Annotated in this window: 107 protein-coding genes, 8 tRNA genes and 2 pseudogenes (2 of these 117 only partly in view); 58 read left to right on the top strand and 59 right to left on the bottom strand. The window is 57.8% G+C overall.

What is annotated here, in order from left to right; translation table 11 throughout:
• From C8K58_RS25275 to C8K58_RS25255, 5 genes are all read left to right on the top strand, one after another.
• Positions 1 to 632, top strand: the 3' portion of a protein-coding gene (locus C8K58_RS25275) for a TIGR03759 family integrating conjugative element protein (RefSeq protein ID WP_108574548.1). 88 nt of this gene lie to the left of the window's left edge; only the last 632 of its 720 coding nucleotides appear in the window; its start codon lies beyond the left edge, outside the window; its stop codon occupies positions 630 to 632.
• Positions 614 to 1,162: a hypothetical protein gene (locus C8K58_RS25270; RefSeq protein WP_054092812.1), complete on the top strand. Its 549-nt coding sequence runs from the start codon at positions 614 to 616 to the stop codon at positions 1,160 to 1,162. Before C8K58_RS25275 ends, C8K58_RS25270 begins: the two co-directional genes overlap by 19 nt.
• Positions 1,159 to 1,674 (top strand): integrating conjugative element protein, encoded by a 516-nt coding sequence (locus C8K58_RS25265; RefSeq protein WP_054092813.1) that lies wholly within the window; start codon positions 1,159 to 1,161, stop codon positions 1,672 to 1,674. Before C8K58_RS25270 ends, C8K58_RS25265 begins: the two co-directional genes overlap by 4 nt.
• Before the next feature lie 8 nt (positions 1,675 to 1,682).
• Positions 1,683 to 3,788 (top strand): type IV conjugative transfer system coupling protein TraD, encoded by a 2,106-nt coding sequence (gene traD, locus C8K58_RS25260; RefSeq protein ID WP_054092814.1) that lies wholly within the window; start codon positions 1,683 to 1,685, stop codon positions 3,786 to 3,788.
• Between the two features lie 88 nt (positions 3,789 to 3,876).
• Complete coding sequence (locus C8K58_RS25255; protein ID WP_108574547.1) at positions 3,877 to 4,608, top strand: TIGR03747 family integrating conjugative element membrane protein; 732 nt, start codon at positions 3,877 to 3,879, stop codon at positions 4,606 to 4,608.
• A gap of 202 nt (positions 4,609 to 4,810) precedes the next feature.
• On the opposite strand, the gene C8K58_RS25250 is transcribed toward C8K58_RS25255, so the two are convergent.
• The 5 genes from C8K58_RS25250 to ugpB form a co-directional block, all read right to left on the bottom strand.
• On the bottom strand, positions 4,811 to 5,317 hold the full coding sequence (locus C8K58_RS25250) for an NUDIX domain-containing protein (protein ID WP_108574546.1): 507 nt from the start codon (positions 5,315 to 5,317) through the stop codon (positions 4,811 to 4,813).
• Positions 5,318 to 6,093: 776 nt separating this feature from the next.
• Complete coding sequence (locus C8K58_RS25245; RefSeq protein WP_108574545.1) at positions 6,094 to 7,197, bottom strand: sn-glycerol-3-phosphate import ATP-binding protein UgpC; 1,104 nt, start codon at positions 7,195 to 7,197, stop codon at positions 6,094 to 6,096.
• A gap of 2 nt (positions 7,198 to 7,199) precedes the next feature.
• On the bottom strand, positions 7,200 to 8,045 hold the full coding sequence (gene ugpE, locus C8K58_RS25240; protein ID WP_108574544.1) for a sn-glycerol-3-phosphate ABC transporter permease UgpE: 846 nt from the start codon (positions 8,043 to 8,045) through the stop codon (positions 7,200 to 7,202).
• Complete coding sequence (gene ugpA, locus C8K58_RS25235; protein ID WP_108574543.1) at positions 8,042 to 8,929, bottom strand: sn-glycerol-3-phosphate ABC transporter permease UgpA; 888 nt, start codon at positions 8,927 to 8,929, stop codon at positions 8,042 to 8,044. Before ugpA ends, ugpE begins: the two co-directional genes overlap by 4 nt.
• A 51-nt stretch (positions 8,930 to 8,980) precedes the next feature.
• A complete protein-coding gene (gene ugpB, locus C8K58_RS25230) occupies positions 8,981 to 10,297 on the bottom strand; it encodes a sn-glycerol-3-phosphate ABC transporter substrate-binding protein UgpB (protein WP_108574554.1) in 1,317 nt (438 codons plus the stop codon).
• Positions 10,298 to 10,721: 424 nt separating this feature from the next.
• Here ugpB and C8K58_RS25225 point away from each other — a divergent pair, with 424 nt between their 5' ends.
• From C8K58_RS25225 to C8K58_RS25160, 14 genes are all read left to right on the top strand, one after another.
• A complete protein-coding gene (locus C8K58_RS25225) occupies positions 10,722 to 11,492 on the top strand; it encodes a DeoR/GlpR family DNA-binding transcription regulator (protein ID WP_108574542.1) in 771 nt (256 codons plus the stop codon).
• 136 nt (positions 11,493 to 11,628) lie between these two features.
• Entirely contained in the window at positions 11,629 to 12,435 is an 807-nt protein-coding gene (locus tag C8K58_RS25220; protein ID WP_108574541.1) for a glycerophosphodiester phosphodiesterase family protein, read from the top strand.
• Positions 12,425 to 13,264: an inositol monophosphatase family protein gene (locus C8K58_RS25215; RefSeq protein WP_218279011.1), complete on the top strand. Its 840-nt coding sequence runs from the start codon at positions 12,425 to 12,427 to the stop codon at positions 13,262 to 13,264. Before C8K58_RS25220 ends, C8K58_RS25215 begins: the two co-directional genes overlap by 11 nt.
• Positions 13,257 to 14,297, top strand: a complete 1,041-nt coding sequence (locus C8K58_RS25210; protein WP_108574540.1) for an aldose 1-epimerase family protein — start codon at positions 13,257 to 13,259, stop codon at positions 14,295 to 14,297. Before C8K58_RS25215 ends, C8K58_RS25210 begins: the two co-directional genes overlap by 8 nt.
• A 278-nt stretch (positions 14,298 to 14,575) precedes the next feature.
• Complete coding sequence (locus C8K58_RS25205) at positions 14,576 to 15,820, top strand: OprD family outer membrane porin (protein WP_108574539.1); 1,245 nt, start codon at positions 14,576 to 14,578, stop codon at positions 15,818 to 15,820.
• A gap of 361 nt (positions 15,821 to 16,181) precedes the next feature.
• Positions 16,182 to 16,517, top strand: a complete 336-nt coding sequence (locus C8K58_RS25200; protein WP_054092826.1) for an RAQPRD family integrative conjugative element protein — start codon at positions 16,182 to 16,184, stop codon at positions 16,515 to 16,517.
• A complete protein-coding gene (locus tag C8K58_RS25195; RefSeq protein WP_054092827.1) occupies positions 16,514 to 16,753 on the top strand; it encodes a TIGR03758 family integrating conjugative element protein in 240 nt (79 codons plus the stop codon). The genes C8K58_RS25200 and C8K58_RS25195 overlap by 4 nt, the downstream gene beginning before the upstream one ends.
• Positions 16,754 to 16,770: 17 nt before the next feature.
• On the top strand, positions 16,771 to 17,142 hold the full coding sequence (locus C8K58_RS25190; RefSeq protein ID WP_054092828.1) for a TIGR03745 family integrating conjugative element membrane protein: 372 nt from the start codon (positions 16,771 to 16,773) through the stop codon (positions 17,140 to 17,142).
• 7 nt (positions 17,143 to 17,149) lie between these two features.
• Entirely contained in the window at positions 17,150 to 17,563 is a 414-nt protein-coding gene (locus C8K58_RS25185; RefSeq protein WP_054092829.1) for a TIGR03750 family conjugal transfer protein, read from the top strand.
• Entirely contained in the window at positions 17,560 to 18,201 is a 642-nt protein-coding gene (locus C8K58_RS25180) for a PFL_4703 family integrating conjugative element protein (RefSeq protein ID WP_054092830.1), read from the top strand. The genes C8K58_RS25185 and C8K58_RS25180 overlap by 4 nt, the downstream gene beginning before the upstream one ends.
• Positions 18,198 to 19,013 (top strand): TIGR03749 family integrating conjugative element protein, encoded by an 816-nt coding sequence (locus C8K58_RS25175; RefSeq protein ID WP_054092831.1) that lies wholly within the window; start codon positions 18,198 to 18,200, stop codon positions 19,011 to 19,013. Before C8K58_RS25180 ends, C8K58_RS25175 begins: the two co-directional genes overlap by 4 nt.
• Entirely contained in the window at positions 19,003 to 20,520 is a 1,518-nt protein-coding gene (locus C8K58_RS25170) for a TIGR03752 family integrating conjugative element protein (RefSeq protein WP_108574538.1), read from the top strand. Before C8K58_RS25175 ends, C8K58_RS25170 begins: the two co-directional genes overlap by 11 nt.
• On the top strand, positions 20,483 to 20,899 hold the full coding sequence (locus C8K58_RS25165; protein WP_054092833.1) for a TIGR03751 family conjugal transfer lipoprotein: 417 nt from the start codon (positions 20,483 to 20,485) through the stop codon (positions 20,897 to 20,899). The genes C8K58_RS25170 and C8K58_RS25165 overlap by 38 nt, the downstream gene beginning before the upstream one ends.
• Positions 20,899 to 23,652, top strand: coding sequence for a conjugative transfer ATPase (locus C8K58_RS25160; RefSeq protein ID WP_108574537.1), 2,754 nt, complete (start codon positions 20,899 to 20,901; stop codon positions 23,650 to 23,652). Before C8K58_RS25165 ends, C8K58_RS25160 begins: the two co-directional genes overlap by 1 nt.
• Before the next feature lie 199 nt (positions 23,653 to 23,851).
• Here the strand turns inward: C8K58_RS25160 and C8K58_RS25155 are convergent, their stop codons facing one another.
• Together C8K58_RS25155 and C8K58_RS25150 are read right to left on the bottom strand one after the other, a co-directional pair.
• Complete coding sequence (locus tag C8K58_RS25155; RefSeq protein WP_108574536.1) at positions 23,852 to 25,135, bottom strand: hypothetical protein; 1,284 nt, start codon at positions 25,133 to 25,135, stop codon at positions 23,852 to 23,854.
• A 249-nt stretch (positions 25,136 to 25,384) separates the two neighbouring features.
• Positions 25,385 to 25,657, bottom strand: coding sequence for a LasR-specific antiactivator QslA (locus tag C8K58_RS25150; RefSeq protein WP_080377261.1), 273 nt, complete (start codon positions 25,655 to 25,657; stop codon positions 25,385 to 25,387).
• Between the two features lie 169 nt (positions 25,658 to 25,826).
• Here C8K58_RS25150 and C8K58_RS25145 point away from each other — a divergent pair, with 169 nt between their 5' ends.
• From C8K58_RS25145 to C8K58_RS25125, 5 genes are all read left to right on the top strand, one after another.
• Positions 25,827 to 26,081 carry a helix-turn-helix domain-containing protein gene (locus C8K58_RS25145; RefSeq protein ID WP_108574535.1) on the top strand — a complete coding sequence of 85 codons (255 nt, stop codon included), beginning with the start codon at positions 25,827 to 25,829 and terminating at the stop codon, positions 26,079 to 26,081.
• 105 nt (positions 26,082 to 26,186) lie between these two features.
• The gene (locus tag C8K58_RS25140) at positions 26,187 to 27,143 is read left to right on the top strand and encodes a TIGR03756 family integrating conjugative element protein (RefSeq protein ID WP_108574534.1); all 957 of its coding nucleotides are present in this window, start codon (positions 26,187 to 26,189) and stop codon (positions 27,141 to 27,143) included.
• Positions 27,140 to 28,522 (top strand): integrating conjugative element protein, encoded by a 1,383-nt coding sequence (locus tag C8K58_RS25135; RefSeq protein WP_108574533.1) that lies wholly within the window; start codon positions 27,140 to 27,142, stop codon positions 28,520 to 28,522. The genes C8K58_RS25140 and C8K58_RS25135 overlap by 4 nt, the downstream gene beginning before the upstream one ends.
• 3 nt (positions 28,523 to 28,525) lie before the next feature.
• Complete coding sequence (locus C8K58_RS25130; RefSeq protein ID WP_108574532.1) at positions 28,526 to 28,834, top strand: hypothetical protein; 309 nt, start codon at positions 28,526 to 28,528, stop codon at positions 28,832 to 28,834.
• A gap of 10 nt (positions 28,835 to 28,844) precedes the next feature.
• Entirely contained in the window at positions 28,845 to 30,389 is a 1,545-nt protein-coding gene (locus tag C8K58_RS25125; RefSeq protein WP_108574531.1) for a conjugal transfer protein TraG N-terminal domain-containing protein, read from the top strand.
• A 9-nt stretch (positions 30,390 to 30,398) separates the two neighbouring features.
• Here C8K58_RS25125 and C8K58_RS25120 read toward each other — a convergent pair whose 3' ends face one another.
• The 3 genes from C8K58_RS25120 to C8K58_RS25110 form a co-directional block, all read right to left on the bottom strand.
• The gene (locus C8K58_RS25120; RefSeq protein WP_054092841.1) at positions 30,399 to 30,782 is read right to left on the bottom strand and encodes a DUF3742 family protein; all 384 of its coding nucleotides are present in this window, start codon (positions 30,780 to 30,782) and stop codon (positions 30,399 to 30,401) included.
• 175 nt (positions 30,783 to 30,957) lie between these two features.
• Complete coding sequence (locus tag C8K58_RS25115) at positions 30,958 to 31,551, bottom strand: hypothetical protein (protein ID WP_054092842.1); 594 nt, start codon at positions 31,549 to 31,551, stop codon at positions 30,958 to 30,960.
• Positions 31,551 to 32,282, bottom strand: coding sequence for a hypothetical protein (locus tag C8K58_RS25110; protein WP_054092843.1), 732 nt, complete (start codon positions 32,280 to 32,282; stop codon positions 31,551 to 31,553). Before C8K58_RS25110 ends, C8K58_RS25115 begins: the two co-directional genes overlap by 1 nt.
• 440 nt (positions 32,283 to 32,722) lie before the next feature.
• Between C8K58_RS25110 and C8K58_RS25105 the strand changes: the two genes are divergently transcribed.
• Both C8K58_RS25105 and C8K58_RS25100 read left to right on the top strand, forming a co-directional pair.
• Positions 32,723 to 33,052, top strand: a complete 330-nt coding sequence (locus C8K58_RS25105; protein WP_054092844.1) for a hypothetical protein — start codon at positions 32,723 to 32,725, stop codon at positions 33,050 to 33,052.
• A gap of 132 nt (positions 33,053 to 33,184) precedes the next feature.
• Positions 33,185 to 34,144: an ArdC family protein gene (locus C8K58_RS25100; protein WP_108574530.1), complete on the top strand. Its 960-nt coding sequence runs from the start codon at positions 33,185 to 33,187 to the stop codon at positions 34,142 to 34,144.
• 131 nt (positions 34,145 to 34,275) lie between these two features.
• On the opposite strand, the gene C8K58_RS25095 is transcribed toward C8K58_RS25100, so the two are convergent.
• Positions 34,276 to 34,473, bottom strand: a complete 198-nt coding sequence (locus tag C8K58_RS25095) for a hypothetical protein (RefSeq protein ID WP_046035945.1) — start codon at positions 34,471 to 34,473, stop codon at positions 34,276 to 34,278.
• A 221-nt stretch (positions 34,474 to 34,694) separates the two neighbouring features.
• Between C8K58_RS25095 and mobH the strand changes: the two genes are divergently transcribed.
• On the top strand, positions 34,695 to 36,422 hold the full coding sequence (gene mobH / locus C8K58_RS25090) for a MobH family relaxase (RefSeq protein ID WP_108574529.1): 1,728 nt from the start codon (positions 34,695 to 34,697) through the stop codon (positions 36,420 to 36,422).
• A gap of 25 nt (positions 36,423 to 36,447) precedes the next feature.
• Here the strand turns inward: mobH and C8K58_RS25085 are convergent, their stop codons facing one another.
• From C8K58_RS25085 to C8K58_RS25065, 5 genes are read right to left on the bottom strand one after another with little or no spacing between them, the layout of a single operon-like run.
• Entirely contained in the window at positions 36,448 to 38,205 is a 1,758-nt protein-coding gene (locus C8K58_RS25085) for a DNA adenine methylase (protein WP_178087840.1), read from the bottom strand.
• Positions 38,198 to 38,968 carry a bifunctional 2-polyprenyl-6-hydroxyphenol methylase/3-demethylubiquinol 3-O-methyltransferase UbiG gene (locus tag C8K58_RS25080; RefSeq protein ID WP_108574528.1) on the bottom strand — a complete coding sequence of 257 codons (771 nt, stop codon included), beginning with the start codon at positions 38,966 to 38,968 and terminating at the stop codon, positions 38,198 to 38,200. Before C8K58_RS25080 ends, C8K58_RS25085 begins: the two co-directional genes overlap by 8 nt.
• Positions 38,968 to 41,508, bottom strand: coding sequence for a diguanylate cyclase (locus C8K58_RS25075; protein WP_108574527.1), 2,541 nt, complete (start codon positions 41,506 to 41,508; stop codon positions 38,968 to 38,970). Before C8K58_RS25075 ends, C8K58_RS25080 begins: the two co-directional genes overlap by 1 nt.
• Positions 41,505 to 42,452, bottom strand: a complete 948-nt coding sequence (locus C8K58_RS25070) for an HAD-IIB family hydrolase (protein WP_108574526.1) — start codon at positions 42,450 to 42,452, stop codon at positions 41,505 to 41,507. The genes C8K58_RS25075 and C8K58_RS25070 overlap by 4 nt, the downstream gene beginning before the upstream one ends.
• Positions 42,430 to 43,434, bottom strand: coding sequence for a DNA adenine methylase (locus C8K58_RS25065; RefSeq protein ID WP_108574525.1), 1,005 nt, complete (start codon positions 43,432 to 43,434; stop codon positions 42,430 to 42,432). Before C8K58_RS25065 ends, C8K58_RS25070 begins: the two co-directional genes overlap by 23 nt.
• A gap of 230 nt (positions 43,435 to 43,664) precedes the next feature.
• Here C8K58_RS25065 and C8K58_RS25060 point away from each other — a divergent pair, with 230 nt between their 5' ends.
• Both C8K58_RS25060 and C8K58_RS25055 read left to right on the top strand, forming a co-directional pair.
• Positions 43,665 to 44,147, top strand: a complete 483-nt coding sequence (locus C8K58_RS25060; protein WP_108574524.1) for a hypothetical protein — start codon at positions 43,665 to 43,667, stop codon at positions 44,145 to 44,147.
• Positions 44,148 to 45,005: 858 nt separating this feature from the next.
• Positions 45,006 to 45,159, top strand: a pseudogene (locus tag C8K58_RS25055) (site-specific integrase); the annotation flags it as partial.
• A gap of 52 nt (positions 45,160 to 45,211) precedes the next feature.
• Here the strand turns inward: C8K58_RS25055 and C8K58_RS25050 are convergent.
• Positions 45,212 to 46,435, bottom strand: a complete 1,224-nt coding sequence (locus C8K58_RS25050) for a LysR family transcriptional regulator (RefSeq protein ID WP_108574523.1) — start codon at positions 46,433 to 46,435, stop codon at positions 45,212 to 45,214.
• A 155-nt stretch (positions 46,436 to 46,590) separates the two neighbouring features.
• Between C8K58_RS25050 and galB the strand changes: the two genes are divergently transcribed.
• The 8 genes from galB (at position 46,591) to C8K58_RS25010 (ending at position 54,632) form a co-directional block, all read left to right on the top strand.
• Positions 46,591 to 47,325: a 4-oxalmesaconate hydratase gene (galB, locus tag C8K58_RS25045; protein ID WP_108574522.1), complete on the top strand. Its 735-nt coding sequence runs from the start codon at positions 46,591 to 46,593 to the stop codon at positions 47,323 to 47,325.
• Positions 47,322 to 48,038 carry a 4-carboxy-4-hydroxy-2-oxoadipate aldolase/oxaloacetate decarboxylase gene (locus tag C8K58_RS25040; protein ID WP_108574521.1) on the top strand — a complete coding sequence of 239 codons (717 nt, stop codon included), beginning with the start codon at positions 47,322 to 47,324 and terminating at the stop codon, positions 48,036 to 48,038. Before galB ends, C8K58_RS25040 begins: the two co-directional genes overlap by 4 nt.
• A gap of 5 nt (positions 48,039 to 48,043) precedes the next feature.
• Complete coding sequence (locus tag C8K58_RS25035; RefSeq protein ID WP_108574520.1) at positions 48,044 to 49,132, top strand: 4-oxalomesaconate tautomerase; 1,089 nt, start codon at positions 48,044 to 48,046, stop codon at positions 49,130 to 49,132.
• Positions 49,132 to 50,055: an NAD(P)-dependent oxidoreductase gene (locus C8K58_RS25030; protein WP_178087839.1), complete on the top strand. Its 924-nt coding sequence runs from the start codon at positions 49,132 to 49,134 to the stop codon at positions 50,053 to 50,055. The genes C8K58_RS25035 and C8K58_RS25030 overlap by 1 nt, the downstream gene beginning before the upstream one ends.
• Positions 50,056 to 50,082: 27 nt before the next feature.
• A complete protein-coding gene (locus C8K58_RS25025) occupies positions 50,083 to 50,967 on the top strand; it encodes a LysR family transcriptional regulator (protein WP_108574519.1) in 885 nt (294 codons plus the stop codon).
• A 113-nt stretch (positions 50,968 to 51,080) separates the two neighbouring features.
• A complete protein-coding gene (locus tag C8K58_RS25020; RefSeq protein WP_108574518.1) occupies positions 51,081 to 51,944 on the top strand; it encodes an amidohydrolase in 864 nt (287 codons plus the stop codon).
• Positions 51,945 to 51,997: 53 nt separating this feature from the next.
• Positions 51,998 to 53,311, top strand: coding sequence for a dicarboxylate/amino acid:cation symporter (locus tag C8K58_RS25015; RefSeq protein WP_024658406.1), 1,314 nt, complete (start codon positions 51,998 to 52,000; stop codon positions 53,309 to 53,311).
• A 91-nt stretch (positions 53,312 to 53,402) separates the two neighbouring features.
• Positions 53,403 to 54,632: an OprD family porin gene (locus tag C8K58_RS25010; protein ID WP_108574517.1), complete on the top strand. Its 1,230-nt coding sequence runs from the start codon at positions 53,403 to 53,405 to the stop codon at positions 54,630 to 54,632.
• A gap of 342 nt (positions 54,633 to 54,974) precedes the next feature.
• Here C8K58_RS25010 and C8K58_RS25005 read toward each other — a convergent pair whose 3' ends face one another.
• From C8K58_RS25005 to C8K58_RS24985, 5 genes are all read right to left on the bottom strand, one after another.
• A complete protein-coding gene (locus C8K58_RS25005; protein ID WP_108574516.1) occupies positions 54,975 to 56,288 on the bottom strand; it encodes an integrase arm-type DNA-binding domain-containing protein in 1,314 nt (437 codons plus the stop codon).
• A 233-nt stretch (positions 56,289 to 56,521) separates the two neighbouring features.
• Positions 56,522 to 56,598, bottom strand: a tRNA-Asp gene (locus tag C8K58_RS25000).
• Between the two features lie 19 nt (positions 56,599 to 56,617).
• Positions 56,618 to 56,693 (bottom strand) — tRNA-Val (locus C8K58_RS24995).
• 176 nt (positions 56,694 to 56,869) lie between these two features.
• Positions 56,870 to 56,946, bottom strand: a tRNA-Asp gene (locus C8K58_RS24990).
• Between the two features lie 19 nt (positions 56,947 to 56,965).
• Positions 56,966 to 57,041 (bottom strand) — tRNA-Val (locus C8K58_RS24985).
• 159 nt (positions 57,042 to 57,200) lie between these two features.
• Here C8K58_RS24985 and rdgC point away from each other — a divergent pair.
• The 3 genes from rdgC (at position 57,201) to sugE (ending at position 59,601) form a co-directional block, all read left to right on the top strand.
• Positions 57,201 to 58,121, top strand: coding sequence for a recombination-associated protein RdgC (gene rdgC, locus C8K58_RS24980; protein ID WP_108574515.1), 921 nt, complete (start codon positions 57,201 to 57,203; stop codon positions 58,119 to 58,121).
• 92 nt (positions 58,122 to 58,213) lie between these two features.
• Positions 58,214 to 59,179, top strand: coding sequence for a bile acid:sodium symporter family protein (locus C8K58_RS24975; RefSeq protein ID WP_027607104.1), 966 nt, complete (start codon positions 58,214 to 58,216; stop codon positions 59,177 to 59,179).
• 107 nt (positions 59,180 to 59,286) lie between these two features.
• Entirely contained in the window at positions 59,287 to 59,601 is a 315-nt protein-coding gene (gene sugE / locus C8K58_RS24970) for a quaternary ammonium compound efflux SMR transporter SugE (protein ID WP_027607103.1), read from the top strand.
• A 56-nt stretch (positions 59,602 to 59,657) separates the two neighbouring features.
• On the opposite strand, the gene C8K58_RS24965 is transcribed toward sugE, so the two are convergent.
• The 3 genes from C8K58_RS24965 to C8K58_RS24955 all read right to left on the bottom strand — a co-directional run bounded on the left by C8K58_RS24965 (position 59,658) and on the right by C8K58_RS24955 (position 64,026).
• Positions 59,658 to 61,532, bottom strand: a complete 1,875-nt coding sequence (locus C8K58_RS24965; protein WP_098480067.1) for an MFS transporter — start codon at positions 61,530 to 61,532, stop codon at positions 59,658 to 59,660.
• A gap of 57 nt (positions 61,533 to 61,589) precedes the next feature.
• On the bottom strand, positions 61,590 to 62,738 hold the full coding sequence (locus C8K58_RS24960) for a TDT family transporter (RefSeq protein ID WP_108574514.1): 1,149 nt from the start codon (positions 62,736 to 62,738) through the stop codon (positions 61,590 to 61,592).
• 88 nt (positions 62,739 to 62,826) lie between these two features.
• On the bottom strand, positions 62,827 to 64,026 hold the full coding sequence (locus tag C8K58_RS24955) for an MFS transporter (protein WP_108574513.1): 1,200 nt from the start codon (positions 64,024 to 64,026) through the stop codon (positions 62,827 to 62,829).
• Positions 64,027 to 64,117: 91 nt separating this feature from the next.
• Between C8K58_RS24955 and C8K58_RS24950 the strand changes: the two genes are divergently transcribed.
• A complete protein-coding gene (locus C8K58_RS24950) occupies positions 64,118 to 64,657 on the top strand; it encodes a TetR/AcrR family transcriptional regulator (RefSeq protein WP_108574512.1) in 540 nt (179 codons plus the stop codon).
• A gap of 66 nt (positions 64,658 to 64,723) precedes the next feature.
• Here C8K58_RS24950 and C8K58_RS24945 read toward each other — a convergent pair whose 3' ends face one another.
• The 4 genes from C8K58_RS24945 to C8K58_RS24930 form a co-directional block, all read right to left on the bottom strand.
• Positions 64,724 to 65,503: an ABC transporter permease gene (locus C8K58_RS24945; RefSeq protein WP_012723134.1), complete on the bottom strand. Its 780-nt coding sequence runs from the start codon at positions 65,501 to 65,503 to the stop codon at positions 64,724 to 64,726.
• The gene (locus C8K58_RS24940; RefSeq protein ID WP_027607098.1) at positions 65,500 to 66,432 is read right to left on the bottom strand and encodes an ABC transporter ATP-binding protein; all 933 of its coding nucleotides are present in this window, start codon (positions 66,430 to 66,432) and stop codon (positions 65,500 to 65,502) included. The genes C8K58_RS24945 and C8K58_RS24940 overlap by 4 nt, the downstream gene beginning before the upstream one ends.
• A 134-nt stretch (positions 66,433 to 66,566) precedes the next feature.
• The gene (locus C8K58_RS24935; RefSeq protein WP_027607097.1) at positions 66,567 to 67,184 is read right to left on the bottom strand and encodes a glutathione S-transferase family protein; all 618 of its coding nucleotides are present in this window, start codon (positions 67,182 to 67,184) and stop codon (positions 66,567 to 66,569) included.
• Positions 67,185 to 67,240: 56 nt separating this feature from the next.
• Positions 67,241 to 67,900, bottom strand: a complete 660-nt coding sequence (locus C8K58_RS24930) for a transglutaminase family protein (RefSeq protein ID WP_027607096.1) — start codon at positions 67,898 to 67,900, stop codon at positions 67,241 to 67,243.
• Positions 67,901 to 68,091: 191 nt separating this feature from the next.
• Between C8K58_RS24930 and C8K58_RS24925 the strand changes: the two genes are divergently transcribed.
• Positions 68,092 to 70,539 (top strand): acyl-CoA dehydrogenase, encoded by a 2,448-nt coding sequence (locus C8K58_RS24925; protein ID WP_108574511.1) that lies wholly within the window; start codon positions 68,092 to 68,094, stop codon positions 70,537 to 70,539.
• Positions 70,540 to 70,614: 75 nt separating this feature from the next.
• Positions 70,615 to 71,022, top strand: a complete 408-nt coding sequence (locus C8K58_RS24920; RefSeq protein WP_010567536.1) for a PA2817 family protein — start codon at positions 70,615 to 70,617, stop codon at positions 71,020 to 71,022.
• A gap of 67 nt (positions 71,023 to 71,089) precedes the next feature.
• Here C8K58_RS24920 and C8K58_RS24915 read toward each other — a convergent pair whose 3' ends face one another.
• Positions 71,090 to 72,022 carry a LysR family transcriptional regulator gene (locus C8K58_RS24915; RefSeq protein ID WP_092358551.1) on the bottom strand — a complete coding sequence of 311 codons (933 nt, stop codon included), beginning with the start codon at positions 72,020 to 72,022 and terminating at the stop codon, positions 71,090 to 71,092.
• Positions 72,023 to 72,111: 89 nt separating this feature from the next.
• Between C8K58_RS24915 and C8K58_RS24910 the strand changes: the two genes are divergently transcribed.
• Positions 72,112 to 72,738 (top strand): hypothetical protein, encoded by a 627-nt coding sequence (locus tag C8K58_RS24910; RefSeq protein WP_098480063.1) that lies wholly within the window; start codon positions 72,112 to 72,114, stop codon positions 72,736 to 72,738.
• Between the two features lie 147 nt (positions 72,739 to 72,885).
• On the top strand, positions 72,886 to 74,625 hold the full coding sequence (locus tag C8K58_RS24905) for a dipeptidase (RefSeq protein ID WP_108574550.1): 1,740 nt from the start codon (positions 72,886 to 72,888) through the stop codon (positions 74,623 to 74,625).
• 64 nt (positions 74,626 to 74,689) lie between these two features.
• On the opposite strand, the gene C8K58_RS24900 is transcribed toward C8K58_RS24905, so the two are convergent.
• The 5 genes from C8K58_RS24900 to C8K58_RS24880 form a co-directional block, all read right to left on the bottom strand.
• Positions 74,690 to 75,427, bottom strand: coding sequence for a hypothetical protein (locus tag C8K58_RS24900; RefSeq protein ID WP_027607091.1), 738 nt, complete (start codon positions 75,425 to 75,427; stop codon positions 74,690 to 74,692).
• A 144-nt stretch (positions 75,428 to 75,571) separates the two neighbouring features.
• Positions 75,572 to 75,647: transfer RNA gene (locus tag C8K58_RS24895), tRNA-Gly, on the bottom strand.
• 3 nt (positions 75,648 to 75,650) lie between these two features.
• Positions 75,651 to 75,726: transfer RNA gene (locus C8K58_RS24890), tRNA-Glu, on the bottom strand.
• A 105-nt stretch (positions 75,727 to 75,831) separates the two neighbouring features.
• Positions 75,832 to 75,907 (bottom strand) — tRNA-Gly (locus C8K58_RS24885).
• A 3-nt stretch (positions 75,908 to 75,910) separates the two neighbouring features.
• Positions 75,911 to 75,986 (bottom strand) — tRNA-Glu (locus tag C8K58_RS24880).
• Positions 75,987 to 76,345: 359 nt separating this feature from the next.
• On the opposite strand from C8K58_RS24880, the gene C8K58_RS24875 reads away from it, so the two are divergent.
• The gene (locus C8K58_RS24875; RefSeq protein ID WP_027607090.1) at positions 76,346 to 77,116 is read left to right on the top strand and encodes a hypothetical protein; all 771 of its coding nucleotides are present in this window, start codon (positions 76,346 to 76,348) and stop codon (positions 77,114 to 77,116) included.
• Between the two features lie 126 nt (positions 77,117 to 77,242).
• Complete coding sequence (locus C8K58_RS24870; RefSeq protein WP_027607089.1) at positions 77,243 to 78,055, top strand: alpha/beta fold hydrolase; 813 nt, start codon at positions 77,243 to 77,245, stop codon at positions 78,053 to 78,055.
• A gap of 34 nt (positions 78,056 to 78,089) precedes the next feature.
• On the opposite strand, the gene C8K58_RS33165 is transcribed toward C8K58_RS24870, so the two are convergent.
• The 4 genes and pseudogenes from C8K58_RS33165 to C8K58_RS24855 form a co-directional block, all read right to left on the bottom strand.
• Positions 78,090 to 78,794 carry a methyl-accepting chemotaxis protein gene (locus tag C8K58_RS33165; RefSeq protein ID WP_371263386.1) on the bottom strand — a complete coding sequence of 235 codons (705 nt, stop codon included), beginning with the start codon at positions 78,792 to 78,794 and terminating at the stop codon, positions 78,090 to 78,092.
• 201 nt (positions 78,795 to 78,995) lie between these two features.
• Positions 78,996 to 79,148 (bottom strand): annotated as a pseudogene (locus C8K58_RS33160) (HAMP domain-containing protein); the annotation flags it as partial.
• A 1,024-nt stretch (positions 79,149 to 80,172) separates the two neighbouring features.
• Positions 80,173 to 81,585, bottom strand: coding sequence for a PLP-dependent aminotransferase family protein (locus tag C8K58_RS24860; protein ID WP_027607087.1), 1,413 nt, complete (start codon positions 81,583 to 81,585; stop codon positions 80,173 to 80,175).
• Positions 81,586 to 81,787: 202 nt separating this feature from the next.
• Positions 81,788 to 82,549, bottom strand: a complete 762-nt coding sequence (locus C8K58_RS24855; protein ID WP_027607086.1) for an SDR family oxidoreductase — start codon at positions 82,547 to 82,549, stop codon at positions 81,788 to 81,790.
• 228 nt (positions 82,550 to 82,777) lie between these two features.
• Here C8K58_RS24855 and C8K58_RS24850 point away from each other — a divergent pair, with 228 nt between their 5' ends.
• Positions 82,778 to 83,785, top strand: coding sequence for an NADP-dependent oxidoreductase (locus C8K58_RS24850; protein ID WP_027607085.1), 1,008 nt, complete (start codon positions 82,778 to 82,780; stop codon positions 83,783 to 83,785).
• Between the two features lie 49 nt (positions 83,786 to 83,834).
• On the opposite strand, the gene pyrF is transcribed toward C8K58_RS24850, so the two are convergent.
• Entirely contained in the window at positions 83,835 to 84,533 is a 699-nt protein-coding gene (gene pyrF / locus C8K58_RS24845) for an orotidine-5'-phosphate decarboxylase (RefSeq protein ID WP_027607084.1), read from the bottom strand.
• Between the two features lie 259 nt (positions 84,534 to 84,792).
• Between pyrF and C8K58_RS24840 the strand changes: the two genes are divergently transcribed.
• Together C8K58_RS24840 and C8K58_RS24835 are read left to right on the top strand one after the other, a co-directional pair.
• Positions 84,793 to 85,557, top strand: a complete 765-nt coding sequence (locus C8K58_RS24840; RefSeq protein ID WP_027607083.1) for a response regulator — start codon at positions 84,793 to 84,795, stop codon at positions 85,555 to 85,557.
• Positions 85,557 to 86,594: a HAMP domain-containing sensor histidine kinase gene (locus C8K58_RS24835; protein ID WP_027607082.1), complete on the top strand. Its 1,038-nt coding sequence runs from the start codon at positions 85,557 to 85,559 to the stop codon at positions 86,592 to 86,594. Before C8K58_RS24840 ends, C8K58_RS24835 begins: the two co-directional genes overlap by 1 nt.
• Here the strand turns inward: C8K58_RS24835 and C8K58_RS24830 are convergent.
• The 8 genes from C8K58_RS24830 to C8K58_RS24795 form a co-directional block, all read right to left on the bottom strand.
• Positions 86,591 to 87,652, bottom strand: a complete 1,062-nt coding sequence (locus C8K58_RS24830) for an AI-2E family transporter (protein ID WP_027607081.1) — start codon at positions 87,650 to 87,652, stop codon at positions 86,591 to 86,593. The two genes, C8K58_RS24835 and C8K58_RS24830, sit on opposite strands and share 4 nt — an antisense overlap.
• Before the next feature lie 71 nt (positions 87,653 to 87,723).
• The gene (locus tag C8K58_RS24825) at positions 87,724 to 88,542 is read right to left on the bottom strand and encodes a DUF4892 domain-containing protein (RefSeq protein ID WP_027607080.1); all 819 of its coding nucleotides are present in this window, start codon (positions 88,540 to 88,542) and stop codon (positions 87,724 to 87,726) included.
• A gap of 102 nt (positions 88,543 to 88,644) precedes the next feature.
• Positions 88,645 to 89,499 carry an alpha/beta hydrolase gene (locus C8K58_RS24820; RefSeq protein WP_027607079.1) on the bottom strand — a complete coding sequence of 285 codons (855 nt, stop codon included), beginning with the start codon at positions 89,497 to 89,499 and terminating at the stop codon, positions 88,645 to 88,647.
• Positions 89,496 to 90,299, bottom strand: a complete 804-nt coding sequence (locus C8K58_RS24815; protein ID WP_027607078.1) for an alpha/beta fold hydrolase — start codon at positions 90,297 to 90,299, stop codon at positions 89,496 to 89,498. The genes C8K58_RS24820 and C8K58_RS24815 overlap by 4 nt, the downstream gene beginning before the upstream one ends.
• A 97-nt stretch (positions 90,300 to 90,396) precedes the next feature.
• The gene (locus C8K58_RS24810) at positions 90,397 to 90,840 is read right to left on the bottom strand and encodes a hotdog fold thioesterase (protein WP_027607077.1); all 444 of its coding nucleotides are present in this window, start codon (positions 90,838 to 90,840) and stop codon (positions 90,397 to 90,399) included.
• 118 nt (positions 90,841 to 90,958) lie between these two features.
• The gene (gene sixA / locus C8K58_RS24805) at positions 90,959 to 91,408 is read right to left on the bottom strand and encodes a phosphohistidine phosphatase SixA (protein ID WP_108574510.1); all 450 of its coding nucleotides are present in this window, start codon (positions 91,406 to 91,408) and stop codon (positions 90,959 to 90,961) included.
• Positions 91,405 to 91,752: a DUF4389 domain-containing protein gene (locus tag C8K58_RS24800; protein WP_027607075.1), complete on the bottom strand. Its 348-nt coding sequence runs from the start codon at positions 91,750 to 91,752 to the stop codon at positions 91,405 to 91,407. The genes sixA and C8K58_RS24800 overlap by 4 nt, the downstream gene beginning before the upstream one ends.
• Positions 91,753 to 91,762: 10 nt before the next feature.
• Entirely contained in the window at positions 91,763 to 92,788 is a 1,026-nt protein-coding gene (locus C8K58_RS24795; protein ID WP_027607074.1) for an NAD(P)H-dependent glycerol-3-phosphate dehydrogenase, read from the bottom strand.
• A gap of 195 nt (positions 92,789 to 92,983) precedes the next feature.
• Here C8K58_RS24795 and C8K58_RS24790 point away from each other — a divergent pair, with 195 nt between their 5' ends.
• The 5 genes from C8K58_RS24790 (at position 92,984) to fabB (ending at position 99,930) form a co-directional block, all read left to right on the top strand.
• Positions 92,984 to 95,104 carry a TonB-dependent receptor domain-containing protein gene (locus C8K58_RS24790; RefSeq protein WP_319805411.1) on the top strand — a complete coding sequence of 707 codons (2,121 nt, stop codon included), beginning with the start codon at positions 92,984 to 92,986 and terminating at the stop codon, positions 95,102 to 95,104.
• Between the two features lies 1 nt (position 95,105).
• Positions 95,106 to 96,035 carry an ABC transporter substrate-binding protein gene (locus tag C8K58_RS24785; RefSeq protein ID WP_027607072.1) on the top strand — a complete coding sequence of 310 codons (930 nt, stop codon included), beginning with the start codon at positions 95,106 to 95,108 and terminating at the stop codon, positions 96,033 to 96,035.
• On the top strand, positions 96,032 to 97,933 hold the full coding sequence (locus C8K58_RS24780) for an ATP-binding protein (protein WP_108574509.1): 1,902 nt from the start codon (positions 96,032 to 96,034) through the stop codon (positions 97,931 to 97,933). The genes C8K58_RS24785 and C8K58_RS24780 overlap by 4 nt, the downstream gene beginning before the upstream one ends.
• A gap of 249 nt (positions 97,934 to 98,182) precedes the next feature.
• Positions 98,183 to 98,698: a 3-hydroxyacyl-[acyl-carrier-protein] dehydratase FabA gene (fabA, locus tag C8K58_RS24775; RefSeq protein ID WP_003210552.1), complete on the top strand. Its 516-nt coding sequence runs from the start codon at positions 98,183 to 98,185 to the stop codon at positions 98,696 to 98,698.
• Between the two features lie 11 nt (positions 98,699 to 98,709).
• Positions 98,710 to 99,930: a beta-ketoacyl-ACP synthase I gene (fabB, locus tag C8K58_RS24770; RefSeq protein ID WP_027607070.1), complete on the top strand. Its 1,221-nt coding sequence runs from the start codon at positions 98,710 to 98,712 to the stop codon at positions 99,928 to 99,930.
• A gap of 106 nt (positions 99,931 to 100,036) precedes the next feature.
• On the opposite strand, the gene C8K58_RS24765 is transcribed toward fabB, so the two are convergent.
• Entirely contained in the window at positions 100,037 to 101,059 is a 1,023-nt protein-coding gene (locus C8K58_RS24765; protein ID WP_027607069.1) for an amidohydrolase family protein, read from the bottom strand.
• A gap of 140 nt (positions 101,060 to 101,199) precedes the next feature.
• On the opposite strand from C8K58_RS24765, the gene C8K58_RS24760 reads away from it, so the two are divergent.
• Positions 101,200 to 101,616, top strand: a complete 417-nt coding sequence (locus tag C8K58_RS24760; protein ID WP_027607068.1) for an OsmC family protein — start codon at positions 101,200 to 101,202, stop codon at positions 101,614 to 101,616.
• Positions 101,617 to 101,680: 64 nt separating this feature from the next.
• Positions 101,681 to 102,547, top strand: a complete 867-nt coding sequence (locus C8K58_RS24755; RefSeq protein WP_027607067.1) for a pirin family protein — start codon at positions 101,681 to 101,683, stop codon at positions 102,545 to 102,547.
• A gap of 46 nt (positions 102,548 to 102,593) precedes the next feature.
• Here C8K58_RS24755 and C8K58_RS24750 read toward each other — a convergent pair whose 3' ends face one another.
• From C8K58_RS24750 to C8K58_RS24735, 4 genes are all read right to left on the bottom strand, one after another.
• On the bottom strand, positions 102,594 to 103,322 hold the full coding sequence (locus C8K58_RS24750; protein WP_027607066.1) for a dienelactone hydrolase family protein: 729 nt from the start codon (positions 103,320 to 103,322) through the stop codon (positions 102,594 to 102,596).
• Between the two features lie 66 nt (positions 103,323 to 103,388).
• Entirely contained in the window at positions 103,389 to 105,293 is a 1,905-nt protein-coding gene (gene htpG / locus C8K58_RS24745) for a molecular chaperone HtpG (protein ID WP_027607065.1), read from the bottom strand.
• A gap of 89 nt (positions 105,294 to 105,382) precedes the next feature.
• Entirely contained in the window at positions 105,383 to 105,835 is a 453-nt protein-coding gene (locus C8K58_RS24740) for a PaaI family thioesterase (RefSeq protein WP_027607064.1), read from the bottom strand.
• The gene (locus C8K58_RS24735; protein ID WP_027607063.1) at positions 105,832 to 106,308 is read right to left on the bottom strand and encodes a PaaI family thioesterase; all 477 of its coding nucleotides are present in this window, start codon (positions 106,306 to 106,308) and stop codon (positions 105,832 to 105,834) included. Before C8K58_RS24735 ends, C8K58_RS24740 begins: the two co-directional genes overlap by 4 nt.
• A gap of 158 nt (positions 106,309 to 106,466) precedes the next feature.
• Between C8K58_RS24735 and C8K58_RS24730 the strand changes: the two genes are divergently transcribed.
• Entirely contained in the window at positions 106,467 to 106,718 is a 252-nt protein-coding gene (locus C8K58_RS24730; RefSeq protein ID WP_010211724.1) for a hypothetical protein, read from the top strand.
• A gap of 94 nt (positions 106,719 to 106,812) precedes the next feature.
• On the opposite strand, the gene C8K58_RS24725 is transcribed toward C8K58_RS24730, so the two are convergent.
• The 6 genes from C8K58_RS24725 to odhB all read right to left on the bottom strand — a co-directional run.
• On the bottom strand, positions 106,813 to 107,550 hold the full coding sequence (locus C8K58_RS24725) for a DUF599 domain-containing protein (protein WP_027607062.1): 738 nt from the start codon (positions 107,548 to 107,550) through the stop codon (positions 106,813 to 106,815).
• Positions 107,551 to 107,693: 143 nt separating this feature from the next.
• Positions 107,694 to 109,007 (bottom strand): branched-chain amino acid transport system II carrier protein, encoded by a 1,314-nt coding sequence (gene brnQ, locus C8K58_RS24720; RefSeq protein WP_027607061.1) that lies wholly within the window; start codon positions 109,005 to 109,007, stop codon positions 107,694 to 107,696.
• A gap of 416 nt (positions 109,008 to 109,423) precedes the next feature.
• Positions 109,424 to 110,305 (bottom strand): succinate--CoA ligase subunit alpha, encoded by an 882-nt coding sequence (gene sucD, locus C8K58_RS24715; RefSeq protein ID WP_003172813.1) that lies wholly within the window; start codon positions 110,303 to 110,305, stop codon positions 109,424 to 109,426.
• The gene (sucC, locus tag C8K58_RS24710; protein ID WP_003233235.1) at positions 110,305 to 111,471 is read right to left on the bottom strand and encodes an ADP-forming succinate--CoA ligase subunit beta; all 1,167 of its coding nucleotides are present in this window, start codon (positions 111,469 to 111,471) and stop codon (positions 110,305 to 110,307) included. Before sucC ends, sucD begins: the two co-directional genes overlap by 1 nt.
• 204 nt (positions 111,472 to 111,675) lie before the next feature.
• Positions 111,676 to 113,112 carry a dihydrolipoyl dehydrogenase gene (gene lpdA / locus C8K58_RS24705; protein ID WP_027607060.1) on the bottom strand — a complete coding sequence of 479 codons (1,437 nt, stop codon included), beginning with the start codon at positions 113,110 to 113,112 and terminating at the stop codon, positions 111,676 to 111,678.
• Positions 113,113 to 113,213: 101 nt separating this feature from the next.
• A protein-coding gene (gene odhB / locus C8K58_RS24700; protein WP_027607059.1) for a 2-oxoglutarate dehydrogenase complex dihydrolipoyllysine-residue succinyltransferase crosses the window boundary here: on the bottom strand, positions 113,214 to 113,774 show its 3' portion. Its footprint extends 663 nt past the window's final position; only the last 561 of its 1,224 coding nucleotides appear in the window; the start codon falls outside the window, past its right edge; it ends in the stop codon at positions 113,214 to 113,216.

Here is a 113,774-nt window from a genome sequence, read left to right as displayed (position 1 = left end):
CACGGAACCAGGACAAGCAGGTCGCGCCCTTGGGGCGCTCTGACTCTGAACAGGCGGCGAGCTGGGGCCTGACCGAGCAGGAGTGGACGCGCTTCGAACAGATCCAAACCGGCCCGCGCGGTTTCTGGAGCCCGAACCTCGATCCGTTGACCGCACTCGGGGTCGAGGCCCAGACCGACCAAGAGCGCCAGCGCTATGCCGAATTGCAGGTTTCGTTGGAAGCCAAACGCGCCGAGCGTGAATTGGCCTACCAAAACGCTTACACCGCGGCCTGGACCAAGCTGTTTCCCGGGCTGCTGCCGATCCAGGGCATGGCATCTTCGTCCCCTACCAGCTCATCGGTCGCCCCGCGCCCAGCACTGTTTGTGGAGGACCACTGCCCTGCATGCACCGCTGAAGCACAACGTTTGCAAAACAGTGACACGACGTTCGATATCTACCTGGTGGGCAGCCAAGGCGAGGATGAACGCGTCCGTCGCTGGGCTCGGCAAGCGGACATCGATCCGGCCAAGGTTCAACGCCGGCAGATCACCCTAAACCATGACCGTGGTCGCTGGTTCAGCCTGGGGGCCTTGGGGCCATTGCCCGCCACTTACCAACAGGTGAATGGACAATGGGAACGCCTCGACTGAGTGGTATTGCGCTCCTGCTGACGATGCTCGCCGTCCAGGCTGACGAACTGCCGCCTCCTGCCTACCAACTGGCGGCGCATGACGCCGACATCCCTTCTACGGTGCTGTTCGCGATTGCCCTGCAGGAGAGTGGACTCCGCGTTCGTGGTCGGCTGCTGCCCTGGCCTTGGACACTGAACATCGCCGGAACACCCTACCGCTTCGCCACTCGCCGGGCCGCCTGTTACGCCTTACTTCAGGCACTCGCCCGACATGACGCCAAGCGGGTCGATGCCGGACTCGGACAAACCAACCTGGGTTACCACGGGCAACGTTTTTCCAGCCCCTGCGAAGCCCTTGATCCCTACCGAAATCTCGCCGTGACCGCCGTGCTGTTGCAGGAGCATCACGCCGCTACCGGTGATTGGGTGTCAGCTGCCGGCCGCTATCACCGCCCGGCAGGAGGAACGCCGGCCGCGCGTTACCGCGCCGGCTTTTCCCGACAACTCGAACGACTGCAGGTTTCCTTCAAACAGGGCACACCACCATGAAGCGAATATCCCTTATCTGCTATTTCATCCTGCTCTTGGCTCCTTTCGCCCAGCCGGAACTGACCGTAGCCGGGGATCAGCCTAGCGACTTCACCCGACCCCATTTTCAGGTCGCCAGGCCGCCAATAAACAACAAGACCCAGCCTGATCGGGCCATGCATGCGGACCTGTCCACGTTTGCCGATGAAGCCTGGATACTACCCGTCCGCAGCTCTCACTTGAGCCCCGGCCAAATCACGTCTCGCGCCCTGAACATGCCGGGCTTACGGCCATTTTTCCTGGTCGGTGAGGATCCCCAGTCACTGGCTTGGTTGCGTCAACGCGCGACTGAACTGCAGGAAATGGGCGCGGCCGGTCTAGCGGTTGAAGTAACCGATACCGAAGCTTTGGCCCGAATTCGAGCAGCCGCTCCGGACATCACCATCCTGCCGGTCAACGGCAACGACATCGCCACCCGCCTGCAGATTGAGCACTACCCCGTCTTGATCACCGCCACCTCATTGGAACAGTGAGTCAGGTCATGGCCGAGCATGCGATGGAGTCCAAGCTCCGGCCAGCGGTGGAGCTGTACACGGTAGCGATCTGCATCGCCGCCGCGGTGTTGTGCGTGTACTCGCCCTGGGCTGTGGCCCTCTCACCCGAGATCGGGCTGGCTGCGGCGCTGGCCTATACCCTGTTCGGCCTTATCCGCCTGCGACAAGCCTGGGAGGTGCTGCGCTATCGGCGCAATATCCGCCGGCTGCCCCGCTACGAACTGACCAGTCGGCAGATTCCGGTCAGCCGTAAGCGTTTGTTTATGGGGCGCGGCTTTCGCTGGACCCGCCTGCACACCCAGCGCTTGGTCGAGGCCCAGGATCCGGCGGTCGCCCACTATGTCGACCAACCGACCAGCTACCGCCTGGCCCGTGGACTCGAACAGCGCCTGGAGCATGCACCGTTTCCGCTCTCGACATTGGCCCGTGTCACCGCCTGGGACAGTGCCTTCAATCCGTTGCGCCCTTTGCCCCCAGTCGGTGGCTCGCCGCTGTTGCATGGGGTCGAGCCCAATGAAACGGAAGTCAGTCTGCCGCTGGGCGAACGGGTCGGACACACCCTGGTGCTCGGCACTACCCGTGTCGGCAAGACGCGACTCGCCGAGGTGTATATCACCCAGGACATACACCGTGTCGAACACGAGGTAGTGATTGTCTTCGATCCGAAGGGCGATGCCGACCTGCTCAAGCGCATGTACGTCGAAGCCAAACGCGCCGGTCGGGAGAAGCAGTTTTATGTCTTCCATCTGGGCTGGCCGGAAATTTCAGCCCGCTACAACGCCGTGGGACGTTTCGGTCGCATCTCGGAAGTGGCGTCACGCATCGCCGGGCAACTCAGCGGTGAAGGCAACTCGGCGGCCTTCCGTGAGTTCGCCTGGCGCTTCGTCAACATCATCGCCCGCGCTCTGATCGAGTTGGGCCGGCGTCCGGACTACCTGCAGATCCAGAGACATGTGGTCAATATCGATGCGCTGTTCATCGAATACGCCCAGCAGTTTTTCGCCAAGACCGACCCGAAGGCCTGGGAAGTGATTGTCCAACTTGAAGGCAAGCTCAACGAGAAAAACATTCCCCGGCATATGGTGGGACGCGAAAAGCGGGTGGTGGCCATCGAGCAGTACCTGGCGGCCAAACGGGTATTTGATCCGGTAATGGACGGACTGCGTTCGGCAGTGCGCTACGACCGTACTTACTTCGACAAGATCGTTGCCTCGCTACTGCCGCTGCTGGAGAAACTCACCACCGGCAAGACCGCCCAGTTACTGGCCCCCAACTACACCGATTTAGATGACCCTCGGCCAATTTTCGACTGGATGCAGATCATCCGAAAACGCGGCATCGTCTACGTCGGTCTGGATGCGCTGACCGACGCCGAGGTGGCCGCCGCTGTGGGCAACTCCATGTTCGCCGACTTGGTCTCGGTCGCGGGCCACATCTACAAACATGGCATTGACCATGGCCTGCCCCAATCGGGTAACAACAGTGACAAGTTGCCGATCAACCTCCACGCCGATGAGTTCAACGAGTTGATGGGTGATGAGTTCATTCCGCTGATCAACAAGGGTGGCGGCGCTGGTATCCAGGTAACCGCCTACACCCAGACCCTCAGCGATATCGAAGCACGTATAGGCAACCGCGCCAAGGCCGGTCAGGTGATCGGCAATTTCAACACCCTGCAAATGCTGCGGGTGCGCGAAACTGCCACCGCAGAGCTGCTTACTCAACAGTTGCCCAAGGTCAACGTACTGACCAAGACCCTGGTGTCGGGTGCCACCGACACCTCCGATCCTGAGGCCAACACGGACTTCACCTCATCCTCACAGGACCGTGTCAGCAGCACCAGTGTGCCGCTGATCGAGCCGGCTCATATCGTCAGTTTGCCCAAGGGACAAATGTTCTCCTTCCAGGCCGGTGGCCAGCTGTGGAAAGTCCGCATGCCGTTGCCAAAACCCTCCAACGACGACGCCATGCCCAAAGACCTGCAGGAACTCACTCAACGGATGCGGGCGTCTTACAACGAGCAGGCGGGACAATGGTGGAGCGCAAGCGGTGGTGGTCCAACCACAAGCTTCGATCTGGATCAGGTGGGGTAGCCCGGCCGCCACAGGTTTCGATTCAGCAAACACGTATTCGGCAGGCGCCGTCGCGGCATCAACTTAACGGTGTGCAATGGAGTAAACGATGGCGACTTCCGTCCAGAACGCGCCGCCACAACCGATCCAGCGCCCGGGATTAATCGTCTCGGCGATTGGCTTGGTTTTACGCATCATCGGTTTGCTGGTCGCCTCGTTGCTGTTTTCGATCCTGATCGAGTTCGCTGGCCTGCTGCTGTTCTGGGGTGATCAGGGTTGGCGGCACAGCCAAGCTATGTTGACGAACGAACTGGGCTGGCTGAGTGAGCACTTCAAATCTTCACTCATCATCCAACAACCTGGACAAACGATTGGCCAGTGGTTGGAGCTCCTCAATCAGTGGTTGTTGGTCAAGACAGGCTTCGCGGATTTTGCCCAGCAGGCGCGGGCTTCGAGCCAAGGCAACGGCTTTTGGGGCTGGACCAATCAGCTCTACGTACGCATTGAAGATTTCGTGCTGTCGGCGGTGTATGTCACTTTCACCTTCGTGGTGCGCCTGACCATTCTAGTCCTGGCGACACCCTTGTTTCTGCTGGCCGCACTAACCGGTTTTGTCGATGGTTTGATGCGCCGCGACCTGCGCAAGTTTGGCGCCGGGCGAGAAAGCAGCTTTGTCTATCACCGCGCCAAGCGAGCAGTTTTATCCCTGTTGATCGTGCCCTGGATCATTTACCTGTCCCTGCCCTTTTCGCTCAATCCTATGGCCGTATTTCTGCCTTGTTCCGTGATGCTTGGGGTGACCATGGCAATCACGGCGGCGACGTTCAAAAAATATATCTAGATGCAACACAAGTGCTAATTTCTTTATTTTATTCGACAGATGACATGCGGGCTTGGCGGCCGCAATCCTCTCGAAAAGCCCCTTGAAGTGATGCCCAGGCAACGATCTTTACAGGCAAGTAATCTTGCGTCTCCCCAATATGTCTTCTGCAGTAGGCAGACGCGCTACCACTTCAGCGGCAGTAGTACACTTCCACGGTATATCACCATGTCATCGCTATTTCCCGAAACCAACTTACAAGGCCACACATGCTGTCCGTGCTTACCGGGTCTACGGTATAGGCGGCCGAGCCGACTACAACCGAGTAACCTTTTCGCCCATTCCTCACACCATCAATTAATGCCTCAACAACTCCAGTGACTTCTTGCTCGTCTAGCTCTTTCAACGTAAACCAACGGCACTCCTCAATCTCGTTACATGGTCGCGGTTCCACGACCAGTGATGCAGAGCTCTCAAATAGGTGATGGATGATATGAGTGTCTTTAAATTCAGCTATGTAAGCCAGATGCGCTAACTCTAAACCCGTTTCCTCAGCCATCTCACGGAAGGCAGCTTCAATAGCAGTCTCGTTCTGATCGAGACGACCACCAGGTAGGTTCCATTTAGAGTTAGCCTTTCGCTTGCGTACGAGCAGCACCTCCTCTCCCCGATGGTATATCACCGTCGCCCTTTGCTTCGTGCGCTTAATCTTCGCCGGCTTGGGTATCATCACACTGTTCGCTCCACGCTATTCTAGACCAGGGTTCGACATTACTTGCAAAGGTAGAACTTCAGTCCTCTTCGTCCCCTTTAACTACCGCAAAGCCATTATCAGTTTTGTGTATTTTGATCTCCCAAAAACCAAATTCGCCGATATAAAGTATTGACTGCGGCGCTCGTCTTTTATGTAGGATCACTGCGTTCCTGCTGGCATAAAAGGTGCAATCCATTCTTCGAAGAACCCTCATGCTCGTACCACGCTGGCCATCCTCCCACCTGTCCCGACCATGATCCTCCAACCGTGTAGCTCCGTCGGGCAATTTCTAGACACTCCGCCTTCGTCGGCACAGCGATCGACATTCCAAAAGGTGGTGTAAGGTGCGTAGCTGGTGGCGTTAGGTACATGTAGTTTTTGGTTTTCTTCACCAGAGCCCAACCTTGACTTAGCAAAGTTTTATTTATCGATTTCGTGATATCGAAACAGTAAGCAGTTGGGCCAAACTTGCTGTGTGCGATACCACTTGGAATGATCTTTATGATTCGAATTAGCCATCCCGGCGGTACATGGCTACTGGCGGCGCGTTCGTGTTTAAAGCAAAAATTGCTGGTCATGGGTCATTTCTTTCAAGGAAACTTAGACCACGCTTACGTTGTGTATGCCAAGTCTATGAAGCGGATCTGATCGTTGCTCCGTTTTACAAAGCGTTATATCGGCGCAACCCTGCCAAGTAACGGCTATCAGCCGGGCATGGCCTGACAACCGCTTGAGGGGCAGAGCTGGACCGATCAACCAGTGCGCATATTAGAAAGAGTTAGCAGATCAAGACGCTTCCCCGACTTGGCATCGAAGAAATGCAAACTCTCGGCTGATAAATGGAACCAAAGTTTGCTCCCCGGCTGAGGGCGTTCATCGTGCGGCAAGCGAATTATCAGGCCCGCATCGCCAATACGACCGTGAGCCAGGTTATCTGCCCCCAAAAGCTCCAACGTCTCGACAACCATGGAGATCCCGTAATCCTCGCTCTGAGCGCGCGTGATATGTTCCGGGCGAACACCCACGACGATCTGCTTGTTTGCAAGGCTCGGTTTGCAGAAGCCCAGCGGGATCATCTCCCCAGAGTTGAGCTTCAGGCGCGTTCCGGTGTTGTCAATGTGACCGGCCAACAGGTTCATTGCCGGCGCGCCGATGAAGGACGCTACGAACAGGCTTGCCGGGCGCTCATAAACGTCCACAGGGGTGCCAATCTGCTCCACGATGCCCTTGTTCATGACCATGACTCGATCGGCCAAGGTCATTGCTTCAACCTGATCATGCGTCACGTAGATGCTGGTCGTTTTCAACCGTCGATGAAGTAGCTGAAGCTCAAGGCGCATTTGCACCCGCAGGCGTGCGTCGAGGTTCGACAGCGGCTCATCGAACAGGAACACCTCCGGCTCACGCACGATTGCCCGCCCCATTGCGACCCGCTGACGCTGACCGCCTGAAAGCTCTTTCGGGCGTCGGTTCAGCAACTGGTCCAGCTCCAAGCTCCGGGCAGCGTCCAGCACACGCTGACGGATCTGCTGCTTGTCCATACGGCGAATCTTCAACCCGTAGGACATGTTTTCTTCAACGGTCATGTGAGGGTACAACGCGTAGTTCTGGAACACCATGGCGATGCCCCGATCCTTGGGCTCCGCATTGGTGACTTCTTTGCCACCAATTTCGATGCTGCCGGAAGTCACTCGTTCCAGCCCGGCAACCATCCGCAACAATGTCGATTTTCCACAGCCAGACGGCCCCACCATCACCATGAATTCGCCGTCTTTGATTTCTACGTCCAAGGGCTGGATGATCTGATTCTTGCCATCGTACGACTTGGTTATTGCCTTGAGGGTTACGCTTGCCATGTTTATTTCTCACTCTCGACCAGGCCGCGTACGAAGGCACGTTGCATGACGAACACCACCACAATCGGCGGAATTAAAGTTAAAAGGGTTGCCGCCATCACCTCATTCCACTGCGTCGGCGATCCGGTTGAGGAAATCATGCTCTTGATGCCAGCTACAGCTGTTGCAAAGCTTGGGTCATTGATGACCAGTAAAGGCCAGAGGTACTGGTTCCAGCCGTAGATGAAAGTGATCACGAACAGCGCCGCAAGGTTGGTTTTCGAGAGGGGAATCACTACGTCCCAGAAGAACCGCATTGGGCCTGCACCGTCGATTCTTGCTGCCTCGATGAGCTCATCGGGCAGCGCGAGGAAGAACTGGCGAAACAGGAACGTGGCAGTCGCTGATGCCATCAGGGGCAGCGTCAAACCGCTGTAGCTATCCAGCATGTTGAGATCCGCGATGACTTGCACTGTGGGGAAGATTCGAACCTCCACCGGCAGCATCAGCGTGACGAAGATCATCCAGAAAAAAAGACCTCGCAGTGGAAAGCGAAACCACACCAGAGCAAACGCTGAGAGCATGGAGACTGCAATCTTGCCGATGGTGATGCTCAAGGCCATCACCAAGCTGTTCAGCATCATAATTCCGAATGCTGGCCCGCTACCGTTGACGCCATGCGACCAGATCCGGGATATGTTCTCCCATAGATGGCTACCAGGTACGAGCGTCATTGGCACTTGGTACACCGCATCTCCGTCCAGAGTGGCGGCGACGAATGCGATGTAAAGCGGAAACAGAATGGTCAGGGCACCCAGTGCCAGCAAGGTGTGGCTGAAGATGTCCAGCCCGGGTCTTTTCTCTATCATTGGTATTGCACCTTGCGTTCAACAAAGCGGAACTGAATTACCGTCAACCCGATAACCAGCATCATGAGAACCACGGACTGCGCGGCCGACGACGAGATATCCAGACCAGCGAAACCCTCGTGGTAGATCTTGTAGATCAGCGTTGACGTAGCTTGGACCGGGCCACCACCCGTAGCGGCATCGATCACAGGGAAAGTGTCGAAGAACGCGTAGATCAAATTGACGACCAGCAGGAAAAAGCTGACCGGCGCGATGAGAGGAAGCGATATGGTGAAGAAACGGCGGACTGGGCCTGCGCCATCAATAGCTGCAGCCTCGACCAGCGATTTCGGCACCGACTGCAACGCGGCGAAGAAGAACAGGAAGTTGTAACTTATCTTCTGCCAAATGGAGACCAGCACGATGAGGAACATTGCCTGGCCGCTGTTCTGAGCGTAATTCCATTCATAACCCAGACTGTTCAGACCGTAGCTGAGCAGCCCGATCCCCGGGCTGAACAGAAACATCCAAAGCACTGCCGCTACCGCCGGAGCGACTGCATAGGGCAAGAGCAGTAGCATTTGATACAGCTTGCGCAGACGCACCACGTAGTCGACCAACGCAGCGAGCAGGAGGGAGAACACCATCCCGCACACCGTCACCAACGTACTGAACTTAAGTGTCGTCCAGAAGGAGTCGATGTAGCGAGAATCATTGACCAAGTGCCGGAAATTTTCCAACCCCACAAATGTGCTCGAAACTCCGAACGGATCAGTACTGAGCAAAGATTGCCAAAGAGCTTCCCCAGCCGGCCAGAGGAAGAATATGGCAGTTATAAGCACCTGAGGCAGCACTAGGAGATAGGGCAGCGCGCTGGTGCGAAAGACCGGTCTGGATGAAGACATAGCTCACTCGAAATAGAAAATGACGTGAATCGGATTGCCTGCAAAGCTGGACTATTTCACTTGCTGCTCGAAGCGACGCAGTTGCTCGTTGCCGCGTGTAACGGCGCTGTCCATCGCAGCCTGCGGAATAGCGGCACCCGCCCAAACTTTTTCTAGCTCTTCACTAATGATGGTGTTGATCTGCTGCAGGCTTCCTACGCGCACGCCTTTAGTGAAAGGCAAAGGATCTTTGTTCTGCAGCTGCTTTGCAGCGACATCGGCGCCCGGATTGGCATCGTAGAAACCTTGTTGCTTGGTGAGCTCATAGGCAGCTTTTGTTACAGGTACATAGCCGGTCTTCTGGTGCCATTGCGCAGCATTCTCCGGCTGTGTAACAAATTGCATGAACTGTGCGACCCCGTTGTAGGTATCTGGGCTTTTGCCCTTCATCACCCATAGGCTGGCCCCGCCCACAAGAGAGTTCTGAGGCGCACCAGGCACTCCTTCGTCATAGGGCATCATGCCGACACCAAAATCGAATTTCGCATAACGCCGGACGGTTGTCAGGGAGCCGGAGGATACGGTGGCGATGCCGCAATCGCCGCTGTAGAACTTGCTGATCGCGTCGTCCTTCCGGCCGTAGTAGGACATGTCACCGGCCTTGTACATGTCGGCAAGCATTTGAATGTGAGCGACTACGGTTGGGTTGTTGAACACGAGAGACGAATCAAGCCCGTCATAGCCGTTGTTCTTGGTGGCTACAGGCAATGCATGCCAAGCGCTGTAGACCTGGATGTGCTGTACCGCCATAGCTCCGGATGCGTATCCGCAGGTCATGCCAGCCTTGCGAAGGGCGGCTGCATCCTTCTGCACTTCCTGCCAGGTCCGCGGCGCCTGATCCGGGTTTAGGCCTGCCTTTTTGAAGGCGTCCTTGTTGTAGAACGTCACAGGTGTTGAGCTGTTGAAAGGCAGAGAAGCCAGATCGCCATTCGAATCGCTGTAGTAGCCCGCTACAGGTGCCAGAAATTGCTTCTGATCGAACGGAATCCCTTGATCCTTGAAAAGCTGATGCACTGGAACAACCGCTCTGGAGTACATCATCGTAGCGGTGCCAAGATCATAAACCTGAAGAATGTCGGGTGATTTCCCGTTCCGTACTGCAGCGATCCCATTTGCCAGGCTCTGCTCATAATCGCCTTTCAAGGACGCAATGACCTTGTAGTCCGGATGCGATTGGTTGAAGCGCGACACCAAGGAGTCGATCTGCTCACCATTAATCCCATCCATCGAGTGCCAGAAGGTGATTTCGGTTGCTGCCAATGTATGTCCGCTTACCGCGAGGCCTACTAGAGCGGCCATCAAGCTACGACGCAAATTCACCATGGACATCATGTGTTCCTCTATCGGTTAGTGACCATGAGCGAAATCGCGCATGTTCAAAATTTGGAGGTACCTTGGCACTGCTGTGTGAAATTCAGGTAACAGCTTCATTGCATATTTGTGTCACTGGCACGCTGTAGGGCACGCAATACATCGCTCATCACAGCACTGCATTACATCTGTGACTGGGAGTCCCGAAGATCAAGCGCTCACCCAGCACCAGCTGGGGGTTAGTCGCGATTGGCGTTTTGAAGATTCAATGCTGCTCTGTCACAGAGCGTTAACAAAGTCGCGATACATTTCGCTCACATGATCGCAATCGATCATGCGTTGGAACCTAGTTGAACGTGGCTCAGAGCTGTCATACCGCCAATGATTTATTTCGCTCACACGCTCGGAAAACGTCAAAAACTGTTGAAATGAAGGCTTTGCGATGAACACTGCAGAAGAGCGTCAGACCAAAATAGTCGAGCTGGTGAACGAGGAGCGGTTCCTCGACATCAGCTCCTTGACGAAGCGACTCAATGTATCTGTGGCCACCGTCCGGAGGGATCTGGATGAGCTTGAGCAGGGTGGCCTGCTGCGTAGAACGCACGGTGGTGCTGTAAGTATCAACCAGGTGGCCCAGGAAGCGCCCCACGCAACTCACGCAGTGTCCAACCTGCCCCAAAAGGCCGCCATTGCAGGTATCGCGGCAGGAATGGTGGCAGATGGTGACGCCGTCCTGCTCGACGCTGGCACGACCGCACTTGAAATAGCAAAGCTTCTTTCCGGCCATAAGGGCCTGACTGTCATTTCCAATGGCGTTGATATCCTCAATGAGCTGATTCGCCATAACAGGCACAAGGTTTACTCGGTGGGCGGTGAGTTCACTGACATGAATCGTTCATACCGTGGTCCCTTGGCGGAAAATTTTGTTCGCCAATTCAACGTCGACCGACTGTTCGTAAACGCAAGCTCTGTCGACTTGGAGCGTGGTCTGATTTGCACGACTTGCCCAGTGAACGCGGGCATCCAAAAAGCAATGATTGAGGTATCACGGCGAGTAATTGTCGTCGCTGACTATTCAAAATTTACCAAGTCGAGCCTGTCGGTGACCATGAAGATTGAAGAAGCTGACACCATCGTCACTGACAAAGGCGCGCAGGGCATCATCAATAGCGCGCCAGAGCGCCTGCGGAAAAAATTTATCGTGGTCGGTTAACCCCGCGCCTGATCTCGCTTCATATGAAGCGAGAGTAGGAGCCGCCTAAAAACAAGGAAGGCACTGCGACTATCCATACATGGATAGTGTTCGCACGGGCCCCTTTTTGCCTAAAAAAACACTTTGAGGAGATGAGATGAACCCACTAATGATGACGCCCGAGACGATCCGAGTTGCCGGGCATCGTGGTCATAGCGCCGGGGCGCCTGAAAACACGCTCGCGGCATTCAGAAAGGCCCGTGAATTCGGCGGAGTAGGCGTGACCTGTGAAACGGACCTGGCGATGACAAGCGATGGGGAGCTGATCCTGCTCCACGACGACACGGTTGACCGTACTACCAACGGTCGTGGCTTAGTTAGCAAGATGACCTACGCCGAGATTACCAAGCTTGATGCCGGCAGTTGGTTCAGCGCTGAGTACCACAGCGAGCCAGTCCCACGCCTGCGCGACGCGCTGCAGTTTGCTCGCCAGCACGGGATCATTTACCAGGTTGAGATCAAGACCTATAACCAGAACCACCTTTTTTTCCCCAAGCTCAGGGCTCTGATCGACGAGCTAGGGTGTGCCGACCTGATGCAGTTCTCGTCCTTCGACTTCGCGCAACTGCGAGATCTGAAGAAGGCCATTCCGGAGGTGCCCACCGTTGGCATTTCTCACTCGCGGATGATCGATCCCGCAGCACTAGCCAAGCAAGCGAACCTGGATGCTATGAATATAGAGTTTCCCCACTTCGCAAGTGGTGAAGCACTGCAGCTCAAAGAGGCCGGCATTGCTGCGTTCATGTACCTGCCTAAACCGGAGTTGCTCAAGCCACTGCGGGCTTACGGCTGGGACGTACGAGCTGAGGTTGTTCGCTGGGTGCGTGACGGCTGGATGGACCAACTCCTTTGTGACGACGTTGAGTTGGTGGCGGCAATCAAGGACGAAGCAAATGGTAAATGATATGCGCGCCACTTGGTCGCCAGATGTAATCGATCGAAAAGTAATGGAGTCCATTGCTCGTGACGCAGGAGTGGTAGCCCTTAAGCATTTCTCCTCGTTATCAAATGTACAGGTGGAGTCCAAGGGCCATCTCGATCTGGTTACTGCCGCTGACAGGGAGGTCGAAGCGCTCCTGACCGCGAGTTTGCTGGAGGCCTTTCCCGCCGACAGCATCTACGGTGAAGAAGGTGGAGAAATCCGTGGCACTACAGGACGCACCTGGGTAATCGATCCAATTGATGGCACCTTCAATTTTGTTCGAGGTGGCCAAAACTGGGGGATCTCAATCGGGTTGTTTGAAAATGACCAGCCAGTTTTCGGGGTCATCTATGCGCCTGTCCGCGACCTGATGCTCAGTGGTGGAGATGGTTACGAAACACAAATGAACGGAATCGCCATGGCAGCTTTGCCGCCATTGATCCCTTCCCAAGGATCAGCTGGGATCAGCTTCCATCCATCCGTCCCAACCGCGGATCGCCTCGAGGTCGTCCGCTTCGTGATAGAGGATTTGGATTTCGCCTTCCGTATGGGCGGATCAGCGACCCTTTCGCTCATCGAAGTAGCGATGGGTGAAACAGACGGCTATGTATCACTGGGCGACTCGACCTGGGACGTCATGGCAGCGGTACCGATTCTGCGAAACCTTGGCGCAGTCCATTCCGTTGATTGGAAAAATACCGGGTTGGACGAGAAGCTACGTTGGGCCTGTGGCAGTGAGGACTTCCTCAAGAGCGTCACGCCATTGCTGGAAAAAATGAACGCAGCCCAAACGGGTAGAACCCATGTCTGATCTGTCTCGCTCCGGCATCCATATGCCTAATGACAAGTTACGGGAACTCACTGTGGATGGCCGGGGCGTTGCAGATATTCGACTGGTCCAGGTAGAAGACGGGCCAGGCCGAGGGCAGCGCCTGCTGCTTGTTCGCAACGGTACCGGTATTGGCATAGAGATCGCGCTGGATCGTGGCTTCGATATCAGTGCCGCGACCTGGCGTGGGATCAACCTAGGCTGGAACAGCGCCAACGGTATGCCCTGGCCTGCCCATCCGGCAGACGCCGAGAATGGTGTCGGTCTTTACAGAAACTTTGACGGATTCATGGTGACGTGTGGGCTGGACCACATCGGCGGTGCAACAAATGGAGAAGCAGATCACTTCATCCATAAGCACCGCAAACAGGTTTTCTATCCTCTCCACGGCCGTATCTCCAGCCAGCGCGCCACTCTGATCAGCTATGGTGTGGAATGGGACGAAGAGGTTCCAATCATTTGGGCTGAGGGGGTCGTTAAACAAAGCGCCGTATTCGGTGAGAACCTGGTGCTCAAACGTCGCATCTCACTCGATGTGTTCGGCTCCACTATAAACGTGCGAGATCGCGTCACTAATGCTGGCTTTCGTCCGACATCTCACGCGCTGTTGTACCACGTTAACTTCGGCTATCCATTTCTGAATCAGCATATAGAAATAAGCGGTGACATCTGCCAAAAATTTTGCGCGGCGTTTAATGCCGAAGACAAGCTACCATCGAGTAATTTCAGAGACTTTTACCAGCAAGTCCCTGTGGACTGCCAAAGCACACGGACCACGGTCGAGCTCCACAATCACCATTTGGCGGGCGGTGTTCGCGTCAGCTTGTCGTTCCCTGGTAATGCTTTGCCGGATTTTGGCGTATGGCGTGCATACCAAGCAGGAGTGTATGCGTTAGCACTTGAACCCGCGAGGTCGGCTACAAACAATTGCAGTTCAAATGAGGGCGTTATGCTACAGGCAGGAGAAGTGCAAAAATACGATATCAGTATAAAAATTGGCTCACCAATAGAGTAAGCGACCCGAAATCTAACTTACGAAGTTTTGATTTTTCTCTTTGTATAGTTCTACGGTTTCCGACACCCGCTCGAAGTGAGCTAGCCCGCAACATTACAACAAGAACCATCGCAACTTGAGTTGATAAGAAAGCACACCACTTCGTATTGAGGTGGTGCGCATAGCTTCGCCAAAAATACGATTTTTGAACCATCTTCCGCATATAGCAGGCGCGTCGAGTTCAGTTTCGCGCATGCTTAATGTAACCGTTATTGCTGACCAAACTTAGGAGTTTCGAAATGAGTTTTAAAAAGCTTGGCGTGTCGGCTATCCTTTGCTCTTTTGGAGCCTGTCAGCCGGTATTTGCAAGTGCCCAATCCGAGTCGTCTGGGTTCATCGAAGGATCCAAGCTGAACCTCAATATTCGTAACGCCTACGTCAACCGCGACTTCAGGGGGCGGCAGCCCACCTACAACTACCTACAAGAATGGTCTCAGGCCTTCACAGGCGTTTTTGAGTCTGGCTTCACTCAGGGTACTGTAGGTTTCGGTGCGGATTTGTTTGGCGGATACGCCGCCAAGCTCGATTCCAGTGGCGGACCAGCAGGCTATCTGGAATACGACTCCCAAGGCCCCAAGGATGACCTCTCAAGGTTCGGTGCAGCAGCAAAAATGCGCCTATCGAACACTGTAGTTAAGCTTGGGGACCAGTTCCTTCAGTTGCCTATTCTCAGCACCAGTGACTCCAAGGCACTTTTTGAAATGGCGCGCGGCGTGACCGTATCGAGCAAGGAGATCCGAAACCTCAAACTCGATGCTGGTCATATAACGGGCTTAACCTACCGTAACCAATCGAACTACGACACCGAGCACCTGAAAAGCTTGGATTATGTGGGGGGCGTGTACAAATTTGATGATGTCATTCCTGGTTTCTCCAGCAGCGTCTATTACGCCAAAACCGATGATTTCTGGAAAAAGTATTATCTCAACCTGAATTATATTCAGCAGCTAGGGGTAGGCCAGACCTTGACCTATGACGCTAACTTTTACCATACCAAGAGTATTGGCGAGGAGCGGAAGGGAGAGAAGGACAACCTTTTTTCAAGCTTTCGTTTGATTTACGGCCTAGGGGCACACACATTCACCCTCGGTTATCAGGGGCTAACCGGGAAAGGGGACTGGAACCACGGACCGGATGGCAATGGGACCTATTGGGTGTTCAATAGCATGCAGATTTCGGACTTCAATCATGAAGACGAAAAAACGTTAAACCTCAGGTATGACTATGACTTTGTCGCGCGGGGCTACCCAGGCCTGAAGGTGATGCTACGTACCGGCCGGTCCGATGGCTACAAGGACGGCCATGGGAACAACATAGACGGGCGAGCCATAGAGAATGACGTAGCTGCGAGTTATGTAGTCCAAAGCGGCCCTGCCAGCGGGCTATCGTTTGTGCTGCTCGCAGGGAAATATCGTAGCACTGTTAAGGGGGCTGACGCGGACGAAATCCGTTTTACTACCAACTTCCCGATAAACATATTTTAATACAATCAATCAGCATTTACGCCTTATCGCCGCATCGACCAAACGTTCAAGATAGACTGCTAGTCTTGCTTGCTTGTGGCACCTCATTACGCGCGAACGTATCTCACGACTACTTCTAGATCGGAATGATCGTACTGGTACCTTTAGCTCTGCATAGATACTGAGTTAAGTTGGACCGCCGCGATGGTTGTGTGGCCGACCTTTGTCGGCCTTTTATTCCGAAAGATCAAAGGGGCACTTAGCTGTAACTAAACATCCCCCGTACCTCCCCAGAATAAACGATACATCAGACCTCAGGTTTGTTACTGACGAAATCGACCTCTGACTTGATGCTGCCCTCAGATCCATAAGGGCCAACATCATGCCAACTACCCTTGTTCGCTGCTTGTTACTAATCTCATTGGCTATCGTCCATGGCGGTAGCTATGCCGCCTCCGCCCATGAACAAGATCAATTCAAGCTGATCCAGCAGCAGCTCGACACTATCGAACGCCTATCCGCTCAAGCCGAGAGATCCAGCAACGCTCAACCGAATGAGCGCTACCGCTTCGACTATGTCCAATTGACCCAAGACATCCAGCGTATCCGTCACGGTGTGCAGGGCTATCTCTCTCCTTCTCGCGCTCAACCCCGCGATCCCACTGAATTGGTCGGCGATTATCGCCTCGACACCCCGTCCGTGGAGTCCTCGCCATGAGCATGACTGAAGCTCAGACCGCTGCCTTCCAAAACGCTTCCGGCTTCACACCGCAGAGCAGCTCGACGCTGTGGATTTCCCTGGCTTTGGTCCTAACCCTGCTGTGGTGTGCCTGGGTGATGTGGACGGCTTACCGGGGATGGGCTGCCGGCACCGTCCGCTTCGGCGCGTTTGGCGGAAGTGCCGCACGCGTACTTCTCACCTTGCTGGTTTTGATGTTCTTCACCCTGTCCTAACACCGGAGATCACCGTCATGCTCAAGTGCCTTATCCCTCTAAAAAACAACCTGCGTGATCGTACGAACCAGCGCGTGATCGGTCTGCTGCTGGTGCTCGGTCCAAGTTTGGCTTTTGCCGAACTACCGACCATGGAGGCGCCTTCACGCGGTGAAGGTTCCGGGTTGATCGAGACGATCAAAAACTACGCCTACGACGGCGGCATCCTGCTCGGCCTGCTGATCGCCCTGCTCGCTTTTCTCGGTGTGGCTTGGCATTCCCTGACCGTCTATGCCGACGTGCAAAACCAGCGCAAGACCTGGAAAGACCTCGGCGCCGTAGTCGGCATCGGAGCCCTGCTGGTGGTAATCATCATCTGGTTCCTGACCAAGGCTGCCGCGATTCTGTGAGGTCGGCATGAACGACACTATCGAACGCCTTGCCGACGGCACCTTGGTTTTTCTGCCAGAGCGACTCAATCGTGATCCCGCCGTATTGCGTGGTTTGACCAATGATGAGATGTGGGTAGCGCTCGGCACCGGTGCCGTCATTGGCCTGCTGCTGGGCGTTCCTCTGGCGATCGCCACCGCCTCCATTGCCGTGGCACCGACCAGCATGATCGCAAGCATGGCGGTGGTGCTATTGGCCGGTGGCACACTACTGCGTCGGGCCAAACGGGCTCGCCCCGAGACCTGGTTGTACCGCAAGCTCGAATGGATACTCGCCAGCCGTTGGCGCCTCGGGCGCGGAAATTTGATTCTCCATTCCGGCGCCTGGACGGTTCGCCGTTCGCGTCGACTGCGCCCTGCCCTGTCCCGGTGGCAACCATGAGTCGTTTTCGGAACAAGGTGGATGCCCAACAGGCCCACATCTTCAGCCTGCGTCTGGCGGTAGTGATTCTGGCCCTGGTCTGTGCCGGGCTCTGGTATGGCTGGCGCTCGGCACCGACCGACCTGACCGTGCATGTTCCCCCGGATCTGCGCTCGGGCAGCACCCGCAAGTGGTGGGATATCCCCTCAGAGAATGTCTATGCCTTTGCCCTGTACATCTTTGGTCAGCTCAACCGCTGGCCCTCAGATGGCGAGCAGGACTATCGCCGCGCCATCTATGGCTTGCAGTCCTACCTGACCCCCTCCTGCAAAGCCTTCCTCGATGGTGACTACGAGTACCGCAAGGCCGCCGGCGAGCTGCGCCAGCGGGTACGTGGCGTCTACGAAATTCTGGGCCGAGGCTACAGCGAAGATCCGGAACTCAGGGTCAAGCAACTCGATCGCGACAGCTGGCTGGTCAAGCTCGACCTCAACGCCGATGAGTATTACGCCGCCGAACCGGTGAAACGGGTGGTGGTGCGTTATCCACTACGCGTGGTGCGTTTTGACCTGGATCCCGAGCGTAATAAGTGGGGGCTGGCACTGGATTGTTATCAGGGCACTCCGCAAAAAATCTCCCTGCCTGGAGGTGAACCATGAAGCGGATGTCTACCCTGGGACTCACCGTCGTACTGATGTTATGGGGAGCTGCAGCGCAGGCCGTCGAGTTGATGTACTGGGAACGCCTCCCCCTTGCGGTCCCATTGGTGATCAATCAAGAGCGGGTGATCTTTGTCGATGAGGCTGTTCGCGTCGGCGTGCCCTCAACCCTGACTGGTAAGCTGCGCGTACAATCAACTGGCGGCACGCTGTACCTGCGCGCGTCGGAAGCCATTGCCCCGACCCGACTGCAACTGCAATCGGTCACAACGGGCGAGATCATCCTCTTGGACATCGCAGCCACGCCTGGTGATCAACCGCTGGAGCCCGTGCGTATTCTCAAGAATGCTCCGGTGCAGGCTACCGAGACGGAATCTAGCACCGTCCTTGTTCCAGATCGTACGCCGATCCCGGTCGCCTTGACGCGCTACGCCGCACAGAGCCTGTACGCGCCGCTGCGCACTGTAGAATCCCTACCCGGTATCCGTCGCGTACCGCTCAAGCTGCGTACCGAACTGCCAACCCTGCTGCCCACCGAAAACGTGTCCAGCACGCCCGTCGCCGCCTGGCGACTCGGTGATTACTGGGTGACGGCGGTGAAGTTGCGCAATCGTGGTCCAGAGACGGTGCAACTCGATCCGCGCCGGCTTCAGGCCAAGCTATTTGCCGCGGCCTTCCAGCATGCTTTCCTCGGACCTGTCGGCAGTGCTGAAGACACCACGATTGCCTACCTCGTCACCCGCGGTGCCGGCCTCGAACACGCGGTGCTATTACCTCCGCCCGTTGCGCGAGGTGCTGACGATGAACGCTAACGCCTTGCTCAAATGGCTGGTACCGGCTGCGCTGCTGGCCGTGGTGCTGATTATCCTGAAAATTTGGGTCGCGGGTGGCAGCAGTTCCTCTCCAGAGCACCCAGTTGATCAGGGCAACATTCAGTTATCCGCCGAGCAAGCCAAGTCGCTCGGCATTGCGGGTGATACCCCGCGCGACACGGTCGCCACCCTGGTCGGCCAGGTGAAGGCCATGCGCAGCGACATGCTCGGTCTGAAGAAACACAATGAATCGCTGCAGACGGAGAACAACCGTCTGCGCGAGCGGGAAAACAGTGTCGATTCGCGTATCCAGACAGCGCTCGGCGGTGTAACGCAGCAGGTCGACGAAGGTCGCCGCCAGGCCAACGAGGCCCGACTCAAAGCAGAACAAGACAGTCGTCAGGCTCGCGGTCTGTTAACGCAATTGCAGGACCAGTTGTCGGGGCTGACCGGCAAAGGCAAGGACATGCCGATCGGATTGGGGCTTGAGCCCGGCGACGTTGCTCAGTTTGAAGGGCAGCACTCTGCCAATGATGCGCTGCAGTGGATTGAACCCTCGGATGCGCCATCCACCGACGCCCGAGGTAAAACCAAGACTTCCCCCGCATTGAGTCTACCTACCGCCTTCAACTCACTGGAAGGCTTGAAAGATAACGCTATTGATCGCAGCCAGAAACAGCTACGTGCAGTCACCCAGGGTGAGCGTGACCCGACACGTTCCGCTGATCGTACCGAAGGCGCGAAGCCGGTCTACACCATTCCCGAAAACGCAACATTGATGGGCTCAGTCGCCATGACCGCGCTGATTGGCCGGGTCCCGGTGGACGGCACCGTGAATGATCCCTATCCCTTCAAGGTGCTGGTCGGTCCGGAGAATCTGACGGCCAACGGCATCGACCTGCCGGACGTCGCGGGTGCCGTGATGAGCGGCACGGCGTCCGGTGACTGGACCCTGTCCTGCGTGCGTGGGCAGGTCGAGTCAATCACCTTTGTGTTTACCGATGGCACCATCCGTACGGTGCCTCAGCCGAGGGCGGCCGCCAGCCGCAATGCCTCCACCACCCAGAGTTCGAACACCGACAAGATTCGTGGTGGACTCGGCTACTTGTCCGATCCGTATGGCATTCCTTGCATTGCCGGCGAACGTCGCTCGAACGCCCAGCAGTACCTCGGCAGCCAGAGCCTCATCACTGCGGCCGGCGCCGGTGTTGCCGCTCTGCTCGGGGATGAACGGAACAACAGCAGCGTGATCAGTTCGGGCGGCAGTACGCTCGGGGTCACTAGTAGCACGGGTAATAGCGCGCTGAATTCAATTCTCAGTGGTGGGGTCAGCGACATCCGCGAGTGGGTCAACAAACTCTATGGCGAAGCCTTTGCCGCCGTATACGTACCACCAGCCGCCCAAGTCGCGCTGCACCTCGACCATGAGATCACCATCGACTACGAGCCCAAGGGCCGGAGCGTTCGCCATGAAAAAGACCATGCCTCCCTGCCTGATCTGGATTAGCGTGTTCTGCTGGGTCCTGGCGGGGTGCTCCACCGACAAGGAGACGCTACTGCACCATGGCGAGCAAACCATGCTGGACATCTGGAACGACGCCGGCTCACAAGGCACTCAGCAGCAACTGCTGGATGCTCGGCAACAGTTACGCCGTCCCCTGGCCCAGGCAGATTTCTCCGTTGCTCTCCAGGAACCATACACGCGCACCGCGGCGAACGAGATCCATAATTTGTTCCCGCGCCTGCCCAATCCCGATCTGGTGCTGTACGTGTATCCGCACCTGAGTGGTACCGAGCAGGCACCGGTTCCGGGTTACTCCACAGTCTTTCCGTTTTACCGACGGGTGCAGTACGCATTACCGGGTGAACGTCAGGAAGACTTGTAGTGCGTACCGGCGATTCGGGCAACCGTACTCCTGCGTGGAAAGCCTGGCGCCACCCATTGCGCCCTCGCGCCACCTTGGCCGATGAAGCTGCACTCTATGCGCATAACCCCAGCTTCACCGATCACCTGCCATGGGTCGAATACCTCGACACCGACCAGTGTTTTTTACTCGATGACAATCGCTCGGTGGGCGCGGTGTTCGAATTACTGCCCATCGGCACTGAAGGGCGCGAACCCGATTGGTTGATGGCGGCCCGCGATGCCCTTGAGGATGCCCTGCAGGACAGCTTTGACGAGCTGGACCAAGCGCCTTGGGTAGCACAGTTTTTCTGCCAGGACGACAACGACTTCAACCCCTACCTGACCCGGCTCACCGATTATATTCAGGACCCCGCGCGAGGGACGGCCTTCACCGAGGCGTATTTGGAACTTAGCCGCCGTCATCTGAAGGCCATCGCCAAGCCCGGTGGTCTGTTTGAGGATAAGGTGGTTACACGCCTGCCCTGGCGTGGCAATAACCGCCGAGTGCGCCTGGTGGTCTATCGCTGGCTTGAGTCTGACGCTGAGGAGACAGGACTCACCCCGGTGCAAGCCCTGCATCAGGCTTGCGAACGTATCGCTGCTTCGTTGCAGGCGTGCGGGGTGCAATCGACGCGAGTCGATGGCCGACGTCTTTATGCCTGGTTAGTGCCCTGGTTCAATCCGGCACCCAGGCTCACCGGTGAGGCCCCCGAAGAGTTCTATCGCCGCGTGGCCTATCCAGAGCCGGGAGATGGCGAGTCGCTGGAACTGCCCTTCGATCACGATTTTGCCGAGAGGTTGTTCTTCAACGAACCGCGTTCGGATGTACAGCGTGGACTCTGGTACTTCGACGATCATCCCCATCGTGTGATGGTCGTGGACAAGCTACGGCGGGCACCACTAATTGGCCAACTCACTGGCGAAACCCACAAGGGCGACGCGGTGAATGCGCTGTTCGACCAGTTACCCGAAGGTACGGTGATGAGTCTGACCTTGGTGGTCAAACCCCAGGATGTACTCGAGGATCAGTTGAACCGCCTGGCCCGCAAAGCCATCGGTGAAAACCTGGCCTCGACCCAGACCCGTCAGGATGTCGAAGAAGCCCGCTCAATCATCGGCCGCCAGCACAAGCTGTACCGCGGCACGCTGGCGTTCTACGTGCGCGGTCACGATGAGCAGCAATTGCACCAGCGCTCGGTCAGCCTGGCCAACGCGCTGCTGGGTGCGGGGCTGCAACCGGTACGCGAAGGCGATGAAGTCGCCGCCTGCAACAGTTACCTGCGTTGGTTGCCGATGGCTTACAACCCAGCCCGCGACACGCGAAACTGGTACACCCGCCTGGTGTTTGCCCAGCACTTAGCGAACCTGGTTCCGGTGTGGGGCCGCAGCGCCGGCACCGGCCACCCGGGCATCACTCTGTTCAATCGTGGTGGCTCGCCGTTGAGTTTTGATCCGTTGTCACGCCTGGACCGAGCCATGAACGGTCATCTGCTATTGTTCGGCCCCACCGGTGCCGGTAAGTCGGCGACCCTGGTCACCCTGCTGATGCAGGTCATGGCGGTGTACCGCCCTCGCCTGTTTATCGTCGAGGCCGGTAACTCATTCGGCTTGCAGGGCGACTACTTCGCGACACAGGGCCTGTCGGTCAATAAGGTCCAATTGAAACCTGGCGCCTCGGTCAGTCTCGCCCCGTTCGCCGATGCCTGGCGCCTGGTCGAGCAACCGGATCAAGTGGCGAGTCTGTCGATTGATGAGCTGGACGATGAGGCTGTAGCCAATCGCGGAGACCAGCGCGATGTTCTCGGTGAACTGGAAATCACCGCCCGACTGATGATCACCGGCGGCGAGGCCAAGGAAGAAGCCCGCCTGAGTCGAGCCGATCGCAGCTTGATCCGCGAGTGCATCCTGGATGCGGCGCAGACCTGCGTCACGGCGGGCCGTCAGGTGCTGACCCGCGACGTGCGCGACGCCTTGCTGCGCGTCGCCGCCGACCCGCACTTGCCAGAGAAGCGTCGTGAGCGTGCCCAGGAAATGGGCGAGTCCATCGACCTATTTTGCCAGGGTTTCGAGGGGGAACTGTTCGATCGCGAGGGCACGCCTTGGCCCGAGAGCGATGTGACCATTGTCGATCTGGCCACTTACGCTCGCGAAGGCTACGAGGCACAGATGTCCATCAGCTACATCAGCCTGATGAACACCGTAAACAACCTGGCCGAGCGCGACCAGTACCTGGGCCGACCGATCATCATGGTCACCGACGAGGGCCATATCATCACCAAGAACCCGTTGCTGGCGCCCTTCGTGGTCAAGGGCACGAAGATGTGGCGCAAGCTCGGCGCTTGGTTCTGGCTGGCGACGCAAAACCTTGCCGATTTTCCCACGGCTGCGCAGACCATGCTCAACATGATCGAATGGTGGATTTGTTTGAATATGCCGCCCGCGGAGATTGAGGAAATCGCACGGTTCAAAAAACTTACGCCGGCACAAAAAGCCTTGTTGCTCTCCGCCAGTAAGGAGCCGGGTAAATACACCGAAGGGGTCGTGCTATCGAAGAAGCTCGAAACGCTATTTCGGGCTGTGCCGCCTAGTCTTTACCTCGCCCTGGCCATGACGGAGCCCGAGGAAAAAGCCGAGCGCTGGATACTGATGCAGGAAAACGGCTGCTCAGAGTTGGAGGCGGCTTACCGGGTAGCTGAACGGATCGATAGAGCGCGAGGAATAGAATCAACATAGGAATAGCTATTCAGATATTGCTCTTCCAGAGAGTGAACTCTGCGATTGCATCGCAACTGACCAGACGTTTGCACGACAACTGAACAGTAGATTGCATTCGTGTTCCACACTTAGCCGGGCGGTCTGTTGCTGGCCATCGCCCGCGCGGGGCCACTTCAAATATTTTTATATCCGCCAAATGCAACCCCACTTTCTATTATTAATGATGCGACCCTGGTTGTGACCTTGCTTTAGCAGCCTTCTTCACTTCTGATTCCAAGCTGTTTATCAGATAACTCAAATCATGCTTCGAAATACGCTTCGGTCTGGCCATACGTACTGGGTCATTTATTCGCACCTTTGTTTCATCCGAAAGCGCGCGATCTAGACAAGTGGAAAATTCCATCTCATCGTCGAATATAGCTTCTACTTTTCGAGCCTCATCATGAATCAAAAGCGCCCTCAGAGGACAGCTCTTAATGGCTTTTAACAAACCATCATCAAGCGTAGTTAGAACAGGAATCATGAATTGATTACCCTTCTTTTCTGTCATAAGCGTTTCGCAATGTCGAAACATATAAAGGTCCCACGCAAGCGCGGAAATCCTATTATTCGAATCCCCGTTCGGGTTCCGCAACGCTGGCTCGTCAAAGATAGGCATTCTATTCTGCTTATCAGCGAATCCGCTCAGGGCCTTCCATCCGAAGTAAAGTTCCTTTAGGGGCATGACGTCAAAATTATCAAGACAAAAATTCACCAAGCAGCGAATACCATCATCTACGCTTTTGCCATTCCAGCACTCCAGCATCGCGCGTAAAATTATGGACTGCATCATATCTCGCCGTTGGATACAGGCCCATGCCTCCCGATTGGTCAAGAATGCATCCCACATTTCCTCAGCTGCGGGTATGTAGTCCTGAATCTGTTCGGCATGCCCGTTCAGCACCCTCTCCCTAACTTCGGGGATATGCATCATGGCATCAAACATCTTTGCTGCCGCAACTTTCTGGTACGGCCAAGGGTTATTAGGTTTTACAACTTCACGTAGGTTTTCCAGTGCCGCAAACGTCCAATCAAAACCACGCCCGCCTTGATCTTCAATGAACTGCAAGGTCGCCCGCACCTTTTCGCGGTGCCTCGAATCCTCATGACGAAAAAAACCAGGTAACTCAGTAAGAAAGTTTGTATCGAGTAGTGAGAAAAAGGGAAACTCCAAAGGCGCACTACCGCTCCTCATCTGCCTCTCGATAGCATCGGAAAATGCAAAAATTCCCTTTCCAGCAAATAGAGGAACCACGGGCACGTTTGGATTATCTGACCGGCCCAAAGCTTGCAATGGAACCCCTCCCTCATCACTCGCGAACAACACACGAATGCCCGAGAACGCTTCACGATCAGAAGCGACGATGTCTGCGAGGGAATCACCTGGTGAGCGACGTAGAATGGCAGTCTTTACGCGTAGCATCTTTTTCATTTCGTGATGCAGATCGAGTTTGTTTACCATCGTGATGTGCCCTCTTGAAGATATACTGGTGCGGTTGCCGACGCGGAAAATGAGAGAGATCGGTGGGTTGCTGCCACATATCTAGACTCCTTGCGCAACCTGATGCCCGCTCGCTTTCGTCGAGGGCAGCGCGAGTCGCAGAGCAAACATCGGGACAAAAACGCCGCACCTAAAAACCAAAAGTGATTTAGGACCGAAACCTGCTGGCCTGTGCCAATGCGATGGGCCAGGCTAAATGCAAACGGGTGGTCAAGTCGATACAGGTATCCGTGTACCGCGCTGAAGCCGCTGCTGAATCCTCAACAAGAATCCGGCTTCAAAAGCATCTTGGCAGTCGCCGACAGGAAAGGTCTTGCGGGTTTGCGCCAGCGCCCACCACAGTGGAGTCTCCCCGGGCGTATCAAGCCAAGCCTGAGCACATTTCACGCCACGTTCGATCATCGGGGCAAACTCGCTGCCCCAAGGCGTCAGAAGACTTGAGCATCCATCCGCCGCCGGAATTGAAATGTAGTTTTCGTCCATAAACACCCTAGATGTCTGAATTATTGTTAGATGTGGAATCCAACCTCGAAAAGCTTAACGACACCAAATGAACGCTCGATAACAGGCATGAACATCAAATGGCCTAGTTGGATGCCAATGTAGACTATATCCCGTGGATTGAGAGTCCCTCAAGGCGCAGTTTGCGCGCATGACTCAAAACTACGAACAGCTTCGTCTGCATCTGTCGGAAAACATCCGCTGGATGAGACGCGTGAAAAATCTGACCCAAGAGCAACTGGCGCTCATGGCCGAGGTGGATCGCACCTACGTCAGTCAAATCGAACGATGCACGGGCAATCCATCGCTGTTGGTCCTGTGCAAACTCGCCAATATTCTCGAAATCACCACAGATCAACTGCTTGCAAAACCCGCCACCCTGCGCAGCGCCCTTCACGTCAAATAATAGTCTCACAGCTCACAAATCCGATAGATCCGCCTTCATAATTTCCACTGACAGTCTTCAGTCCGTCACCGAACCTGCCCAGGCCATACACCGAGAGCCTGGATCATGCCTGTTGCCTGCTCGTCAATCTCGCCCACAAAGCTACGGCCCCTGGCGCTAAGCATCCTGCTGGCGTGCGGCCCAAGCGTGGCGCTGGATACCGGCAGCATCACCGCCTCTGTGCTTTCGCCAAATTGCCTCGCATACCGGGTCGTCGGCATTTGTTTCTGGCTGCTCTGCACACCCTTCGGCTGCGAGGTCAAAACCTCAACCAAGGTTCGTCATTTCATTCCTGAGCTGGTGGTCTCGAGCTACGCCACCACCGGCAATAACCCCTGGACCGAGATGGCCACCCTCTCCTCTCCCATCAGCGGTGCGGAAGGTGGCGGTAACCTGATCACGCCGAACACCCGCCGCGACAACCTGCCTCGCTTCAAGAACGTCGACGGTATCGGCCACCCCGGTGGCTGGGCCGCGACGCAACTGGCTTCGCAGTCCGGCTACGCCTGCGCCAGCGGTGCCACGGCGTTCATGCCCTACTACCTGAGCACCCTGGACTCACTGGCCTGGCGCCATGGCATCCCAGAAAGTTTTTACCCCGAGTCGCTCATGCCGGGAATCCGTGAAGTCGGTCGTCAGGTCTCGGGAAACATGTGGGGCAACGTTTATCCCCGGCAGGGTTTTCTGGTACAGCCCGACGACTTCAAGGCGGCCGCCGTCATGGCGCAACGGGCCGGCGATGTGATGACCCGCAACTGGCAGCCGCATGTGTACTTACCCCTCACGCCCGCCAAACACGACGGCTACTGGCCGCCTGGCCCGATCGTTGAAAACGACGCTTCGACCCACAAATGGCAATTGCTCTACCCCCAGGTTCAGCCCACGTGCACCATCTTCCCCAGCGATCCGTTACAGAGCGCGGATGGCGACTACGCCTGGTCGCTGTGGCGCCCCTATAGCTGCTGCAAACGTGAGGGACAGACCTTCCTGTTCAGCATCGACTTCGAAGGCGGTGCTTCATGAGTCGGCTTCTCGCACGATCATGGTTTGTCTTGGTGAGTCTGTTGCTCTACGGACTGCTGACCGTTGTCCTCCATGCCCACGCCGCCGAAGGCGACTACCGTCTGGGCACTCAAGGCGAAGTACTCGACGACCGAGTGATGTACACCATCGGTGGCGGCTCGGCAGTCGGCTCACCGAGTTCGCTCTACCGACCCAGTGGTCTCGGTGTCGGCGGCTCCTGGCGAGCGAACATGATGTGCGGAAACATGAGCCTCACCAACACCCTGCAAAACCAGCTGAACGGCGTCACCGAAGGTTTCCAGCAGATCATGGGCAGCATTGTGCAGAACGCGACCCAAGCCGTGATGTCGCTGCCGGCGTTGATTATCCAGCGCGCCAACCCCGGCCTCTATGAGTTGCTCAGTAACGGGGTGATGCAGGGTCGTATCGACTTCGACCGATCCAAGCTGACCTGCCAGGCCATGGCCGAGAAAATGGCCGACAAGGTCGGTCAGGCCGGCTGGGGCGCGCTGGCCAAAAACCAGGAGATGCAGGGCAACCTGGAGCAAACCGGCGGTGATGCAGTGGCCGCGGTGAAAAACACCGAGACCCATAACGGTAACAATGGGGTGTCCTGGGTCGGCGGCCAGAAGGCTGGAGGTAGCGGGCAGACACCCATTCGGGTGACCGCCGACGTGGTGCGCGCGGGCTACAACCTGCTGCATAACCGGTCGGTGGATGACAGTGCCTCGATCAGTAGCAGTGATTGCCTGGGCGGTGCTATTTGCCAGACATGGACCTCGCCCCAAGAGGAATCCGAATGGGCCGTTCGCGTTTTGGGCGAGAGCGAAGTCTCGACCTGTGACACCTGCGAAACCCTGCGTGCAACCGCGGGCAGCGGATTGACGCCGCTGATCCAGGAGGCCTATAGCGAACGTCTCAAGGCCCTGCAAGGGCTGCTGTCGGGCTCACTGCCGCCTACCCCTGACAACCTGGCGAAAGCCTCCAGCCCGATGCTGCCGGTGACCCGTGGTGTGGTTGAAGCCCTGCGCGACGATCCCGATCAGGATCTGTTGGCACGGCGCCTGGCCAGTGAGACGGCCTTGTCCAGCGTGCTCAACAAAGCGTTGCTACTACTGCGCACGCTGCTGGCGGGCAGTCACGAACCGAACATCGCCTCCGCCGAGCCGGCCCAAACCGCCTTGACGAAAAACATCGACGCTCTGGAGCGCGAAATACGCCTGCTGCAGACCGAACTGCAGGTCCGGCAGATGCTGGCCACCAACACCGCCAGCCTGGTGCTCGATCGGCATGCCGGCGGTGCTGATGCTTCGCGCACCGTCGAGCAAGGCGACCCTGAGCCGGGTCGACTCAATGATGCTGACGCCAGGCGCAAGTGAGCCATGAAACGCTCACCGTTTCTCACTCTGCTTTCAGGTCTGGGGATGGCTGCGGTGATGATCCTAATCGCCGCACTGGTCACCTGGATCGGCCGCACTGCGCTGGGTAGTTTCGAAGTCTGGCAGCAGGCATTCGAATCCGTACGGTCTTATCTGCGGTGGTGGCGCGCCCTGCTCTACGGCGCTCTCTTTGCGCTCTGGTGGAACCTGCTTCGACGCTACCGACATCGACCACAGGATCGACTGCGCGTGAAACGCATCGGGACACTAGGGCTCGTGCTCTTTACCTGCATCGAACTCACCCGACTGTGAGGCCACCACCATGCTCATGAGTACCAACAGCTACCTGGAGTTTTACCTCTCACTACTCGCCTGGATCATCAACAACGGCCTCTGGAGCGTCCTGTCCGACACTGGCCTGTTTGCCGCGCCCTTCGGTGCGATCATCCTCCAGGAATGGCTGTCGGCCCGTCAGCAAGGCGCGGATGAAGGCAACAAGGGACTGCTCTCGGTGCCACGGATCGAGAACCGGTTGTGGCTCGCCTACATCGTCGTCTTGTTCGGTTGCGCCCCCGTCTTTCCGTTGAGTCTTGCATCAATGGCGTTCGACGATGCGGCGAGCCAGCGCTGCGGCGTGAGTGTGGCCAAGCCTGCGGAAACCGCCTGGGGGACGACCTTCAATACCATCGGCGAACGCTCTGCCAACGTGCCGATCTGGTGGTTTCTGGTGCATGCCTTGAGCAAAGGTGTGACTGCGGCGGCCACCGCCTCCATCCCTTGCGCACCGGATATCCGGCAAATGCGCATGGAGATCGACAGCTCGCGCATCGACAGTCAGGTGCTGCTGCAGGAAGTCGCCGACTTCACTCGCGACTGCTACGGCTATTCCCGTTCTCGGTTGTTTACCAATCGCCCGCAACTGGACAAGTCACAAAGTCACGACGCATCCTGGATCGGCTCAAGCTATTTGCTCGACACACCCGGCTACTACGACACCGATCGCTCACGAACGCCGCGAGTCAGTTGGCCGTATGACGACAACCGCGATGTTTCCCTGCCGCGGCTGGAGAATGGCGCGGGCTACCCCACTTGCAAACAGTGGTGGAGCGACAGCGGTGTCGGGTTGCGCGAGCGCTTGATCGAGCAAGTCGATCCTTCGCTGCTAACTCAGCTAAAAGGTTGGTTGACTAGCCGATCGAGCAACGAGATCGAGGATGCCACCCTGCGTGAGCTGGTCAGTCCGCGCCAGCAATCGATGACCATGTCGCCCGGACAGGTGTACCAGGACTATGGCTCCAGCGCCCGTGGCGGCTCGATCAATCAGGGGCTCAATAATCTGGCCACCAATACCGGGTTAGCACTGGGCTCCTTCAGCAACTTCCCGGCGCTGAATGCGCTACGCGCCGCCCTACCGATGGTGCAGGCGTTCCTGATCATGGGCATCATCATCAGCTTGCCGCTGATTCTATTGGTCAGTACCTACCAGTTGAAGACCGTCATGACGGTGACGTTCGCACTGTTCACACTGCATATGCTGAGCTTCTGGTGGGAACTGGCCCGCTGGGTCGACTCCAGCATGCTCGATACCTTGTACAACCAGGTTTCGGCGTCCAATCAGCTGCTGTTGTCGCTGCCCACATCCGGACTTATGGATGGGACGGTCACCGCGCAGGTGATCGAGTACGTGATGGGGGCAATGTTCGTCGTGCTTCCGATGTTGTTTTTGGCTGCAATGAGCTGGGCAGGATATAGCGTTGGCTCAATTGCCGACGGCATGCTTAGCAAAGGAGCAGCTCAAGCGCAGGACGCTGGTGCAAGGGGCGCTGGAGCTCTGATGTCTGCTGGAAAGGCCTTAAGGAAGGGGTGAAGAACTCGACTACAGGTCTTTTAAATCAGGCTGACCGGGTGCGCGGCCATACTCATACTCACCATATGGGTCGCCATATGCCTTGTACCGGAGAGCATCCTTAGGTTTGATAGGCGTTCCATTGGCGATGGCCCAACACAAGACAATAAGGATCATCACCGACACTGTGAACCATAAGCTAACTAGAAGGAGTCCGGCGGATATTGCCAACTTGACAACTAGAAAACTCCCGCGAACAAGTAATTTACCTGCGGGCATTCCTGCCGTCTCCGCACCCTCAACCACGCGGGATTCAAACGCTTTCAACTTACGGTAACCACGCTTCACCGACAGACCACAGGCGTACGCCCAGCGGTGGGCACGTGAACTTTGAACAGGTTGCTGAGTCGGCATGGTCTCGCCCTCCTCTGAGCATTTTCATGGTTGAGGCAAGAGTATTAGCCTACTACTGAAAGCGGTCCATATCTGACCGTTTATCAGTTTGCTCAGACGGCGCCGCGAGCGTTTGGGCTGCGCGTTGAAAACAGCCCCCATATCCTAGTCCGCCAAGGGTAGGACCCGTAAACGGCTAGTAACCTTTCGGTATGCGATAGGTCTTGCCCTTTTTTGTGCGGTCTTCGAAAAAGTCCGCATGCTCCGATTCGTCCGTGCGTATGCAATCGCGCATCTGACCATTCCCAACATTGCATTTCGACCACTCAACCCGACTGCCTAATTCGTCCAGCCTCGCCACCTCGCCTCGACGCGCTTTTATTTCGTCTAACGACGGCACCCACAGATAGAGAGACACTACTACCAATGTAAGGATCGTAGCCTGCGCCGACAGGAAGTAGAGCCAACGCCTGCTATTCAATTTCTTTGCTGCCATGTTGTACAGTTCAGCAGCCCGCTGAGCGGCAGCATCTGCCTCCGTGAATCTCTTGCTCAACAGCTCAGCGGCTTGATTCGCAGTTGACTGTGCAGAACTCTCGATGCTCTGTTTGACGCCCGCCTCCAGTCGAACCAGCTTCTTTTCGACGCTATCCTGCAGCTCACGCAACGCATCAGTAGCCCGTCGAGACTTGCTCTCATCGATCTCTACAGCTTCGAGAACTTTGCGAGCCGCGCCAAAGAGGGCCTGAAAATTTCGATCGTGCGCTTGCTCTTGACTTGTTCCGGCCATCAATATCTTCCTAAAGTTGGACCTTTTAGATCGGGCATCTCGTGATCTGGTTGCTTCATCTCTCTCTGAAGGGAAAGATATCGCTCCTGGCTGTACTCGATCCATTGTTTGTGGGACAGGTTCAAATCCATCAAATCCTGTAAGGCGGCGAAATGCAGACCTCCACCGCTGCCGGCCACCAGCACCAATCCGCCTGTTCCGGTCTCCTCTGGCCCTTGAGCAAGCCGCACCAGATCGATGTAGTCGCGCTCAGCCCTTGTGATCTCAGCCGATCTGCGTTGCAGAATGCCAGCAGCCAGCTCCTCGATAAAATTTTGGAACCTCTCGCTTGACTTAGGCCGCTGCCTGGCGCCTTCGGCAAACGCATCGAGATAGGGCTCAATGCGTGCCGACAGTGCAGCGCTGGGAAGAGGCGCCGTTTCAATGTACCAATGCACCCGCCGCGAAGTACCTGGCAGGTCAGGCAATTCGTCCAATTTTTCGGAAAAAATTCGAGATAGAAACTGGTGACGACCAGCCTCTTTTTTTGACTTGTTAGCCTCAGTCTTAAACTCGATCAAACGTACTGTGCCAGGGAATGCCATCAGCAAATCCCCCAATCGTTTATCGTCTGGCGTTTGTTGAAGCAAGTTCACCATACTTGGTAACTGACCGGATCTCAGCTGTGAACCAAGAGCGAACCCCAGCCCGTAGAGAAAATTTCCGATAACCACATTTTCATACAACTTCATTGAACATCATCACCCTAGTATCACGCCCTTTAGAAGCTTGCCGGTACCGCTCCAAGCCTAACCGTTTGTCAGTCAATCCGGTCGAAAAAACAAGGCTGGCTTTCAGTAGACTCAGTTCGTCTAACGCGTTGGTTTATCTCGTTGCTATTTGCGAACAGCTCGGCTAAACCCGAGGTACGGATCGCTGTTATCGACAGCACTTTCCCAGGTAGCCAGAACCTTCAAGGCTACGTCACTTCGGTGATGGTTCTCCCCAAGTGCGATTAGCGTTCGGTGGCTCGCACGGTGACCGTTGCTACGGTGATGAACGCCTACTGCTCTCCTGAGCACCTTTCAAGCGCTGCTCGTGAGATAAGCCCTCTTGATTTTCTTCAACCCACTGCGGGGAAATCTTTCCCCGCACAGGACAGGTTTCTTCGCGTTTTCAACGGAGACATACCATGCCCGACTCACTTACACCGGAAACACTGAACACCCTTCGGTTGCCCATCGTGTTCACCCCTGGCGCGTGGCAACGCGCAGTACTGCTCGAGCAATCCGATCACGCTGAGAAGCTGCAGGTCGATCGGTTGAGCCACGTATTGCGCGCAGCCTTCGAAGCCCACCTGGCCTTTCCACACAAGCCTTACGTGCTGTTCGAGGTAATCCACATTGAACCAACCGATCGCTTAGACCAAGACCCGTTGCTGCAATTGAGTCTGAGCCTACTCCAAGAACCGGGTCAGCCTGCCGCCTTGCTGATAGCGCTTGCAGGAGAACACCAGCGCTAAGCGCAATGGGCGGCGCCCACCTCCACATTCGGACGGCATGCAAGACCTGCATCAATCCAACCCATCACCCAACCGGGGAACCCTCCCCCGACGGGCAAGGCGTTCCTCCGTTTTTCTCTCGAGGAAATTGCCATGCGCGATATCTACCAAGACGTGACAGACAAGATCGTTACCGCGTTAGACCAAGGCGTTGTTCCCTGGATCAAACCCTGGTCCTCAAGTGGCTCCGCTTACATCGGTCATCAACCCTACCCCATCAACGCCATCACGCGACGTCCGTATTCGGGCATCAATTTACCGCTGCTCTGGGCCGAGGCCAGGTTGCAGGGGTTCACTCAAGATCGTTGGCTGACTTTCAATCAAGCCAAAAGAGCTGGCGGGCACATTCGTAAGGGTGAGCACAGCACTCTGGCGGTGCTCTACAAGCCGATGGAGCGCGACGAAGAGACCGAGTCAGGCCAACCCGTACTCGATGAAAAAGGTCAGCCTAAGGTCGCTCACTTCGGCATTCTCAGGACGCATTTTCTGTTCAACATCGAGCAAACGGACGGGCTCGAAATGCTCAATGACGCCTTGCTCCAGACGGAACAGAGTGATCCCTTCCAACCCAACAGCGCCGCGGAAAATCTGCTGTTAAGTTCAGGTGCACGCATCGTTCATCGGCCCGCCGACGAAGCCTTTTATCACCCGATTAAGGATCTCATCCAACTGCCGACAAAAGCACAATTTCACGATGAAGGCGGGTACTACGCCACGGCACTTCATGAACTGACGCACTGGACCGGGCATCACGCTCGGTTGCAGCGCGAAGGCGTGACCTCTGCCTGTCCGTTCGGGTCGCCAGGCTACGCGTTTGAGGAGTTGATCGCAGAGATGGGCGCTGCTTTTTTATGTGCCTACGCCGGTATACAGGGGGAGCTGCGGCACGAGGGCTACATCGACTCCTGGCTCGGCCTGCTCAAAGCTGACAAACGCGCGATCTTTCGCGCCAGCGGTCAGGCCCGAAGCGCCTCGGAGTTTGTACTCACCCTGGAGCAGCAACGGAAGCGGATGGTGATGGATGATTCACGATGCATGAACGATGGAGTTTGATCATTACCTCACCGCTGCAATCGCATCAAAGGGCCCAACGCAAGTTGTGCCCTTTTTTTCTGCGCCCAGAAAACCCCATTCCGTTGGGCTCTAATTCAAAGAGTCAGGGATGGGCACATCCCCGCAACCCGTCATTCCTCATCCAGGTTCTGCGCCAGATAATCCACCAACTCGAGCGGACTTCGGCTATCGATCACCTTGTAGATCAGATCACGCTTACTGCGCGGCAACTTCTTGACCACGCTCTTCGCCGAGGCCCGGACGGCTTCGTCGGTCCCATGGATACGTGCCGCGAGCAGCAGCACGAGCGTGGCGTCAGTGAGGTTCATGGCAAGCCCCAAAAAAATAGGCACCGCAGTGTACCGACTCTTGTCTTTGCCGTACTAGCCCCAACAAAACGATGCCTAGCAGTATCCATATTCCGATTGCCGCGCAAAGGGACACGCGCCAAAAGGACGGTAAGGGTTGGAAAGGAATGGGGGGTCAAGGGTAAGAGCCCTATCCGAAAAGGCTAAAAGGCCACTGACCCAGCCACTTCCCGGAGGTAACGATGCTCAGCCTGTTTCGCCGCAAAAGGCAGAAGCCATCTCCGCCACCGACCATCAACGTCGCCGAAGGTTACCTGCCCATCGAGTCGGCTCACAGCTTGTTAGCAGCGGAGCACCGCCGCCAGCTGCTCGATCGAATCTGGCAGTACACCGCCCTCTCCCACGCTCAGTTCATCCAGCTCTATTTAAATCCGATCCATCGCTACGCCGAGCAGGTCCAGCAACTCCCAGCCAGCGAGACGCACCACCATGCGTATCTCGGTGGCATGCTCGACCATGGACTGGAGCTGGTGGCTTGCAGTTTGAAACTGCGTCAGTCGTATCTGCTCCCCACCGGCGCTGCGCCCGAAGACCAAGCCGCCCAGACCGATGCCTGGTCGGCGGGTATCGCTTATGGCGCCCTGCTGCATGATATCGGCAAGATCGCTGTGGACCTGCTGGTTGAGCGCCAAGATGGCCGCCTTTGGCATCCTTGGCAGGGTCCCCTGGATCAGCCCTACCGTTTTCGCTATCTCAAAGGTAGGGACTACCACCTGCACGGTGCCGCTGCAGGTTTGCTCTACACCCAGATTCTCGACCGCTCCATCCTCGATTGGCTCAGTGGATTCCCGTCACTGTGGGCCAGTCTGCTGTATGTCCTGGCGGGTCAGTACGAACGTGCCGGCGTGCTCGGCGAGTTAGTGACAAAGGCCGACCGCGTCTCCACCGCACAGAACATCGGTGGTAACCCCAGCAAGGCGCTGCAAGCGCCGATTCATTCGCTGCAACATCACTTGATCAGCGGACTGCGTCACCTGGTTCAGCACGAGCTGAAACTCAATCAGCCGGGTGCCGCGGGATGGCTGACCCAGGACGCGCTCTGGCTGGTCAGCAAGACGGTCACGGACAAGCTGCGAGCCTATCTGCTGTCGCAATCGATTGAGGGCATTCCCTCATCCAACATCGCTGTGTTCGACGAGCTGCAATCGCATGGGCTGGTCGAGTCGACCCCGGAAGGTAAAGCCATCTGGACCGCTATTGTCGCGCAGGGGAACTGGCAGCAGAGCTTTACCTTTCTGCGCCTTCAACCGACATTGATCTGGGGGAGCGAAGACCGGCCTGAGGCTTTCAACGGAACGGTGAGCGTTGCAGCCGATGATCACTCGACTGACACTTCGACATCCCCACCAGCCCCTAAGGCAGGCGGAACAGGATCGCATCAAGACCAATCGCTGGAAGGTGCTATGGCGATGGAGGATGCCGGCTACCTCGATACATTGTTGGACATTTTCGAAATGGGAGAGCCCGATATGCGCGATATGACGTCGGAAAATGCTCTCGAAATCTCAGATCATCCTTCGAATAACCTTGGCCAGGCATTCCTGAATTGGGTCAGAGAAGGCATTCGCAGTCACAAGTTAATCATCAACGGCAGTAAGGCTAAAATCCATACAACGAGTGGTAGCGTATTTTTGGTAAGCCCTAGTCTATTTCAATGCTACGTCCAAGAGTTCCCGAAGGCTCCAGGCATCCAAGGTGTAAGCGAAGGATGGCGCCGCGTTCAAAAACAGTTTGAAAAGTTAAAAATCCACAGGAAGACCGAAAACGGGCAGAACATATGGACTTTACAAGTAGCAGGTAATCGCAAAAAATCGACGCTCAAAGGATACATACTTGAGCGTCCCGATTATTTACTAGACGAACCACATCCTGACAATCCATTTCTCACCATTCATAAAAACCATGAATGATGCGAAGCAACGTTTGTTCAGGAGTTTACGGTCTGAGCAACAATGCATACTCTCTAACGCCTTTAGACTTGTGCTTACCCTGACCTTTATAGACATGGTTGACAGCAAAGAATTCAACCTCTTTGGTTAAAGGAGAAACCAAATCTATGACTGTTTCAATCGAGGCCACCCCAGTGCTTGAATAACTCCAAAGACAACTCCAACCCCTATTTAAGCAAGCAGAGATTATATCCGCGATCAAAACGTCTATCTGCGAAGTATTCCTTGTCGCAAATGCCGATGCAAAACGTCCAGGATCACCTCTTTTAGGCATAGATGCTTTATCCCTAACTTCAGGATAATCATAACGAACCAAAGTCTCCAGAATATGATAATATCTGCTATATTCGTCACGGGTATATGGAGGATCCAGATATACGCAAACCTGTTCCCCTCGGAAAAGCTCATCCGCCGTAGCAACAGCCTCATGCCAAGGTCCCAAAATTGGAACAACTGGATATTTTATATTTGAACTCTCAGCCCCAAGACTCGTAAGTCGAATGAAAAATTCGTGTGCGACCGACAACCCTCGACAAACAACAAGGTCAGGCGCCAAAGCTTCAAGCCTCTCGAATGAACTACCATCAAATTTAGGTTGAGCGAAATGTCCCCCATAAGAATAAGCACAAGAGCTCACCGCACAAATTAGAGCGCCTAACGCCCAAGATCTTTGCGAATCATCAAGAATTTGATCAATAGCATATCGTAAACTATCAATTTCAGCCGCCTGACGCACACCAAAAAAAAGATTGGCATAATACATACTAAATAGCAGATACGGATGTGTGCCTGGCGCAACTTTGCGAGCATCAATTAACGCATCCAAATACTCATCAGACTTTGCTTCAGCATTATTTATACGAGGGTAGCTAACTATCCATCGACCGAAATCATCCAGCATTTCTGGGGAAAGCTCAGATGATAAAAAATCATTCTCCAAATCAATCTGGGTTTTGATATATTCAGGCATTAGCTCGTAGTGCGCTCTAGCCGCACCCAATACACCTTCCGCAATGACTGTGGCGTCGTCCGCGCCAAGGCCACCGCCTTGTACCATCGCTAGATGAGTAGAAAAACTCTGAGCATCAGAAGCATATGTACGCCACTCTCTACTGAAAATCCCAGAAGTAGCGCCGGACCCACACATCAAATCCAAAACTATAGTTTCTGGGGGAAAGAAAGTATGCACTATCTCAGAGAGGTATGGGCCTAAAAATGCTTTTGACCCCATATAATGTGCTGATCTTGAAAACTGAGTGACACGCGAGCTAAGTGATGAGGACGCGCGTGACTTTGCCAGACGGATTCGTTTTATTAACTCTTTCGACTTGGTCGTCACCTCAACAGCACCCAGCAACTCTTGCTGCCAACTATCGGACTCAACATCACTGCTACTTTTCTCAGCTTGCTCAATCCAATGAGGAAGAAGCTGAAGAAAAACCTCATTACCTTCTACTTCAACATCTTCTCCAACTAACCCCGCACTTATAACTGTGCCCGCCCCTAAGGGCAAATCTTCAGTAGACGGAAAAAGACTTGTGGGATGCGGATTTGTATAATTCAATGACCTCGCATGATTAGTAAGCGCTGACAAAATCTTAACCTGCGTCGCAGAGTACAACGCCTTATCAGCACCCGAAATGGCGCAAAGTATTTTTTTCGACAGCCAAATACTTTCATCCTCGGTGAGAGTAGACTCAAGCGATTTAACTTTGACGGGGGAAGTACGTTGGTATTCACTCATCTTTATCACCTATTTTAGTCGCAAATACCAATAAACCAAAAGGTGACATCTCAGTTTCGATTTTATACAAGTGTGTTGCCAACAGTGCTTTCTGAAAAGCCGCGAAGCCTTTTGACTTATGAAAATTCGCCGCCCAAAGGCCATCTGTGCGAATCAACTTGGAAAGCTTTATAAGCTCATCATGAGGAATTGTTTCATAATGCATGACATAACAACTCAATATCAGATCAAATTTTTCAACTGATATGTCATGAAGCTCTCCATCCTCAAAGACGTCAAGACCATTTTTTTTGGCCAACTCTCTATTTTCAGCAACAAAATCGTAACCTCGCAACAAGATCCCTTCGCGCGCAAGAGAACTGGCCATCACTGTCCCAGGTCCACATCCAAAATCTAATATAGATTTCAGAGGGTTTTCACTCCTCCGCTGTGCACCTTCGAAAAGTGCGTGATAGCATGAAATATTCCTACCAGCATCAATCAGGTTGTTATAGACATCACCTGCAACTATAGAAAACAGCAGATGAACGACCTCCTGCTGCAGGTCGATTTCACCCATGCAATCTATATAGCAGGATTCAAATATCTTTAAAAACCCACTTTCTATTACTTGTACGAGACACCCCACGGGCAACCCATCTTTAGTTGCTGGAATCTCATAGAGGTAAAAATTTTTGCTTTGGCCTACTTCTTGAAAACCGAACAAGGCAATCCACTCTAGCAGTGGAACTCTACTTTTGCGCACACCAAGGAAAGCCACCATTAGTCACTCGCGGAGTCGACAATCTGTTTAGCCACACGGGTATGGAACTCATCGCTACCTATGTGCAGGCTCAAAGCGACATAGTTAAGCTCACCCAATTGAAGGCCGTCTGGCGACACCGCTACTCCGGCAATATTCGCTATTTTATTTATCAAGTCTTCAGCCAATTTAATCGAGCCATATAGACTGTAAGGAAATCCGATAAATGCCTCTACCGTTCTCCAAACAAAAACAAAATCTAAGAATGTAGCCGATGGAGAAGCAAATCGTGGCGTGGCCCAGACAGAGATCAATCCAAGAGGCCTAGGCTCACCATGCTCATCTGGGACGTGAGGAACTACTAAGCAAGCACGTCGAGTGGATCTGGATTTTTTGTGGTGGCCAACGTAGCGGGCTGAGTAAGATACGAAAGCGTCAATCTGGCCTGCACTTTCAAGCCCCTTACGGATGATTCCATCATCAGACAACAATACGGTGCTCGCATATTGCTCCAAATTTGGTAATTGATCGGCTAAGTAATCCGGAACGCGGTCAATAAGAGGAGACATCAATTTTAGCTTAAAGGCTATTAGCTCTCTTTGTTCTTGCCCTGAATCATCTATTGAGAAACGAATTTTTTCGGCTTTTCTAAGTGTATCAATAATAATCGGATAGGCTTCACGTGAAGTCTTACAAAAAATTCCCTCACTCTGGTCTAGCGCCGCGGCAGAAATCATTGGCCTCTTGAGAGAGTAGTCGTCTCGATGCGCAACCGTATCATCTGAACGTTCATCACCAGAAAACGACAAATAGCAATTATACAAGGCATCAAGCAACGCATCACTATTATTGACAATCAATACTTTGCCATTCAACTGCTCTTTTATTTTCGCAACCTGATTGGTTGTAAGACCGGTCAGATTGGCAATCTCATCATTCGACCAAGCTCCAAGATCAGTAAGTCGCTTAAAAACCTCAGTACTTTCTGGAGTATCTCCCCACACCAAGACAGGCGCAGGATTTTTAGCTTTATTTAAAGCTGATACTACTTGTGCAAGGGCTGCCTGCCAAAAATCTGGCAGTCCTCCACCAGTTCGGGGCCTAATATCAACCCTGACATGGTCAATTAAAAAGTCAGGTGGTAGTTTAGCTCCACCGGGAGTCCGCGGCTTCTGGTCAAAGCCGATTTGCACTCCCACGGCTACACCTTCCTTTTCATTGTCCGAGCCCTTTCCTACCAGACTTCCAAATGAAATACTGCCATGGCCTCTTTCATCCAAGTCTCCCCACACCTTTATCTCATCGATATACACGGCACATTGTACGGAGGACTCATCAAACATCACTGATAAAGTCTCGGCCGCACTCGCTGGCCACTTGTTATTTATCGCTGCTCTAGATAAGGCATGCATCACTGCAAGGGTAATAGAACTTTTAGAAATACAAAGCCCGTCCCCCGAGCGATTCAACAAATATCGCTCGTCACACTCATCTGTGATAGCTACCCCAAACCAGGAGATGACATCAGCGACTGCTGCCTCGACTTCCTCAGGTTGTGGCGGAAAACTCGTTAGCAAAGACACTTGATGCACTATGAGGTTAAGTCGCTCGTCAACAAAGCAATTCTCAAAAAACTGTCGGCTTTTTGAAAAGCACAAACCGAGCTTAAAAAAATCAGATAGTGAGACTGGATACTTTACTGAGTCAAACTGATCTTCTGAACTTTGAAAACTAACGGTCCCTCGTTTTTTTTCTTTATGCTCGTCTCCGGACTTGGTCAGAGCCTCACACATTTTTTTAATACCATGAATATCTTTAGAAACATCATCGATACTTTTAGTAATCACTCCGGCGGTCATTCCAATACGCAGCTTTTTCTCGCCAAAAGACAAGCCATGTATTTTTGTTCTTAACTCCCATAGCCGCGCACTGATATCCATGGGTCTATCACACGGCAACACTAAAATAAACTCATCACCTCCGTCAATGAACGCTAATCCGCCCAGCACCCGACACAATTTGTGCATCTCAGCGTACACTTGACGTATTGCTCTATCACCTTCGTCATGGCCGCACTGGTCATTAACTGATTTAAACTTATCCAAATCAATATAGACCACAGATAGCTGAGGAATGTTATCAAGACTGGACATAGGCACGATAGAGTTTCTAAACATCTCTTCTGCACCGGCAGCCTTTAAATAAAGGCCGCCATGATTATTCCTGTACTCACTACCCCAAACCTCCACCAGAGAAGCAAATAGCTGATGCAGTTTCTGTTGTACATTGAGATCGGCTGACTGGGACTTATCAGTGATGTACAATTCAATAGTGACGCCAGCGCTATTTATGCGATCTATAACGAAAGGGTCACCACTGCACTGCCCCCATTCATGAGATACGTCTTGAATGGTAACTTTTAGTCCTAGCTTAGATAAGCCAAACGCCTGTTCTACCTCATTTAGGCGTTGTTCAAGCTCGGCGGGAGAAATAAAATAGTTTATTGCGTCACTTTTCAGCTTCGCGATTGGGTCTCTTGATCCACGACTTTTCAGAATCATGCTTTCCTTGCCTTTCCAAATAAGCGCTGAGCGCGACGGACAATTTCCAGTACATCAATTGCAGCCTTTCCTGCGCCATGCGTAGAGTAAAATTTACTCGAAGCCCTAGCAGCATCAGACGAATCTTTTACACAGACGCTAAGTCCTGCCCAGGTTAGCAACTCCACGTCATTATCATTATCCCCAACAGCTAAAACATATTGAGGCAATATTCCGTATCTATCACAGAGAACCTTCAGGCCCAGCGCCTTAGAGGATCTCATAGGTCGCAATTCAATATATACGGACCCGCTGGCCGTGACTGAAACGCCTGGTAATAGATTCAATCGGGATACAATGCATTTTTTTTCTTCGGGCGATGGTACTGCTACCAACATAGCGACCACTTTATCAGCAGAGAGATCTATATCCGAAAAATCTCTCACCATCATCCCGTTAAAATCCAGCTCAGGCTTGCGAGTTTCACCTTTGAAGAAAACACTTTCCGTAGATGAATAATCACTTATAAGCTTCGCTTCAGGATCAACCGTATAAATAAAAAGTCCCGCACTAGAAAATTCAGAAAGCAAGTTAATAACATCAACTACCACATCTTCGGCGATTACTTCATGGGCGACAAGCGCCTGTTTTTCAGGCTGCATTACGACACTCCCGTTATATAAAACAAGAGGAACCTTACTGAAGCCGCCGAGTTGTTTTACCGTTGAGGATACTCCTGTCAGGGTCCGCCCTGTCGCTAATGTTAAATGTAAATTACGACCAGGACCGCTTAGCAACGAGAATAACTTTATTAATCGATTTCCAAGCGGATCCTGAGGCCGCAATATCAACGTGCCATCCAAATCAAAGGCAATTAGCTTCACCTTAGCGAATGGCAACAACTCGCTTGGGTCACACAGGGCCCCAGGCAAAGGCTTGGGTTTATTTATCAATAACGAACACATGATGAACCTGCCGCCTTGTACCGTTAGTTGACTGATAACCAAGAGCTGGAACTTGATGAACCTTTAAATCCCCAAGCTTTGATAAAGATTTTTCCAAATCTGAAATAGATATGTAAGCACCGTCTGCATACTGCAATACAAGACGAGACCAACAAACTGAATCTATCAACTCAAGTAGATACGGCAACTTCATAGCATCTCTTATTTCTTTTCCCTCAGAAGATCGAATCAAGGGAAGCCCCGACTTACTGGCGTCATCAACCTTAACAGGCTTCAATTTAGCAAGTGTCTCTGGCAGATGATAGTATCTCGAATAGTCCCTATTATTATAAGGAGGATCAAGATATAAAACATCAAAACTTTTCCCTGACAAATAACTCAGAGCATCCGCCTGTACAGCTGTACCTGGAATCCCGTCAGTAATACCATCAAACCATTGAAAAGAAAAATTCTTAAGAGACTTCCGATCCCACCCCTTCAAATAGGCATAGTAAGTTCCTGCCGTATTTGCAACGGAATCCATGCTATTAAGAAGAGACGCTACTAAATATTTCTCCTCATTAAGATTGATCCACTGCATCTTCTTCCAAATCCCAATCTGTCGCCACGCACCGCCAATCTTCGCGGCATTAGCTGCAGTAAAGAAGGCTCTCTTTGAAGAGTATTCTCGTACGAACCAAGGCGATGTAGATGCGGTATTATTCAGTAGCGTCAATAGATCGAAGTTGTCTGAGACGCTCAATTTTTGTTTAAGACAGGTGAAATCAGGTTCAGACACGCATGAGATCCGCACGTGCTGAAATGCATTAGGAAAGCTTAGTACGTCACATGTTGTGACCGCGCAACCTCGCTTCTTAAATTCGGCGCCTATATTACCAAGGCCCCCAAAAGCATCTGCTGCGGTTGCTTGACCCATATCATCCAAAGCCAAATCGGCTACTAGCGAAGCTGTCGATGCTTTGGAGCCAAAATATCTAAACATTATCAAACTCGATCATCAAAGGCCCTTAGGCGGCAGCGCGACCCAAAAATCAGCTATCGTACCATAGCGCACGACGGCCATCTCCCTGTCTCCAGAGGCCAACGCGACAACTTGGAGGTCCACGTACGATGAAGCCAACCGTTAGCGTGATTGCCTGTCTAGGATGGGGCTCACTTGTGTGGGATCCGCGCGAGCTGCCTTCCAGGGGAGGCTGGCGCCACGATGGGCCTATGCTGCCGATCGAATTCGGGCGCGAGTCCGGAGCCATGAAAAACCAACGAGGTAACAAAATGTCGTTGGTCATATGCCCCGGTAGCGCACGGGTAAGGGCTTACTGGACAGTTCTTGACGTTCCGGACATGGGTACAGCGCGTATATGCCTAGCTAAGCGCGAGGGTATTCCCAAGAATTGGCAAACAGACATCGGTTTCGCTGATCTTCTCAATGATCATGCGCTAGGCATGGAAGCCGACACCATTACGTCTTGGGCGGCACACATGGGGCTCGCTGGCGTTGTCTGGACGAACCTATCTCACAAATTCAACAACGAGCATGTGTTACCCAGCGAAACCGAGGTAATTACGTTTCTGCGCTCTCTGGACGATACCAATCGAGAGGTTGCGGAGCGCTACGTCCGTAACACTCCTACTCAAATCGATACTATCTACAGACGAGCGATTGAGAAGGAGCTTGGTTGGCTACGCTGCGACTAATTCATTCAGGCTACTCTCAAAACAACTCAAATCTCGAATTGAGATGTCCCATCCATGAGGCACGACAGAGGGCGCAACCGAGGCAGAATTTGCGCCTCGACTGCCTGTAAAGCCAGGCTAGAGCCATGGCGAATGTTTTTGAGGGGAGAACAACCTTGACTGTATTTACAGGCTTCGGGCTAACCACGCTTTTCGGCGCAGCTAAGCGTCAACCGCAAGCACGCAAGCACGGCATCGATAGTTATAACAATCAGACTACTGCGTTTGATCGGCCCTATACTTCCATCAGCAGGAAGTTAATAGCCTCCATCGACCGAACCTCCACCACTGGAAATACGTGATATCCGATGACTCTACCGGAGTTTGAGTGAACGCCCGGATCAACACACTAGCAACAGAGAGCTCCGCTCTACCTATATTCATCGTCCGGACCATGCCTCGCGGACTTTCCAGATCTGCACCCCAAGAACGATCATCTTCGCTTTTTTAGGTTCTTGCACTGGTACGAGCTACCCGTATACACAAGACTCGAATACCTATCAGATAGCAACGCTACCGAGATCCAGGATATCCGCGGGAGTAAATGTAGGAGTGGTTTTGTAGGCATGAAAAAGCCCAACCTAAGAAGATTGGGCTAACTCATTGAAAAATATGGTCGGGACGGAGTGATTCGAACACTCGCCCCCTAGCACCCCATCTCCTTTTTCATACTTCTTGAAAGACTCCGAAATTTTACTCTGGATTTTTTACAAGCTAGTATTTACTTGAGCTCCAGCGGTGTTCTGCTCTACGAGAGTCCAGTAACGTCCATCAAGAGCCGACGTTTTTGTGGGGGTAAAAGTAGGGGGAGTCCGTTTCATGGCCAAAATCACCATCAAAGAACTTGAGTCGCTGACCGCCAATGATGAAGGACGGTGTATCCGTCAGCTTTTTCTATCGGTATCGGTGGGAAGGAGAAAATAAAGAGTACTCCTGTGGTTCCTGGCCGCGCAAATCCCTGACTGACCTACAAAGCACGGCACTTTTCCTGCGAATGGCGGGGCGACGTCGGGGTCAAACCTGCATCAGGTCGACTCTGTAATTCTCATCGCCGACTCCCCTACCACCTCCCGAATCTTGTCCATCAATGCCTGCGCCGCTGGAGATTGAAGCGCCCCCGCTCTAGAGATAAGGCCAATCGGCCGCGTAGTGTGGCTAAGGGAAAGCGGCAGTCGCACCAGATCACCGCTGGCCATTTCATGTTCCAGCTGATGTGCGGAAACGGCGGCAAGCATGTCTGAGCGCAGTAACACGCCGCGCAGGATTGCCAAGTCCGCCGTTTCAATCACAGGATTGGGTTCGGCAATGCCGATGTGGGCAAAAAATGCGTCCAGCAGTTGTCGCGCCGGGGAACCGGCGCGAGGCAGGATCCAGCAGGCGGCACTCAAGTCTTCATAGACTGGCGTGCGCTTTAACCAAGGGTGGTCGCGGCGTACCAGGATCACCATTTCTTCTTGCAGCAAGGCCTCGCTATGCAGGTCGCTGGCGTAGGCCGACGGACGTAGAGCCCCCAGCACAAAATCCACATCGCCTGCACGCAGCTCACTAGCCAACAGGTCGAACGGACTTTCGTTGGTGACGATTCGTACATGAGGGTGTTCCAGGGTCAGGCGCACTATGGCTTCAGGCAATATCCCCGTGCGCCCAAGAGGCAGGGCCCCTACGTGCACGACGCCTTGAAGGGAGCCACCCAACGCAGCGATGTCCGCATCGATGTGACGCAGCTCATTCAGGGCTCGGCGTACCCGCACCAACATTGCCAGGCATAGACGAGTCGGCAGCAAGCCGTGGGGGGTGCGTTCAAATAGGCTGCAGCCGCTACCCTGCTCAAGTATTTTGATAGCGGCGCTGATCGCTGGTTGGGACACCCCCAGGGTGTTGGCGGTCGTTTGCATATGGTGGGTTTCGCAGAGCTTGGCGAACGCTTCCAGGCGCCTGGTCTGGAATAGGTAAAGCGGCTCAGCGGCCGGACCCATCGCCTGCCCCAGTAAAGGCGGTACGGCGAGCAGTTCATCCATGGCCCGCCGAGCCCGAGGCACTGCGCGCTCACCATAATCGGTCAGACGCATACCACTGACGTTGCGCTCAAACAACGCAGCGCCGAGGCGCTTCTCTAAGGCCAGGATGGCGCGAGTCACGACGGGCTGAGCCCGGAAAAGCACGGCGGACGCCCTGGATACACTGCCGTGTTCGACAACCCGAAGGAACGCTCGAACCTGCATAAAATTGGGCAATTCAGGACTGCGCATGTATACCTGCCGAGGTTTCGAGAAAGCTGTCGGACAGCATGCATAATTCATCACGATAAGTAAAACGCATACCTCCTACCGCCGAACGCATTATCCACCACCCATCTCAAATGCGAATGTGGGCTCTATCAAACAGCCGCAAGAAGAGCCCTCCCATGATCAATAAAACAAAAACTGCACTGGTCGTCAGCGCCCACTCTGCCGATTTCGTCTGGCGCGCAGGTGGTGCCATCGCCCTGCACGCCCAACAAGGTCACGCCGTTCACATCGTGTGCCTTTCCTACGGAGAAAGAGGTGAGTCGGCCAAGCTCTGGCGCAAAGGCGAGATGTCTGAAGACAAGGTCAAAACCGCGCGTCGCAGCGAGGCTGAAGCCGCAGCGGAAATCCTTGGCGCGAGCGTGGAATTCTTCGACATCGGTGATTACCCGATGCGTGCCGACAAAGAAACGCTGTTCCGCTTGGCCGATGTGTTTCGTCGAGTACAGCCGGAGTTCGTCCTCAGCCACTCGATTAAAGACCCGTATAACTACGATCACCCGTTAGCGATGAACCTGACCCAGGAAGCGCGCATCATCGCCCAAGCTGAGGGCTACAAGCCTGGCGAAAAAATTGTGGGTGCCCCTCCCGTTTACAGCTTCGAACCCCATCAGCCTGAGCAATGCGAATGGCGCCCGGATGTACTGTTGGATATCACCGAGGTCTGGGACAAGAAATACGCCGCCATCCAGTGCATGGCAGGCCAAGAGCATCTTTGGGAATACTACACACGCGTCGCACTGCAACGCGGCGTTCAGGCAAAGCGCAATGTGGGTATCGCCTCCACCCGCAACATCGTTTACGCCGAGGGCTATCAAAGCATCTTCCCACGGGTGACGGAGAACCTGGCATGAGCACACTGATCGGAAAAACCGGCATTGTCGTGCGCAACATCCCACGTGCTGACGCGGCTTTGATCGACGAACTGGATCGCTTTGGCGTTGCTACTGTGCATGAAGCCCAAGGGCGTAAAGGTCTGTTGGATTCTGCTATTCGTCCCATTCAGCAGAACCAGAGCATTAGCGGAACGGCGGTGACCGTGTTGGTCGCGCCGGGCGACAACTGGATGTTTCACGTGGCGGTCGAACAATGCCAACCGGACGATATCCTCGTGGTCGCGACATCGTCACCCTGCACCGATGGCTACTTCGGCGACCTGCTCGCCACATCGTTGATGGCCCGAGGGGTACGCGCCCTGATCATTGACGCTGGGGTACGCGATACCCGAACGCTGCGGGACATGGGCTTCAAGGTATGGTCGCGGGCGGTTCATGCCCAAGGCACCGTCAAGGAAACCCTGGGTTCAGTCAACGTGCCCATTATCTGCGCCGGCCAGTTGGTCGAGCCCGGGGACGTCGTAGTGGCTGACGATGACGGCGTGGTCATTGTTCGCCGCGAAGAGTTGCCCGACGTGTTTGAAACCAGCCGAAAACGCGCTCAAATCGAAGAGCAGAAACGCGTGCGCCTGGCGGCTGGCGAGTTGGGCCTGGATATCTACGCGATGCGTCAGAAGCTCGTCGAGCGTGGGCTGACTTATTACGACAACCTCACTGACGTGCAAGGATAACCTTCATGCGCCAGACCCGAATTCCATGCCTCATGATGCGTGGAGGCACCTCCAAGGGCGCTTACTTCCTGGCTGACGACCTGCCGCCTGAAGGTAAGCTGCGTGATCGAGTATTGCTGGCCGTCATGGGCTCACCCGATACACGCCAGATAGATGGCATCGGGGGCGCAAATTCGTTGACCAGCAAGGTCGCCATCATCAGCCGTTCAGATCGCCCGGACGCTGATGTCGATTATCTGTTTGCTCAAGTTTCAGTCGAACACGCTCAAGTGGATTACGGCCAGAATTGTGGAAACATCCTCGCAGGTGTCGGCCCCTTTTCAATCGAGCGAGAGCTGATCAGCGCAGACGAATCGCTGACGACCGTGCGGATTTTTATGGTGAACACCGGCCAGATCGCCGTGGCTAACGTCCGCACACCAGGTCGCATCGTCGAGTACGCAGGGGATACCCGCATCGATGGCGTTCCTGGCACCAGTGCTCCTCTGATTGTCGAGTTCGAAGACATTGCCGGCTCCAGTTGCGGAGCGCTCTTGCCTACCGGAAATACCATTGACCGCTTCGATGGCATTGAAGTGACGTGTATCGACAATGGAATGCCTGTTGTGCTGATCAGGGCGACTGATGTGGGGTGCACGGGCGATGAAAACCCCGAGCAACTGGACGCCAACATGGCACTCAAAGCGTTGCTGGAATCGATCCGGCTGCAGGCGGGCCCGTTGATGAATCTGGGGGATGTGCGCGAGCGCACAGTACCGAAAATGTCCCTGATAGCAGCCCCCCGCAACGGAGGCGCCATTCGCAGCCGTACCTTCATTCCTCACCGCTGTCACACGTCAATAGGGGTGTTCGGCGCTGTCAGTGTCGCATCTGCCTGCCTGATTCAAGGGACAGTCGCGAGCAGTTTGGCCCAAGTAGAAACCGGTGATCGAGTCCAATTGTCTGTCGAGCATCCAACCGGCGAGTTCACGGTGGAGCTGCGTGTGATTGACGATCAGTTAGCCGGTTGCGGGTTGGTGCGCACGGCCCGGCTGTTGTTCGAAGGCAACGTGCTCATTTCTGGGAACGTCTGGCAAAAACCGGTGAAATCGTAATGACCACGACCGTATCCATGATCGGCTTCGGCGAAGCCGGTGCCATTCTGGGCGAGGATCTTGCGGCACAGGGCGTAAAGATCTACGCCTATGATCGCCTCCTTGAAGACCCGGCCAAACGAGCAGCGCTGCATGAAAAAGCCCTGCGGTGTGGCGTTCAACTGTGCGAGAGTGCGGCTCAAGCGATAGCGCTTGGCAAGTGGATCATTTCAGCCGTCACAGCGGATAACGCACTCGAAGTCGCACTGAGCGCGGCGTCACTGATGAAGCCCGGACAACTGTTCATCGACATCAACTCAGTGGCGCCCTCTACCAAGCGCGCAGCGGCCATAGCGATGCAGCAGCATGGCGTCGATTACATCGATGCCGCCGTCATGGCGCCGGTACCACCGCAACGCTTGAAAACACCGATCCTGTTAGGCGGCCAACACGCCACCCTGGTCGCTGAACGATTAAGCGGCATAGGCATGAACGTGCGGGTAGTGGCGGAGGTGGTTGGCGTAGCGTCGGCGATAAAGATGTGTCGAAGCATCATGATCAAAGGCCTGGAAGCACTCACCACCGAATGCTTGAGTACAGCTCGCCAATACCATGCCGAGGACGAAGTGCTGGCGTCATTGCACAAGAGTTTCCCGCAGATGGGTTGGGACGGCGCACTCCCCCACTACCTGATCAGTCGCGTGGCAGAGCACGGTCGGCGCCGCGCGGAGGAAATGAAAGAGGTCGCAAAAACCGCTCGCGACGTCGACGTGGTTCCGAACATGAGCCAAGCCATCGTCAGCGCCCAACTCGGGCTCGTCGATGCCATGATTGATGCCGATATTGATTACTCACACCTTGAGCCATTCAACTGGATAAACCTGATCGACACGCTGTATGGCAGTCCAATCGCTCATGGAAGCGCAATTCAGGAAAAGCGGTAACATAGCCTTTTTCCCAGAGTCGCCCCCATGGATCTAAAACAGCTCGAATGTTTCGTCAGGGTGGCCGAGTTCGGAAGTTTCACCAAAGCGGCTGCCGTACTGAACATTTCTCAATCGGTCGTCAGCCGTCAGGTCAGGCAGCTTGAAGTCGAGCTGCAGGAGCATCTGCTCTTGCGAAATGGTCGGGGGGTCTTGCTGACGGCCTCCGGGCAACGCTTGTTCGATCATGGCAAAGGCATCTTGCGGCAGGTGCAGGTGGCTCGTGAAGACCTGCGCGAACAACGCGACACATTGTCTGGCAAGGTAGTCGTCGGGCTTCCTCCAAGTATTTCCCGACGCCATACCGTGGGAGTGGTCTCTGCCTTCCGAGAGCGCTTTCCTGACTGCATATTGGGGATCAAGGAAGGCCTGACTCATTCGATGCGCGAGTGGCTGCTTCTGGGTCGCCTGGATTTCGCACTGCTCTTCAATCCTGGCCACAGCGCACAACTGCAATATGAGCACATCCACTCGGAACCATTGATGCTCATAGGTAGCCAGCACTCCAACCTCCCTTCCCAGGTATCGATGAAAGACTTGGGCCAATACCCTTTAATCACTCCCAGCGAACCTCACTCCATACGCCGCCTCATCGAGAATGAAGCGTCGAGACATGAGGTGCATCTGAATGTTTGCCTGGAGGTCGATAGCATCCCGTCGCTATTGGAGCTGATCAATCTCAACATGGGCTACGGCGTACTGTTTCGCTCGGCTTTGGCAAACGGCGACGGGAAGCTAGAAGGACTCAAAGCTGCACAGATCTTTGATCCGTCCATCCAGACACACTTATTTATCGCCACGTTTGAGCAGCGTCCGCTGTCACGCCTGGCAGAACAGACCCTGTCATTGGTTCGTGAGATCTGCATAGACTGAATAGACGCATGCAAAATCCGCATAACTGCTAGAGCCTGTGTCTTGTTGTTGTAAGGCGTCGAGACGGCCACCATCGGCCATCGCTTCCGCTAACGATAACTAAAGGACACGAGATGAAAACCTGCCTCGCCCCTGACGCCAATCCTACAAAACCAAAGCAGCCACTTCCTGTGGGCGCTTGGGATGCTCACTGCCACGTTTTCGGCCCTGCGGCTGACTTCCCTTATGCAGAAGATCGTAGCTATACCCCACCAGACGCCGCGTTTGAAACGTTGCGGGCATTGCACGACCACTTGGGATTCACTCGCGGAGTCATTGTCCAGGCCAGCTGTCACGGCAGTGACAATCGCGCAATGCTCGACGCTATTGCACGGAGTGAAGGACGGTATCGAGGCGTAGCAATCGTTGACGGCAGCGAAACCGATGAGCAGCTTGCCGAGATGGATGCTGGCGGTGTGCGCGGCGTTCGGTTCAACTTCGTTGCACATCTGGGTGGCGCGCCAGACCTGGACGTCTTTGATAGCACTGTGGATCGCCTTGCGGATTTGGGATGGCACGTCGTCCTGCACCTTGATGCACAAGACATCCTCACCTATGCGCAGAGATTAGCGCGGATACCGGTACCTTTCATCATCGATCACATGGGTAGGGTCAAAGCTCAGGATGGCATTGAGCAGCAGTCCTTCCTCGCATTGCAGCAACTGATGGAAAACCCGCTGGCGTGGGTCAAGGTATGTGGCGCAGAGCGTGTATCAGTGGGCCGGAGGCCATTCGATGACGCGGTTCCGTTCGCAGAGCGACTGATTGAGATGGCACCAGATCGCGTACTGTGGGGCACTGATTGGCCGCATCCGAACATCAGTAAAGACATGCCCAACGACGGCGGGTTGGTTGATCTGATGTTCGACTTCTGTACCGATCCTCTGCTGCGTCAAAAACTGCTGATCGATAACCCGATGAAGCTATACGGACGCTAAGCGCAACACCTTTGCTGCACCTCCAAAAATAAGACTTTCAGTGAGTGAACGCCATGAACCCCAGTCCTGCATCTGCTCAGGTAAACGTAAGCATTCCTATCAAGGTGAAGACTAAGCCGCCCTTCTATCGCGCGATGTACTTTCAAGTCCTTTTGGGGATTATCGCGGGAGTTGCCGTCGGCCATTTCTGGCCAACCTTTGCGGCCGATCTCAAGCCGCTGGGCGATGCGTTCATCAAGCTGATCAAGATGATTATCGGCCCTGTGGTTTTCTGCACAGTCGTTACCGGCATCGCCGGTATGCGCGATTTGAAAAAAGTGGGTCGAGTCGGAGGGAAAGCACTGCTCTACTTCGAAGTCATCTCCACTGTTTCACTGCTGATCGGCCTTATCGGTGGTCACCTGTTTAGTCCAGGTGCAGGTTTCAATGTGGATGTGAATTCGCTGGACGCGTCGGCGGTCACTGGTTTCGCCGAGAAGGCTCAGCACATGCACATGGTCGAATTTCTGATGGGGATCATTCCCTCGACGTTTGTTCAGGCGTTTGCAGAAGGTAACGTGCTTTGCATATTGCTGGTCTCCGTACTCTTCGGGTGCGCGTTGTCAGCCATGGGTGAGAAAGGCAAACCGGTTTACGACATGATCGAAGGCCTGTCCGGCGTGTTCTTTCGCATCGTGCACATCATCGCCAAGCTTTCCGCCATCGGCGCATTCGGCGCCATCGCGTTCACCGTCGGTACTTACGGCGTCGGCGCACTTCTCCCTCTCATGAAACTGGTGGGCAGCTTCTACATTTTGTGCGCGTTGTTCGTGATTGTGGTACTGGGTGGAGTCGCGAAAATTTGCGGGTTCAGCATCCTGCGCTTTATCTCTTATATCAAAGAGGAGTTGTTGGTCGTTCTCGGCACCAGTTCGTCGGAAGTCGTTCTGCCTCAGATCATGGAAAAAATGGAACGACTGGGCTGCTCCAAACCTGTCGTCGGGCTGGTTATTCCCACGGGTTATTCCTTCAACCTCGACGGTACCAACATCTATCTGACGATGTCGGTGCTGTTCATCGCTCAAGCGCTGAATATCGACCTGTCACTTTCTCAGCAACTTACGTTAGTCATCGTGGCCATGCTCACCTCCAAAGGTGCCAGCGGTGTGTCAGGGGCAGCCTTCGTCATGTTGACCAGCACCTTGATGGTGGTGCCGCTTGTACCGGTGGCGGGCATGGTGTTGATCCTGGGTATCCACCGCTTTATGGGCACCGGCCTTGCCATGACTAACTTGGTTGGTAACGGTGTCGCCGCGCTGGTTGTCTCAGCGTGGGAAAAAGAACTGGATCGCGACAAGCTTGCTCTGGAACTTGGCACCAAACCGTAAAACTTCTGCTCTATCGATCACACCATATCTAAACAGTCTCTGTTCGGTCCAGCACCGAGCAGCGACTCCCTGCGTCAGGAAAATAATAAAAATGAACCGCGCCTTATATGTTGCTTTGCTCACACCTGTACTTATCTCCATCGACACCTCAATGGCCGATGACTTTATCGCGGACAGCAAGATTCGCCTGGAAGCACGAAACTTCTACTACAACGGGGATTTTCGTCAGGGAACGGGCGTCTCCAAAAGAGAAGAATGGGCTCAAGGTTTTTTGCTCAACTATGAGTCGGGATACACACCGGGAATCATCGGCTTTGGCGTCGACGCACTGGTGTTTGCGGGCTACAAACTGGACTCGAGCCCAGACCGTTCCGGTAGCGGCCTCCTCCCCAAACGGGCTTCCGGTGAGGCCGTTGATGAATATTCAAAAGCAGGCTATGGCGTCAAACTCAAAATATCTCAGACATCCTTGCGCTATGGGATGTCATTGCCAAAGGTTCCGGTTCTTCAGTACAACAACAGTCGACTGCTTCCTCAGACATTCCAGGGCTGGCAGATCAACTCTACCGACGTAGATCGCCTGACCTTGAACCTGGCTCAATTCGATAAGACGATTACGCCCGACTCTACCGACCTTCAGGACATCACCCTCGCGGTGAAAGACGGTCGCTATCGTGCAACCGGTATCGGCGATAACTATCGATATGGCGGCGGGACCTACAAGCTGACGCCAGCGCTAAGTGCAACGTACTTTTATGGCGAGCTTGATGATGTGTACCGCCAGCAGTTCGCTGGGTTGATACACAACACGCGCCTCGGCAAAGGTACGTTGACCACTGACCTGCGTGCTTTCTCAAGTCGTGATGTTGGCGCAGCTAAAGCAGGAGAGGTTGATAACCGCGCATACGCTGCCGCGCTCGGCTACGCCCTGGACAATGGGCATAGCGTCATGGCGACCTACCAAGTCATGGGCGGTGCTACGGGCTTTCCTTACATCAATAACCCCTACCTGCCCAACTACGTTCAGTACCACGACTTCGGAAGCGCTGGCGAACGTAGCTGGCAGCTGCGGTATGGTTACGACTTCGCAGCCATGGGTATCCCAGGACTGAGCTTCTTCACTGCCTATATCCGGGGAGACGGTCTGAAGACGGTCGGTGCCGAGAAAGAGTGGGAGCGTGATGTGGACGTAAACTACGCCTTCCAGGGATCGTTGAAGGGGTTCTCTGTGCGATTACGGAATGCAACCTATCGAAGTGACGCTGCCAGAGATATTGACGAGACACGCTTGATCGCAAGCTACTTGTTCACATCCTTTTAAACTGAAGGCTAATACCGTTGGAGAGAGGTCAGTTACGCTGCGCAATAGCGTTTCACGGACGGCCGCCCGCAACGCCAAGACTGGGGATTACAGAATGCTGTGATCGACGACCGGCATCTTTGGCCCAGGCTGCGTGAAAACGCATGGGCCGTTTTGAAGTCTGCGTTGCTACGTTAAATCTGCCAGCATTATCCGCTGTAGATTCCACTTAGAGCCAGCCGGTTTGTAGGGGTAAAAACGCCAAAAAACAAAAAGGGGTCGCGAGATAAAATCTCGCAACCCCTTGAATTATATGGTCGGGACGGAGTGATTCGAACACTCGACCCCTAGCACCCCATACTATTAATCAGCCGACTTCCACTGCGCACTCAGACACCCCGTTGAAATTCGCCCGGTATGCGGCATGTATGCTTCGGGCGTAGGCGGAGAAACGCCGCCCTCTAGCGCATCTATTAAATCCGCCCAATATTGCATCATCCTACGTCTCGGCTCGACGTATTCTGCATGATTGTATGCAGCCCGAATTTGGTTGGTATCAGCGTGTGAAAGCTGCGCCTCAATCCACTCTTCTACAAAGCCAACCTCGTTGAGCGCCGTTGAAATGGTGGCCCTGATGCCATGCCCGGTGAGCCTTCCTTTGTACCCCATGCGGCTGATCGCAGTGTTAAGGGTATTTTCACTGATCATTTCCTGCTGTTCGTATCGGTGAACCAGTAGGTACCGCGCACCGCGCGCCCTTAACTGCATTAGCCGCTGCACAATTGCAATTGCTTGGGTAGACAGTGGAATCACATAAGGTGGGATCTCATCCCCCTGGGTTCGAACACGGCTCCGGAGTTGCTTGACACCCTCCGGCGGCACCAACCAGATCCCTTTGTCGAGGTCGAATTGGTCTGGCCTCGCCGCCCTTAGCTCTCCTGTACGTACCCCTGTCAACAGCAATAGAAGAATACCAAGCCGTGTCGCTTCTGCACAACCATAGTGGGCTACGGCCCTGAGTAGTCCTGGAAGTTCATTTACCTGGAGGAAGGGATTATGGCGAACTGGTCGCGGCGTCTCGGCAACGATATCAAGATCTGCTGCTGGGTTCACATCAACAAGCCCTTCCGCCATAGCAAAACGAAAGATCTGGTTGAGCCAGGTGCGCACCTTTCGAGCAGAGACCAGCGCCCCTCTGCGCTCAATTCGCCTAATGAGCTCCAGCACGTCACCACGAGAAATATCTGAGATCGGAAGATCGCCCAAGCACGGCAGCATGTCCTTCTTCAGGTATTTACTGGCTTGCCCTGCACTGCCCTTCTTACTTTTCGTCAGCTTTTTACTTCGGAACTCATGCCAGCGACCAGCAACCGCTTCAAACGTGTTGTTGGCGGCGTGAGAGGCTTTTTGGCGCTCGGCGCGACGATGTGAGCGGGGATCGATATTGTTGGCCACCAGCGCACGTGCAGCCTCTCTCCGCTGGCGAGCCTCCTTGAGGCTAACGTCAGGATAGGTGCCGAGGGAAATGCGCAATTGCTTGTCATGCCAATAGAAACGGAAATGCCAGCGTTTCGAACCCGTAGTAGGCACTTGCAGAGATAAGCCATCCCCATCAGTTAACGTATAAGGCTTGCTGGCGGGCTTGGCTTGCTTGATCGCTGTATCTGTCAGAGCCATCAGACACCTCCTATTGGATCAAGGAGGGGAATACAACCCAGCGGTAGACGGACCAATACGAAAATTGATGCGCAAGGAATCGTAAAAGGCTGTGCCAGCGGTGTACTTAAATGTGTACTTAAAAACCGTGGCTGAAGATGGATTCCAGTGGAATTCAGAAAACGAAAAAAGCGGCTCAAGGCCGCTATTTCCGTAGCTTCCAGGCGTTCAGTGGGCCTTAGTGGAAGCAAATATGGCGCAGCGGACGGGACTCGAACCCGCGACCCCCGGCGTGACAGGCCGGTATTCTAACCGACTGAACTACCGCTGCGCGTAACACGTGAAGCGAATGGTGGGTGATGACGGGATCGAACCGCCGACCCTCTGCTTGTAAGGCAGATGCTCTCCCAGCTGAGCTAATCACCCTTCGTTTCGGTGTGGGCGCATCATACACCAAAAAATCGTAATGTCTTGATTTAAATGCAATTTATTCAAAAAAAGTTTAGCGCACGATTTTTTGCCATATTCTGGACAGCAAAAAGCCCGCGATCAGGCGGGCTTTCTGTGGTGACCTGGCGTTCAGCGTTCCAGGCTACCGAATATGGCGCAGCGGACGGGACTCGAACCCGCGACCCCCGGCGTGACAGGCCGGTATTCTAACCGACTGAACTACCGCTGCGCGTAACACATGAAGCGAATGGTGGGTGATGACGGGATCGAACCGCCGACCCTCTGCTTGTAAGGCAGATGCTCTCCCAGCTGAGCTAATCACCCTTCGTCTCGGTGTGGCGCGCATTCTACGGAGCGACCTTATGTCTGGCAAGCACTTTCTTAAATCTTTTTTTTGAGGCCTTCCAATGGCTTAGGCAGGGTTGGCCTGGGGCGCTATCAAGAGAATAATGCCCCCCTTTGTATAAAGGAGAGACTCACCCCATGTGGTTCAAGAACCTGCTTATCTATCGCCTGACCCAAGATCTGCCTGTTGATGCCGAGGCGTTGGAAGCGGCCATGGCCACCAAACTGGCGCGCCCTTGTGCCAGCCAGGAGTTGACCACCTACGGTTTCGTCGCACCGTTCGGTAAAGGTGAAGACGCTCCCCTGGTTCACGTCAGCGGTGACTTCCTGCTGATCGCCGCCCGCAAGGAAGAACGCATCCTGCCGGGTAGCGTGGTGCGTGACGCACTGAAAGAGAAAGTCGAAGAGATCGAGGCCGAGCAAATGCGCAAGGTCTATAAAAAGGAACGCGACCAGATCAAGGATGAAATCATCCAGGCCTTCCTGCCCCGCGCTTTTATTCGCCGCTCGTCGACCTTTGCCGCCATCGCGCCGAAGCAAGGCCTGATCCTGGTGAACTCGGCCAGCCCGAAACGCGCCGAAGACCTGCTCTCCACCCTGCGTGAAGTGATCGGCACCCTGCCGGTGCGCCCACTCACCGTGAAAACCGCGCCCACCGCCATCATGACCGACTGGGTCACCACCCAGAAACCGGCCGATGACTTCTTCGTCCTCGACGAATGCGAACTGCGCGACACCCACGAAGACGGCGGCATTGTGCGTTGCAAGCGTCAGGACCTGACCAGCGAAGAAATCCAGCTGCACCTGACCACCGGCAAAGTCGTGACCCAACTATCCCTGGCCTGGCAGGACAAGCTGTCCTTCATGCTTGACGACAAGATGACCGTCAAGCGCCTGAAGTTCGAAGACCTGCTGCAAGACCAGGCGGAACAGGACGGTGGCGAAGAGGCCCTGGGTCAGCTGGACGCCAGCTTCACGCTGATGATGCTGACCTTCGGCGACTTCCTGCCGGCGTTGATCGAAGCCCTCGGCGGCGAAGAAACCCCGCAAGGTATCTAAGCCGTTTGAAGATCAAATTGTGGGAGGGGAATTGCCCCCTCACACATTTGATCGCATTTGCACTTCAAGAATCTAATAACAAGGACACCCCCATGCGCGCACTCGCCGCCTTGAGCCGCTTCGTCGGCAATACCTTCGCCTACTGGGTGTTGATCTTCGCCGTTGTCGCGTTCCTCGAGCCCAGCTGGTTCATCGGCCTGAAAAGCGCCATCGTCCCGCTGCTGGGCCTGGTGATGTTCGGCATGGGGCTGACCCTCAAACTTGAAGACTTCGCCGAAGTCGCTCGCCACCCGTGGCGCGTGGCCCTGGGCGTGGTCGCGCATTTCGTGATCATGCCGGGGGTGGCGTGGCTGCTGTGCCAGGCCTTTCACCTGCCGCCGGAAATTGCCGTCGGCGTGATCCTGGTCGGTTGCTGCCCAAGCGGCACCTCATCCAACGTGATGACCTGGCTGGCCCGTGGCGACCTGGCGCTGTCGGTGGCCATCGCTGCCGTCACCACCCTCCTCGCCCCGCTGCTCACCCCGGCGCTGATCTGGCTGTTGGCCTCGGCCTGGTTGCCGGTGTCGTTCATGGAGTTGTTCTGGTCGATCCTGCAAGTGGTGCTGCTGCCGATCGTGCTCGGCGTGGTCGCGCAACGCGTGCTCGGCGAGCGGGTCCGCCATGCAGTGGACGTGCTGCCCCTGGTGTCGGTGGTCAGCATTGTGATCATCGTCGCCGCGGTAGTGGCTGCCAGCCAGGCGAAAATTGCCGAATCGGGCCTGCTGATCATGGCTGTGGTGATGCTGCACAACAGCTTCGGCTACCTGCTGGGCTACTTCACCGGCCGTGTGTTCAAACTACCATTGGCCCAACGCAAGTCGTTGGCACTGGAAGTGGGCATGCAGAACTCAGGGCTGGGCGCCGCCTTGGCCAGCGCGCACTTTTCGCCGTTGGCGGCAGTGCCCAGTGCGTTGTTCAGTGTCTGGCACAATATTTCCGGGGCATTGCTGTCGACGTATTTCCGCCGCATGAGCGAGAAGGAAGACCGCCGCGTACTGGAGAACACGCCGCAAACTTGATCGCATGATCAATTTTCGGCACTCTACCGGGCTTCGCGGGGACGACCTCGCGACGCTGTCGAGGCGCACAATCCGGGGACGACCCCGCCTATGGAAGCGAGGTCATCATGTCCTGGATCATTCTGTTTTTTGCCGGTCTGTTCGAAGTCGGCTGGGCCGTCGGCCTGAAGTACACCGACGGTTTCAGCAAGCCACTGCCCACCGCCCTGACGATTGCCGCCATGGCCATCAGCCTCGGCCTGCTGGGGCTGGCCATGAAAGAACTGCCCCTGGGCACCGCCTATGCCATCTGGACCGGTGTGGGCGCGGTGGGCACCGTGATTGCCGGGATTGTCCTGTTCGGGGAGTCCATGGCGTTGTTTCGATTGGCCAGTGTGGCGTTGATCATTTGCGGGCTTGTTGGGCTTAAGATCAGCGCTTAGGCCGCTACCGCCATCGGGGGCAAGCCCCCGATGAGTCCGGTACATCCAGCACAGAACTACCTGACACTCCCCCGCAAAACACCCACCACCGCCTGCAACTGCGCAGGCGTAGCCGCCTCCACGGCAACAGGCTCACCCGCCACCAATACCACCCGCGACCAGATCCGATGAAAGAAGCCCTTGTGCGGATCGCGGCTGAAGAAACTCCCCCACAGCCCCTGCAACGCCATCGGAATCACTGGCACCGGTGTCTCTTCCAGGATGCGCGTCACCCCACCACGGAACTCATTCATCTCGCCATCCGCCGTCAATTTGCCTTCCGGGAAGATACACACCAACTCCCCGTCCTTCAGGTACTGGGCAATGCGCGTGAAGGCCTTTTCGTAGATCTGGATGTCTTCATTGCGCCCGGCAATCGGAATCGCCCCGGCGGTGCGGAAGATAAAGTTCAGCACCGGCAAACGGTAGATCTTGTAGTACATGACAAAGCGAATCGGCCGACGCACCGCGCCACCGATCAACAACGCATCGACAAACGACACGTGATTGCACACCAGCAACGCCGCGCCTTCATCAGGGATAGCGTCAAGGTTGCGATGCTCCACGCGGTACATGGAGTGGCTGAGCAGCCAGATCATGAAGCGCATGGTGAACTCGGGGACGATCCTGAAGATGTAGGCGTTGACCGCGATGTTGAGCAGCGACACCACCAGGAACAACTCCGGGATCGACAGCTTGGCCACGCTCAGCAGCAGGATCGACACGATCGCCGAGACCACCATGAACAGCGCATTGAGAATGTTGTTGGCGGCGATCACCCGCGCCCGCTCGTTCTCGGCGGTACGCGACTGGATCAGCGCGTACAGCGGCACGATATAGAAGCCGCCGAACACACCCAGGCCAAGGATATCGAACAACACCCACCAGGCCTGGCCGTAGCTGAGCACCGCGAGCCAATCGTTGGCCTGGACGTTCTGCGGGAAACCGCCGGAATGCCACCAGAGCAGCAGGCCGAACACCGTCAGGCCGAACGAGCCAAACGGCACCAGGCCGATTTCCACCTTACGCCCGGAGAGTTTTTCGCAGAGCATCGAGCCCAGGGCGATGCCCACCGAGAACACCGTGAGGATCAGGGTGACCACGGTTTCATCGCCGTACAACCATTCCTTGGCGTAGGCCGGGATCTGCGTCAGGTAGATCGCGCCGACAAACCAGAACCACGAGTTACCGACAATCGAGCGCGACACCGCGGGCGTCTGCCCCAGGCCCATGCGCAGCGTGGCCCAGGACTGGGTGAAGATATTCCAGTCCAGGCGCAGTTGCGGCGTGGATGCGGCCGCCCGTGGAATGCTGCGGCTGGCCAGGTAACCCAGCACCGCCACGCCGACAATCGCCACCGCCACGATCGGCGCGTAATGGGTGGACGACATCATGATCCCGGCGCCAATGGTGCCGGCCAGGATGGCCAGGAACGTGCCCATCTCCACCAGGCCGTTGCCACCTACCAGCTCATCTTCGTGCAGGGCCTGGGGCATGATCGAGTACTTCACCGGACCGAACAGCGCCGAGTGGGTACCCATGGCAAACAACGCCAGCAGCATCAATTCCAAATGGTTGAACAGGAAGCCTGTGGCACCGACGGCCATGATCACGATCTCGCCGATCTTGATCGCACGGATCAACGCATCCTTGTTGAATTTCTCGCCAAACTGCCCGGCCAGCGCCGAAAACAGGAAGAACGGCAGGATAAACAGCAAGGCGCACAGGTTGACCCAAATGCTGCGGTCACCGTCGATGGTGAGCTTGTAGAGAATCGCCAGGATCAGCGATTGCTTGAAGATGTTGTCGTTGAAAGCGCCCAGCAACTGGGTGATGAAAAACGGCAGGAAGCGCCGTGTGCGCAGCAAGGTGAATTGTGAGGGGTGGCTCATCGTCCGTGTTCCTGCGTGGCCTAATAGTTATCAGGCCACGACTTTACCTAACTCCGCTTACTTATTCCCTAGTCCTGCAATGCACGGCGAAACAAAAAGCTCGCCTTTGTAGGCGCCCTGCACAGTGCGCTTGGCCACGATCAGCCACATCAGCGCCAACGCCGCCACCAGCAGGCTGCCGAAGGCGCTGAAGAAGCCCAGGTGCAGCAGGTTCGCCAGCTTCAGCGTGGCCAGGGCGTACACCCCCAACGGGAAGGTGAAGCCCCACCAACCCAGGTTGAACGGGATACCGCCGCGCAGGTAACGCAGGGTGATCAATACCGCGATCAGCATCCACCACAAGCCGAAGCCCCACAGGGTGATGCCTGCGACCAGGCCAAGCCCATTGGCTATTTCACCCACGCCGGGCAAGCCATTGGCGGCAAAGATCGCCGGAGCATCGCCGCCCAGCAACAACATGCCCAGGGCACCGGTACCGATCGGGCCCAACGCCAGCCAGCTCGACGCCGCCATGTTGGCGTGGGGCAGTTTGTGCAGGGCCATGCGCAACATCAGGATGGTCAGGATGCTGAACGCCACCGGCAGGGAAAACGCCCACAACACGTAGCTGGTCACCAGCATCACCAGTTGCGAATGAGCGTCCGCCAGGTGCGGCGCGAGCAAGCCGCCGCTGGCTGCGGCGACTTCGGCCGCCACCACCGGCAGCAGCCAGACCGCAGTCATCTGGTCGATGCTGTGTTCCTGGCGGGTGAACATCATGAAGGGAATCAGCACACCGCAGGCCAGGGCCATCGCCACATCCAGCCACCACAGGGCTTCGGCCAGCGGGATCACATCGGCGCCCCAACGCGGCAGGCCAAACAGCAGCAAGCCATTGAGAATGGTCGCCAGGCCCATGGGGATGGTGCCGAAGAACATCGAGACCGTGGAGTGCCCGAAAATCCGCCGCGCCTCGTGGAAAAACATCACCCAGCGCGCGGTATACAAGGCACTGAACAGAATGAACAGGCCAATGGTGAACCACCACAGTGCTTCGGCAATGGCCTGCAAACCTGGCAGGTTGACCGGCCATTGCGCCAGGGCCAGCGCCAGCACCCCGGTGCCCATGGTCGCGGCGAACCAGTTGGGGGTGAATTGGCGAATCACTTCCCGAGGCCGGGTCAGGTGACTGAAGGGTTTGTAGCTGATGGTCGTCGAGCAGTTCATGATGGCAATCCTCTTCCTCGCATGAGGTTGAGGCCATGGTAGAACCTGATCGAATATCTATATAACGGGTAATATCTCTAACTGTTATCTACTTTACAGATATGCAGGCCGCCTTGGATTTTGCCGAATCCTGCAGCAGCAAGGCGACCAACGCCCCGAGGGCCAGCAGGATCAGTACGGCGCCGTAACCGTCGGTGGTGACGATCAGGCCAAAGCGGCGAATCAGGTTGCCCGCCAGCAGCGAAGGCAAGCAGAACGCCAAATAACTCAGCACATAGAATGCCGACATCAAGCCTGCCCGTTCATGGGGCAAAGCCAGCGGCACCACACTGCGCAATGCGCCGAGAAAGCCGGCGCCAAAGCCGCTGCCGGCGATCAATGTGGCGATAAAAAACAGCGGCAGGCTGGCGCTGTGCACCGCCGTAAGGATCAGCGCCACCCCCACCGCCAGCAGCGTCGCGCCCAGGCGCAGCACCTTGCTGGCCGGGCGATTGCGCAGGGTGAAGATCATCAGCGCCCCGCTCAACGTCAGCACCGCCACCAGGCCGCCACCGATAAGGTTCGATGTAGAGCCTGTCGCCGCCCGTACCAGCGACGGCGCCAGGGACAGGTAAAAGCCCCCCATCGCCCACACCGCCACGTCCACCGGCAATGACAGCCACAACGCGCGACGCGCCTGGGGCGGCACATGCAGCGTGGGGCGCAGCGAGGCCAGTGCACCGGGAATACGATCAACGGTTTCCGGCAGGCGCCACACATACAGCGCCTGCATCAGCATCAGCGCCAGCAGCGTCCAGTAGATCAACTGCGTCGGCAGTGGCGCGAACTCCGCCAGCACACTGCTGCCCATCGCACCGCACGCCATGCCCAGCAGAGGTGCCACGCTGTTGACCAGCGGGCCCTGCTGGCGGTCGGTGTCGAGCAAGGCCGCGCCCAGCACCGCCGTGGCCATGCCGGTGGCAAACCCCTGTACGGTACGCGCTGCGATCAGCCAGGCCACACTGTCTTCATTGATAAACAGCAGCATCGCCAACATATTCAGGACCAATGCCGTAAAAATCACGGGCCTGCGTCCCAGGTGGTCCGACAGCGAGCCCACGGTCAACAGCGCCGCCAACAGGCTCAAGGCGTACACGCCAAAGATCAGCGTGAGCGTGCCCGCCGAAAAAAGCAGGCCCTCCTGATACAGGTGATACAACGGTGTCGGCGCACTGGAAGCGGCGAGAAACGTCAGCAACGTGACCGCGAGGAACACCAGGCTGGAACGATGAGAAGTGAGGCTGGACATGGGCACGCTCCGCTAAAGCTAATTTTTTGCTTTTGCGGAGTGTGCTACTCGCCGGCGCTTAAAGCAAATTCTTTGTGTTAAGGTCACAAGCATGGCGATAAAAGAAGGCCTCCGCCCGGGGGGCCGCAGTGCCCGGGTACAGGAATCGGTCCACTCGGCCGTGCGTGAATTGCTCGAAACCCATGAGCGCTCCAGTGTCACGGTGCCGATGATTGCCGCGCGCGCAGGCGTAACGCCCTCGACTATCTACCGGCGCTGGGGCGACCTCTCGGTGCTGCTCGCGGATGTGGCCCTGGCGCGTATGCGCCCCGACAGCGAGCCCGCCAACACCGGCAGCCTGCGTGGCGACTTGCGGGCGTGGGCCGAGCAATACCTGGATGAGATGAGTTCGGAGCCGGGCCGCAACATGATGCGCGACCTGCAATGCAGGGGGACGCCGGGCTACTGCGTGAGCATCTTGAGTGGGCAGCTTCAGGCGATTGTCGACCGTTATCCGCACCAGTCGCCACCGAGCGTGGACCACTTGATCAATCTGCTGGCAGCGCCGACGGTGTTTCGTATTCTGTTCTCAAGCGTGCCGCTGACGGCTGAAGAACTGCACGCGCTGATCGAGCTGGCTCTGCAGGCCTGAAGACCTGAAACAAAACCAAATGTGGGAGGGGGCAAGCCCCCTCCCACATTTTTTGACCGCGCTTTATCAGGTACGCATCCCGCGCCCGCTCACCAGCAGCTTCGCGCAACCGATATACAACACCACAGTCGCCACCAGCATGAAGGTGATCGCCACGCTGATCTTGATATCCGACACGCCCAGGATGCCGTAGCGGAAGGCGTTGACCATGTGCAGCACCGGGTTGGCCAGCGACACGGTCTGCCAGAACGGCGGTAGCAAGGTGATGGAGTAGAACACCCCGCCCAGGTAGGTCAGCGGCGTCAGCACGAAGGTCGGGATGATCGAGATGTCATCGAAATTGCGTGCAAATACGGCGTTGATAAACCCCAGCAGCGAGAAGATCGTCGCCGTCAACACCACCACCAGAATGGTGACGCCGAGGTGATGCACCTGCAGGTGGGTGAAGAACAGCGACAGCAGCGTCACGATCACACCCACCATCAAGCCGCGCAGTACGCCACCCAAGGTGTAGCCGATCAGGATGGTGTGGGGCGACACCGGCGAGACCATCAGCTCTTCGATGGAGCGCTGGAACTTGCTGCCGAAGAAACTGGAGACCACGTTGCCATAGGAGTTGGTGATCACCGACATCATGATCAGGCCCGGCACGATGTACTCCATATAGGTGAAACCACCCATGTCGCCGATCTGCCGGCCGATCAGGTTACCGAAGATCACGAAGTACAACACCATGGTGATCGCCGGCGGCAGCAGGGTCTGCGGCCAGATCCGGGTAAAGCGCTTCACTTCGCGGTAGACGATGGTCTGCAGTGCGACAAGGTTGGGCTGCAGCTCAGAACTCATACCGCCACCTTCGTCAGATTTTTCTCCACCAGGGACACGAACAACTCCTCAAGGCGATTGGTTTTATTACGCAGGCTCAGCACGTCGATGTTCTGCGCCGCCAACTGGGTGAACAACGCAGTGATGCCCATGGCTTTATCCACCTGGACTTCCAGGGTATGGCTGTCCACCAGGCGGCTGGGGTAGCCGAGCAGTTGCGGTGGTGCCGACAGGTTGTTCTTCAGGTCGAGCAGGAAGGTTTCCACATGCAGTTGGCCCAGCAGGTTACGCATGCTGGTGTTCTCGACGATGGTGCCGTGGTCGATGATGCCGATGTTGCGGCACAGCTGCTCAGCCTCTTCCAGGTAATGGGTGGTGAGGATGATGGTGATGCCCTTCTCGTTCAGCTCGGTGAGGAAGGTCCACATCGAGCGACGCAGTTCGATATCCACGCCGGCGGTGGGCTCATCGAGGATCAACAGGCGCGGTTCATGCACCAGTGCGCGGGCAATCATCAGGCGACGCTTCATGCCGCCGGACAGCGACCGGGACGGCACGTCGCGCTTGTCCCACAGGCCCAACTGGGTCAGGTATTGCTCGGCGCGCTCCTTGGCAACTTTCGCCGGGATGCCGTAGTAACCAGCCTGGGTCACGACAATGTCGAAAGTCTTTTCAAACTGGTTGAAGTTGAATTCCTGGGGCACCACGCCGATGGAACGCTTGAGCGCCGCCGGGGATTTGTCCAGGTCGTGGCCGAAGATATTCACCGTGCCGCTGGTCTTGTTGACCAGAGTGGAGAGGATACCGATGGTGGTGGATTTGCCGGCGCCGTTGGGGCCGAGCAAGGCGAAGAAGTCACCTTCAGCAACGTCCAGATCGATACCACTCAGGGCCTGGAAACCGTTGCCGTAGGTTTTGGTTAGCTGCCGGATGGACAGAGCGGAACTCATATCGGAATACGCACCAAAGAAGGGAATAGAAAGAGTAGATGAGGGCGCAGCGCACGTAGTTCAACGGCGGCGCATGACAGGCATGGTGCTTGCCCGAGCCGCACAAGTACAGTCACCTGTATTAATAGTCAGTATTAAGTCAACGCGGTCATGACCGCCTTGCGGTAGGCCGGGCGCTGTTGCAGGCGCTGGTACCAGGCCTCCAGATGGGGCATCGCAGGGCGCTCGATGGGCATCTCGAACCAGGCGTAGATAAAGCAGCCGAGGGGAATATCACCCATGCCGAAGGTCTCGCCCGACAGGTAAGGCTGCTCGGCCAATGCATCGTCAACGGTACTCAGTGCATCGATACAGGCCTGACGCCCGGCGTTGATGCTGCCCCAGTCCTGCTTCTCCGCCGGGGTGCGCACAACGCCCCAGAACACGGCCTTGAACGGCTCGGCGAGGGTCGAGGTGGTCCAGTCCATCCATTTCTCGGCGCTGGCACGCGCCTGCAGGTCGCTCGGGTATAACCCCGACGCGTGTTTGGCGCAGAGGTAGCGCACGATGGTGTTGGACTCCCACAGCACAAAGTCGCCATCCTCGATCATCGGCACCCGGCCATTCGGGTTCAATGCCCGGTATTGCGGCGTGTCCACCACGCCAAAAGCCCCGCCCGCATCAATTGCCTCATAGTCCAGGCCGAGTTCCTCGGCGCACCACAGTGCTTTCCTGACGTTTGATGAATTTTTACGACCCCAGATTTTCAGCATGACCGCGCCTTTTTGTTGATGAACATGGCTGGATGAACGCAGCAGCATACGCCGGTTCACCCGCGGCTCAAATCGCTCTGCATGTCGCCCAACAAGGCCGGCATCTGTTCGGCAAACAGGTGCGGGTAACATTTCTCCAGATGGGCGAAGAAGAAATCCTCGGGCACATCGGGAAACTGCCCATGGTCCACCACGTACTCCATCGAGCGCTGCCCCTGGCGGTTGAATGCATGGAACACGCTGTCGTTGATCCCGTCGAAGTCCAGTGGTGGCACGTCGAACACCTCACACAGTTGGCGGTTGAACGCCGGCGTCGCCTTAACCCAGCGGCCATCCAGGTAAAGCTCGGTGTAGCCGTGCATCGCGAACACATCGCTTTTGAGCAACGCGATCAGGCGCGGTGTCGACAGATGATTGCGCACATCCGCAAGACCGATGCGCGCCGGGATGCCGCAGTGGCGAGCGCAGGCGGCGAGCAAGGTGGCCTTGGGCACGCAATAGCTTTCGCCGGCGGCCAGGGCAAAGCTGGCGCTGAGGCTGCCGGGGTCGCGGCTGAAGGTGTAGGGGTTGTAGCGAATCGCCTCACGCACGGCGTAATAGAGACTGACCGCCTGGTCACGTAAATTCGCGCTGGAGCCGCGGTGTTTTTCGGCGAACTCCACCACCGCAGGGTGGTCACTATCGATGAAGCGGCTGGGGCTCAGGTACGTATCCATGAGTTAGATCTCCGAAGGAAGCCTGGAGTTTAACGACAGGTCCGCCACGGAGATAACGACGATTCGGCCAAATGTCGGCGCCTGATGCCAGGTGTTCCCAGTACAACTTGTAACACCCTGATCACCCCGCTTGTTCGGATGCCGACTAAGCTCCCTGGTGGTTTCGCCCCTGGTTTCACGGAGGATTGAATATGCTGTTGTTGTGGATACTGGTTCTGGTGGTCGGCATTGCCTACCTGGCACATCGCCGCGTCGCCCCCCTGCCCGCCCTGGGCGTGGTCGCCGTTTACCTGCTGGCGATGGGCGCCTGGAGCCATGCACCGGGTTGGCTGCTGCTGATTTTCTGGGTATTGATCGCTGTGGTGGCCGCGCCCTTGCTGCTGCCGGACCTGCGCCGCCAATACTTCACCAAGCCGCTGTTCAGCTGGTTCCAGAAAGTCCTGCCGCCGATGTCCGAGACCGAGCGCGACGCCATCGACGCCGGCACCGTGTGGTGGGACGGCGAACTGTTCAGCGGTCGTCCCGACTGGGACAAATTGCTGGCCTACCCCAAGGTCCAACTGACCGAGGAAGAACAGGCCTTTATCGACGGCCCCACCGAAGAACTCTGCGCCATGGTCAGCGACTGGGAAATCGGCCAGGCCATGGACCTGCCGCCGGCCGCGTGGGAGCACATCAAGACCCACGGTTTCTTCGCCCTGATCATTCCCAAGGAATATGGCGGCAAGGGCTTCTCCGCTTATGCCCACTCCCAGGTCGCGATGAAACTCGCCACCCGCAGCGGCGACCTCGCCTCCACCGTGATGGTGCCCAACTCCCTCGGCCCGGCCGAATTGCTGTTGCATTACGGCACCGACGAACAACGCAACCACTACCTGCCGCGCCTGGCGCGTGGCGATGACATCCCCTGCTTCGCCCTCACCGGCCCGCTGGCCGGTTCCGATGCCGGCGCCATGCCTGACACGGGGGTGATCTGCAAAGGCGAATGGGAAGGCAAGGAAACCCTCGGCCTGCGCCTGAACTGGGAAAAACGCTACATCACCCTTGGCCCGGTCGCGACCCTGCTGGGCCTGGCCTTCAAGGCCCATGACCCCGACCACCTGCTGGGTGAAGAAGAAGACCTGGGTATCAGCCTCGCACTGATCCCTACCAACACCGCCGGTGTGGAAATCGGCCGTCGCCACCTGCCCCTCGGCGCCGCGTTCATGAACGGTCCGAACTCCGGCAAGGACGTGTTCATCCCCTTGGAATACCTCATCGGCGGCCAGGAAATGCTCGGCAAAGGCTGGATGATGCTGATGAACTGCCTGTCGGTCGGCCGTTCGATCTCCCTGCCCGCCGTGGGCACCGGCGCTGCCAAGTTCACCAGCCTGGTCACCGGCCAGTACGCCCAGGTGCGCGAGCAGTTCAACGTACCGCTGTCAGCCTTCGAAGGTATCCAGGAAGCCCTGGCGCGCATCGGCGGCAACGCCTGGCTGATGGACAGCGCACGCATGCTCACCGCCAATGCCGTGGACCTTGGGGAAAAACCCTCGGTGCTGTCGGCGATCCTCAAGTACCACCTGACCGAACGCGGCCGCGAGTGCATCAGCCACGCCATGGACGTACACGGCGGCAAGGGCATCATCATGGGCCCGAACAACTACCTGGGCCGCAGCTGGCAGGGCGCGCCGATCTTCATCACCGTGGAAGGCGCGAATATCCTCTCGCGCAACCTGATGATCTTCGGCCAGGGTGCCATCCGCTGCCATCCGTTCGTGCTCAAGGAAATGGCGTTGGCCGGTCGTGAGGACCACGATCAGGCGCTGAAGGAGTTCGACGGGCTGCTGATGCAACACATTGGTTTTGCCGTGAGCAATGCCGCCAGCACCCTGGTGCTGAACCTCGGCGTGGGGCATTTCGAGAAAGCCCCGGGCAACCGTTTGAGCCAGGGTTATTTCCGCGCATTGAACCGCCAGGCTGCCGCGTTCGCGCTGCTGGCGGACCTGAGCATGATGCTGCTGGGTGGCGAGTTGAAACGCCGCGAACGCCTGTCGGCACGCCTCGGTGACGTACTGAGCCACATGTACCTGGCATCGGCGGCACTCAAGCGTTACCACGACCTGGATTCGCCGGATCACCTGGAACCGCTGTTCGCCTGGGCCATGGAAGAAAGCCTCGGCGAGTCCGAGCGTGCGCTGGATGAACTGTTGACCAACTTCCCGAATAAAGTGCTGGGCTGCCTGCTGCGGGTGATTGTGTTCCCGTTCGGGCGTCGCCATACCGGTCCGTCCGATGCGCTGGATGCGGAAGTGGCCGCGGTGATTGGGCGCGCCAAAGGCGATCCGACCCTGGAAGAATTGCTGGCTGGTTGCTACCGCCCACAATCGGCAGACGATCCGGTGGGCGCGCTGCAACACGCCTACGACCTGCTGGGTGCCAGCCACCCGCTGCAGAAAAAACTGCATGCCGCGCTCAAAAGCGGCCAGGTCAAACCGACTGCCGGCGAGCATGCCATCGACGCCGCGCTGCATGCCGGTGTGCTGCAACCGGCGGAAGCGCAAACCTTGCGTGACGCCGAAGCGGCACGGCGCAAGGTGATCGACGTGGATGATTTCAGCAAGGAAGAGCTGGTACACGCTGAAGGTAAAGTCCGCTGAGTCCGGCGGTCATATAAAAACGGGCGCGAGAGGCATATACTCTCGCGCCCGTTTTTGCTTTAGAGGACTTATCTCGTGTCCAACGTCGTTGCCGATCATCTCGTCTTGCTCGACCACCTGCGCAGCATCCTGGTTGCCGTCGGCGAAGCCGAACAGGTGCCCGAGGAAAGCCACACCCTGTTCCTGGAGCGCTTCGACGAACTGCGCGCACTGCTGCCGATCGACCCGATCGAAAGCCAGTACCTGGGCCAGGACCTGATGAGTCAGGTCATCCTGCGCTACCCGCAGATCGCCCACCTGGTCCCGCGCGACCTGCTGTGGTTCTTCGGCGGCGATTGCCTGCACTTCATGCCCGACGAAGAACTGGACCTGTACCAGGCCCTGGAAGAGCGTCGCTTTGAAGCCGAACAAAACGACGAACCGTTCGACTGGAACCAGGAAAAGCAACTGCTGGCCATGCCGCAGGACCAAAGCAAACACTGATTGTTCAAGACACTGCACAACTGAATGCGGGAGGGAGCAAGCCCTCCTCCCACATTTTCGACCGCGCCTATCGCCGGCGCAATGTCGGCTCCCTCGCCATGCACTCCACCAGATAATCGATAAACACCCGCAGCTTCGGCGGCAGGTAGCGCGTGGGCGAATGCAACAACCACGCCTCGCCATGGTAGGACGCAATAAAGTCCCACCCGGGCAGCACCTGTACCAAACGCCCCTCCTCCAACGCATGACGCGCGGTGAAATAGGGCAAGCTGCCAATTCCCACGTGCTGCAACACCGCATCCAGCCGAACGCCGGTGTGGTTCGCCGCATAACGTCCACGCACGCCAACCGTCACCGCCTTGCCGCCCTGGCGGAATTTCCAGCGCGAGTCACCCGGTGTTTCCCCCAGGTAGATACAACTGTGCTCCAGCAAATCATGGGGATGACTCGGCGTGCCATGCTCGGCCAGGTACTGCGGTGTCGCGCACAGCAAGTGCTCGATGGGCAATAGCTGTCGCCCGACCAGCCCCGGTGGCGGACTGTCGGTGATGCGAATGCTCAGGTCGACATTGTCGTCGATCAGGTCTACATGCCGGTCTTCAAGGATCAGTTGCACATCCACCTTGGGATAACGCCGCAGGAACTCCGGCATATGCGGGTGCACCACAAACCGCCCGACCGCCTTCGGCACACTGACCCGCACCAGGCCCTCGGCCTCGTGGGCGAACTGGCCGCTGATTTCCATCACTGAGCGCGCCGCGCTGACCATCTCCTGGCAGCGTTTGAAGACCTCCTCACCGGCTTCACTCAGGCGCAATTTGCGCGTGGTGCGTTGCAACAAGCGGGTTGCCAGGGCCTTCTCCAGACGCGAGATGCTACGGCTCACTGCCGACGGCGAAACGCTCAACTGCCGCGCCGCTTCGGAGAAGCTGCCGGTCTCCACTACCTTGACGAAAATCGCCATTTCGCCCAGCAGCGGCAAAGGAAGATTGATGCTCATGACGCACAGGTCCATTGATAATTGAGTGGATTATCACCTATCCACGCACTATTTATACTCCCCGCAGAACCCTGATGCGGATGTAGAAAATGACCGAGCGCCTGTTTTTCACCCATGACCACCTGACCGCCGAGCTTGAAGTACTCAGTTGCACCCCCTGCGAGGGCCAGTTTGCGGTCGTTTTGCAATCGACGATTTTTCATCCCCAAGGCGGTGGCCAGCCGTTCGATACCGGCTGGCTGGGCGACAGCCAGGTGCTGCGAGTCACCCAGGAAACCGATCGCGTGGTGCACTATGTCAACCAACCGGTGGAACCGGGCCCCATCACCGCGCGAGTCGACGAACCGCGCCGAACCCTGCACACCCGCCTGCACTCCGCCGGGCATTTGATCGGCAACGCCGGCGAAACCCTGGGCTGGCTGCCGATCAAGGCGCACCACTGGCCAGGTGAAGGCAAGATCACTTTTATCCGTGGCGAAACCGCGCAAGCCATGGACGCCGAGATCATTCAACAGCAGATCAACCAATGGATCGCCGCCGACTATCCGCGCCATATGGCCCTGGACGACGGCACCCGCGAAGTGGGCTTCGGTGATCTGCCCACCTACGCTTGCGGCGGTACCCATGTGCAAACGCTGGGCGAGTTGGGTCAGGTAACGATCCTGGCGCTTTCGGAGAAAAAGGGCGCGTTGTCGGTGCGTTACAGCCTGGACTAAAGCACGGGGTCGAGGGTGATATCGAGTTTTTAGATAAGCCTCCCAGTGGCCTCCCGGGCACACCTTGGCAGTGGTAGTGTGTCGAAATATTTCTGACACGTTGATCAGGAATCCCCTATTTCCCTTTGCAAAGGAATGCCCCTGACCATGCACTTTCGACTCAAGCAATTGGCGGCTGCCACCCTGTTCGCGACCAGCCTTTCGATGATGACCACGCCTGCCTTTGCCAACATCACCCCAGAGCAAAGCACGGCGATCCTGAAGAGCTTCAGCGAAACGTCGGTCACGGATTTCCGTGGTTTCCTCGGCACCCTGGCCAAAGGCGACCTGGGCAAGGCCGACGACGTAGGCCCGGCGATCGGTGCCTTCCTCGATAACAAAACCCTGAGTGCCGACCAGCAGAACGAGATCCACCGCCTGCTGGGTATTTACACCCGAGTGAAATACGGCAAGGCCACCTTAGATACCCTGCGCGAACTGGTAGAAATCCCGACCTTCAACGTGGACGGCGTGCCGCAGTACAAAAATCCGGAATTCATCCGGATTGCCGACAAGATCCAGGCCCTGGCCAAGACCTTCAACCTGAACTTCCGTAACATCGACAACCGCGTGTACGAGATTTCCCTGGCAGGCAGCGGCGACGAAGTGGTAGGTATCCACGCCCACGCCGACGTGGTGCCGGTGACGCCGGAGAACTGGGTGTTGAAAGACGGCACCAGGCTCGACCCGTTCAAGGTCACGCTGATCGGCGACCGCATGTATGGCCGTGGCACCGAGGATGACAAAAACGGCATCGTGGTGGCGATGTACGCCATGAAGGTGATCAAGGAAGAAAAGTTGCCGCTGGCACGAAACTTCAAGCTGCTGGTGGACACCACCGAAGAAACTTCCGGCGACGCGATCCCCTATTACTTCGAACGCAACCCGACGCCACAGTACAACCTGGCGCTGGATGGCGGCTACCCGGTGGTGATTGCCGAAAAAGGTTATGGCACTGTCATGGCCACCTTCCCGCGCCGCAAAGGGGAAGGCAAAGGCGCGGAAATCATTGCGATGACCGGCGGCATGGCCACCAACCAGATTCCCTCGGCCTCGGTTGCCACGTTGATCAGCGACACGCCGGCCGAACTGGCCGCCAGCCTGCAAAAAGCCGGTACGGAGTATGCCAAACGCAACGGCGGTGATTTCGAAGTGACAGCCAAGGTGGTTGGCAAAGAGGTCAAGCTGACAGTGACCGGGGTTTCCGCGCACTCCTCCGAGCCCGAATCCGGCATCAACCCGGTGTCGCGCATGCTGGAGCTGATCCACAGCATCGACGGCAAGATCGCCCTCAAGCACAACCACATCACCGACGCGGCCCGTTATGCCTCGGACAACTGGGGCCTGGATTATCTGGGCGGCAAATTGGGCGTGGGTTTCTCCGATGATTTCATGGGGCCGCTGACCACCTCGCTGACCTTTGTCGGCCTGGATGACAAAGCCTTCAAGCTGGCGGTGAACCTGCGTGTACCAAAGGGCAAATCGCCGGATAAACTGAAAGCCGAGATTTCGGACAAGTTGAGCGCCTGGGACAAGCAAACCAAAGTCAATGTGGACTTCACTTACTCGGTCGCCGAACCGATGTACCGCAACCCGGAAGGTGAGTGGGTGAAGGCCTTGTTGGCCGTGGCCAGCGAAAACCTGGGCATGGAGCACAAATTCGGCACCTCAGCCGGCGCGACGTCCGTGCATGAACTGCCCAATGGCGTGCAATTCGGCCTGGCGCGGCCGGAAGTGAAGTACACCGGGCACACCGACAATGAGTTCAAGACGGTCGACCAGTTCTTGCTGGATCTGCAGATCGTCACCGAAATGATGGGGCGTATCGGACAGTTGCCGAAGCTCTGACAGCGATTGAAGTGTGCGCAAAAAAACGCCGGTCAGTGATGATCGGCATTTTTATTCAGGTTCTTCATGCGCCCAGGTATCGCTTGCGCTCCTGCTCCCGCTGCAACATGTCCAGGGGTGGGTAGTAGATATACAGGGAAGACTCGATGGCAAACCATGCCGACGCCAACATTACCCCGCCCGCTACCACGACCATGCTGGCCAGAAACAGCCCCGTATCACCCAGTACATGCATGGCCGAGAAAATCAGCGAACCAGTGCCGAATCCAAAATATGGCACCGCCCAATCCACGACGGACAGCACCAAACAACCAAACACCAAGTGCGCTACTTTGTTCATCATCAACCGGTGCTGTTCTCGCAACTGCACATGCCGCTGATACCAGCTAAGCAGGAAATCACTGTTTTCCTTCAGTGCCAGGTCCAGAAGGTCGTTGGCCCACACATAACCGCTCCCCCTTGAAGGAGGTGTATAGGCATCACCCAAGAGCTTTGGAAAGGCCATTCGCAACCTTGTGCCGATCCCACGAACGATTTCCGTCAACAGCGGCAGAACGAAAGACACCACCAGCGCAAAAGAGGCAGCGGTGACCGCCAGGAATCCCAAGTCAGCAAGCAATGCGTCGCTGCTGGTCGTCCATTCCACCAAGGGCGTCCGGGTATGGATTAGCAAAGCGATATCAAGAAACAGCACAACGCTGACAAAGCGCATTGCCCAATGGAAATCCCATGCTTTTTCCAAGGCGCTGATACCCAATGGGGCGACCTTGGTTTCACCGGACGATTGAGAAGTTTCTGCCATCACGCGTGCTCCTTGAACTCAAACGCCAGACTATATCTCGAACACGCCAGGATCTGAGCCAGGAAGATGACAGGTTCAGGCAGATGAACAAATAACGCACAAACAAAAACGCCGATCATCACTGATCGGCGTTTTTGTTGAATATGGAGCGGGAAACGAGACTCGAACTCGCGACCCCGACCTTGGCAAGGTCGTGCTCTACCAACTGAGCTATTCCCGCAAATGGCGTCCCCTAGGGGACTCGAACCCCTGTTACCGCCGTGAAAGGGCGGTGTCCTAGGCCACTAGACGAAGGGGACACGCTACTGAAACACATGGTGTGTATTTCAGTGCCCAGAGGCCTCGTCCGAAGACTTGGTCCTGGTTTCACTCAGTGCCGCCCGAAAGCCACACTGCTTGTAAATTGGAGCGGGAAACGAGACTCGAACTCGCGACCCCGACCTTGGCAAGGTCGTGCTCTACCAACTGAGCTATTCCCGCATATGGCGTCCCCTAGGGGACTCGAACCCCTGTTACCGCCGTGAAAGGGCGGTGTCCTAGGCCACTAGACGAAGGGGACACACGTACAACATTCACTCCCTACCGCGTTTCGCTGTGTGCTTTACGCTGTAAGTGGCGCGCATTCTATGGATGGATTGAAAGGTCGTCAACCCCCAAGGATAAATTTATTTAAATCAATGACTTCGCCCGTGTTTACCGACCCGCGCAGGGCATTCTGCCCGTCCAGGCCTTGACGCCTATATTCTGGCGTCCGACAAGGCGCTATAGTTCGTTCCAGCAAGTGATGGCAATGTGCATCTACGCAGGGAGCGGCTACTTATATAGAAGAACTACCTGGGTAACTGGTCGATCAGTCCTATCCGTCGACAAGCCCAGTCACTACACTCCACTGTAAACCCTATCAAAGAGGTCACACCGGTGACACCACTCATGATCACCCTGCTGGTAATAGCCGGGATCGTAATACTGATCGCCATTGGCTACATGAACCACGTGGTGGAAAACAACAAGCTGGAAAAGAAGCGCACCGAGATCGAGCTTAATGATCGCCTGCGCCGTTGCGGTGAGATCACCGAGACCTTCCCTGGCCAACTGATGACCCCGGCGCTCAAGCTCTTACTGGCCCGCCTGGAGCTCAACGTCAATCAACGCCTGTTGAACCTCAACAAGACCAGTGCACCGCTCAAGGCCCGTATCACCGAGCTGAACACGCTGGTGGCCCAGGGCGAGTCCATCCCGGTGAACAACCCGCCGGCGCCGATCCAGACCGAAGCCAAGGCCAAGGACGTGCGCTTCCTGCTGGAAGCCCTGCATGGCCAGGTCACCCGCGCCGCCCAGGACGGGTTCCTGCCGACCAACGAAGCCAAGCACTGGATCAAGGAAATCCGCCATATCCTGGTGCTGTTGCACATCGAGTTCTTCAACAACCTCGGCCAGCACGCCTTGCAGCAGGGCCAGCCTGGCCAGGCGCGCCTGGCCTTCGAACGTGGCGTGCAGTACCTGCGCAAGCAGCCTGAACCGGTGCTCTACAGTGCACAGCTGCAATTGCTGGAAGGTCAACTGGCCCGCGCCAACTCGACCGTCCTGGCTAACAGCAAACAGGCGGCGGAGGAAGTCAACGAATTGACCGAAGGCATGAAAGAAGTCGACGCCGATGCCGAGTGGAAAAAGAAAGTCATCTACGACTGATCTGCCCACTCCCCTGGGGTGAGCGGGCTGCCCGCTCGCCCCAACATGCCATCAATTTGCATCTATCGCCCCGCCCCCGACTAGCGTAAAAAAGTGCCCCTCACTCCGTGAAGTCAGAGGCCCGCTATGCCTATCGCCGTCATTGATGGACAACCGCTGCATTACGTCGACCAGGGCACCGGCCCTGTCGTCCTGCTCGGTTCAAGCTACCTGTGGGACCGCGACATGTGGGCCCCGCAGATCGAAGCCCTGTCGCAACAGTACCGGGTCATCGTGCCCGAACTGTGGGGCCACGGCGAATCGGGCCAACTCCCCACCCCCACCCACACCCTCGACGACCTTGCGCGCCAGGCCCTGGCCCTGCTTGACCATTTGGAGATCGCACAGATCAACCTGGCAGGCCTGTCGGTGGGCGGCATGTGGGGCGCACGCCTGGCGTTGCAGGCCCCCGAGCGGATCAACAGCCTGGTGCTGATGGACACCTACCTCGGTGCCGAGCCAGAGGCCACGCGCCAGTATTACTTCTCGTTGTTCAAGATGATTGAAGACGCCGGCGCCATTCCTGAGCCGTTGCTGGATGTGATCGCGCCGATCTTCTTTCGCCCCGACATCGACCGCGAATCGGCGCTCTACCAGGATTTTCGCAAGTCACTGCAGGACTTTCCCCGGGAACGCCTGCTGCACAGCATCGTCCCCCTGGGTCGATTGATCTTCAGCCGCGAAGATGTGTTGGAACAACTACCGCAGTTGGACGCCGATACCACCTTGGTGATGTGTGGCGAACAGGACAAGCCTCGGCCACCCGCCGAATCCGAGGAAATGGCCGAGCTGATTGGCTGTGCCCTGATCCTGATTCCAGACGCCGGGCATATCTCCAGCCGGGAGAACCCGGATTTCGTCAACGAAGCGCTGCTGACCTTCCTCGCCAACCACGCCTGATCGCCCCCCTTCGATCGCCGCCTCGGGGCGGCGATCAAAGGCGGAAGTGCCCCACCATCCCCTTGAGCTCCGCCCCCAACTGCGCCAGTTGGATGCTCGACGCCGCATTGCCCTGCATGCTCAACGCCGATTGATCGGCACTCGCACGAATACTGGTGACACTGCGGTTGATCTCTTCGGCCACCGAGCTCTGCTCCTCAGCCGCAGCGGCAATCTGCTGATTCATCTGCTGGATCAACGACACCGCTACCGCAATGCTGCCCAGGGCACTTTCGGTTTCCAGCGCATCGCTGACCGCCAGCTTGACCAGTTCGCCACTTTGCTGGATCTGCTGCACCGATGATTGCGCCGCGCTGCGCAAGGTACTGACGAGCCGCTCGATTTCTTCGGTCGATTGCTGGGTGCGCTTGGCCAGTGCCCGGACTTCATCGGCCACGACCGCAAAACCTCGGCCCTGTTCACCGGCGCGGGCAGCTTCGATGGCGGCGTTCAAGGCCAGCAGGTTGGTCTGTTCGGCAACGCTTTTGATCACGCCCAGCACGGTGCCGATATGCTGGATTTCGGCACTGAGGCTCTCGATGCTGGTGCTTGCGCGGGTACTGGAAGTGGCCAGCAGCTCGATGCGCTGCAAACTCTGGCGCACCACCTGTTGGCCACTGTCGACCTTCTCGTCCGCCGTCTGCGCGGCTTGCGCGGCCTCTTCGGCGTTGCGCGCCACATCGTGCACAGTGGCGGTCATCTGGTTCATCGCAGTGGCAACCTGCTCGGTTTCCTCCTTTTGGCTGCTCACCTCGACGTTGGTCTGCTCGGTCACGCTGGACAGCGACTGCGCCGAGCTGGCCAATTGTTCGATACCGGCCTGCAGGCCGCTGACCATCTGGCTTAGGCCGCTGCTCATCTGCTGCATCGCCTGCATCAACTGGCCGATTTCATCACGACGACTGACCTCCATGCGCCCGCTCAGATCCCCGGCGGCAATCTGTCGGGCTACCGCGATCACACTGCGCAGCGGCGCGACGATCAAGCGGGTAATCACCCAGGCCGCAATCAACCCCACCAGCAAGGCCAGGGCCGACGAGCCAATGATCAACATCGCGCTTTTCTTCAGTTGCGCCTGCATCGACAGGTCTTCAGCGTCATAGGCCTGGTTGACCCGGCTGACGACCTGGTCAGCTCGATCATGCAGTTGTTTGTAGACGACTTTTTCCTGAGCCAGCAGGCCGGTGTATTCCCCCAGCTTTTCGCTGAAGGCGGCGATATGCCCGGAAACTTCGTTGAGCACCGTCTGATAACCAGGGTCCTTGACCGACGTTTTCAGTTGCTCGACCTGGGCCAGGGCCTGGTCGGCCTGCTCGATCTTGCCTTGCTCGGCGTCGTCTGCATCCGCCTTGCGGCTCTGGTCCAGGCGCACATGGGCTTCGTTCATGGCCTGCAACATCAAGCGGGAAACCTGACTGATCTGGCCTGCCTGCTCGATAAACTCGGCGCCCTCCTTACCTTGGCTTTCCTTGAGGCCATAGGCGCCGTCGTCCGCCAGCCCGGCCTGCAATACATCCAGGTTATTCGCCACGCTGGACACCGACCAACTGGCCATTTCCAGCGCCAGGTCCTTGGTCTGCGTCAGCTCGACAAACTCATCGAACGCCTTACGGTAGGCTGCGAGGGCCTGCTCGACCTCGGTCATCACCGGCACATTCGCCGCAGACTGGGCCTTGAGGCCGGCCGCCTGGGCCGCCAGGGCATCAAGACTTTCATGCAAGGCGTCGACGGCCTTGGGGTCGGCGTGCAGCGCGTAGTCCTGCTCGATCAGGCGCACCTTGAGCAAGCCGCTGTTAAGCGACGACATGGCCTTGAGGCCTTCAAAACGCTGGCCAACGGTTTGCAGGGACCACACGCCGATAGCCGCGACCAACGCCGTCAGCAGCAGCACCAGGGTGAAGCCCAAGCCCAGTTTTTTCGCCATACCCAGGTTGGCGAAACGTCGTTGCACGCCTGAAATCATTGCACTTGAATCCTCTTGCAATGGCGGACGCCATCAAGTCCGATGGACAAGCAACGAGATTCGCAACCAAAAGGCACTGAGCACAAGGCACTGGCGCCACAATAATGGCAAAAAGCTACACGCTCGTCGTTTTCAGAATGGTCGAGGTCGATCTGGCGGGCCCCATCGCACGGAACAACGCCAAGGCACGTTGATCAGTAGCATAGGCGACATTAAGGCGTAGCCACTCACTGTGCCCGCCGGTGGGACTGAACAACGCCCCAGGCGACAACAACACCCCCAACTGCCGGGCGCACGCCTGCAACCGCGAAGGCTGCGCCGTCCCCGGGCGTGCCCACAGGAACATACCGCCGGTGGGTACGGCGAACACCTCCCACTCTTCGTCCTCCAGCACTTGCAGGGTCACGGCCATTTCACTGCTCAACCGCTTGCGCAGGCGCTGCACCCACTTGCGATACGTGCCATTGGCCAGCAACGTCGCGACCACCGCTTCAGCAAACCGGGAGGTGCCGAAACCGGTCAAAGTCTTAAGGCTGGCCAGTTGCGCGATGATTGCACTGCTGGCGCAGAGGTAGCCCACACGCAAGGCGCTGCTCAGGGTCTTGGAAAAACTCGCGACGTAGATCACCCGATCATCATGGGGCAATGCCGAAAGCCGCGTGCAACTGGCCTGTTGCAGGTCGCCGTAGACATCTTCCTCGATGATCAGGAAGTTCTTGCGGTGTGCCAGTTCCAGCAAGCGCTCGGCCACCAGCCGGCACAGGCTGGTGCCCGTGGGGTTGTGATAAAGGCTGTGGATGAACAGGCACTTGGGATGATGGTGCTGCAGCAGCGCTTCAAGTGCCGGGAGGTCGGGGCCGCCTCGGGTACGCGGTACTTCCAGCAGTTTCACGCCCTGGAACGCCAGCTGCCGGTAGAGATTGGCATACCCGGGGGTTTCGACCACCACGCTGTCGCCGGCCTTGAGCAGCGTACGTATCAGCAGGTCCTGGGCATGGCTGGCACCTGCGGTGGTCAGGATGCGCTCCAGGCTGGTGGCGATGTGAATCTGGGTCAGGCGCTTGAGCAGTTGCTCGCGCAGCGCAGGCAGACCCAGAGGGGTGCTGTAGTTGAACAGGCCGGCCGTGTCGGTGCGGGTGACTTCGCGAATCGCGTAACTGATGTCATCGCTTTCGCGCCAGGCATCGGGCAACCAGCCGCAGCCCAGTTTCAACTCGCCCAACGGATTGTCGGCAAAGGCGCCCCACTCGCGCTCCGCCCCCTCATACCAGTTGCCTTCGTGGCAGGCAGCCGGCTGGGCCACCACAAATCCCGAGCCCTGCCGGGGCGCCAGCACCCCTTGGGCGACCATCCGTTCGAATGCTTCGATCACACTGGATTGGCTGAGCAGGTTGTCCAGGGCCAACTGGCGGACGGATGGCAAGCGTGTTCCGGGACTCACGCCGTCCTTGCGAATCCATTGCACCACGGCACTGACGATTTGCTGCACTACCGGTACAAGGGCCTGTCGATCGATCCCTAAATCCATGAGCCACTCACTTCAACTGTCTGTTATCAACCCGGAGAGTTAAGCACAGAAGCAGCAGGTTGCCGGCCGCATAAATTTATTAAATTATTGATTTTATTGACTTATTTACCTACTGACACATATTCGGTCACAGCGTTTTGCCAGCTTTGGAAAAGCCCCACGCGCCCCCAGACGTTTTCGAACAAGGGGCCGGCGCCAGGTCCTAGATAGCCGTCGCGCCACCGTCCACGGCCAAGGCGTGGCCGGTGGTGAACGCCGCTCCGTCGCTGCACAGGTACAGCACTGCGCTGGCAATTTCCTCCACCTTGCCGATACGCCCGACCGGGTGCATGGCGGCGGCGAATTCGGCCTTGCGCGGGTCGGCTTCATAGGCGCGCCGGAACATATCGGTATCGATCACCGCCGGGCAGACGGCATTGACGCGGATTTTCTTCTTCGCGTACTCGATCGCCGCCGATTTGGTCAGGCCGATCACCGCATGTTTGGAGGCTGCATAGATACTCATCTTCGGCGCCGCGCCCAACCCCGCCACCGACGCGGTGTTGACGATCGCCCCGCCGCCCTGAGCCAGCAGCAGCGGCAACTGGTACTTCATGCACAACCACACACCCTTGACGTTGACGCCCATGATCGCGTCGAACTCATCCAGGCTGCCGTCCGCCAGCTTGCCCTTCTCGATCTCGATGCCGGCGTTATTGAACGCATAGTCCAGGCGACCATAGGCGCCGATGGTCTGTGCCATCAACTGCTGCACATCCGCCTCCTGGGTGACGTTGCAGCGCACGAACAGCGCCTCGCCCCCGGCCTGGTGGATCAGCGCGACCGTACCCTCGCCGCCCGCTACGTCCAGGTCGGCGACCACGACCTTCAAGCCTTCGGCGGCGAACGCCAGCGCAGTGGCGCGACCAATACCGGCGGCGGCGCCAGTCACCAGGGCGACCTGGCCGGAAAACGTCATGCTCATGGAGGATGTCCTATTGGGATTAATGGCAGTGGCACGAGTCTAGCCAACGCCGAGACGCACACGTCAGCACTATCAGAAGGCCGGTTAGCGCCGTATGAGTCATGGTGATAAAGCAACCGGGCTCACTATCAATGGCACCTATCAATGAGCATTCGCACCCTCGGCTGACCTTGCCCCCAGGCCGTCCAAGGTCTATCAATCATGCTTCACTTCTAAAGAGTCCTTGCCATGACCGCCCAGACCAACCGCCAATTCCTGCTCGCCAAACGCCCGGTCGGCGCGGCCACGCGGGAAACCTTCACTTACCAGGTCGTGCCGGTGGGCACCCCCGGGGACGGGCAGGTGCTGGTGCGCAACGAATACCTGTCCCTCGACCCGGCCATGCGTGGCTGGATGAATGAAGGCAAGTCCTACATTCCGCCCGTAGGCCTCGGCGAGGTCATGCGCGCGCTGGGTGTGGGCAAGGTGATTGCCTCGAATAACCCGAAATTCGCCGTCGGCGACTACGTGAATGGCGCCCTGGGCGTGCAGGATTACTTCCTGGGCGAGCCGCGCGGCTTCTACAAGGTCGACCCCAAGCTGGCGCCCCTGCCCCGTTACCTGTCTGCGCTGGGCATGACCGGCATGACCGCCTACTTCGCGCTGTTGGACACCGGCGCGCCCAAGGCCGGTGAAACCGTGGTGATCTCCGGCGCGGCCGGTGCCGTGGGCAGCATTGCCGGGCAGATCGCCAAGCTCAAAGGCTGCCGCGTGGTCGGCATTGCCGGCGGTGCCGACAAGTGCAAGTTCCTGGTGGATGAACTGGGCTTCGACGCCGCCATCGACTACAAGAACGAAGACGTGCCCGCCGCCCTCAAGCGCGAGTGCCCTAAAGGTGTGGATGTGTATTTCGATAACGTCGGCGGCGACATTCTTGACGCGGTGCTCAGCCGGCTGGCGTTGAAAGCCCGCGTGGTGATTTGCGGGGCCATCAGCCAGTACAACAACAAGGAAGCGGTGAAAGGCCCGGCCAACTACCTCTCACTGCTGGTCAACCGCGCACGGATGGAAGGCTTTGTGGTGATGGATCACGCGGCGAACTTTGCCGCCGCCGGGCAGGAAATGGCCGGCTGGATGGCCCAGGGCAAGCTCAAGAGCAAGGAGGATATCGTCGAGGGGTTGGAGACGTTCCCGGAGACGCTGATGAAGCTGTTCAACGGCGAAAACTTTGGCAAATTGGTGCTCAAGGTCAGCTGATACACGGCAGATCCGCGCGTCCCCACGCGAACGTGGGAACGCGCATCGATCAGGCGATCTCGGCGACTACCGCCGCCAACGCCTTGGCCGGATCCGCCGCCTGGCTGATCGGACGGCCGATCACCAGGTAGTCGGAACCCGCGTCCAGTGCCTGGCGCGGGGTCAGGATGCGGCGCTGGTCGTCCTGGGCACTGCCCGCCGGACGAATCCCCGGGGTCACCAGTTGCAACGACGGATGGGCAGTCTTCAAGGCCTGGGCTTCCAGCGCCGAGCACACCAGGCCATCAAGGCCGGCTTTCTGCGCCAGGGCGGCCAGGCGCAGTACCTGCTCCTGAGGCTCGATGTCCAGGCCGATGCCAGCCAGGTCCTCGCGCTCCATGCTGGTCAGCACGGTCACGCCGATCAGCAACGGCTTGGGGCCGTTGCGCTGTTCCAGCACTTCGCGGCAGGCGGTCATCATGCGCAGGCCGCCGGAGCAGTGTACGTTGACCATCCACACGCCCATCTCGGCCGCAGCCTTGACCGCCATGGCGGTGGTGTTGGGGATGTCGTGGAATTTCAGGTCGAGGAACACCTCGAAGCCTTTGTCACGCAGGGTGCCGACGATTTCCGCGGCGCAGCTGGTGAACAGTTCCTTGCCGACCTTGACCCGGCAAAGCCTGGGGTCCAACTGGTCAGCCAGCTTCAGTGCGGCGTCACGGGTGGGGTAATCCAGGGCGACGATGATAGGAGTCTGGCAGACGGACATTGGAATGGGCTCTCAGGCAAGTCGAAATCGGCGCGGATTGTAGCGCAAGCAGCGCCGTTGCGGGATCCGATGATCGGTAAATACTGACCAACCGCCATCAGCCGGGCATTCCAGATGATTATTTCAAAGCTGATACATTCATGACATGCCCACAACACGCCCTGCCGCTAGCCTCGCCCGCACGACCCACCGACCAGCACTACCAGCCATGGGGCTGGGCGCCTATGCTGAGCGCAACAACCAGGCAGATGATCGCACTATGCATACCCCTTCCGTCCCCTTGAACGACGAGCCCAAAGGCGCGGTGGTCGCCGATGACAAGCGCTGGAACACCCGTGCGCTGATCGTCGACGACGATGTGCCGATCCGCGAATTGCTGATCGACTACCTGGCACGCTTCAATATCCTCGCCACCGGCGTGACCGACGGCGCCGCGATGCGCCTGGCCATGCAAGCCGAAACCTATGATGTGGTGGTACTCGACCTGATGCTGCCGGGGGAAGACGGCCTGACCCTGTGCCGCTGGCTGCGCGCCGAGTCGGATATCCCGATCCTGATGCTCACGGCCCGCTGCGAGCCCACCGACCGCATCATCGGCCTGGAACTGGGGGCCGATGACTATATGTCCAAGCCCTTCGAACCCCGTGAACTGGTAGCGCGGATCCAGACCATCCTGCGCCGCGTGCGCGATGACCGCACCGAACAGCGCGCGAATATCCGCTTCGACAACTGGCGCCTCAACAGCGTGTTACGTCAATTGGTGGCCGACGATGGCCTGGTGGTGCCGCTGTCCAACGCGGAATTCCGTCTGTTATGGGTGTTTATCGAACGCCCGCGCCGGGTGCTGAGCCGTGAGCAGTTGCTTGATGCCGCCCGTGGCCGCTCGATAGAGGCCTTTGATCGCAGTATCGACTTGCTGGTGTCACGCCTGCGGCAAAAACTCGGGGATGACCCCAAGGCACCGCAGTTGATCAAGACCGTGCGCGGCGAAGGCTACCTGTTCGACGCCCGGGATATTGGCTGATGCGCGCGCCCTTCAACACGCTGTTCGGTCGGCTGTTCGGCGTGTTGCTGGTGGCGATTGTGCTGGCCCATGGGCTGGCGTTCTTCTGGTTTCACCACTACGGCCAACCGCCGCCGCCCCCTCCTGAGCGTTTTATCGAGCAGCCGGACGGGACCCTGGCGCCGATGCGCGACAAGCACCCACGCCCCTGGTTTGGCGGCCCGGTGGTGCCCCTGACCTTTCAATTCGTCTCGTTGATTATCGCGGCCTGGTACGGTGCCAAACTGCTGAGCCGGCCGATACAGCGCCTGAGTGAAGCGGCGGAACGCTTGAGCCTGGACCTCGACAGCCCACCCCTCGATGAATCCGGCCCGAGGGAAGCACGGCAGGCCGCCTCGACCTTCAACCTGATGCAAAGGCGCATTCGCGAGCAGGTCAGCCAACGCGCGCGCATGCTCGGCGCCGTCTCCCATGACCTGCGCACCCCGCTGTCACGCCTCAAGCTGCGCCTGGAGCAGATCGAGGACACCCGGCTGCAGGGCCAGATGCGCCAGGACCTGAACGACATGATCGGCATGCTCGACGCCACCCTGAGCTACCTGCACGAACAGCGCACCAGTGAAACCCGGCATTGGCTGGATGTGCAGGCGCTGGTGGAGTCCATGAGTGAAAACGCCCAGGACCAGGGCTCCGATGTGCAATGTGCGGGCAGCTGCCTGCCCTTGCAGGTGCAACCGATGGCCCTGCGCTCATGCCTCAACAACCTGATCGACAACGCCTTGCGTTATGCCGGCACAGCCCGCGTGGAGCTGGAGGACAGCCGCGAAGCGCTGGTCATCCGTGTGATCGACCACGGGCCGGGGATCGCGGTCGATAAGCGTGAGGCGGTGTTCGAACCGTTCTACCGGCTGGAAGGCTCGCGTAACCGCAATTCCGGCGGCGTCGGCCTGGGCATGACCATCTCTAAGGAAGCGGCAGAACGCCTGGGCGGCCGCCTGAGCCTGGAAGAGACCCCAGGCGGCGGCTTGACCGCCGTGATGTGGTTGCCCAGGGCTTAAAGGGGCTTGTCTTCACGTCGAACCTGGGCCTGGGTTGCGCTCCAATCCATCAACAGGCTGTAGGCCACGGCCAGCAGGGTCGGGCCGATAAACAGGCCGATAAAGCCAAAGGCAATCAAGCCGCCGAAGACCCCGAGCAACACGATCACCAGCGGCAGGTTGCCGCCACGGCTGATCAGGTACGGCTTGAGCACGTTGTCCACGCCGCTGATGATGAACGTCCCCCACACGCCAAGGAACACCGCATAGGTGTAGTCGCCTTTCCACGCCAGCCAGGCCGTGGCCGGGATCCATACCAGCGGCGGGCCCATCGGGATCAGGCTGAGCAGGAACGTCACGATCCCCAGCACCAACGCACCCGGCACGCCGGCGATCAGGAAGCCGATCAGTGCCAGCAGGGCCTGGGCGGCGGCAGTGCCGATCACACCGTTGACCACACGCTGCACCGTACCGGCCACCAGTTCGATGTAGTAACCGGCACGGTCACCGATCAGGCGTTCCAGCAAACGATGCACGAACATCGCCAGACGCGGCCCGTCACGATAAAAAAAGAACACGAACACCAGGCTCAGGGTCAGCTCAAGGATGCCCCCGCCGATCTGCGCACTGCGCGCCAATAGCCAGTTACCCACCTGCCCCAGGTACGGCTTGAGGCTGACCATCAGCGCCGCGCCCTGCTCGTCGATGCTGTTCCACATGCCGACCAGGCGTTCCCCCACAAAGGGAATCGCGGCCAACCAGGTTGGCGCCTCGGGCAGCCCATCGACCTGAATATCCTTGATCAACGCCACGGCATCGCGCACATGGTCCGCGAGATTGAACCCCAGCCATACCAGCGGCACCGCCACCAGCAACATCCAGCCCAAGGTCAGGATGCCGGCGGCCAGGGATTCACGGCCACCCAGCCAACGGGTCAGCAGCACCATCAACGGCCAACTGGCAAACGCCAGCACCGCGCCCCAGAACAGCGCCGACCAGAACGGCGCCATCACCCAGAAGCTGGCACCAAACAGCACCAGCAGCAGGATTTGCACCAGCAGGCGATCGTTATTGAGCATGGGGTATCTCTAGAAAAGGCTGTAGGAAGAGAGCTTAGGCGAACGGCACGGGTCCGTTCGCCCTGTTGCGGTCAGCGTATCAGATGCAGGTGCAGGCCTTGGGTTTCAGTGCTGCCGGTTTCCAGGCGCGCGGCGCGCACGCCTTTATCGACCAAAGCCTGGCGCCAGGCTTCGGCTTTCGGGCCGGTCAGGCTGACGCGCAAGGTCGTATCGAGGTTCAAGCCCCGGGAAATCAGGGTCAGCCAGGTGTCGTCGGGGTCGCCGCCAAGCGCGGGGAAATCCAGCTCACCGGTGCTTTTGAGCTCGCGCAACAAGGTGGCCGAGGTCGGCAGCAGGTCGCCCAGCGGTGCGCCGGCATCCAACTGCTCCACATGCAGGTAGGCACGGCGGTTGCCTCGGGTGATGCCGTACATGGCCACCAGGGAGTTTTCCTGCGGGGCAGCCAGACGCAGCAGCAGGTATTCCTGCTGGCCGTCGGCCCCTACCAGCTTGGCATTACCGAACACTTCGTTGGCCCACAGGCTGCTTTCACCGCAATCGCGGGCCTGGCACCAGAACAACAACTGCGCGCCGTTGGCCTGCAACGCTTCGCGCGTCGACGTGAATGCAGCACTGGAGGTGTGTTCGGCAGGCAGTTCGTAGGTAATCGCTGTGGCTCGCCCACGGGCGGTGGCCTGGCCCTCGTAACGCAACTGGCCACTGATCTTGCGGATCGCCCCCATGGGGTAGATGCGTTCCTTTTCTTCAGCGGGACGGTAATCGACGATCTGTGCGTCGACCTGACGGGCCACGGCAGGCAGGTCCTGGCTTCCCGGCACATCGGCGGCGAACACCAAGGGGCTGAAACAGCACAGTCCGAGGGCACGTATACATCCTTTACGCAGGCTCATCGGATCGGTGAGCCCTGGCCATCGGAGGTCGCAGCAGTGTTGAGTTGGTTCATGGTTGACTCCCTTTCAATCCGCCCAGCCTCGGCAGTTGACCGCCCCAAGTCAAGGCGCGGAGAAGAACCGATTGAAACAGTCTGCAACAAGGACCGCACCGGGCTCATCATTCAGGTGTAAATGATGGCCACCCGGCAACGTGGTTACCGTAAAGGGTAGCTGGGAAAGCAATTCGGGATGTTTCGCCAACATGCCATCGGCGGCGACCACCAACTGCGCAGGGCAACCCACGCGGCGCACGAAAGCCATCGCCTGCTCATCGGTCAGGCGCATCGGCGAAGCCAGGGTCAGGCGACTGTCCGAGCGCCAGGTATAACCGCCCGGCACCGGCATCAAACCGCGCTGGGCCAGCAGCTCTGCGGCTTCACGGCTCACGGCGACCAGACCTTTCATGCGCGCCTCAACCGCCCGATCCAGGGTGGTGTAGACCGGCTTGCGCTTATCCTGCAGGTTCAATTGCGCCTGCAAGGCCATGCCCAGGCGCTCGGCCGCGTTCTCACCGCTGGCCGTGGGCGGGATCACGCCGTCAATCAAACCCAGGTGCGTCACCCGTTCCGGCAAGGCACCGGCCAGCACCAGGGACACGATGGCGCCGAGGGAGTGGCCGAGTAATGCAAAACGTTTCCAGCCCAGTTGCTCGGCAACGTGCAGCACGTCGTGGACGTAATCCCACAAGGCATAACCGGCACCTGTAGGACGATGCGCCGAATGCCCATGGCCGGCCATGTCCAGCGCCACGATACGTAAACCCGCAAGCTTCGGCGCCAGGCGTGCAAAGCTGTTGGCATTGTCCAGCCAGCCATGCAGGGCGATCACCGGCAAACCGTCCTCGGGGCCAAACAGATGGGCCGCCAACTCAATGTGCGGCAGGCTCAGGCGAACCTCTTCGACGGGTGTGCTCATGCGCAGCTGCGCTCCCGGGCTTCCCAGCGCGCGAACAGGGTCTTGATCAAGGTCGCGGTGTCCTGGGGGCGTTCGAGGGGAAACATATGGCCGCCGGGCATGGTGAGCATTTCGCCCATGGGCAGACGGTCGACACCGCTGGCGTGGTGACGCATCACCACGCGGCTCTGGCGACCGCGCACCACCGCCAGCGGCACTTTCAATTGGCGCACCTGGCCAGGGCTGGTGTGGGGCACGCCCCGGTAGATGCTGATTTCGGTGGCCGGGTCGAAACGCAGGCGCAGGCGATCACCCGCCTGGTACAGGCCGTGTTGCAGGTAGGCGTCGAAGCATTCCGGGTCAAAGCCTCGGAACAGGGTCTTGCCGGCAAAGTAGCTGCGTGCGGCGTCCAGGTCGCTGAACTCTTCACGACGGCCCAGGGTGCGCCCGGCCGGCGTGAGGCGGTCGATAAAACCGAAGCGCTTGGCGGCGCGGATCACCCAGCGGTCGGCGCGGGTCAATACCGGCGAATCGAGCATCACTACCCCGCGATACAGCTGCGGGCAGCGCAGGGCCGCGTGCAAATGCAGCACGCCACCCAGGGAATGGCCCACGCCCCAGACGGGCTGCGGTTGCTGCTCCAGATGATGGATCAACTCGTCCACCAGGTTCTGCCAGTTATCGTCCACTGGAAACCTGGGGTCGTGACCGTGCTGCGGCAAGTGAGCCACCGCATATTCCGGGGCCAGGGCGGCAAACAGCTTGCCGTAGGTGGCCGAGGGGAAGCCATTGGCGTGGGCAAAAAACACGTGCTGCGACATAGCGGATCCATCTGCAAAAACCGAGATTGATTGTCACCAGGCCCAAGCCCCACAGCAATGACTGTAACTGCCAGGAATGATGACACTCACGCCACACCTATCGCGCCGGAGGGGTTTCGCCCAAAGGCACCACGGCCATGGTCAGCCGTGAGACACAGTTGCACTTGCCGTCATCGGTGGTCAGGCGAATGTCCCAGACCTGGGTGGTGCGGCCGATATGGATCGCCTTGGCCACCGCCGTCACCCGCCCGCTGCGCACACCGCGCAGGTGATTGGCGTTGACCTCCAGGCCCACGCAATAGAACTTGCTCGGGTCGATGCACAAATAAGCCGCCACGGAGCCGACACTCTCGGCCAGTACCACCGACGCACCGCCATGCAGCAGGCCGTAAGGCTGGTGAGTGCGGTGGTCGACCACCATGCTGGCGGTGAGGGATTCGTCGTCGAAGCTTTCAAAACGGATGTCCAGCAGTTCACCGATGGTGTTTTTCTGGCCGGCATTGAGTTGTTCGATATTCGGTTGGGTGCGCCACAAGCTCATGGAATTGTCCTTATTGGTTTTATTACGACCCTAATCCTGCCACACAACTGCCTCGCTGCGCTCGCTCCAACGAAAAACGACGGACATAAGACCCGATCCTCTGTGACCCGGCGATAGCCTACGGATTCTTCACGCTGACCAGGCTCATCAACCCCGCCAGCGGGAAGTCGCCTTCAAGCTCCGCCAGGCTGGCGGTGGACATCGGCTGCGGCTGGCGCTGATGGCCATGCTGCAGAAAACTGATCAAGCTGCCGACCAGGGGCTGATGACTGACCAGCAGCACGTTGTCATCACTGTCGAGCTTGCTCAGGACCTCCAGCGGATTGCCCTCCGGCGTGAGCCAAGGCACCGTGCGGATATCCGGTTCAAAACCCAACGCGTCCCGCACCAGCTGTGCAGTCTGCTGCGCCCGCACGTACGGGCTGGCAATGATCGCGCTGAGCGGCTGGCCGATCAGGTGCGCCGCACTGCGCAACACCTCGGCGCGGCCATGTTCGGTGAGGTTGCGCTCGGCATCCGTGCGGGCATGCGCCTCGGCCTCACCGTGACGCAAGACCCACACCTTCATAGCTTCGGCTCCTCATCCCGCACCGGGTGCGGCGCCGGCGGCACGCTGTGGGCGGCTTCGCCCTCGGGAGCGCGAGGGGTTGGCCAGTCGGCGAACGGCCAGGGCTTCTGTTCGGTGTGGAAGCTGCCAAAGCGGCCGATCTGGGCAAGAAACTGGCTGAGGCTGTCGCCGAAGTTCATCAGGCCCAGGTTCGGCGCGCTGTAGACCAGGCGGTAGATCAACTGCACCACCACCAATGCGCCGAGCAGGAACTGCGCCACCTGCCACACCAGGGCAAACACCAGCATCCACAGGATGCGCAGGATAATGGACTCGTACTTGGGGGCTGCTTTCGGATCGTTCATGGCGCGTTCCTCAGTTGAAACCACTGGTGGAAATAAAGTCGACGTCGGTTTTGGGCTCGGCCCGCATCAGCAACTCGATGACCTGGTTCAAGGTGCGCCCTTCAAACAGGATCGCGTGCAGCCCGGCGACCAGCGGCATGTACACGCCGACTTCCTGGGCCTTGGCCTTGAGCACCTTGAGGGTGTTGACCCCTTCGGCCACTTCGCCCAGGCGCGTCACCGCGTCTTCCAGGCTCAGGCCCTGGCCCAGGGCGAAACCCACCTGGTAGTTGCGGCTTTTCGGCGACGAGCAGGTGACGATCAAGTCGCCCACGCCGGCCAGGCCCAGGAAGGTCATGGGGTTGGCGCCCTGGTTCACCGCGAAGCGGGTCATTTCCGCCAGGGCACGGGTAATCAGCATGCTCTTGGTGTTTTCGCCCATGCCCAGCGCCACCGCCATGCCGGCGATGATCGCGTAGACGTTTTTCAGCGCCCCGCCCAGTTCCACGCCAAAGCGGTCGCCACTGGCGTATACGCGGAAGGTCCGGCCATGCAGCACCGCCTGGACGCGCTCGCACAACGCCTCATCCTCGCTGGCGATCACCGTGGCGGTCAGCGCGTGCTCGGCGACTTCCCGCGCCAGGTTCGGCCCGGACAGCACGCCAATGCGCGCCCGGGGGGCGATCTCGGCGAGGATTTCGCTCATCAGCTTGAAGGTCTGCGCCTCGATGCCCTTGGTCAGGCTGACCAGCAGCTTGCCCGCCAGGCGCTCGGCATGGGGCGCCAGCACCGCGCGCAAGGCGCTGGAAGGCAGCGCGACAAAGCACAGGTCGCAGTCCGCCAGGGTGGCCAACAGGTCGGTGACCGGCTCGACCGCCGGATGAATCTTGATGCCTTTAAGGTAACGAGGATTTTCGCGGTGTACGCGAATGGCCTCGGCCTGCTCGGGATCGCGCATCCACTGGCGCACCGCATGGCCGTTCTCGGCCAGCAGGTTAGCCACGGCGGTACCAAAACTTCCGCCTCCCAGGACCGCAATAGGGCGCTGTTCAGTCATATGCAATCCGTTAATCCATACCAGTGGCGATGGCGGCATTATACGGGGCGACCCGCTTGCGGCCAGCCCCCGTATCAAATCGTGGGCCTGTCGGGAAATGCCATGTCCGTGTAACGGAATTGCAAGGGCGACGACTGGCAAATAGCCTCGCCTCGGTTAACATGGGCGGCTATCCGTCATTATCAAGGCCATGTCGTGTATTTGGGCCCTCCTTCCCGTTCATCTCTACTGCTTATGCTGTTGTGCAGTGCACCTGCGCTGGCTGACGACCTGTTCCTCGACAGCCAGCCGCTGCCGCAGGTATTGACCGCCACGCGTCTCAAGCAATCGGCGGCCGCCGTGCCGGGCAGCATGACCGTGATCGACAGCGAGTTGATCAAGGCCAGCGGCGCAAGGGACATCAGCGAGCTGCTGCGCCTGGTGCCGGGGATGATGGTCGGCTACACCACCGGCAACCAGGCGGCGGTGAACTACCACGGCACCAGCGCCAGCGATGCGCGCCGCATGCAGGTATTGATCGACGGGCGTTCGGTGTACCGCGCCGGCCTGGCCACGGTGGACTGGAGCGACATTCCGGTAGCAATGGAAGACATCGAGCGCATCGAGGTCTTCCGCGGCCCCAACACCGTCAGCTACGGGGCGAATGCCTTGATGGCGGTGGTCAATATCCTCACGCGCTCACCGGCCAACAGCCATGGCTCACGGGTGAAGGTGATTCGCGGTGAGCGCGGTATCAATGACTTTTATGCCAGCCAGGGCGTGGGCTGGGAAACCGGCGATCTGCGCCTGTCGCTGTCCGGGCAACAGGACGATGGCTTTGACAGCGATGCCGCTGGCGCCGACCGCCGCGACGGCCGTCGCCTCAACCGCTTCAGCCTGGCAGTGAGCCAGACCTTGAACGCGCAACAGAGTATCGACTGGCAACTGAATGCCAAGGAAGGCACCAACCAGCGCCCTTATACCTACACCCCGGTATTCGCCGGGATTACCGAGGGCGGCGACAATTCCGACGTCACGGCCAAGGACTACGCCGGTTCCCTGCGCTGGAACTTTGATTTCAACCCCGAGCACAGCCTGTATATCCAAGGCTCGGCCCAGCAGTGGGACCGCCGGCAAATCTGGAAGGCCTGTGACGCCAAGGTCTCGTTCAGCCCCGAGCTGACCCAGTTGTGGCAGCTCAACCCCAACTATGCCGAACGGCTGGCCCGGCATATGGACACCTACAGCCAGGGCACCGCGCCACCGGGCAGCGCCGCCGAACAAGCCTTGGCCAACCAGGTACTGGACCAGTGGCGCAACGGCGCCAACCAGAGCGTCTGCGGCGACATCGACCAGAGCACCCGCGAAAGCCGCTACGATGTGGAAATCCAGGACACCCTCAGCCTGTCCGACAGCCTGCGCCTGGTCAGCGGCATGAATTACCGCTACGACCGCGCCGACTCCGATACCTACTTCAACGGCACCCTGGACGACACCACCTGGCGCCTGTTCGGCCAGTTGGAATGGCGCGCCAGTGAACATTGGCTGCTGCAAGGCGGCGCCATGTTCGAAGACACGCACCTGAGCGGCCATTCGCTGACGCCCAGGGTGGCGGTCAACTATTTGATCAACCCGCGCCACGGCTTGCGCGCGGTGTACTCGGAAGCCATCCGTTCGCCGGACATGTTCGAGAACAATGTCAACTGGAGCTACCGCGTCACCAACCTCAGCTCACCGACCTATGGGCAGAGTTCCGGACAGTACTTCGTGAAGACGCGAGGCCCGGGCAACCTCGACAAAGAACTGATGCGCTCGCGGGAACTGGGCTACAACGGCTTCTTTGCCGACATCGGGCTGAACATGGACGTGAAGGTGTTCTACGACGAAATCACCGACATGATCAGCTCGCCGCTGCGCAATAACCAGTACATTGCCAGCAACGCCAACAGCTCACGCTTCACCGGCGCCGAGTCCCAGTTCGACTGGCGCGTGAGCAACGCCGACCGCCTGCGGCTGACTTACGCGTATGTCGACGCCACCACCAGCAACCCACTGGACAAAGCGCAGACCGCGCGTAACAGTGGCTCGGCCGGCTGGTTGCGCGAATGGGGCCAAGGTTGGTCCAGCGCGCTGTTCTACTATGGCGACGACGCACTCAACCAATATCGTTTCGAACGGGTCGACCTGCGGGTGGCCAAGCGCATTGCCCTGGGCAAAGCCAACGTGGAGCTGGCCGGCATGTTGCAACAACGCCTCGATAACCAGCCCACCACCTGGGCCGACAACACTTACGACCATCGTCACGTACTCTACTTCAGCGCGGAGTTAGAGTTCTGACATGGGCGACTCGTCACGGATGACCTTCTTCTTTATCTATAGGCTGCGGCAACTTGCCGGGCTGCTGGCCGGCCTGTTGCTGTGCGCACCGGCGTGGAGCGCCGAGATCCTGCTGACTGCCGCCGAAGACGGCGCCGGGGTGCAGGCCTTTACCCAGGCGCTGGCCCGGCAACGCCCCGAAGACCGCGTCACCTTCACGTCCCTCGGCGACTTGCCAGCACCCAGCCACCTGCCCGCCGGCACGCGCCTGATCCTGCTCGACCTGCCCGGCCTCGACTGGCGCCTGCGGGATACTCAAGGGCCGCCGACGCTGGTACTGCGCATCAGTCGGCTCCAAGCCCATCAGCGCCCGGACGCCTCACGGCACGCGCGGGTCAGCCTGTTGTGGAGCGACCCGCCGCTGGAGCGGCAGCTGCGCCTGATCAGCAGCGTCCTGCCCCAGGCACGGCGCATCGGCGTGCTCTACGGCACCGACAGCGAATTCCTGCTGCCCGAATTGCGCCAGCATGCGGCGGCCCTGGAGCTGGAGATCGTGCCGCAGCGCTGGGACAACACTAACGACAGTCGTCCGCTGCAAACCCTGTTCAGGAACAGCGACGTGCTGCTCGGCCTCGATGACCCGCAGCTGTACAACCCGAAGACCGCTAAAAACCTGCTGCTGAGCAGCTACGCCCAGCAATTGCCGCTGTTCGGGCCCAATGCAGGGTTTGTGCGCGCCGGCAGCCTCGCCAGCACCTACAGCGACCAGGACGATTGGCTGGCGGTACTCGATCGTTTGCTCGACCAGCCGCCGGCCGCTTGGCCACGCGCGCTGTACCCCGAACGCTTCAAAGTCGTGGGCAACGCGCAGGTCGCACGCTCACTGGGCATCGAACAGGTGGACGAAGCCAGCGTCGCCGCCCGAATGGCCGAAGGAGAAAAACGCCCATGACCTTGCGTCGTCGTTGGGACATCAATACCCGCACCCAGCTCATCACCCTGGGCCCGGCGCTGTTGCTGACGTTGCTGTTGATCAGCTTCTTCACCTTCGTGCGTATCCAGGACCTGCGCCAGGAACTGGACCACACCGGCCAATTGATCGCCAACCAACTGGCACCGGCCACCGAATATGGGGTGATCTCGGGCAACAACGATGTGCTCGACAGCCTGCTTCGCGCCACGCTGGCGACGCCCCATGTGCGTTTCCTGGAGATTCAGGACAGCAGCGAAAATATCCTGGTGTACGTCGAGCAACCCGCGGAGAAACACGACCGCGCGCTGTCGGTCAAAGTGTTCCAGGCACCGATCCGCCTGCAGCATATCCAGTTGGGCAATGACTTTTTCCAGGACAACCTCAACGAACCCAAGGCCCCCCGCGCGGACTACCTGGGCCGGGTGATCGTCGGCATGTCCAATGACGCCTTCAGCCAGCGCCAGCAGGAGATCCTGTTCAAGGCCGGTATCCTCGCGCTGTTCGCCCTGCTGTTTACGTTCCTGCTCGCCCGGCGCCTGGCGGCGAGCCTGTCGCAACCGATCAGCGCCATGGGCAATGCGGTCAAGGCCATCCAGCAGGGCGACTACAAGACGCCGCTGCCGATTGTGGATGACTCGGAGCTGGGCGACCTGTCGCGGCATATCAACAACCTCGCCGAAGGCCTCAACCAGGCCAGCCGCGAACAACAGCAGGCCATGGCCCAGTTGATCCAGACCCGCGAAGAGGCCGAACGGGCCAACAACGCCAAGTCAGACTTCCTGGCCATGATGAGCCACGAACTGCGCACGCCGATGAACGGCGTACTGGGCATGCTGCAACTGCTGGAAACCACCGAAATGACCGAGGAACAGACCGAATACGCGGCGCTGGCCTCCGAATCCACCGAGCATTTGCTCAAGGTGATCAACGACATTCTCGACTTCTCGCGCATCGAACGCGCGGCCCTGGAGCTGGAACATATCCCCTTCAACCTGGCCGACCTGATCAACAGTTGCGCCCAGGCCTTCCAGCACAGCGCCCAGCAGCGCGGGCTGGCGCTCAAGCTGTCGATCCCGCCCGGCATGGACGCACTGCGGGTACAGGGCGATCCGACGCGGATCCGCCAGATCCTGGTGAACCTGATCGGCAATGCCTTGAAGTTCACCGAACACGGCACCGTCAGCGTCGAGCCCCACTGGCAGGTGCTCGACCATGAGTTGGTGTGGTTCACCTGCACCGTGCGTGACAGCGGCATCGGGATTTCCGCCGAGCGCCTGGAATTGATGTTCGATGCGTTCCAGCAGGCCGACAGTTCCATTTCAAGACGTTACGGCGGTACCGGTCTCGGGCTGCCCATCGCCCGTACCCTGGCCGAACGCATGGGAGGCACGCTGCGCGCGCAGAGCGAAGAAGGCCGTGGCTCGGTGTTTACCCTGGAGATCCCGCTGGCCATCGACCCCCACAGCCAGCCGTCGATCGCCCTGGATGCCGAGGGCAAGCACAGCGCCGGCGAGGGTCGCCATGTGTTGCTGGTGGAGGACAATCCGGTCAACCGCACCGTGGTCGAAGCCATGCTGCGCAGCCTGGGCTTTGAAGTCAGCCTGGCCACCGATGGCGCCGAGGCGATCCGCAGTGCCGAGAGCCTGATCTTCACCGCGATCCTGATGGATTGTCGCCTGCCCCTGATCGACGGTTATGAAGCCACCCGGCAGATTCGCCAACTGCCCGGCTGCGCCGACCTGCCGATCATCGCCCTGACGGCCAACGCCTTGCAGGGCGACCGGGAAGCCTGCCTTGCGGCCGGAATGAACGATTACCTGGCCAAGCCGTTCAAACGCACGGATCTGCAGCAAATCCTGCAGCGCTGGGTGCAATAGCGGCGCGCCATCAGCCAACTCCGACTGGCGTGAAAGACGAAAGTGCGGCAGTCTTAGGCACCCGAACGGGCCCATAAACAGGCTCGGTTTAAAATTTCAGTGAACAAGTGTACATTCAGTACCTTGCCGCTGTGACTTTCACTACAACGCAATAGTCTATGTGTAGGCTGCCGACATGAGGCATGAACGCTTCATTCGGTTCGGGAAGATTTGCCCTACCCTGCCGCATGGGATTATTGAGGAGCTCGCATGACCAAACAAAACGCCTTTACTCGGGAAGACCTGCTGCGCTGCAGTCGCGGTGAGCTGTTCGGCCCAGGTAACGCGCAACTGCCCGCCCCGAACATGCTGATGGTGGATCGCATCACCCATATCAGCGAAGAGGGTGGCAAGTACGGCAAAGGTGAATTGGTCGCCGAGCTGGATATCACCCCGGACCTGTGGTTCTTCGCCTGTCACTTCGAAGGTGACCCTGTCATGCCGGGCTGCCTGGGCCTCGACGCCATGTGGCAACTGGTCGGCTTCTACCTGGGCTGGCAAGGCCTGCCAGGCCGTGGCCGCGCCCTGGGTTCGGGCGAAGTGAAGTTCTTTGGCCAGGTCCTGCCGACCGCCAAGAAAGTCACCTACAACATTCAAATCAAGCGCGTCCTCAAGGGCAAGCTGAACCTGGCCATCGCCGACGGTTCGGTGACTGTCGACGGTCGCGAGATCTATACTGCCGAAGGCCTTCGGGTCGGCGTATTTACTTCCACTGACAACTTTTAAGGGTTATCCGCATGCGCCGCGTCGTTATCACTGGTCTGGGCATTGTTTCTTGCCTGGGCAATGACAAAGAGACCGTCACCGCTAACCTGCGTGCAAGTCGCCCTGGCATCCGCTTCAACCCGGAATATGCCGAAATGGGTCTGCGTAGCCAGGTTTCCGGCTCCATCGACCTGCCCCTCGAAGAACTGATCGATCGCAAGATCTATCGCTTCGTGGGCCACGCTGCCGCCTACGCCTACCTGGCCATGAAAGACGCAATCGCCGACTCCGGCCTGAGCGAAGACCAAGTATCGAACGTACGCACCGGCCTGATCGCCGGCTCCGGCGGCGCATCGACCCTCAACCAGATGGAAGCGCTGGACATCCTGCGCGAAAAAGGCGTGAAGCGAGTTGGCCCGTACCGTGTCACACGGACCATGGGCAGCACCGTTTCGGCCTGCCTGGCCACGCCATTCCAGATCAAGGGCGTGAACTACTCGATCTCCTCCGCATGCGCCACCAGTGCACACTGCATCGGCACCGCCGTCGAGCAGATCCAACTGGGCAAGCAGGACATCGTGTTCGCCGGCGGCGGCGAAGAAGAACATTGGAGCCAGTCGTTCCTGTTCGACGCCATGGGTGCCCTGTCCACCCAGTACAACGAAACCCCGGAAAAAGCCTCCCGCGCCTACGATGCCAAGCGTGACGGTTTCGTCATCGCCGGCGGTGGCGGCATGGTGGTGGTCGAGGAGCTGGAGCACGCCCTGGCCCGTGGCGCCAAGATCTACGCGGAAATCGTTGGCTACGGCGCTACTTCCGATGGCTACGACATGGTTGCGCCAAGCGGTGAAGGCGCCATCCGTTGCATGCAGATGGCCATGTCCACCGTGGACACCCCGATCGACTACCTGAACACCCACGGCACCTCGACTCCGGTCGGCGACGCCAAGGAAATGGAAGGTGTACGCGCGGTGTTCGGCGACAAGGCACCGGCCATCAGCTCCACCAAGAGCCTGTCGGGTCACTCCCTGGGCGCCGCCGGCGTTCACGAAGCGATCTACTGCCTGCTGATGATGGAAGGCAACTTCATGGCCGGCTCGGCCAACATCGACGAGATCGACCCGGTCGTCGCCGATATGCCGATCCTGACCAAGACGGTTGAAAACGTCAAAGTCGACACCGTGATGAGCAACAGCTTCGGCTTCGGTGGCACTAACGCCACCCTGGTGCTGAAACGCTGGCAGGGTAAGTAAGCCCCGCAGGTTGATCACCTGAAAAAGCCCCGACTGGTTCGGGGCTTTTTTATGGGCGACTGGATTTGAGACCGCAACCGCATTTGCGTGAGACGAAAACGCAATATCAACGCGCCCCCTCATCGCCGCGAGGTTTAGGCAGGATGGCCAGGAAGTTGTCCCTCGCCACTTTGTGGGCAACGTCTTCAGGCAATGCATCAAGGAAGACATCAAAGCGGTGCATTTCCTCACCCAGCTTGCTGAAACGCCCGACGACATCCGAACCCAGCATAAAGCGCTCCGGGAAGCGTTCCACCAGCGTTACCCACTCCGGCCGAGGCTTGCCCCCATCATCCAGCAAGTACGGCGTGAGCATGCTCCAGGACAGGTCGATATACAGGTTGGGGTAAGCCTCGAGCATACGGCTCAAGGTGGGCAGCAAAAAGTCCATTTGCACCTGGTGGCGGTGAATTTCCTTGCTGGTGCCGGCGTGAGCCCAGATAAAGCGAGTGTGCGGGTGGTTGCGCAGCGGCTCTTCGATTTCGGCCAAATACAGCGGGTTACGCTCGCGCTTGGAGGTGATGTTGGAGTGCAGCATCACCGGCAAGTCGTTTTCCGCCGCCAGGTGATAGATGCGCGTCATGGCCTCGTTGTTGGCGCGCGGGGTATCCCCCGATGTGAGGGCGGTAAGGTCGTCGTGGCGGGTAAACACTTCACCGATGCCTTGCCACAGCCCCGGGTTGAGGTCGAGCATGCGCTGGATATGGGCATCCGAGTTCTTGTCATTGGGGTTGAAGCCGGACAGAAACGGATGAAAGTGCTGGCGCTGTTCAGGCGTCAGTTTATTTACCGCTGCGGCGACAATCACGTCGGTGGCGCTGTACCAATAGGCATCTGCGTCATCACCGGCGTAGTAGCGCGGGCGCTTGGGTTCGTCTTCGTGCCATTTCTTTGCGACGGGAATGCCGGAAATCATGACATGCTCGATGCGATTATCTGCCATCGCCTTGAGCAATGTGTCCATCCCCGCCGTTTCCTGGAAGAAATCCACGTAATGCAGGTGGGCATCGCTGTAGGCATAGTCGCGAGCCTGTGTCGCAAGGCTGTTGGCGGCGAGCAACAGGGCGAGACTCAAGCGGGTCCAGGGCACGGTATAACCTCGATAAGGGCGAATACCGGTAGACCTTGCGTGCCATACCGGGGTTCAGCCGGCAAAAAATGTGGAACACCCCCGTGCCAGCATGCTCTATAACTGCATGACCTTCCTTCTGCCACCCCGTGAGGTTTGCCATGCCTGTTACCGTCAATACGCTGAACGCCGACAACTTCCGCCACAGCGTCAATATCAATAACCACGAGCTGTTTACCGACCTGCCCAAGAGCCTGGGTGGTGACGACTCGGCGCCCTCCCCCCACGATTACTTCGACGCCGCGCTGGCATCGTGCAAGGCGCTGACCGTCAAGCTCTACGCCCAGAAAAAAGACATCCCCCTGACCGGCGTGACCGTGGAAGTCACCCACGACGCCACCGAAGAACAAAAGGGCAAATACAGGCTCAACGTCAAGCTGACGCTCAAGGGCGTACTCACCGACGAACAGCGCGACGAGCTGCACCGCGTGGCCGATCGCTGCCCGGTACACAAGCTGATGACCACCGCCGAGGTCACCATCGAAACCCGCCTCTCTGAAGGCGCGTTCAGCCAATAGCGGCAACCTCCCGTCGAGCGGGTTATGCTCATTACCCTACAACCCGCTCAGACTGGGACGCACCATGACCACCCTCACCGTGATCCGCCCACGCCCCGAAGATGTCGAAGGCCAGCCGATCCTGCGCCCGCTGCCCTCGCGGGAATGTCGCAGCGTCGGGCCCTTTGTGTTTTTCGACCATATGCTGCCGACCCGCTATGCACCGGGCAGCGGGATGAACATCCGCCAGCACCCCCATATCGGCCTGTCCACCCTCACCTATCTGTTCGAAGGCGCACTGCAGCACAAGGACAGCCTGGGGTCGGATCAGGTGGTAGAGGCCGGCGATGTCAGCTGGATGACCGCAGGCAGTGCAATCGCCCATGTCGAGCGCACACCCGAGGCACTCAAGGCCCGTGGTTTCAGCATGCATGGCCTGCAAGTATGGCTGGCATCGCCCAAGGACCACGAAGAGGGGCCTGGACACTACAGCCATCACCCTGCGGCGAGCCTGCCGGTGAGTGACAACCTGGGCGTGCGGATTCGCCTGATCGCCGGCAGTGGCTTCTGCCTCAAGTCACCGGTGCCGGTGCTGTCGCCTACGTTGTATGCAGATGTACACATGCAAACGGCCACGACCCTGCTGATTCCTGACGAGCACGAGGAACGCGCGGTGTATGTGCTGGAGGGTGAAGCCCAGTTGGAGGGTGAGCAGCTTGAGGTGCACAGCCTGGTGGTATTGCCGGCCGGGCAGGTAATGACCCTGTTCGCCGAAAGCGATTGCCAGTTGGTGGTGTTGGGCGGAGCACCGCTGGATGGGCCACGGCGGATCAATTGGAATTTTGTCGCGAGCGATCCGCTGAAGATCGAGCAGGCCAGGCAGCGCTGGGCCGCTGGGGATTGGCCGACGGTGCCGGGTGAAACCGAAAGAATTGAGTTGCCGGTGAGATAGCTATCGGGGGCAAGCCCCCGATGACGCTGGAACAGGCGCTGAAGATTCAGCCCTTGAACACTTCATCCAGCAAGTTATGCATCGACCGGAACGCCCGTGCAGCGGTCTTGGCGTCATACATCATCTTGCCCGGCACATTGGCGTGCGGGTCGGTGAAGGAATGCACCGCACCGCCGTAGCTCAGCAATTGCCAGTCCACGCCGGCCGCGTTCATTTCATCTTCGAACGCCGGCAGTTGCTCTTTCGGCACCAACGGGTCGGAAGCACCGTGCAGCACCAGCACTGAACCCTTGATGTTTTTCGCATCTGCCGGGTTCGGCGTGTCGAGGGTGCCGTGGAACGATACGGCAGCCTTCAATGGCGCACCGGTCCGTGCCAGCTCCAGGGAGCAGCAACCGCCGAAGCAGAAACCAAAGGTGGCCAGCTTAGAGGTGTCCACTGCCGCTTCGGTCTGGCCCTGCAGCTGCTCAAGGGCAGCCTGCATGCGTTTGTTCAGCAACGGGCGATCATTCTTCAACGGCATCATTGCGGCACCGGCTTCATCGCCATTCGACGGGCGCACGGTTTGCCCGTAGAGGTCGGCGATCAGCACCACGTAGCCCTTGGCGGCAACGCTCTTGGCGATCTCCTCGGCACCCGCACTAACCCCCATCCAGTTCGGCGCCATCAGCAGGCCGGGCAGCGGGTTCTTTTGGCTGGCATCGAACGCCAGGCGGCTTTCATAAGACTGGCCATCAATCTGATAGACCACGGAACGCACGGTGACTTGGCTCATCATTTTCTCCAGTTAGGGTGCACTAGAACGAAAAAACCCGCCGAAGCGGGTTTTTCTACAACGGTATCAAACCGACAGTTCAACCAACAGCTTGTTCAGTCGGCGCACGTAGGCGGCCGGGTCCTTGAGGCTGTCGCCAGCGGCCAGGGCCGCCTGGTCGAAGAGGATGTGGGACAGGTCGCCAAAGCGCTCTTCGCTCTGCTCGCCGTCGAGTTTCTCGATCAACGGGTGAGCCGGGTTGAATTCGAAGATCGGCTTGGAGTCCGGGACCTTCTGGCCGCTGGCTTCGAGAATCTGGCGCATCTGCATGCCCAGGTCCTGCTCGCCGATGGCCAGGATCGCCGGGGAATCAGTCAGACGATGGGAAACCCGCACTTCGCTGACGGCATCGCCCAGGGACGCCTTGATCCGCTCAACCAGGCCTTCTTTGGCCTTGGCGACTTCCTCGGCTTCTTTCTTCTCTTCCTCGGAGTCCAGGTTACCCAGGTCCAGGTCGCCACGGGCCACGTCGACAAAGGATTTGCCGTCGAACTCGTTGAGGTAGCTCATCAGCCACTCATCGATACGGTCGGTCAGCAGCAGCACTTCGATGCCTTTCTTGCGGAAGACTTCCAGGTGCGGGCTGTTCTTGACCTGTGCGTAGGTTTCGCCGGTCAGGTAGTAAATCTTGTCCTGGCCTTCCTTGGCACGTGCCAGGTACTCGGCCAGGGACACCACCTGCTCGCCCTCTTCACCCTGGGTGGAAGCAAAGCGCAACAGACCGGCGATTTTTTCCTTGTTGGCAAAATCTTCCGCCGGGCCTTCTTTCATGACCTGGCCGAAGTTTTTCCAGAAGCCCTTGTATTGCTCTGGCTCGTTCTTCGCCAGTTTTTCCAGCATGTCGAGCACGCGCTTGGTCAGCGCCGACTTCATGGAATCGATGATCGGGTCTTTTTGCAGGATTTCCCGCGACACGTTCAGCGACAGGTCATTGGAGTCGACCACGCCCTTGATAAAGCGCAGGTACAGCGGCAGGAACGACTCCGCCTGGTCCATCACGAACACGCGCTGCACGTACAGCTTCAGGCCCTTCGGCGCTTCACGCTGGTACAGGTCGAACGGCGCACGGGCCGGCACGTAGAGCAGCGAGCTGTATTCCAGCTTGCCTTCGACCTTGTTATGGCTCCAGCTCAGCGGGTTTTCGTAGTCGTGACCGATGTGCTTGTAGAACTCCTGGTATTCCTCGTCCTTGATCTCGGTACGCGGACGGGTCCACAGGGCACTGGCGCGATTGACGGTTTCCCATTCCTGGGCAGGCTTCTCTTCACCTTCGGCAGCCGTTTGTTCTTTCGGCAGCTCGATCGGCAAGGCGATATGGTCGGAGTACTTCTTGATGATATTGCGCAGGCGCCAGCCATCGGCAAATTCGTCTTCACCGGATTTGAGGTGCAGGACGATGCGGGTACCACGGTCAGCCTTGTCGACGGTGGCGATTTCAAATTCGCCCTCGCCCTTGGAAGCCCAGTGCACGCCTTCGCTGGCGTCAAGGCCGGCACGACGGCTGAACACTTCAACCTTGTCGGCCACGATGAAGGCCGAGTAGAAGCCCACACCGAACTGGCCGATCAGGTGCGAATCTTTCTTCTGGTCGCCGGACAGGTTTTTCATGAAGTCGGCGGTACCGGATTTGGCGATGGTCCCCAGGTGGGTAATCGCATCTTCACGGCTCATGCCGATACCGTTGTCTTCGAGGGTGACGGTATTGGCGTCTTTGTCGAAGCTCACACGGATTTTCAGTTCCGCGCCGCCTTCCAGCAGTTCAGGCTTGGACAGGGCTTCGAAACGTAATTTGTCGACAGCGTCAGAGGCGTTCGAGATCAATTCGCGAAGGAAGATTTCCTTGTTGGAATACAGCGAATGGATCATGAGGTGCAGCAGTTGCTTCACCTCGGTCTGGAAGCCCAGGGTTTCCTTTTGAGTTTCCACACTCATGGTCATCAAACTCCAATTGGATGGCAGTGGCCGCGCCCTGAAGGGTTGGCGGCGGGTTGTCATCAAAGTTGGGGGCTAAGAGCAGGATTTCAAGGGCGGACCACGTCCTCGATCTTGAAATGCGCACGGGCGGTGGCGATGGGCTCGGCGGCGGTGGTTTGCCAGGCGGTGATCGCCACATTCGCCACACGTCGGCCCTGGCGCCACACCTGGCATTTGGCGTAAGTGTCGCGAAACTGGCCGGCGCGCAGGTAATCGAGGGAGAAATCGATGATTTTCGGGAGGCCCGGCGCTCCGGTAAACACCAGCAGGTGCAACGCCGCTGCCAGCTCCATGAAGCCGGCAATCACCCCGCCGTGAAGCGCCGGCAATATGGGGTTACCAATATTGTCCTCGTGGGCCGGCAGGCGAAACAGCAATTCATCCCCCAGCCGGGTGCATTCGATACCGATCAGTTTGGCGTAGGGGATCAGGTCCAGCAGCGCCTCGTAGCTGCCGCGCTGATGGGCCTGTTCCAGGCGGGTCTTGAATCGATGGGTCATGCCTGCTCTCCCTTGATGGCGCGCCCCAACCCTTGGGTGCCCTTGAGACGCTTGCCCATGCGCATGAAGGTGCCCACCACATGGGCGATGGGTTGTTGCGGGTCGTCCTGATAGGCAAAACCACGGGTGAAGATCACGTCGGTGGTCACCCGGTAGCACTGGGCGAAACCATATACCGGCTTATGCGGCTCGGCGGGATGCATATAGTCGACACGCAGGTCCAGGGTCGGGCACACCTCGAACTCCGGCAGGACACACAGGGTGGCCATGCCGCAGGCGGTATCCATCAAGGATGTCAACGCGCCACCGTGGATCACGCCGGTCTGGGGATCACCCACCAACTGCGGCGCGTAAGGCATGACCAACGTGATGCCCTCCTCGCTGGCATGATGAACGCTGATACCCAGCACCTGACAATGGCGCAAGGCCGAGACAAAGCGCGTCGCGCGCTCTAACAAGGGATTTTCGGTCATTCGTTGCAGACTCTTATTAGTGTTGATGGGCGAAATAGACGGTGCGGGCGAAAGTTCCTTTGAGGTCGTTGTTTATATATCTGTGGAATAAAAGGAACTAATGCTGAACGGCCATGCTCGAAAGGCCAGTAGATATCTTCACTAAGGAGAAACACCCCATGCGTAAGACTTTAGCTATTTCCATGATGTTGGCCGCTGCCCTCGGTCTCGCTGCTTGCGACAAGAAATCCGAAGACAAAGCCCAAGATGCAGCAGCGCATTCTGAGCAAGCTCAAAAAGACATGGCGAAAGCTCAGGATAAAGTGAACGACGCTGCGAAAGAAAACGCCGATGCTGCCAAAGCTCAGGCTGAATCGAACGAAGCCGCCGCAAAAGAAGCAGCACCAGCTACTCCTGCCACCGGTTCCTGATACCGCGGCATGAAATAGCTTCGCTGCAAAAAGAAAGCCCGCTTATATAGCGGGCTTTACTTTGCCTGTTGTTTTTAACTCAGCGCGTCACGCATTAAATCTCCTCTTTGGCGGGCTCAGGCATCGGTGTATCCGTCTGCGTATACACCATCACTTGCAGTACGTCGGAATGAAACTCCCGGCGATACAACACGAACACCACCCCGGCACTCATCAACATGAACAACCAGGGGCTGACGAACCACGCCAGCATGGTCATGCCGAAGTAATAAGAACGCAGGCCAAAGTTGAACTGGTTGGCGGCCATGGAAATCACTCGCGCCGCACGCAGGGCAAACGCCTTGCGCTCCTGCTCCGACACATGCCGCTCACCGATCATCGGTGCCGACCCGACCAGCACCGCGGCAAAGTTGTACTGGCGCATGCACCAACTGAAGGTGAAGAAGGCATAGACAAAGACCAGCGCCAGGCAGAGCAGCTTGATCTCCGACATGCCCTGGGAGGCCTGCTGCACCATGGGTATGTCCGCCAGCAATGACACCGCCCGCTCGGAGGCCCCCAGCACCGTGAGAATGCCGGCGAGGATGATCAAGGTGCTGGAGGCGAAGAATGAGGCATTACGCTCCAGGTTGCCGATCACACTGGCGTCGGCGATGCGGTTGTCACGCAGCAGCATACGACGCATCCAGTCTTCGCGATACAAATGCAGCACGCTGGCCAGGCACGCGGTGTCTCGGGCTTTCCAGGTGGCATAACGGGTGTAGCCGCCCCAGCACAGGATGAACCAGAGGGCAGCAAGCAGGTGGATCTGATTGGCTTCGACGAACGACATGCGGGTCCTTGCAGAAAGAAGATTGAGAAACTTTTTGCGTCTGTTCGACGTTAGCGCAGAGAAAAAGACACTGCCTTGCGCTCAAAAAAAATGCCCCGTATCAATCGATACGGGGCATTTCAGTGCAAGCCGAAGCCCGCGAGTTAAGCGATAGCTTCACTACGCTTGCCGAGCACTCGGTCGACCACCACAGCCACGACCAGCGTCATCACCGAGGGCACCAGCCACGCCAGGCCTTGCTCACTCAGCGGCAGGTTCGCCAACTGCGAAGGCATCCAACCCGCCAGACCCGCGCCCTTGAGCGCGTCGATGCAGCCAAAGATGAACGACACCAGCATCACCGGACCGACGATACGGCCCTGCTCCTGCCAGAAGTCTTTGCAGAAACTCAACGCCACCAGCACGATGCACGGCGGGTAGATCGCAGTGAGTACCGGGATCGAGAACGCAATCAGCTTGGTCAGGCCCAGGTTCGACACGAACAGCGAGAACAGCGCCAGAATGACGACCAGCGCCTTGTAGGATAGCGGCAGGATTTTGCTGAAGTACTCGGCACACGCGCAGGTCAGGCCGACGGCTGTGACCAGGCATGCCAGGGAGATCAATACAGCCAGGAACCCACTGCCCAGGGAACCGAAGGTGTGCTGAACATAAGCGTGCAGCACTGCGGCGCCATTGGCCGCGCCGGCAGCGACTTCATGGCTGCCCGACCCGAGGCGGAACAGGCTGACATACACCAGCGCCAAACCGACGCCGGCAATCAACCCGGCAATGATCGCGTAGCGGGTGATCAGCTTGGGCGATTCGACACCACGGGAACGGATCGCATTGACGATCACAATGCCAAACACCAGCGCACCCAGGGTATCCATGGTCAAGTAGCCATTGATAAAGCCCTGGGAAAACGGTGCGGCGACGTATTCCGGGGTGGCGACACCCACCTCACCAGCCGGCAGGGCAAACGCGGCAATGCCGAGGATGGCCAGGGCGATGATCTTCAGCGGCGCCAGGAAGCGACCCACGGTGTCCAGCAGTCGGCCTGGGTACAGGGAGACAAAGAACACCACCAGGAAATACACCGAGCTGTAGAGGAACAACGCCAGCGGGCTTTCGCCGGTCAGCGGCGCCAGGCCCACTTCAAACGACACGGTCGCGGTACGCGGGGTGGCGAACAGCGGCCCTACCGCCAGATACGCCGCCGCCGCGAGCAGGCCACCGGCGATCTTGCCGATCGGGCTGCTCAGCGCGTCCATGCCGCCTCCGACCTTGGCCAGGGCGATCACAGTGACCACCGGCAGGCCAACGGCGGTGATCAGGAAGCCCAGCGCCGCCATCCAGACATGAGGCCCGGACTGCAAACCAACGATAGGCGGGAAGATGATGTTGCCGGCGCCCACGAACAGGGCGAAGGTCATGAAGCCCAACGCCAGGATGTCCTGGCTTTTCAACACTTTCATTTGAGGAAATACCACACTACTGAATCGGAATTTAGAGAGGGATTCCCTATGGATGAGGGAAATGCTGCCGGCCCTTATGGGCACCGGCCGGTCTAGCGCGCAGCTTCCTTTTGGGAGGCGGACGCATAAAGAGGCGGCTAGGGTACAGAATTAGCCTGACAAACGCACTGTTGCGGGGCGGACTGTCCGATAAGCGACATCTCGATGTCGCGTTTTCATACTTAATTTGGCAATACAAACAAAATTGTGGGAGGGGGCTTGCCCCCGATAGCGGTGCGTCAGTCCCACATTAGCTGGCTGATGCACTGCAATCGGGGAAAGCCTCCTCCCACATTTGAATCGTCAACAATCTGCAGAATGCACAAAGGCCACCCGAAGGTGGCCTTTGCTGGTAAAGCGTCAGCTAAGCGCGAGGCTTACTTGACAGCCCAACCGGTCAGCTCGGCCAAAGCCTTGCCGATGTCTGCCAGCGAACGCACGGTTTTAACGCCTGCGTCTTGCAGTGCAGCGAATTTCTCGTCTGCAGTGCCTTTGCCGCCAGAGATGATTGCGCCCGCATGGCCCATGCGCTTGCCCGCAGGGGCAGTCACACCAGCGATGTAGGAAACAACCGGCTTGGTCACGTGTGCCTTGATGTAGGCAGCCGCTTCTTCTTCAGCCGAACCGCCGATCTCACCGATCATCACGATCGCTTCGGTCTTCGGGTCTTCCTGGAACAGCTTCAGGATATCGATGAAGTTGGAGCCCGGGATCGGGTCACCGCCGATGCCGACGCAAGTCGACTGACCGAAACCGGCGTCAGTGGTCTGCTTCACAGCTTCGTAGGTCAGGGTGCCGGAACGGGAAACGATACCGACTTTACCTGGCAAGTGAATGTGACCTGGCATGATGCCGATCTTGCATTCGCCTGGAGTGATCACGCCTGGGCAGTTAGGGCCGATCAGGACTACGCCCAGCTCGTCGCACTTAACTTTAGCGTCCAGCATGTCCAGGGTAGGAATGCCTTCGGTGATGCACACGATCAGCTTGATGCCGCCGAATGCCGCTTCCAGGATCGAGTCCTTGCAGAAAGGAGCTGGAACGTAGATCACGCTGGCGGTGGCGCCAGTGGCAGCTACAGCGTCTTTCACGGTGTTGAACACTGGCAGGCCCAGGTGCTCGGTGCCGCCTTTGCCCGGGGTTACGCCGCCAACCATCTTGGTGCCGTATTCGATGGCTTGCTGGGTGTGGAAACTACCTTGCGAACCGGTAATACCCTGGCAGATAACTTTGGTGTCTTTATTGATCAGGACGCTCATTATTTGCCCTCCGCAGCTTTGACAACTTGTTGAGCAGCGTCGGTCAGGCTGGTAGCCGCGATGATGTTCAAACCGCTTTCTGCCAGTACTTTAGCGCCCAGTTCAGCATTGTTGCCTTCAAGGCGAACAACAACCGGGATTTTAACGCCGACTTCTTTCACTGCACCGATGATGCCTTCGGCAATCATGTCGCAACGAACGATGCCGCCGAAGATGTTGACCAGTACTGCAGCGACGTTGGAGTCGGACAGGATGATCTTGAAGGCTTCGGTTACGCGTTCTTTGGTAGCACCACCGCCCACGTCGAGGAAGTTGGCTGGTTTGCCGCCATGCAGGTTGACGATGTCCATGGTACCCATGGCCAGGCCGGCACCGTTGACCATGCAACCGATGTTACCTTCCAGGGCTACGTAGTTCAGTTCGAACTTGGCAGCGTGCGCTTCGCGCGGATCGTCCTGGGACGGATCGTGGAAAGTCTTCAGCTTAGGCTGACGGTACATGGCGTTGGCGTCGATGTTGATCTTGGCGTCGAGGCAGTGCAGATCGCCATCAGCCTTGATCACCAGCGGGTTCACTTCCAGCAGGGCCAGATCGTGATCCTGGAACAGCTTGGCCAGACCTACGAAGATCTTGGCGAACTGGGCAACTTGCTTGCCTTCCAGGCCCAGCTGGAAAGCCAGCTCGCGACCCTGGAATGGCTGGGCGCCAACCAGTGGATCGATAGTGGCTTTCAGGATTTTTTCTGGGGTTTCGTGAGCGATCTTCTCGATGTCCACGCCACCTTCGGTGGAAGCCATGAACACGATGCGACGGCTCGAACGGTCAACGACAGCGCCCAGGTACAGCTCTTTAGCGATATCAGTGCACGATTCAACCAGGATCTTGGTGACTGGCTGGCCATTGGCATCAGTCTGGTAAGTCACCAGACGCTTGCCCAGCCACTGCTGTGCGAAGGCCTTGGCGTCTTCTTTGCTGCGAACCAGCTTAACGCCGCCCGCTTTACCGCGACCACCAGCGTGGACCTGGGCTTTGACAACCCACTCGGTGCCGCCGATTTTGTCGCAAGCTTCTGCTGCTGCTTCCGGGGTGTCTACTGCGTAGCCCTTGGAAACTGGCAGGCCGTATTCAGCGAACAGCTGCTTACCCTGATACTCGTGAAGATTCATGCTTTTTACCGTCTTCGTTAGGTACTGCGCATTCGGCGCTGCGCTCATTATGAGTGCCGCGCCACCTGTGACTGCTGCTTGCGCAACTTGCGGGGCTCAAGGCCCGTAAAGCTGCGCAAGACTGCGTCCAGCGGATATTCCGCGGTGAGTCTTGCGCGCAAGGCTCACGACGGGCAACTCCGCCGTGGTTTCTTATTATCTCGCTTAGCGCTTCTTCTTGTTGGCGATGTGGATGGCATGGCCATTCACTGCCAACGCGGCTTCGTGCAGCGCTTCGGACAGGGTCGGATGGGAGAAGACCATCATGCCGATGTCCTCGGCACTGGTGCCGAATTCCATACCGATCGCGCCCTGCTGAACCAGTTCTGCTGCGCCTGGGCCAATCACGTGGACGCCCAATACGCGGTCAGTCTTGGCATCAGCGATGACTTTGACAAAACCACCGGTGTCGTTGGCTGCCATGGCACGGCCAGAAGCGGCGAACGGGAAGGTGCCGACGTTAACTTCAACGCCTTCAGCTTTCAACTGCTGTTCGTTCTTGCCGACCCATGCAATTTCCGGGTGGGTGTAGATAACCGATGGGATCAGGTCGTAGTTCATCTGGGTCTTGTGGCCCTTGATGCGCTCGACCACCATGATGCCTTCTTCGGAAGCCTTGTGCGCGAGCATCATGCCGCGAACCACGTCGCCAATGGCGTAGACGCCCGGAACGGTGGTAGCGCAGTGATCGTCAACGTGGATGAAGCCACGCTCGTCGATGTTCACGCCGCTGTCGGAAGCCAGCAGGTCGGTGGTCACTGGACGGCGACCAACGGCCACGATCAGCTTGTCGAACGTGATGGTCTGTTCGCCATCCTTGTCGGTGTAGGTCACGACGACTTCTTCGCCGTTGACCTTAGAGCCGGTCACGCGAGCGCCCAGCTTGATGTCCAGACCTTGTTTGGTCAGGGTTTTCAGCGCTTCCTTCGACACTGCGGTGTCAGCAGCCAGCAGGAACGTGTCCAGGGCTTCCAGCACGGTCACTTCGGAACCGAGGCGGGACCAGACCGAACCCAGTTCCAGGCCGATGACGCCGGCGCCGATCACGCCCAGGCGCTTAGGCACAGCCTGGAATTCCAGGGCGCCGGTCGAATCAACGATCACGTTCTGGTCAACCGGAGCTGGTGGAATATCGATTGGACGCGAACCTGGGGCCAGGATCACGTTCTCGGCTTCGATGACTTCTACCGAGCCGTCCGGCTTGGTGATTTCAACTTTTTTGCCGGCCAGCAGCTTGCCGTGGCCTTGCAGGGAAGTCACGCCGTTGGCCTTGAACAAGGTGGCAACGCCGGAAGTCAGGCCTTTGACGATGTTGGCTTTACGGCCGACCATTGCTGGCACGTCCATGGTCACGCCGGCATGGTTGATGCCGTGGATCGCGAAACCGTCCTGGGCTTCGTGGAATTTCCAGGAGCTGTCCAGCAGCGCCTTGGACGGAATGCAACCGACGTTCAGGCAAGTACCGCCCAATGCCAGTTTGCCTTCCTTGTCGGTGTATTTTTCGATGCAAGCAGTCGAGAGGCCCAGTTGTGCGGCCTTGATGGCGGCAACGTAGCCGCCAGGACCCGCACCAATCACTACAACGTCAAATTTCTGCGACATGAAAATAGTTCCTCTATTTAGCAGCAAGCTTTCAAGCCGCAAGCCCCAAGCCCAACTGCCTTATCCGGCAATCTGTCACTTGAGACCTGCAGCTGCTTCTATCAGATATCCAGCAGCAGACGAGCCGGGTCTTCCAGCAGGTTCTTGATGGTCACCAGGAAAGTCACGGCTTCTTTACCATCGATCAGGCGGTGATCGTAAGACAGCGCCAGGTACATCATTGGGCGGATCACGACTTGGCCGTTGATGGCCATCGGACGCTGGATGATGTTGTGCATGCCCAGGATCGCGGCTTGTGGCGGGTTAACGATCGGCGTCGACATCATCGAACCGAAGGTACCACCGTTGGTGATGGTGAAGGTACCACCGGTCATCTCGTCGATGGTCAGCTTGCCGTCACGGGCTTTCTTGCCGAAGCCGGCGATGCCGCCTTCGATTTCAGCCAGGCTCATCAGTTCGGCGTTACGCAGGACCGGGACCACCAGGCCACGGTCGCTGGACACGGCAACGCCGACGTCTGCATAACCGTGGTAAACGATGTCGCCGCCGTCGATGGAAGCGTTGACTGCCGGGAAGCGTTTCAGCGCTTCGGTGGCCGCTTTCACGAAGAACGACATGAAGCCCAGGCGCACGCCGTTGTGGGACTTCTCGAACAGATCCTT

This window comes from Pseudomonas sp. GV047, from assembly GCF_003058245.1.
GTDB lineage: Bacteria > Pseudomonadota > Gammaproteobacteria > Pseudomonadales > Pseudomonadaceae > Aquipseudomonas > Aquipseudomonas marginalis.
The sequence above is the reverse complement of the archived record's forward strand: the minus strand, read 5'-3'. Positions and strand labels throughout refer to the sequence as shown.

Coding starts and splice junctions, on each gene's coding strand:
- C8K58_RS24750 (WP_027607066.1), bottom strand. CDS start 103,322: ATGAGCCAAGTCACCGTGCGTTCCGTGGTCTATCAGATTGATGGCCAG.
- C8K58_RS25250 (WP_108574546.1), bottom strand. CDS start 5,317: ATGATACCCAAGCCGGCGAAGATTAAGCGCACGAAGCAAAGGGCGACG.
- sucD (WP_003172813.1), bottom strand. CDS start 110,305: ATGAGCGTCCTGATCAATAAAGACACCAAAGTTATCTGCCAGGGTATT.
- C8K58_RS25130 (WP_108574532.1), top strand. CDS start 28,526: ATGAAACGCTCACCGTTTCTCACTCTGCTTTCAGGTCTGGGGATGGCT.
- sucC (WP_003233235.1), bottom strand. CDS start 111,471: ATGAATCTTCACGAGTATCAGGGTAAGCAGCTGTTCGCTGAATACGGC.
- C8K58_RS24760 (WP_027607068.1), top strand. CDS start 101,200: ATGCCTGTTACCGTCAATACGCTGAACGCCGACAACTTCCGCCACAGC.
- C8K58_RS25245 (WP_108574545.1), bottom strand. CDS start 7,197: ATGGCAAGCGTAACCCTCAAGGCAATAACCAAGTCGTACGATGGCAAG.
- sixA (WP_108574510.1), bottom strand. CDS start 91,408: ATGAAGGTGTGGGTCTTGCGTCACGGTGAGGCCGAGGCGCATGCCCGC.
- C8K58_RS24905 (WP_108574550.1), top strand. CDS start 72,886: ATGCACTTTCGACTCAAGCAATTGGCGGCTGCCACCCTGTTCGCGACC.
- C8K58_RS25020 (WP_108574518.1), top strand. CDS start 51,081: ATGAAAACCTGCCTCGCCCCTGACGCCAATCCTACAAAACCAAAGCAG.
- C8K58_RS25115 (WP_054092842.1), bottom strand. CDS start 31,551: ATGGCCGGAACAAGTCAAGAGCAAGCGCACGATCGAAATTTTCAGGCC.
- ugpB (WP_108574554.1), bottom strand. CDS start 10,297: ATGTCCATGGTGAATTTGCGTCGTAGCTTGATGGCCGCTCTAGTAGGC.
- C8K58_RS25215 (WP_218279011.1), top strand. CDS start 12,425: ATGGTAAATGATATGCGCGCCACTTGGTCGCCAGATGTAATCGATCGA.
- C8K58_RS24910 (WP_098480063.1), top strand. CDS start 72,112: ATGACCGAGCGCCTGTTTTTCACCCATGACCACCTGACCGCCGAGCTT.
- C8K58_RS25005 (WP_108574516.1), bottom strand. CDS start 56,288: ATGGCTCTGACAGATACAGCGATCAAGCAAGCCAAGCCCGCCAGCAAG.
- C8K58_RS24955 (WP_108574513.1), bottom strand. CDS start 64,026: ATGTCCAGCCTCACTTCTCATCGTTCCAGCCTGGTGTTCCTCGCGGTC.
- brnQ (WP_027607061.1), bottom strand. CDS start 109,007: ATGAAAGTGTTGAAAAGCCAGGACATCCTGGCGTTGGGCTTCATGACC.
- C8K58_RS25175 (WP_054092831.1), top strand. CDS start 18,198: ATGAAGCGGATGTCTACCCTGGGACTCACCGTCGTACTGATGTTATGG.
- C8K58_RS25185 (WP_054092829.1), top strand. CDS start 17,150: ATGAACGACACTATCGAACGCCTTGCCGACGGCACCTTGGTTTTTCTG.
- C8K58_RS25150 (WP_080377261.1), bottom strand. CDS start 25,657: ATGGACGAAAACTACATTTCAATTCCGGCGGCGGATGGATGCTCAAGT.
- C8K58_RS24795 (WP_027607074.1), bottom strand. CDS start 92,788: ATGACTGAACAGCGCCCTATTGCGGTCCTGGGAGGCGGAAGTTTTGGT.
- C8K58_RS24915 (WP_092358551.1), bottom strand. CDS start 72,022: ATGAGCATCAATCTTCCTTTGCCGCTGCTGGGCGAAATGGCGATTTTC.
- C8K58_RS25205 (WP_108574539.1), top strand. CDS start 14,576: ATGAGTTTTAAAAAGCTTGGCGTGTCGGCTATCCTTTGCTCTTTTGGA.
- sugE (WP_027607103.1), top strand. CDS start 59,287: ATGTCCTGGATCATTCTGTTTTTTGCCGGTCTGTTCGAAGTCGGCTGG.
- C8K58_RS25080 (WP_108574528.1), bottom strand. CDS start 38,968: ATGGTGGCTTTCCTTGGTGTGCGCAAAAGTAGAGTTCCACTGCTAGAG.
- C8K58_RS25095 (WP_046035945.1), bottom strand. CDS start 34,473: ATGAACCTCACTGACGCCACGCTCGTGCTGCTGCTCGCGGCACGTATC.
- C8K58_RS25105 (WP_054092844.1), top strand. CDS start 32,723: ATGCCCGACTCACTTACACCGGAAACACTGAACACCCTTCGGTTGCCC.
- C8K58_RS25180 (WP_054092830.1), top strand. CDS start 17,560: ATGAGTCGTTTTCGGAACAAGGTGGATGCCCAACAGGCCCACATCTTC.
- C8K58_RS25170 (WP_108574538.1), top strand. CDS start 19,003: ATGAACGCTAACGCCTTGCTCAAATGGCTGGTACCGGCTGCGCTGCTG.
- fabA (WP_003210552.1), top strand. CDS start 98,183: ATGACCAAACAAAACGCCTTTACTCGGGAAGACCTGCTGCGCTGCAGT.
- C8K58_RS24815 (WP_027607078.1), bottom strand. CDS start 90,299: ATGTCGCAGCACGTGTTTTTTGCCCACGCCAATGGCTTCCCCTCGGCC.
- C8K58_RS25120 (WP_054092841.1), bottom strand. CDS start 30,782: ATGCCGACTCAGCAACCTGTTCAAAGTTCACGTGCCCACCGCTGGGCG.
- C8K58_RS24850 (WP_027607085.1), top strand. CDS start 82,778: ATGACCGCCCAGACCAACCGCCAATTCCTGCTCGCCAAACGCCCGGTC.
- fabB (WP_027607070.1), top strand. CDS start 98,710: ATGCGCCGCGTCGTTATCACTGGTCTGGGCATTGTTTCTTGCCTGGGC.
- C8K58_RS25210 (WP_108574540.1), top strand. CDS start 13,257: ATGTCTGATCTGTCTCGCTCCGGCATCCATATGCCTAATGACAAGTTA.
- C8K58_RS25110 (WP_054092843.1), bottom strand. CDS start 32,282: ATGAAGTTGTATGAAAATGTGGTTATCGGAAATTTTCTCTACGGGCTG.
- C8K58_RS24810 (WP_027607077.1), bottom strand. CDS start 90,840: ATGAGCTTGTGGCGCACCCAACCGAATATCGAACAACTCAATGCCGGC.
- C8K58_RS25255 (WP_108574547.1), top strand. CDS start 3,877: ATGGCGACTTCCGTCCAGAACGCGCCGCCACAACCGATCCAGCGCCCG.
- C8K58_RS24900 (WP_027607091.1), bottom strand. CDS start 75,427: ATGGCAGAAACTTCTCAATCGTCCGGTGAAACCAAGGTCGCCCCATTG.
- C8K58_RS24855 (WP_027607086.1), bottom strand. CDS start 82,549: ATGAGCATGACGTTTTCCGGCCAGGTCGCCCTGGTGACTGGCGCCGCC.
- galB (WP_108574522.1), top strand. CDS start 46,591: ATGATCAATAAAACAAAAACTGCACTGGTCGTCAGCGCCCACTCTGCC.
- htpG (WP_027607065.1), bottom strand. CDS start 105,293: ATGAGTGTGGAAACTCAAAAGGAAACCCTGGGCTTCCAGACCGAGGTG.
- C8K58_RS24965 (WP_098480067.1), bottom strand. CDS start 61,532: ATGAGCCACCCCTCACAATTCACCTTGCTGCGCACACGGCGCTTCCTG.
- C8K58_RS25135 (WP_108574533.1), top strand. CDS start 27,140: ATGAGTCGGCTTCTCGCACGATCATGGTTTGTCTTGGTGAGTCTGTTG.
- C8K58_RS25265 (WP_054092813.1), top strand. CDS start 1,159: ATGAAGCGAATATCCCTTATCTGCTATTTCATCCTGCTCTTGGCTCCT.
- C8K58_RS24780 (WP_108574509.1), top strand. CDS start 96,032: ATGACCTTGCGTCGTCGTTGGGACATCAATACCCGCACCCAGCTCATC.
- C8K58_RS25050 (WP_108574523.1), bottom strand. CDS start 46,435: ATGCGCAGTCCTGAATTGCCCAATTTTATGCAGGTTCGAGCGTTCCTT.
- C8K58_RS24835 (WP_027607082.1), top strand. CDS start 85,557: ATGCGCGCGCCCTTCAACACGCTGTTCGGTCGGCTGTTCGGCGTGTTG.
- ugpE (WP_108574544.1), bottom strand. CDS start 8,045: ATGATAGAGAAAAGACCCGGGCTGGACATCTTCAGCCACACCTTGCTG.
- C8K58_RS24755 (WP_027607067.1), top strand. CDS start 101,681: ATGACCACCCTCACCGTGATCCGCCCACGCCCCGAAGATGTCGAAGGC.
- pyrF (WP_027607084.1), bottom strand. CDS start 84,533: ATGTCCGTCTGCCAGACTCCTATCATCGTCGCCCTGGATTACCCCACC.
- C8K58_RS24840 (WP_027607083.1), top strand. CDS start 84,793: ATGCATACCCCTTCCGTCCCCTTGAACGACGAGCCCAAAGGCGCGGTG.
- C8K58_RS25030 (WP_178087839.1), top strand. CDS start 49,132: ATGACCACGACCGTATCCATGATCGGCTTCGGCGAAGCCGGTGCCATT.
- C8K58_RS24740 (WP_027607064.1), bottom strand. CDS start 105,835: ATGACCCATCGATTCAAGACCCGCCTGGAACAGGCCCATCAGCGCGGC.
- rdgC (WP_108574515.1), top strand. CDS start 57,201: ATGTGGTTCAAGAACCTGCTTATCTATCGCCTGACCCAAGATCTGCCT.
- C8K58_RS25035 (WP_108574520.1), top strand. CDS start 48,044: ATGCGCCAGACCCGAATTCCATGCCTCATGATGCGTGGAGGCACCTCC.
- C8K58_RS25195 (WP_054092827.1), top strand. CDS start 16,514: ATGAGCATGACTGAAGCTCAGACCGCTGCCTTCCAAAACGCTTCCGGC.
- C8K58_RS24945 (WP_012723134.1), bottom strand. CDS start 65,503: ATGAGTTCTGAGCTGCAGCCCAACCTTGTCGCACTGCAGACCATCGTC.
- C8K58_RS25200 (WP_054092826.1), top strand. CDS start 16,182: ATGCCAACTACCCTTGTTCGCTGCTTGTTACTAATCTCATTGGCTATC.
- C8K58_RS24925 (WP_108574511.1), top strand. CDS start 68,092: ATGCTGTTGTTGTGGATACTGGTTCTGGTGGTCGGCATTGCCTACCTG.
- C8K58_RS25220 (WP_108574541.1), top strand. CDS start 11,629: ATGAACCCACTAATGATGACGCCCGAGACGATCCGAGTTGCCGGGCAT.
- C8K58_RS25155 (WP_108574536.1), bottom strand. CDS start 25,135: ATGGTAAACAAACTCGATCTGCATCACGAAATGAAAAAGATGCTACGC.
- C8K58_RS25225 (WP_108574542.1), top strand. CDS start 10,722: ATGAACACTGCAGAAGAGCGTCAGACCAAAATAGTCGAGCTGGTGAAC.
- C8K58_RS25065 (WP_108574525.1), bottom strand. CDS start 43,434: ATGTTTAGATATTTTGGCTCCAAAGCATCGACAGCTTCGCTAGTAGCC.
- ugpA (WP_108574543.1), bottom strand. CDS start 8,929: ATGTCTTCATCCAGACCGGTCTTTCGCACCAGCGCGCTGCCCTATCTC.
- C8K58_RS24870 (WP_027607089.1), top strand. CDS start 77,243: ATGCCTATCGCCGTCATTGATGGACAACCGCTGCATTACGTCGACCAG.
- C8K58_RS24730 (WP_010211724.1), top strand. CDS start 106,467: ATGCGTAAGACTTTAGCTATTTCCATGATGTTGGCCGCTGCCCTCGGT.
- C8K58_RS24800 (WP_027607075.1), bottom strand. CDS start 91,752: ATGAACGATCCGAAAGCAGCCCCCAAGTACGAGTCCATTATCCTGCGC.
- C8K58_RS25190 (WP_054092828.1), top strand. CDS start 16,771: ATGCTCAAGTGCCTTATCCCTCTAAAAAACAACCTGCGTGATCGTACG.
- C8K58_RS25270 (WP_054092812.1), top strand. CDS start 614: ATGGGAACGCCTCGACTGAGTGGTATTGCGCTCCTGCTGACGATGCTC.
- C8K58_RS25070 (WP_108574526.1), bottom strand. CDS start 42,452: ATGTGTTCGTTATTGATAAATAAACCCAAGCCTTTGCCTGGGGCCCTG.
- C8K58_RS24930 (WP_027607096.1), bottom strand. CDS start 67,900: ATGGATACGTACCTGAGCCCCAGCCGCTTCATCGATAGTGACCACCCT.
- C8K58_RS25025 (WP_108574519.1), top strand. CDS start 50,083: ATGGATCTAAAACAGCTCGAATGTTTCGTCAGGGTGGCCGAGTTCGGA.
- C8K58_RS24820 (WP_027607079.1), bottom strand. CDS start 89,499: ATGAGCACACCCGTCGAAGAGGTTCGCCTGAGCCTGCCGCACATTGAG.
- C8K58_RS24725 (WP_027607062.1), bottom strand. CDS start 107,550: ATGTCGTTCGTCGAAGCCAATCAGATCCACCTGCTTGCTGCCCTCTGG.
- C8K58_RS25125 (WP_108574531.1), top strand. CDS start 28,845: ATGCTCATGAGTACCAACAGCTACCTGGAGTTTTACCTCTCACTACTC.
- C8K58_RS24935 (WP_027607097.1), bottom strand. CDS start 67,184: ATGCTGAAAATCTGGGGTCGTAAAAATTCATCAAACGTCAGGAAAGCA.
- C8K58_RS25085 (WP_178087840.1), bottom strand. CDS start 38,205: ATGAGTGAATACCAACGTACTTCCCCCGTCAAAGTTAAATCGCTTGAG.
- C8K58_RS24975 (WP_027607104.1), top strand. CDS start 58,214: ATGCGCGCACTCGCCGCCTTGAGCCGCTTCGTCGGCAATACCTTCGCC.
- C8K58_RS25040 (WP_108574521.1), top strand. CDS start 47,322: ATGAGCACACTGATCGGAAAAACCGGCATTGTCGTGCGCAACATCCCA.
- C8K58_RS25015 (WP_024658406.1), top strand. CDS start 51,998: ATGAACCCCAGTCCTGCATCTGCTCAGGTAAACGTAAGCATTCCTATC.
- C8K58_RS25100 (WP_108574530.1), top strand. CDS start 33,185: ATGCGCGATATCTACCAAGACGTGACAGACAAGATCGTTACCGCGTTA.
- C8K58_RS24830 (WP_027607081.1), bottom strand. CDS start 87,652: ATGCTCAATAACGATCGCCTGCTGGTGCAAATCCTGCTGCTGGTGCTG.
- C8K58_RS24825 (WP_027607080.1), bottom strand. CDS start 88,542: ATGAGCCTGCGTAAAGGATGTATACGTGCCCTCGGACTGTGCTGTTTC.
- C8K58_RS25140 (WP_108574534.1), top strand. CDS start 26,187: ATGCCTGTTGCCTGCTCGTCAATCTCGCCCACAAAGCTACGGCCCCTG.
- C8K58_RS24735 (WP_027607063.1), bottom strand. CDS start 106,308: ATGACCGAAAATCCCTTGTTAGAGCGCGCGACGCGCTTTGTCTCGGCC.
- C8K58_RS24860 (WP_027607087.1), bottom strand. CDS start 81,585: ATGGATTTAGGGATCGATCGACAGGCCCTTGTACCGGTAGTGCAGCAA.
- C8K58_RS25075 (WP_108574527.1), bottom strand. CDS start 41,508: ATGATTCTGAAAAGTCGTGGATCAAGAGACCCAATCGCGAAGCTGAAA.
- lpdA (WP_027607060.1), bottom strand. CDS start 113,112: ATGTCGCAGAAATTTGACGTTGTAGTGATTGGTGCGGGTCCTGGCGGC.
- C8K58_RS24950 (WP_108574512.1), top strand. CDS start 64,118: ATGGCGATAAAAGAAGGCCTCCGCCCGGGGGGCCGCAGTGCCCGGGTA.
- C8K58_RS25165 (WP_054092833.1), top strand. CDS start 20,483: ATGAAAAAGACCATGCCTCCCTGCCTGATCTGGATTAGCGTGTTCTGC.
- traD (WP_054092814.1), top strand. CDS start 1,683: ATGGCCGAGCATGCGATGGAGTCCAAGCTCCGGCCAGCGGTGGAGCTG.
- C8K58_RS24960 (WP_108574514.1), bottom strand. CDS start 62,738: ATGAACTGCTCGACGACCATCAGCTACAAACCCTTCAGTCACCTGACC.
- C8K58_RS25010 (WP_108574517.1), top strand. CDS start 53,403: ATGAACCGCGCCTTATATGTTGCTTTGCTCACACCTGTACTTATCTCC.
- C8K58_RS33165 (WP_371263386.1), bottom strand. CDS start 78,794: ATGACCGCCACTGTGCACGATGTGGCGCGCAACGCCGAAGAGGCCGCG.
- C8K58_RS24785 (WP_027607072.1), top strand. CDS start 95,106: ATGGGCGACTCGTCACGGATGACCTTCTTCTTTATCTATAGGCTGCGG.
- C8K58_RS25145 (WP_108574535.1), top strand. CDS start 25,827: ATGACTCAAAACTACGAACAGCTTCGTCTGCATCTGTCGGAAAACATC.
- C8K58_RS24940 (WP_027607098.1), bottom strand. CDS start 66,432: ATGAGTTCCGCTCTGTCCATCCGGCAGCTAACCAAAACCTACGGCAAC.
- mobH (WP_108574529.1), top strand. CDS start 34,695: ATGCTCAGCCTGTTTCGCCGCAAAAGGCAGAAGCCATCTCCGCCACCG.
- C8K58_RS25060 (WP_108574524.1), top strand. CDS start 43,665: ATGCTGCCGATCGAATTCGGGCGCGAGTCCGGAGCCATGAAAAACCAA.